The sequence below is a fragment of the Erwinia sp. INIA01 genome (assembly GCF_025947915.1).
Classification (GTDB): Bacteria; Pseudomonadota; Gammaproteobacteria; order Enterobacterales; family Enterobacteriaceae; genus Erwinia; species Erwinia coffeiphila.
On the sequence record NZ_JAPDNC010000011.1, the window covers coordinates 115344 to 220259 of the forward strand.

87 protein-coding genes, 1 pseudogene and 1 other annotated feature are annotated in these 104916 nt (G+C 56.7%); of the genes and pseudogenes, 47 read left to right on the forward strand and 41 right to left on the reverse strand.

What is annotated here, in order from left to right:
- Positions 1-153: 153 nt before the first annotated feature.
- Positions 154-450: a YciI family protein gene (locus OMR58_RS19295; protein ID WP_105595214.1), complete on the reverse strand. Its 297-nt coding sequence runs from the start codon at positions 448-450 to the stop codon at positions 154-156.
- 205 nt (positions 451-655) lie between these two features.
- Between OMR58_RS19295 and tonB the strand changes: the two genes are divergently transcribed.
- On the forward strand, positions 656-1378 hold the full coding sequence (tonB, locus tag OMR58_RS19300) for a TonB system transport protein TonB (protein WP_105595213.1): 723 nt from the start codon (positions 656-658) through the stop codon (positions 1376-1378).
- Positions 1379-1472: 94 nt separating this feature from the next.
- On the opposite strand, the gene yciA is transcribed toward tonB, so the two are convergent.
- The 4 genes from yciA to OMR58_RS19320 form a co-directional block, all read right to left on the reverse strand.
- On the reverse strand, positions 1473-1895 hold the full coding sequence (yciA, locus tag OMR58_RS19305; protein ID WP_105595212.1) for an acyl-CoA thioester hydrolase YciA: 423 nt from the start codon (positions 1893-1895) through the stop codon (positions 1473-1475).
- A gap of 13 nt (positions 1896-1908) precedes the next feature.
- A complete protein-coding gene (locus OMR58_RS19310) occupies positions 1909-2448 on the reverse strand; it encodes a septation protein A (protein WP_200559607.1) in 540 nt (179 codons plus the stop codon).
- Between the two features lie 74 nt (positions 2449-2522).
- Positions 2523-3260: a YciC family protein gene (locus OMR58_RS19315; protein ID WP_105595210.1), complete on the reverse strand. Its 738-nt coding sequence runs from the start codon at positions 3258-3260 to the stop codon at positions 2523-2525.
- 23 nt (positions 3261-3283) lie between these two features.
- Positions 3284-3703: a YkgJ family cysteine cluster protein gene (locus tag OMR58_RS19320; protein ID WP_264546708.1), complete on the reverse strand. Its 420-nt coding sequence runs from the start codon at positions 3701-3703 to the stop codon at positions 3284-3286.
- Positions 3704-3978: 275 nt separating this feature from the next.
- Between OMR58_RS19320 and ompW the strand changes: the two genes are divergently transcribed.
- Positions 3979-4611: an outer membrane protein OmpW gene (gene ompW / locus OMR58_RS19325; protein WP_264546709.1), complete on the forward strand. Its 633-nt coding sequence runs from the start codon at positions 3979-3981 to the stop codon at positions 4609-4611.
- A gap of 52 nt (positions 4612-4663) precedes the next feature.
- Here ompW and OMR58_RS19330 read toward each other — a convergent pair whose 3' ends face one another.
- The 6 genes and pseudogenes from OMR58_RS19330 to OMR58_RS19355 form a co-directional block, all read right to left on the reverse strand.
- Positions 4664-4978: a BON domain-containing protein gene (locus OMR58_RS19330; RefSeq protein WP_200559604.1), complete on the reverse strand. Its 315-nt coding sequence runs from the start codon at positions 4976-4978 to the stop codon at positions 4664-4666.
- A gap of 151 nt (positions 4979-5129) precedes the next feature.
- Entirely contained in the window at positions 5130-5936 is an 807-nt protein-coding gene (trpA, locus tag OMR58_RS19335) for a tryptophan synthase subunit alpha (RefSeq protein WP_200559603.1), read from the reverse strand.
- On the reverse strand, positions 5936-7126 hold the full coding sequence (gene trpB, locus OMR58_RS19340) for a tryptophan synthase subunit beta (protein ID WP_200543762.1): 1191 nt from the start codon (positions 7124-7126) through the stop codon (positions 5936-5938). Before trpB ends, trpA begins: the two co-directional genes overlap by 1 nt.
- Before the next feature lie 83 nt (positions 7127-7209).
- Positions 7210-8574, reverse strand: a complete 1365-nt coding sequence (gene trpCF / locus OMR58_RS19345; RefSeq protein ID WP_264546710.1) for a bifunctional indole-3-glycerol-phosphate synthase TrpC/phosphoribosylanthranilate isomerase TrpF — start codon at positions 8572-8574, stop codon at positions 7210-7212.
- Between the two features lie 2 nt (positions 8575-8576).
- A pseudogene (gene trpD, locus OMR58_RS19350) lies at positions 8577-10169 on the reverse strand (bifunctional anthranilate synthase glutamate amidotransferase component TrpG/anthranilate phosphoribosyltransferase TrpD).
- Positions 10169-11731 carry an anthranilate synthase component 1 gene (locus tag OMR58_RS19355; protein ID WP_105595201.1) on the reverse strand — a complete coding sequence of 521 codons (1563 nt, stop codon included), beginning with the start codon at positions 11729-11731 and terminating at the stop codon, positions 10169-10171. The pseudogene trpD and the gene OMR58_RS19355 overlap by 1 nt, the downstream one beginning before the upstream one ends.
- A 23-nt stretch (positions 11732-11754) precedes the next feature.
- Positions 11755-11853 (reverse strand) — a sequence feature (Trp leader region).
- A gap of 156 nt (positions 11854-12009) precedes the next feature.
- On the opposite strand from OMR58_RS19355, the gene rnm reads away from it, so the two are divergent.
- Positions 12010-12888, forward strand: a complete 879-nt coding sequence (gene rnm, locus OMR58_RS19360) for an RNase RNM (RefSeq protein WP_264546711.1) — start codon at positions 12010-12012, stop codon at positions 12886-12888.
- Positions 12889-12940: 52 nt separating this feature from the next.
- Entirely contained in the window at positions 12941-13561 is a 621-nt protein-coding gene (locus tag OMR58_RS19365) for an L-threonylcarbamoyladenylate synthase (RefSeq protein WP_200543754.1), read from the forward strand.
- A 49-nt stretch (positions 13562-13610) separates the two neighbouring features.
- On the opposite strand, the gene OMR58_RS19370 is transcribed toward OMR58_RS19365, so the two are convergent.
- Positions 13611-14237 carry a serine protease gene (locus tag OMR58_RS19370; RefSeq protein WP_105595198.1) on the reverse strand — a complete coding sequence of 209 codons (627 nt, stop codon included), beginning with the start codon at positions 14235-14237 and terminating at the stop codon, positions 13611-13613.
- 706 nt (positions 14238-14943) lie between these two features.
- Between OMR58_RS19370 and rluB the strand changes: the two genes are divergently transcribed.
- Positions 14944-15843: a 23S rRNA pseudouridine(2605) synthase RluB gene (gene rluB, locus OMR58_RS19375; protein WP_105595197.1), complete on the forward strand. Its 900-nt coding sequence runs from the start codon at positions 14944-14946 to the stop codon at positions 15841-15843.
- 51 nt (positions 15844-15894) lie between these two features.
- On the opposite strand, the gene cobO is transcribed toward rluB, so the two are convergent.
- Both cobO and OMR58_RS19385 read right to left on the reverse strand, forming a co-directional pair.
- The gene (cobO, locus tag OMR58_RS19380; RefSeq protein ID WP_200559592.1) at positions 15895-16485 is read right to left on the reverse strand and encodes a cob(I)yrinic acid a,c-diamide adenosyltransferase; all 591 of its coding nucleotides are present in this window, start codon (positions 16483-16485) and stop codon (positions 15895-15897) included.
- Entirely contained in the window at positions 16485-17246 is a 762-nt protein-coding gene (locus OMR58_RS19385; protein ID WP_264546712.1) for a YciK family oxidoreductase, read from the reverse strand. The genes cobO and OMR58_RS19385 overlap by 1 nt, the downstream gene beginning before the upstream one ends.
- A gap of 222 nt (positions 17247-17468) precedes the next feature.
- On the opposite strand from OMR58_RS19385, the gene sohB reads away from it, so the two are divergent.
- Positions 17469-18518: a protease SohB gene (gene sohB / locus OMR58_RS19390; RefSeq protein ID WP_264546713.1), complete on the forward strand. Its 1050-nt coding sequence runs from the start codon at positions 17469-17471 to the stop codon at positions 18516-18518.
- 30 nt (positions 18519-18548) lie between these two features.
- On the opposite strand, the gene OMR58_RS19395 is transcribed toward sohB, so the two are convergent.
- Positions 18549-18800 (reverse strand): DUF2498 family protein, encoded by a 252-nt coding sequence (locus tag OMR58_RS19395; RefSeq protein ID WP_200559576.1) that lies wholly within the window; start codon positions 18798-18800, stop codon positions 18549-18551.
- Positions 18801-19198: 398 nt separating this feature from the next.
- Between OMR58_RS19395 and topA the strand changes: the two genes are divergently transcribed.
- The 5 genes from topA (at position 19199) to acnA (ending at position 27031) form a co-directional block, all read left to right on the forward strand.
- Positions 19199-21796, forward strand: coding sequence for a type I DNA topoisomerase (topA, locus tag OMR58_RS19400; RefSeq protein WP_264546714.1), 2598 nt, complete (start codon positions 19199-19201; stop codon positions 21794-21796).
- A 262-nt stretch (positions 21797-22058) separates the two neighbouring features.
- On the forward strand, positions 22059-23033 hold the full coding sequence (gene cysB / locus OMR58_RS19405; RefSeq protein WP_105595191.1) for an HTH-type transcriptional regulator CysB: 975 nt from the start codon (positions 22059-22061) through the stop codon (positions 23031-23033).
- A gap of 491 nt (positions 23034-23524) precedes the next feature.
- A complete protein-coding gene (locus OMR58_RS19410) occupies positions 23525-23689 on the forward strand; it encodes a YmiA family putative membrane protein (RefSeq protein WP_105595190.1) in 165 nt (54 codons plus the stop codon).
- A gap of 2 nt (positions 23690-23691) precedes the next feature.
- Entirely contained in the window at positions 23692-23859 is a 168-nt protein-coding gene (locus OMR58_RS19415) for a hypothetical protein (protein ID WP_264546715.1), read from the forward strand.
- Between the two features lie 487 nt (positions 23860-24346).
- The gene (gene acnA, locus OMR58_RS19420; protein ID WP_264546716.1) at positions 24347-27031 is read left to right on the forward strand and encodes an aconitate hydratase AcnA; all 2685 of its coding nucleotides are present in this window, start codon (positions 24347-24349) and stop codon (positions 27029-27031) included.
- Between the two features lie 107 nt (positions 27032-27138).
- On the opposite strand, the gene ribA is transcribed toward acnA, so the two are convergent.
- On the reverse strand, positions 27139-27729 hold the full coding sequence (gene ribA / locus OMR58_RS19425) for a GTP cyclohydrolase II (RefSeq protein ID WP_105594734.1): 591 nt from the start codon (positions 27727-27729) through the stop codon (positions 27139-27141).
- 229 nt (positions 27730-27958) lie between these two features.
- Between ribA and pgpB the strand changes: the two genes are divergently transcribed.
- The 5 genes from pgpB (at position 27959) to yciH (ending at position 31721) form a co-directional block, all read left to right on the forward strand.
- Positions 27959-28720, forward strand: a complete 762-nt coding sequence (gene pgpB, locus OMR58_RS19430; protein WP_200559568.1) for a phosphatidylglycerophosphatase B — start codon at positions 27959-27961, stop codon at positions 28718-28720.
- Between the two features lie 171 nt (positions 28721-28891).
- Positions 28892-29200: a LapA family protein gene (locus OMR58_RS19435; RefSeq protein ID WP_105594732.1), complete on the forward strand. Its 309-nt coding sequence runs from the start codon at positions 28892-28894 to the stop codon at positions 29198-29200.
- Between the two features lie 6 nt (positions 29201-29206).
- Entirely contained in the window at positions 29207-30376 is a 1170-nt protein-coding gene (lapB, locus tag OMR58_RS19440) for a lipopolysaccharide assembly protein LapB (RefSeq protein WP_105594731.1), read from the forward strand.
- A 302-nt stretch (positions 30377-30678) separates the two neighbouring features.
- Positions 30679-31395: an orotidine-5'-phosphate decarboxylase gene (pyrF, locus tag OMR58_RS19445; RefSeq protein WP_105594730.1), complete on the forward strand. Its 717-nt coding sequence runs from the start codon at positions 30679-30681 to the stop codon at positions 31393-31395.
- The gene (gene yciH, locus OMR58_RS19450) at positions 31395-31721 is read left to right on the forward strand and encodes a stress response translation initiation inhibitor YciH (protein WP_200559564.1); all 327 of its coding nucleotides are present in this window, start codon (positions 31395-31397) and stop codon (positions 31719-31721) included. The genes pyrF and yciH overlap by 1 nt, the downstream gene beginning before the upstream one ends.
- A 167-nt stretch (positions 31722-31888) precedes the next feature.
- Here the strand turns inward: yciH and osmB are convergent, their stop codons facing one another.
- Positions 31889-32104, reverse strand: a complete 216-nt coding sequence (gene osmB / locus OMR58_RS19455) for an osmotically-inducible lipoprotein OsmB (protein WP_200559561.1) — start codon at positions 32102-32104, stop codon at positions 31889-31891.
- A 316-nt stretch (positions 32105-32420) separates the two neighbouring features.
- On the opposite strand from osmB, the gene araD reads away from it, so the two are divergent.
- Positions 32421-33119, forward strand: a complete 699-nt coding sequence (araD, locus tag OMR58_RS19460; RefSeq protein ID WP_200543725.1) for an L-ribulose-5-phosphate 4-epimerase — start codon at positions 32421-32423, stop codon at positions 33117-33119.
- 176 nt (positions 33120-33295) lie between these two features.
- Positions 33296-34165, forward strand: coding sequence for a crotonase/enoyl-CoA hydratase family protein (locus tag OMR58_RS19465; RefSeq protein WP_105594726.1), 870 nt, complete (start codon positions 33296-33298; stop codon positions 34163-34165).
- A gap of 19 nt (positions 34166-34184) precedes the next feature.
- On the opposite strand, the gene pdeR is transcribed toward OMR58_RS19465, so the two are convergent.
- The 4 genes from pdeR to OMR58_RS19485 form a co-directional block, all read right to left on the reverse strand.
- On the reverse strand, positions 34185-36170 hold the full coding sequence (pdeR, locus tag OMR58_RS19470; RefSeq protein WP_264546717.1) for a cyclic di-GMP phosphodiesterase: 1986 nt from the start codon (positions 36168-36170) through the stop codon (positions 34185-34187).
- Positions 36171-36424: 254 nt separating this feature from the next.
- Entirely contained in the window at positions 36425-38506 is a 2082-nt protein-coding gene (locus OMR58_RS19475; protein ID WP_264546718.1) for a carbon starvation CstA family protein, read from the reverse strand.
- Positions 38507-38683: 177 nt separating this feature from the next.
- Positions 38684-40633 (reverse strand): exoribonuclease II, encoded by a 1950-nt coding sequence (locus tag OMR58_RS19480; protein ID WP_200559544.1) that lies wholly within the window; start codon positions 40631-40633, stop codon positions 38684-38686.
- Positions 40634-40742: 109 nt separating this feature from the next.
- Positions 40743-43049: an FdhF/YdeP family oxidoreductase gene (locus OMR58_RS19485; RefSeq protein WP_200559541.1), complete on the reverse strand. Its 2307-nt coding sequence runs from the start codon at positions 43047-43049 to the stop codon at positions 40743-40745.
- A 241-nt stretch (positions 43050-43290) separates the two neighbouring features.
- On the opposite strand from OMR58_RS19485, the gene OMR58_RS19490 reads away from it, so the two are divergent.
- Both OMR58_RS19490 and OMR58_RS19495 read left to right on the forward strand, forming a co-directional pair.
- A complete protein-coding gene (locus OMR58_RS19490; RefSeq protein ID WP_264546719.1) occupies positions 43291-44880 on the forward strand; it encodes a PTS transporter subunit EIIC in 1590 nt (529 codons plus the stop codon).
- A gap of 103 nt (positions 44881-44983) precedes the next feature.
- A complete protein-coding gene (locus OMR58_RS19495; RefSeq protein WP_200559801.1) occupies positions 44984-45880 on the forward strand; it encodes a LysR family transcriptional regulator in 897 nt (298 codons plus the stop codon).
- 148 nt (positions 45881-46028) lie between these two features.
- On the opposite strand, the gene OMR58_RS19500 is transcribed toward OMR58_RS19495, so the two are convergent.
- The 7 genes from OMR58_RS19500 to pspF form a co-directional block, all read right to left on the reverse strand.
- Positions 46029-47174, reverse strand: a complete 1146-nt coding sequence (locus tag OMR58_RS19500) for a CMD domain-containing protein (RefSeq protein WP_264546720.1) — start codon at positions 47172-47174, stop codon at positions 46029-46031.
- 229 nt (positions 47175-47403) lie between these two features.
- Positions 47404-48210 (reverse strand): putrescine export ABC transporter ATP-binding protein SapF, encoded by an 807-nt coding sequence (gene sapF, locus OMR58_RS19505; RefSeq protein ID WP_200559534.1) that lies wholly within the window; start codon positions 48208-48210, stop codon positions 47404-47406.
- A complete protein-coding gene (gene sapD / locus OMR58_RS19510) occupies positions 48210-49202 on the reverse strand; it encodes a putrescine export ABC transporter ATP-binding protein SapD (RefSeq protein WP_200559532.1) in 993 nt (330 codons plus the stop codon). Before sapD ends, sapF begins: the two co-directional genes overlap by 1 nt.
- A complete protein-coding gene (gene sapC, locus OMR58_RS19515; protein ID WP_264546721.1) occupies positions 49202-50092 on the reverse strand; it encodes a putrescine export ABC transporter permease SapC in 891 nt (296 codons plus the stop codon). Before sapC ends, sapD begins: the two co-directional genes overlap by 1 nt.
- Complete coding sequence (sapB, locus tag OMR58_RS19520) at positions 50079-51044, reverse strand: putrescine export ABC transporter permease SapB (RefSeq protein WP_200559525.1); 966 nt, start codon at positions 51042-51044, stop codon at positions 50079-50081. The genes sapC and sapB overlap by 14 nt, the downstream gene beginning before the upstream one ends.
- On the reverse strand, positions 51041-52669 hold the full coding sequence (sapA, locus tag OMR58_RS19525) for an ABC transporter substrate-binding protein SapA (protein WP_200559523.1): 1629 nt from the start codon (positions 52667-52669) through the stop codon (positions 51041-51043). Before sapA ends, sapB begins: the two co-directional genes overlap by 4 nt.
- A 305-nt stretch (positions 52670-52974) precedes the next feature.
- The gene (gene pspF, locus OMR58_RS19530; protein ID WP_234471708.1) at positions 52975-53964 is read right to left on the reverse strand and encodes a phage shock protein operon transcriptional activator; all 990 of its coding nucleotides are present in this window, start codon (positions 53962-53964) and stop codon (positions 52975-52977) included.
- 187 nt (positions 53965-54151) lie between these two features.
- Here pspF and pspA point away from each other — a divergent pair, with 187 nt between their 5' ends.
- The 7 genes from pspA (at position 54152) to tyrR (ending at position 59866) form a co-directional block, all read left to right on the forward strand.
- On the forward strand, positions 54152-54817 hold the full coding sequence (gene pspA / locus OMR58_RS19535; RefSeq protein ID WP_200559521.1) for a phage shock protein PspA: 666 nt from the start codon (positions 54152-54154) through the stop codon (positions 54815-54817).
- Between the two features lie 35 nt (positions 54818-54852).
- A complete protein-coding gene (gene pspB, locus OMR58_RS19540; protein ID WP_105594712.1) occupies positions 54853-55080 on the forward strand; it encodes an envelope stress response membrane protein PspB in 228 nt (75 codons plus the stop codon).
- A complete protein-coding gene (gene pspC, locus OMR58_RS19545) occupies positions 55077-55427 on the forward strand; it encodes an envelope stress response membrane protein PspC (protein WP_105594711.1) in 351 nt (116 codons plus the stop codon). Before pspB ends, pspC begins: the two co-directional genes overlap by 4 nt.
- A 26-nt stretch (positions 55428-55453) precedes the next feature.
- Entirely contained in the window at positions 55454-55684 is a 231-nt protein-coding gene (pspD, locus tag OMR58_RS19550; RefSeq protein ID WP_200559501.1) for a phage shock protein PspD, read from the forward strand.
- A 53-nt stretch (positions 55685-55737) separates the two neighbouring features.
- Positions 55738-57135, forward strand: coding sequence for a YcjX family protein (locus OMR58_RS19555; protein WP_200559499.1), 1398 nt, complete (start codon positions 55738-55740; stop codon positions 57133-57135).
- Entirely contained in the window at positions 57132-58187 is a 1056-nt protein-coding gene (locus OMR58_RS19560) for a YcjF family protein (RefSeq protein WP_264546722.1), read from the forward strand. Before OMR58_RS19555 ends, OMR58_RS19560 begins: the two co-directional genes overlap by 4 nt.
- Positions 58188-58300: 113 nt before the next feature.
- The gene (gene tyrR, locus OMR58_RS19565) at positions 58301-59866 is read left to right on the forward strand and encodes a transcriptional regulator TyrR (RefSeq protein ID WP_105594707.1); all 1566 of its coding nucleotides are present in this window, start codon (positions 58301-58303) and stop codon (positions 59864-59866) included.
- A gap of 47 nt (positions 59867-59913) precedes the next feature.
- Here tyrR and tpx read toward each other — a convergent pair whose 3' ends face one another.
- Positions 59914-60417, reverse strand: a complete 504-nt coding sequence (gene tpx, locus OMR58_RS19570; protein ID WP_200543691.1) for a thiol peroxidase — start codon at positions 60415-60417, stop codon at positions 59914-59916.
- A 118-nt stretch (positions 60418-60535) separates the two neighbouring features.
- Here tpx and ycjG point away from each other — a divergent pair, with 118 nt between their 5' ends.
- The gene (ycjG, locus tag OMR58_RS19575) at positions 60536-61519 is read left to right on the forward strand and encodes an L-Ala-D/L-Glu epimerase (protein WP_200559495.1); all 984 of its coding nucleotides are present in this window, start codon (positions 60536-60538) and stop codon (positions 61517-61519) included.
- Here the strand turns inward: ycjG and mpaA are convergent.
- A complete protein-coding gene (mpaA, locus tag OMR58_RS19580) occupies positions 61499-62206 on the reverse strand; it encodes a murein tripeptide amidase MpaA (RefSeq protein ID WP_264546723.1) in 708 nt (235 codons plus the stop codon). The two genes, ycjG and mpaA, sit on opposite strands and share 21 nt — an antisense overlap.
- 207 nt (positions 62207-62413) lie before the next feature.
- Between mpaA and OMR58_RS19585 the strand changes: the two genes are divergently transcribed.
- Together OMR58_RS19585 and licT are read left to right on the forward strand one after the other, a co-directional pair.
- Positions 62414-64033 carry a peptide ABC transporter substrate-binding protein gene (locus OMR58_RS19585; protein ID WP_264546724.1) on the forward strand — a complete coding sequence of 540 codons (1620 nt, stop codon included), beginning with the start codon at positions 62414-62416 and terminating at the stop codon, positions 64031-64033.
- A 161-nt stretch (positions 64034-64194) separates the two neighbouring features.
- The gene (gene licT, locus OMR58_RS19590; protein WP_200543680.1) at positions 64195-65061 is read left to right on the forward strand and encodes a BglG family transcription antiterminator LicT; all 867 of its coding nucleotides are present in this window, start codon (positions 64195-64197) and stop codon (positions 65059-65061) included.
- Positions 65062-65139: 78 nt separating this feature from the next.
- Here the strand turns inward: licT and OMR58_RS19595 are convergent, their stop codons facing one another.
- From OMR58_RS19595 to bglF, 3 genes are all read right to left on the reverse strand, one after another.
- Positions 65140-66447 carry a carbohydrate porin gene (locus OMR58_RS19595; RefSeq protein ID WP_264546743.1) on the reverse strand — a complete coding sequence of 436 codons (1308 nt, stop codon included), beginning with the start codon at positions 66445-66447 and terminating at the stop codon, positions 65140-65142.
- A gap of 179 nt (positions 66448-66626) precedes the next feature.
- Complete coding sequence (locus OMR58_RS19600; protein WP_264546725.1) at positions 66627-68021, reverse strand: glycoside hydrolase family 1 protein; 1395 nt, start codon at positions 68019-68021, stop codon at positions 66627-66629.
- A 21-nt stretch (positions 68022-68042) separates the two neighbouring features.
- On the reverse strand, positions 68043-69920 hold the full coding sequence (gene bglF / locus OMR58_RS19605) for a PTS beta-glucoside transporter subunit IIABC (RefSeq protein ID WP_264546726.1): 1878 nt from the start codon (positions 69918-69920) through the stop codon (positions 68043-68045).
- 725 nt (positions 69921-70645) lie between these two features.
- Between bglF and OMR58_RS19610 the strand changes: the two genes are divergently transcribed.
- From OMR58_RS19610 to OMR58_RS19635, 6 genes are all read left to right on the forward strand, one after another.
- Positions 70646-71887: an urea ABC transporter substrate-binding protein gene (locus OMR58_RS19610; protein WP_264546727.1), complete on the forward strand. Its 1242-nt coding sequence runs from the start codon at positions 70646-70648 to the stop codon at positions 71885-71887.
- Between the two features lie 11 nt (positions 71888-71898).
- Positions 71899-72768, forward strand: a complete 870-nt coding sequence (locus tag OMR58_RS19615; RefSeq protein ID WP_200543670.1) for a branched-chain amino acid ABC transporter permease — start codon at positions 71899-71901, stop codon at positions 72766-72768.
- The gene (locus OMR58_RS19620) at positions 72768-73799 is read left to right on the forward strand and encodes a branched-chain amino acid ABC transporter permease (RefSeq protein ID WP_264546728.1); all 1032 of its coding nucleotides are present in this window, start codon (positions 72768-72770) and stop codon (positions 73797-73799) included. Before OMR58_RS19615 ends, OMR58_RS19620 begins: the two co-directional genes overlap by 1 nt.
- Complete coding sequence (locus OMR58_RS19625) at positions 73796-74521, forward strand: ATP-binding cassette domain-containing protein (protein WP_105594686.1); 726 nt, start codon at positions 73796-73798, stop codon at positions 74519-74521. Before OMR58_RS19620 ends, OMR58_RS19625 begins: the two co-directional genes overlap by 4 nt.
- The gene (locus OMR58_RS19630; protein ID WP_105594685.1) at positions 74514-75218 is read left to right on the forward strand and encodes an ABC transporter ATP-binding protein; all 705 of its coding nucleotides are present in this window, start codon (positions 74514-74516) and stop codon (positions 75216-75218) included. Before OMR58_RS19625 ends, OMR58_RS19630 begins: the two co-directional genes overlap by 8 nt.
- Positions 75219-75366: 148 nt before the next feature.
- Positions 75367-75954 carry an ANTAR domain-containing response regulator gene (locus OMR58_RS19635; protein ID WP_200559463.1) on the forward strand — a complete coding sequence of 196 codons (588 nt, stop codon included), beginning with the start codon at positions 75367-75369 and terminating at the stop codon, positions 75952-75954.
- Here the strand turns inward: OMR58_RS19635 and OMR58_RS19640 are convergent, their stop codons facing one another.
- Positions 75955-76902 carry a helix-turn-helix domain-containing protein gene (locus OMR58_RS19640; RefSeq protein ID WP_264546729.1) on the reverse strand — a complete coding sequence of 316 codons (948 nt, stop codon included), beginning with the start codon at positions 76900-76902 and terminating at the stop codon, positions 75955-75957.
- A gap of 112 nt (positions 76903-77014) precedes the next feature.
- Complete coding sequence (locus OMR58_RS19645; protein WP_264546730.1) at positions 77015-78409, reverse strand: amidase; 1395 nt, start codon at positions 78407-78409, stop codon at positions 77015-77017.
- A gap of 264 nt (positions 78410-78673) precedes the next feature.
- On the opposite strand from OMR58_RS19645, the gene zntB reads away from it, so the two are divergent.
- Positions 78674-79657 (forward strand): zinc transporter ZntB, encoded by a 984-nt coding sequence (gene zntB, locus OMR58_RS19650; RefSeq protein ID WP_200559457.1) that lies wholly within the window; start codon positions 78674-78676, stop codon positions 79655-79657.
- Positions 79658-79932: 275 nt separating this feature from the next.
- The gene (locus tag OMR58_RS19655) at positions 79933-80079 is read left to right on the forward strand and encodes a hypothetical protein (protein WP_200543658.1); all 147 of its coding nucleotides are present in this window, start codon (positions 79933-79935) and stop codon (positions 80077-80079) included.
- A gap of 7 nt (positions 80080-80086) precedes the next feature.
- Here OMR58_RS19655 and OMR58_RS19660 read toward each other — a convergent pair whose 3' ends face one another.
- Entirely contained in the window at positions 80087-80782 is a 696-nt protein-coding gene (locus tag OMR58_RS19660) for a helix-turn-helix transcriptional regulator (RefSeq protein WP_264546731.1), read from the reverse strand.
- Between the two features lie 23 nt (positions 80783-80805).
- A complete protein-coding gene (gene ttcA / locus OMR58_RS19665) occupies positions 80806-81735 on the reverse strand; it encodes a tRNA 2-thiocytidine(32) synthetase TtcA (protein WP_264546732.1) in 930 nt (309 codons plus the stop codon).
- 52 nt (positions 81736-81787) lie between these two features.
- Here ttcA and OMR58_RS19670 point away from each other — a divergent pair, with 52 nt between their 5' ends.
- On the forward strand, positions 81788-82045 hold the full coding sequence (locus OMR58_RS19670; protein WP_264546733.1) for a hypothetical protein: 258 nt from the start codon (positions 81788-81790) through the stop codon (positions 82043-82045).
- Positions 81999-83378 carry an ATP-dependent RNA helicase DbpA gene (gene dbpA / locus OMR58_RS19675; protein WP_200543650.1) on the forward strand — a complete coding sequence of 460 codons (1380 nt, stop codon included), beginning with the start codon at positions 81999-82001 and terminating at the stop codon, positions 83376-83378. The genes OMR58_RS19670 and dbpA overlap by 47 nt, the downstream gene beginning before the upstream one ends.
- A gap of 76 nt (positions 83379-83454) precedes the next feature.
- Here the strand turns inward: dbpA and OMR58_RS19680 are convergent, their stop codons facing one another.
- Complete coding sequence (locus OMR58_RS19680; protein ID WP_105594678.1) at positions 83455-83742, reverse strand: putative quinol monooxygenase; 288 nt, start codon at positions 83740-83742, stop codon at positions 83455-83457.
- A gap of 102 nt (positions 83743-83844) precedes the next feature.
- Positions 83845-84501 carry an MgtC/SapB family protein gene (locus OMR58_RS19685; protein WP_264546734.1) on the reverse strand — a complete coding sequence of 219 codons (657 nt, stop codon included), beginning with the start codon at positions 84499-84501 and terminating at the stop codon, positions 83845-83847.
- A gap of 186 nt (positions 84502-84687) precedes the next feature.
- Between OMR58_RS19685 and OMR58_RS19690 the strand changes: the two genes are divergently transcribed.
- On the forward strand, positions 84688-84954 hold the full coding sequence (locus OMR58_RS19690; RefSeq protein WP_264546735.1) for a putative hemolysin: 267 nt from the start codon (positions 84688-84690) through the stop codon (positions 84952-84954).
- A 34-nt stretch (positions 84955-84988) separates the two neighbouring features.
- On the opposite strand, the gene OMR58_RS19695 is transcribed toward OMR58_RS19690, so the two are convergent.
- Complete coding sequence (locus tag OMR58_RS19695; protein ID WP_200559434.1) at positions 84989-85975, reverse strand: 2-hydroxyacid dehydrogenase; 987 nt, start codon at positions 85973-85975, stop codon at positions 84989-84991.
- A 193-nt stretch (positions 85976-86168) separates the two neighbouring features.
- On the opposite strand from OMR58_RS19695, the gene OMR58_RS19700 reads away from it, so the two are divergent.
- Genes OMR58_RS19700 through OMR58_RS19710 form a run of 3 tightly spaced genes read left to right on the forward strand, consistent with a single transcriptional unit; the run spans position 86169 to position 89314 of the window.
- Positions 86169-88799 carry a YdbH family protein gene (locus OMR58_RS19700; protein WP_264546736.1) on the forward strand — a complete coding sequence of 877 codons (2631 nt, stop codon included), beginning with the start codon at positions 86169-86171 and terminating at the stop codon, positions 88797-88799.
- On the forward strand, positions 88783-88974 hold the full coding sequence (locus OMR58_RS19705) for a YnbE family lipoprotein (protein ID WP_105594674.1): 192 nt from the start codon (positions 88783-88785) through the stop codon (positions 88972-88974). Before OMR58_RS19700 ends, OMR58_RS19705 begins: the two co-directional genes overlap by 17 nt.
- Before the next feature lie 10 nt (positions 88975-88984).
- On the forward strand, positions 88985-89314 hold the full coding sequence (locus OMR58_RS19710; protein ID WP_105594673.1) for a YdbL family protein: 330 nt from the start codon (positions 88985-88987) through the stop codon (positions 89312-89314).
- Between the two features lie 111 nt (positions 89315-89425).
- Here OMR58_RS19710 and OMR58_RS19715 read toward each other — a convergent pair whose 3' ends face one another.
- The gene (locus OMR58_RS19715; RefSeq protein ID WP_264546737.1) at positions 89426-90031 is read right to left on the reverse strand and encodes an FMN-dependent NADH-azoreductase; all 606 of its coding nucleotides are present in this window, start codon (positions 90029-90031) and stop codon (positions 89426-89428) included.
- A gap of 231 nt (positions 90032-90262) precedes the next feature.
- On the opposite strand from OMR58_RS19715, the gene hrpA reads away from it, so the two are divergent.
- The 3 genes from hrpA to OMR58_RS19730 form a co-directional block, all read left to right on the forward strand.
- Positions 90263-94162, forward strand: coding sequence for an ATP-dependent RNA helicase HrpA (gene hrpA / locus OMR58_RS19720; protein ID WP_264546738.1), 3900 nt, complete (start codon positions 90263-90265; stop codon positions 94160-94162).
- Between the two features lie 271 nt (positions 94163-94433).
- Positions 94434-96113, forward strand: coding sequence for a ShlB/FhaC/HecB family hemolysin secretion/activation protein (locus OMR58_RS19725; RefSeq protein WP_444861329.1), 1680 nt, complete (start codon positions 94434-94436; stop codon positions 96111-96113).
- A 14-nt stretch (positions 96114-96127) separates the two neighbouring features.
- A partial coding sequence (locus tag OMR58_RS19730; RefSeq protein WP_264546740.1) for a two-partner secretion domain-containing protein occupies positions 96128-104916 on the forward strand: 8789 nt, incomplete at its 3' end.

Genomic DNA, 104916 nt, shown 5'->3' on the forward strand with positions numbered 1-104916 from the left:
GCCTCGTCGTAGGGAATTTTGTTGGGGAGAGAATGGCTGCCAGAATGGAAGAGGAATGAGCAGAAAACTTTGTGTACTTTTTTGTGTACCGTTTAAGTTGAACTGCCCACTGGTGTAAATGTAATAAACTGAATTTAAAAACGTATTGTTGTTTTAGAACACTTTTTTGAATGGCTTAACGGCGACCTGCTTATACACGCCGGCGGCGATGTAAGGGTCATCCTGAGCCCAGGACTGAGCCGCTTCCAGCGAAGGAAACTCGGCAATCACCGTTGAGCCGGTAAAGCCAGCCACGCCGGGTTCATTACTGTCTACAGCCGGCATCGGACCGGCAACGATCAAACGTCCTTCATCACGTAAAAGCTGCAAACGAGCGAGGTGGGCAGGGCGAACCGCCGTGCGTTTTTCCAGAGAATCCGCGTGATCTTCAGCGTAAATTACATAAAGCACCTTTAAGCACTCCTGTCGGGAATTGAGATTCGGGCATCACGTTAAGTGATCGTTAACTTTTGTGCAATTAAAAGATAATTCGCCCTTGATAAAGGTCAGTTTGTTAAACTATAAGCGGGAAATCGCGGATAAGCCGTGAGAGGTTGTTGAAACTGATTGCTATTTGCATTTAAACTCGGTGCTTCACATTTTGACCAGAAAGATTATGACGACGCTGACTACATCACTACCACGCCGCGCTCCTTTGCCTCTGCTGATTTCAGTTGTACTGCACGGCTCGGTTATCGCAGCTCTGCTTTACGCTTCATTTCACCAGGTGGTTGATATGCCAAAAGCGTCTCAGCCTATCAGTGTCTCGCTGGTCGCACCGGAAGTGCAGCCCGAACCTGAACCGGTGCCGCCGCAGGTTGAACCGGAACCAGAGCCCGAACCAGAGCCTGAACCCGTTCCGGAGCCGCCGATTCCTGAACCGGTGCCGATTCCTAAACCTGAACCAAAGCCGAAACCTAAACCGAAGCCGGTGAAGAAAGAGGTGGTGAAGCCGAAGAAAGAGGTTAAGCCGCAGGAGACGCGCCAGGCTCAGCCGGTAACCAATCCGCAGCCGCCTAAACCGTCTACCGCGCCGAAGCTGTCGCAGGCACCGTCTACCGCGGTTTCCAGCGGTCCACGCGCGCTAAACCAGAGCAAGCCGGCCTATCCGCAGCGTGCGTTTGCCCTGCGTGTAGAAGGGCGCGTTCGCGTACAGTTTGACGTTGACAGTTCAGGTCAGGTCGACAATGTGCGTATTCTTTCCGCCGAGCCGCGCAACATGTTTGAGCGTGAAGTCAAACAGGCGATGCGCAGATGGCGCTATGAGCCGAACAAGCCGGGTAAAGATGTCACCATGAACATCGTGTTCAAAATCGACGGCGGCAGTAGTATCGAATAAAAAAAAGGGCGAAAGCCCTTTTTTTTATCAAGTTAAATCCACTACCCGAGAAGTGAGCCAGTTCAGACCCGCTCCGGGACGGCAGGAGATAAAATCAGCCTTCTGCGGTGAAGTTGATTTTATCTGCAGGAAGTGGCCGAGGCTTACCTTCCGGATCAACCGCAACGTAGATAAATACCGCTTCAGTGGTGCAGTAGCGCTGGCCAATCGGTTCTGAAGAGACCTTTTTAATCCACACTTCGATGTTTATGGTGATGGAACTGGTGCCGGTACGGATGCAGCGGGCGTGGCAGCTCACCACGTCACCCACGGCTACCGGTTTTAAAAAGGTCATTCCGTCCGCGCGTACCGTTACCACGCGACCTTCGGCGATCTCCTTCGCCAGAATAGCACCACCCATGTCCATCTGAGACATCAGCCAGCCGCCGAAAATATCGCCGTTGGCGTTAGTATCCGCAGGCATAGCGAGGGTGCGCAGCACCATCTCGCCCTGCGGCACGCGTTGTTGTTCGCTCATTGTTTTGCTTCCGTTATTTTTCTTCCTGCTGCGGCATCAGACGGTAGATATAGATGCCGCTCAGCAGGGTAAACAGCAGGGTCAACGCACTCAGGCCAAACACTTTAAAATTCATCCAGGTGTCCTGAGAAAGCCAGAAGGCAACGTAGATATTTGCCAGACCGCAGACGAAGAAAAACAGCGCCCAGGCAATATTCAGACGACGCCACGCGAATGCAGGCAGCTGGATCTCTTTGCCCAGCATTCTCTGGATTAACGGTTTTTCCATAAACCACTGGCTGAACAGCAGGGCGAGGGTGAACAGACCGTAGATAATCGTCACTTTCCACTTAATGAAGTCAGGATTGTGCAGAGCAATCGTTAATGTTCCGAACACCGCCACAAGCGCAAAGGTCACCAGGCTCATTTTCTCTACTTTGCGGTAGATAACCCAACCTGCGGCCAGGGCGATGGCGGAGGCGACGATCAGCGCGCCCGAGGCGACAAAAATATCGTACAGTTTATAAAAAACGAAAAAGACCACGAGGGGAAGAAAGTCGAGTAACTGCTTCATAGCGGCTTCCAGTATCAGACCAGTACGTAATGAAATCATCCAGTGAATGCCTCTGTCGAGGCATTCATGGTTAATTAGCGTAACAACATATATAAGCGGGACAGGTAAATAATCAACAGCGCTGAAACCAGGTTGCTCAACCCGTTTAGCAGCACCGAGGCGACGTTTGCCGGCAGCACGGTCATGGATGATGCCATCAGCAGCACGATCAGTTTGGCAACGATCCACAAAAGCACCGCCGGAGCGACCAGCTTCATATGCCCCCAGGCCAGGCGCATACTGCCGCGCATGGCGCCAAACACGCCAACCTTCTCATTTACCAGCAGCATCGGCGACAGCGAAAGCGTCACTGCCAGCAATACACCCGGCACCACCAGCACCATAAAGCCCAGCTGGATAACCAACGTCATTAAGAACGTCAGCAGCAGCAGCGACAGCAGCTTCGGCGCGGACGCACCAATAGCGCGCAGGGCGCTGACGTGCTGGCCGGCAGATGCCATCGGGATCAGACTCAGCATTCCACCCAGTAGCAGGGTATTGCCAATCAGCGCTGCAAACGTTCCTGCCGCAGAAGCCCGCAGCAGAACCTGCTGCTGCTCCGGCGACATATTCTGCACCATCTCCATCAGGCTGGTGGCTGAACCGGCTGCACCATCATTCAGGATCGACATCTGATCGGCATCCGGCGTCAGCCCGTGACCTATCAGCACGGAAATAAACGAGGTCAGCAGTGCCATCAGCACAATGGTCAGGATCTGATGGCGGAAAAAATTCCCCGTGTCACGGTATAGCGAAGCCGCCGTGATAGACATGTAAACTCCTTGAAAAGCCGATTTTATAGACCGGGAGATTGTACATGTTCCTGTAGGGTGCTGGCACTCAGATTGACATAACTTTCGATTAAAGAAGGTTTTACCGGGGTAAACAGGGGCGGCAGGCCATATCTTGCCCGCGCACGGTCACAGGCTTCATTATAAATGCCATTTTCACCGGACATATCAAACTCCCGGCAGGGTGTCGGCCGCTGCTCATAAATACCGCAGGAGACGCAGCTGCCAATCTCGCCCTGTAAAGCCACACAGCGTGGAGCACGATCGTTAGTACCGCGCATATTGCGCATAAAAAGGTTGAGGGGTTCGGTCAGATCAACCGGCACCACGCCGCCGCCGTCTTCAGCTTCTGACCAGTAAAAGGAAACGCGAAACGTACCGCAGCACGCACCGCAACTGACGCAAGGATTAAGAGTATCGCTCATCTGATTGCCCGCCCCTCCTGAGGCTTCGAACCAAAATCACATTGAAGGAGAATAGAAAATTAAGGCTTCCAAAAAAAATGGTCAATCGGATTTTTCGGATGCCGAAACTGCAGGAAATTGATCTAAATCAAGCCATTGTTTTATAAGAAGAATGAAAAAAATGATTCGCATGATCTTTCCAGTAAATCAGCGTAAATATGTGTCCTGATATCGCACAAGTCCTCGCAGTAGGACACAGATGTTTACATACGATTTTAAATTTAAAAGGAGTGGTCATGAAACTGAGAGCATTAGCGCTGGCTGTCGTCACCTTGTTACCGGTCGCCGCATCGGCACATGAAGCAGGGGATTTCTTTATGCGCGCGGGTTCCGCCACCGTGCGGCCTACAGGCGGTTCCGATAACGTCCTGGGCCTTGGCGAATTCGACATTAACAACAACACGCAGCTGGGGCTGACCTTTACCTATATGGCAACTGACCATATTGGTATTGAGCTTCTCGGTGCAACGCCGTTCCGTCACAAAGTCGGGCTGCGTGCCACCGGCACGCTGGCGACCGTGCACCAGCTGCCGCCAACGCTGATGGCACAGTGGTACTTCATGGGTAACACCAGCAAATGGCAGCCTTATGCCGGCGTGGGTGTGAACTACACGATGTTTTACAACACCGATTTCAACCAGACCGGTCGCGATGCGGGTCTGAGCAATCTTAGCGTGAAAAATACCTGGGGCGTTGCTGGTCAGGTTGGCCTCGACTACCAGCTGACTCCGGACTGGATGCTTAACGCCTCACTGTGGTACATCGACATCAATACCAAAGTACGCTTTAACGCCGGTGAAGATCGTCAGAGCATTGACACCCACGTGAACCCGTTTGTGTTCTTCTTTGGCGCAGGCTACCGCTTCTAAGCCCGCTCAACGAAAAAAGGCGCGAATCTCGCGCCTTTTTTTGTCTTAACTCTTACTTAATTTGCAGGTTATTCACTACCGATTTCACCCCGGCTACGCCGCGCGTGATTTCAACCGCCCGGTTTGCCATCTGCGGCGAGCTGATAAAGCCACTCAGCTGTACTCGCCCTTTGAAGGTTTCCACGCCGATAGCGGTGGATTTCAGCGACTGATCGTGCAGCAGTTCTGCTTTTACTTTGGTGGTAATCACCGTATCGTCAATATAGCCACCGGTTCCTTCCTGCGTTGCGGTCGGTGCACATGCGGTGATGCTGAGTGCAACCACGGCAGCGGCGATCATTCCTGATAACATTTTAAACAGCTTCATTGCATTTCTCCCTGTCCAGGTTTTTAAACCGCTGAAAAGGCGGCGATAACTAATTCTTAGGTAAGGATGATGTTTCTGCAAGTTCAGAATGTTAAAAATAGAAAGGAAATAATGCCTTATCCATCAGATAAGGCACCGTTTCAGGAAAGGATTACTGGCGCGTTCCGGCTTTCAGTTTACTGACAAAAGCGGTCAGCTCGGTCAGCATCACCGACGGGTTTTTGTGGTGCTGTTCGATAATTTTGACGATAGCTGAACCAGAAATCGCCCCGGCAGCCCCGGCGCTAATCGCTTCCTCAACCTGCGACGCTTCTGAAATACCAAACCCCTGCAGCGGCGGGGCAGCATGATACTCTTTCAGCTTGTCGATCAAATGCTTTAGCGGCAGATTCGCACGGGTTTCAGAACCGGTGACTCCGGCGCGGGATAGCAGGTAGGTATAGCCCCGGCCGTGTGAAGCGATTTCACGCAGCAGATCGTCTTCAGCGTTTGGCGGGCAGATAAAGATCGGCGCGACGTTGTGACGCATGGCGGACTGGCGGAACGGCGCAGATTCTTCAATCGGTACATCCGCGACCAGTACTGAATCAACGCCCACTTCCTGGCAGCGGGCATAGAAGTTATCGATGCCGTTGGAAAATACCAGGTTGGCATACATCAGCAGGCCGATCGGCAGCTCCGGGTATTTCTGACGGATGGCCGCCAGCATCTCAAAACACTGCGCTGGCGTTACCCCTGCGGCAAAGGCACGCAGGGTGGCGTTCTGAATCGTCGGGCCGTCGGCCAGCGGATCGGAGAACGGGATACCCAGCTCAAGCGCATCCGCACCGCCTGCAACCAGGGCGTCAATAATTTGCAGCGACAGCTCCGGGTTAGGATCGCCCAGCGTGACGAAGGGAACAAACGCACCTTCTTTACGTTCTGCCAGGCGCTTAAAACAACGATCGTAACGTTCCATCAGATTTCTCCCCTGGCGCTGAAAATGTCATGTACGGTGAATATGTCTTTATCGCCACGGCCGGAGAGGTTGACCACCAGCAGCTGCTCTTTTTCCGGATTCTCGCGGATCATTTTTAACGCATGGGCGAGGGCGTGTGAGGATTCCAGAGCCGGGATAATCCCCTCATTGCGGCAGAGGGCCTGGAAAGCCTCCAGCGCTTCGTCATCGGTAATCGAAACATAATCCGCGCGACCAATGCTGTTCAGATAGGCATGCTGAGGCCCGACGGATGGGAAATCCAGCCCGGCAGAAATGGAGTATGACTCCTCAATCTGGCCGTCTTCGGTTTGCATCATCGGAGCTTTCATGCCGAAATAGATGCCGACGCGACCATGCTTCAGCGGCGCACCGTGCTCGCCGGATTCAATGCCGTGCCCGGCCGGTTCCACGCCGATCAGACCCACGCTGGTTTCATCAATAAAGTCGGCAAACATCCCAATCGCATTCGAACCGCCGCCGACGCAGGCAATCACTGCATCCGGCAGGCGACCTTCCTGCTCCAGGATCTGCGCTTTGGTTTCTTCACCAATCATGCGCTGGAACTCGCGAACGATAGTCGGGAACGGATGCGGACCGGCCGCGGTGCCCAACATATAGTGAGCGGTTTCATAGCTGCCGGACCAGTCGCGCAGCGCCTCGTTACAGGCATCTTTCAGCGTCGACGAACCGCTGTGCACCGGGATCACTTCTGCACCCATCAGACGCATACGGAACACGTTCGGCGACTGGCGCTCAATGTCTTTTGCGCCCATGTAGATGCGGCACTTCAGGCCGAGCAGTGCACTGGCCAGCGCCGAGGCTACGCCGTGCTGCCCGGCACCGGTTTCAGCGATAATCTCTTTTTTACCCATGCGCTTAGCCAGCAGAGCCTGGCCCAGCACCTGGTTGGTTTTGTGCGCGCCGCCGTGCAGCAGGTCTTCGCGCTTCAGGTACAGGCGGGTTTTCGTACCTTTGGTCAGGTTGTTACACAGCGTCAGCGCGGTAGGGCGACCGGCATAGTTTTTCAGCAGGCCGGTAAATTCAGCCTGGAATTCCGGGTCGCTCTGGGCGCTGATAAAAGCGTCTTCCAGCTGTCGCAGTGCGGGCATCAGGATCTGCGGCACATACATGCCGCCAAACTCGCCAAAATAGGGATTTAATTTGGTCATATCGCGTCTCTTTATTCTCTCTCAGCGCGGGCGTGGATCACGCCCGACGAAAATGATTGTGCCAGCCTGAGTATTTCGCTATTTCAGTAGGCTTTCAGCGTCTGAAACACCGAGGCGATTTTATCGGCATCTTTAATACCGGGGGCGCTTTCTACCCCGGAGTTGAAGTCCAGACCGGCGCAGCCGAGGCGGGAAGCTTCAACGCTGTTATCAGCACTCAGTCCACCGGCCAGCAGCACGTTTTTCAGCGTCTGGCCCTGCAGCAGTGACCAGTCGAATGACTGACCGCTGCCGCCGTTACCGTGATCGAACACGTAGCGATCAACGTGCGGCCAGTCGCGCTGCGGCAGGCTGTCGCGAATGCTGAATGCCTTCCAGATCTGCACTTCGGCAGGCAGCGCGTCGCGCAGCTGGCTGACGTACTGACGATCTTCGTCACCGTGCAGCTGCACCGCTGCCAGCCCCAGCTCACTGGCGGTAGTGACAACGTCACTCACTGCCTGATTACGGAACACGCCAACATACTTCAGTGCGGCAGCGGCAATCACCGATCGCGCAACGGTGAGGTCTACTTTGCGCGGTGAGCCTTCAGCAAAAATGAGTCCACCGTAAATCGCCCCCGCTGCCAGCGCGCTCTGCGCGTCCTGCGGCCGGGTCAGACCGCACACTTTATTATCACCGATAATCACCCGACGCACCGCTGCGGCCAGATCGGCCTCTTCCATCAGCGCAGAGCCAATCAGGAAGCCGTTAGCGAAATGGCTCAGCTCGCGCACCTGGGCATAGCTGTTAATTCCGGACTCGCTGATAACCGTCACGCCGTGCGCCACTTTCGGCGCCAGGCGGCGGGTGCGGTCGAGGTCAATGGAGAGATCGCGCAGGTCGCGGTTGTTAATTCCCACCACTTTCGCCCCCAGGGCGGTGGCGCGCTCCAGCTCTTCATCGCTGATCACTTCGGTCAGCACGCCCATATTCAGACTGTGCGCCACGGCGGAAAGCTGGCGGTACTGCTCATCGCTGACCACCGAAAGCATCAGTAAAATGGCATCTGCCTGATGGTAACGGGCCAGGTAAATCTGGTATGGGTCGATAATAAAATCTTTGCACAGTACCGGCTGGGTCACGACCGAACTGACGATCGGCAGGAAATCAAAGCTGCCCTGGAAATACTTCTCGTCGGTCAGCACCGAAATGGCGGAGGCATAGTCTTTATAAATCCCGGCGATGGTGGCCGGGTCGAAATCATCGCGGATCAGACCTTTAGATGGCGATGCTTTCTTACATTCGAGAATGAACACCGTGCGCGTGCCGCTCAGCGCATCATAAAAGCTGCGGGTAGACGGAACGATATCATTCTGGAATGAGGCCAGCGGCTGCTGCTGCTGACGGGCGGCAAGCCAGATGGCTTTGTCCGCGACAATCTTATTCAGTACGGTTTCCTGCTGCATGATTATCCTCTTGCTGCCAGTGCGACCACATGTTTATAAGCCTGGCCGCTGCGGATGGTTTCCAGCGCCTGCTGAGCGTTCTGTCGCAAATCTTCATGGCCAAAAATCTTCAGTAACAGGGCGACATTGGCCGCCACGGCTTCTTCATGAGCCAGCTCGCCTTTACCCTGGAGTAAACGCGCCAGAATGTCACGGTTTTCTTCCGGGGAACCCCCGGCCAGCGCCTCCTGCGGATGATAGCTCAGGCCAAAGTCATCCGGGGTCAGCTGGTAGCTGGTGATTTCACCCTCACGCAGTTCGGCTACGTGGGTGACGCTGTGCAGCGCCACTTCATCCATGCCGCCGCCGTGCACCACCGCCGCACGGCGATAGCCTAATACTTTCAGCGCCTGAGCAATCGGCAGCACCAGCTCCGGGCTGTATACGCCGATCACCGCCAGCGGAGGCCGCGCCGGGTTAATCAGCGGACCAAGCACGTTGAAGATGGTGCGGGTTTTCAGCTGCTGGCGTACCGGCATCGCGTGGCGGAATCCGCTGTGATACTGCGGTGCAAACAGGAAGCAGACGTTAAGTTCATCCAGCGCCTGGCGCGCCTGTTGCGCAGGCAAATCCAGACTGATGCCGAACGCGGCCAGCAGATCGGAGGAACCCGACTTACTTGATACGCTGCGGTTGCCGTGTTTGGCCACCTTCAATCCACAGGCTGCGGCCACGAAGGCGCTGGCGGTCGAGATATTGATACTGTTGCTGCCGTCGCCGCCGGTGCCGACGATATCGGCAAAGTCATAGTCCGGGCGCGGGAACGGTTTGGCATCTTCCAGCAGGGCGGTCGCCGCCCCGGCGATTTCCTGCGGATGCTCGCCGCGAACCTTCATCGCAATCAGCGCGCCTGCCAGCTGGGTCGGTTCCAGCTGTCCGGTGATAATCGCGGAAAACAGCTGGTGGCTCTCCGCCTGAGTCAGGATCTCGGCCTGAAATAATTTTTCCAGAATAGTGTTCATTAGGCTTCTCCTCGGTTACGCCAGCGCCCATGCAAGGGTTTGTTCCAGCAGGCGAGCCCCCTGGGTGGTGAGAATGGATTCAGGGTGGAACTGGAAGCCGCAGACGCGCTGGGCGTCGTCGCGAACGGCCATCACCATGCCATTAAAGGTGGCGTTAACCGTCAGTCCGTCAGGAATATTGCTGCCCACCAGCGAGTGGTAGCGGGCCACCGGCAGCGGGTTGCTCAGACCGGCGAACATACCTTCGTTATCGTGGGTAATCGCCGAGGCTTTGCCATGCAGGATCTCACCGGCCTGGCCGACGTGGCCGCCGTAAGCTTCCACAATCGCCTGGTGGCCCAGACAGATGCCGATGATCGGCAGGCGTCCGCGCAGCTGTTGCAGCAGTTCCGGCATGCAGCCCGCTTCAGACGGTGCGCCAGGGCCGGGTGACAGCATCAATACCGGGTTTTCCATCTCCTGCAGGCGCGCAATCAGCGTGGCGGCAGGAACGTTGTTACGATAAACCACCACGTGATGGCCAAAGGTGCGTAACTGATCGACGAGGTTATAAGTAAAGGAGTCGAAGTTATCGAGCAGCAGAATATCGGCCATCAGAAAATCTCCTGGCAGTGGTGAGCGGTGGCAATCGCACGCAGAACGGCGCGGGCTTTATTACGGCTTTCGTCAGCTTCCGCCTGCGGGTTCGAGTCCAGAACCACACCGGCACCGGCCTGCACGGTAGCAACGCCGTCTTCCACCCACGCGGAGCGGATAACAATGCAAGTATCCAGGTCGCCGCTGGCGGTGAAGTAGCCGACCGCGCCGCCGTAGCTGCCGCGACGGGTGCCCTCGGCTTTAGCAATCAGCTGCATGGCACGTACTTTCGGCGCGCCGCTAAGGGTGCCCATATTCATGCAGGCGCGGTAGGCGTGCAGCACATCAATATCGCCACGCAGTTTGCCGACGACGCGAGAAACCAGATGCATCACGAAGGTGTAACGGTCCACTTTGGTCAAATCCGCCACGTAGCGGCTGCCGGGTTCGCAGATGCGTGCCAGATCGTTACGAGCCAGGTCTACCAGCATCAGATGTTCGGCCAGCTCTTTGTGGTCGGTACGCATTTCCAGCTCAATGCGGCTGTCGAGATCGCGATCCAGTGAACCGTCTGCGTGGCGGCCGCGCGGGCGCGTACCGGCAATCGGATAGATTTCAATCTGGCGGCTTTCCGCGTCGTACTTCAGTGAGCTTTCCGGCGATGCGCCGAACAGGCTGAAATCGCGATCCTGCATAAAGAACATATACGGGCTGGGGTTGCTGTTTTTCAGCGTATCGTAGGCGGCCAGTGGTGAAGGGCACGGCAGCGAGAAGCGGCGTGACGGCACGACCTGGAAAATCTCGCCGATACGAATGGCTTCCTGCATCTGGCGAACCACCTGGCAGTAGTCTTCATCGCTCTGGCTGACGCTCAGCGCCATGCCGTCAACGGTCTGCACAGGAAGTGCCGGTGCTGGCTGAAGCATCTGGCTGTGCAACTGTTCGATGCGGCTCTGCAGGCGAATGAATTCGGCTGGAGAAGAGGTAAACAGGCTGGCCTGCAGGCGAGCGGTTTGTTGCTGATGGTCAATCACCAGCAGCGTCTCGGCCAGGTAGAAGCAATAGTCCGGGCAGCGCTGCTCGTTCTTCAATGCCGGCAGCGATTCGAAGCCGGCGACCAGATCGTAGGCGAACAGCCCGCCGAGCAGCATGGCTTCACGATTTTCTGCCGGGACGTTGATCAGCTGCGGGATCAGGCGCAGGGCATCGAACACCGACAGGGCGCGCAGGTTGGAGTCTTCATCCTGAATTTCGGTATTATGCGGGAAGACCAGTTCACGGCCATCGGGGCGAACGTGATTCTGCACTGATGAAGGCAGAGCCGCATCCAACAGCGTCAGCAGGGCGCGGCCGTTTTCAGACAGAGCCTGAATCTGCACGGTCTTATCCAGCGCGCTGATGCGCAGGGCGCTGTCGACAATCAGCAGGCTTTTCAGGTTACGCTTGCTGTCAACATCCGCTGATTCCAGCAGCAGCGTTTCGGAGCGTGCGCCGCAGAGCTGGTGGAAGACGGCGGCCGGATCTTCGCGGTAGGGCGCATTGCCGGTAATCAACTTCACTGTAGGTTTGGCATTCGACATGGTTTGATCTCTGTTTTTTGCTCAAAAAAAAGCCCGCATTTAGCGGGCCTGAGTATCTGCACAACGTAGTAACCGTGCACGACGACATCGCCCGTTCAGGGAGAAGTGCGCCACCAACCAGTCATCAGAGAGAGTGAATATGACATGATACAGATACCTTATGCTCGTGAACTTGCGTACTAGTTAACTGGAACACGGAAAAAAAGTCAATACTCTTTTTCCCTTAGCAAGGAATGACGTTATCATGCTGCGATATTCCCGCCAATGTCGGAGCCGTTTTGACAGTAGCAGCCACACCAATCAGTTCTTTTCCTATCTTCGATCTTCACAGTCACACCACCGCATCTGACGGGTTACTTACCCCGGAGCAGCTGGTGCTGCGCGCGGTAGAACATCGCGTCGGCGTGCTGGCCGTCACCGACCATGACACCACCGACGGCGTTCAGCCCGCGCGTGAGGCTATTGAGCGTCATCAGCTGCCGCTGCAGCTGATTGCGGGCGTTGAGGTGTCGTCGCTGTGGGAGAACCATGAGATCCATATTGTTGGCCTGGGGGTGGATATCACCCATCCGGGACTGGTGGCCTTCCTGGCAGAACAGGGTGAACGACGGATGGCGCGTGCGCGGATGATCGCTGAGCGTCTGGAAAAAGCCGGGATACCCGGTGCACTTGAAGCCGCCCTTGACCTGGCGCAGGGCGGCGCGGTGACACGCGGACATTTTGCCCGTTTTCTCATCGCCGCCGGTAAAGCCGACACGATGCAGAAGGTGTTTAAAAACTATCTGGCTCGCGGTAAAACCGGCTACGTTCCGCCGCAGTGGTGTACAATTAAACAAGCCGTTGATGCGATTCATGATTCTGGTGGTCGTGCGGTACTGGCCCATCCGGGCCGCTACGGGCTGTCTGCCAAGTGGCTGAAACGCCTGATTGCCCACTTCAGCGAACAGGGCGGTGAAGCGATGGAGGTCGCGCAGTGTCAGCAGGCTCCGCAGGAACGAACGCTGCTGGCGCGATACGCGCAGGAGTATCAACTGGCGGGATCGCAGGGGTCTGATTTTCATCAGCCCTGCGCGTGGATTGAGTTGGGAAAAAAATTATGGCTACCCGGCGGTGTTGATGCCGTGTGGCAGCGTTTTCCAGAAATCGTTAAGCAATAGCCTGAAGCAGGCGACGTCAATGTCATTGCTGATGTACGGATAAGAGGTTTCTATGAGTCAGTTTTTCTATATTCACCCGGATAATCCGCAGCCGCGACTGATCAAGCAGGCGGTAGAGATGTTGAATAAAGGCAGCGTGATCGTCTATCCAACGGATTCCGGCTATGCACTGGGCTGTAAGCTGGAAGATAAGAATGCGATGGAGCGTATCTGCCGCATTCGCCAGCTCGATGGCAACCATAACTTCACCCTGATGTGCCGCGATCTGTCCGAACTGTCGACCTATGCGCACGTCGACAACACCGCGTTTCGGCTAATCAAAAACAACACGCCGGGCAACTACACCTTTATCCTCAAGGCGACGAAAGAAGTTCCGCGCCGCCTGATGAGTGAAAAACGTAAAACCATCGGCCTGCGCGTACCGTCGAATCCGATTGCGCTGGCCCTGCTGGAAGCGCTGAACGAGCCGATGATGTCGACCTCGCTCATGCTCCCGGGCAATGATTTTACCGAGTCGGACCCGGAAGCCATTCAGGATGAAATTGGCAAACTGGTCGATTTAATTATTCACGGTGGCTACCTGGGACAACAGCCGACAACCGTGATTGATCTGACCGATGATTCACCGGTGGTTGTTCGTGAAGGTGTGGGTGATATTCAGCCATTCCTCTAGCAGCGTTGAGGCAGGATGTTAATCCTGTCCTGCCTCTCTCCGGGAGGCGTTAAGATGTTGATTCCTCCAGCCACTTCTGGAATACCTGATAGGGGATATAGAGAGACACGTCTTTCAATTTTGTCTCCTGCGTTGCGGTGTTTTTAACTTCGCTGCTGTAACCGACCAGCACGCCGCCAATGCTGTCATCACTGTGATAAACCGCACCCCCTGACATGCCCTGTACGGCCCCGGCGTTCGATGCCATGGCTACGCAGGGCTTTTTATTCCAGCCGTTGCGGATTGCTGTGATCGCCAGATTGTTGCCGGATGATTCAACCGGCATGGCTGAGAAGAAGCTGTAACCATACATCCGTACCGGTTCGCCTACTTTGGTGGTGCGAAACTCGGGTAGCTTCTTCATGTTATTTTTATGATGGATGATCGCCAGATCGCAGTAAGGGTGATAAGCCTTCACCCTATGCATTGTCCAGCGCGCCACGTGGGCCGCCGTAAGGCTGTATTCCGGCGTAATCGGGATGCTGGTACCAAGCGCACCGACGCCAAGAATGGTGGGGATGCCGACAAAATTCATATCGACCCGCTTCATCGCTTCGCGACTGTAGCTGTAGCTACCCACGGAGCAACCGGTTAACGCCAGCAGCGACAGCGCCAGCAGACACTTTTTAATATCCATTTTATTCACATGTCAGCCACGTCGTTTACTCGCTTTTACACGTTAAAGACGTGGGTGGTCCTGTGCCGGGTGATGACCCGACGGATTAATAACAAACGAAATAACGACGTCAGCGCGCTATCATTTCTGCGAGGGAGGGAAAACAAGGATGAGATAAACGAAAATCACGGTCCTGCCTGCTTGTTTCCTGGAAAAATCTTATTCGGTGAAGTGTTTTGAAGGGTAATTATTATTTCTTAAAACAATGGCCTCTAATAACAAACATTGTATTAAGGCTGTTTTTAATTATTTATTGAATGCATTTTTATTTATATGTTAATGTTTTTAAAGTGATAAATATTAAGTTTTTTGTGCGATTGAGCGTTATTGTTCCGGCGGTTAAAAATGACTTAATTTAAGGGTGGTGCCGCAGGAAAATAAGATCTCAGAGGAGGGAAAATCCCTGAATACTGTTTTTTATTTATCTTTATATGAAGGGATTTAGCTTTATCGCGTGCCGGTAAATAAATTTTTTAATATGGCGAGCGATCGTTTCTGCAATTCCCGCTCAGCCAGGCTAAAATTAGGGCATCATCCTGCTAACAAACAGGTTACAGCGGGGGTAAAAGTCTGTATAATATCCTCCGAATTTAAATATAAGTTATTGAAAATAAAAGAAATTTTGTTTTCACCATGACGCCTGGGAAGGCGACAAAGAGGCAGCTCCATGAGCGAGAAGTTACAGAAAGTTTTAGCACGCGCCGGGCACGGTTCCCGTCGTGAAATCGAAACCATGATCTCCGCCGGACGCGTCAGCGTTGACGGCAAGCTGGCCACGCTGGGTGACCGCGTTGAGCCAAGCAGTTCCCTGAAAATTCGTATTGACGGGCACGTTGTGCCGGTCAGTGAATCCATTACTGAAGTTTGCCGCGTTCTGGCCTACTACAAGCCTGAAGGCGAGCTGTGTACCCGCAGCGATCCGGAAGGGCGCCCAACGGTGTTCGATCGTCTGCCTAAGCTGCGTGGCGCGCGCTGGATTGCTGTCGGCCGTCTGGATGTAAACACCTGCGGCCTGCTGCTGTTCACCACTGACGGTGAGCTGGCAAACCGCCTGATGCACCCGAGCCGCGAAGTTGAGCGTGAATATGCGGTACGTGTTTTCGGCCAGGTGGATGACGAGAAAATCAAACAGCTGAGCCGTGGTGTGCAGCTGGAAGACGGTCCGGCAGCGTTTAAGACCCTGAAATTTACCGGCGGTGAAGGTATTAACCAGTGGTACAACGTTACCCTGACGGAAGGACGCAACCGTGAGGTTCGTCGCCTGTGGGAAGCGGTGGGTGTGCAGGTTAGCCGTCTGATCCGCGTCCGCTACGGCGATATCGATCTGCCGAAAGGTCTGCCGCGCGGCGGTTATACCGAGCTGGATCTGCAGCCAACCAACTATCTGCGTGAGCTGGTTGGTCTGGAAGCGGAAACCGTCAGTAAAGTGCCGGTTGAGAAAGATCGCCGCCGCACTAAGGCGAATCAAATTCGTCGTGCGGTGAAACGCCATACAACCACCACTAAAGCGGCGAAGCCGGGCGGCAGCCGTCGGCCGGGTTCAAAACGTCAGCAGGGCAAGCCGTAAGCTGTCTTGCAAATAAAAAGGGCCTGAGGGCCCTTTTTTTATGCACTTTATTTACCAGTCAATGCCCTGCTGAGCCTGAATTCCGGCATCAAATGCATGTTTAACCGGGCGCATTTCACTAACCGTATCCGCCAGCTCCAGCAGTTCGCGGTGGCAGCCTCGCCCGGTAATAATGACGCTCTGATGAGCAGGGCGTTGCTGCAGTGCATCAATCACCTCCTGGAGAGGCAGGTAATCAAAGCTGACCATATAGGTCAACTCATCCAGAACCACCAGATCCAACGTTGCATCCTGCAACATTCGCTTGCCATGCTGCCAGACCTTCAGACAGGCCTCCGTGTCGGTGGCGCGGTTTTGCGTGTCCCAGGTGAATCCGGTCGCCATGACCTGAAATTCAACGCCGTGTGGTTCAAGAAGATTACGCTCGCCGTTAGGCCATTCACCTTTAATAAACTGGATCACGCCGACGCGCTTCTGATGCCCGACAGCGCGAGTGGCGGTACCGAAAGCGGCAGTGGTTTTCCCTTTGCCGTTGCCGGTGAAGACCATCAGTATGCCACGGGTTTCCGTGGCGGCGGCAATCCGCGCATCGACCTGTTCTTTCAGCCTCTGCTGGCGTTGCTGGTGGCGCTCTTCCGACATTATTCTGCCGCCCCTGGTTTCCGCCCCGGCTGGGCGTCAAAGCTGATGCCGGTTTTACGCTTGCTGTCGTCGCCCATCAGCCACAAATACAACGGCATAATATCGGCAGGCGTTTTCAGCTTCATCGCATCCTCCTGCGGGAAGGCGCTGGCGCGCATGCGGGTGCGGGTTCCACCCGGGTTGATACAGTTTACGCGCAGCTGGCGGCTGTCGTACTCCTCCGCCAGAACCTGCATCATACCTTCGGTGGCGAATTTAGAGACGGAATAAGCCCCCCATCCGGCACGGCCCTGGCGGCCGACGCTGGATGAAGTGAACACCAGTGAAGCCGACGCGGATTTCAGCAGCAGCGGGATCAACGCCTGAGTCAGGAAAAAGGTGCCGTCAATATTGACTCGCATCACCTGCTGCCAGACGGCCGGGTTTTGTTCGATCATCGGCACCACTTCGCCAAGTAGCCCGGCGTTATGCAGCACGCCGTCCAGTCGCGGCACCACGCGCGCAATATCCTCAGCCAAATGTTGGCAGCTTTCCGGCGTGGCCGTTTCCAAATCTAACGGGAACCAGTAAGCAGTCTGTCGGCTATGCTGATTAATCTCATCGCAAACCTGCTGGAGCTGTTCTGTATTACGGCCCAACAGGAGGACCTGCGCGCCATAGCGGGCGTAGGTGAGAGCGGCTTCGCGACCGATGCCGGTATTGGCACCGGTTACCACAATAATTCGGTTGTTGAGCAGATCGCTTTTCGGTTGATAATGCACGGTAGAATCCTCTGGCGATGAAGTGTCCGCAGCGTCGCCGGCAGTAGGGCCAGCGTAAGTTCTTGCAGAACATAGAATTAAATGCTTTATGCCTGAAAAATGAGGCGAGTGCAATCCTGGGACCTGCCCGTTAATGCCATGTTACCGGGTTGCAGGCGACCAATCGTCGAGAGTCGGTTACACTGGAACAACACTAATACAATGTTAATTAAGGCGGATTGAGTGGAACTACTCTCTTATTATGGACTCTTTTTAGCGAAAACCGTCACCGTAGTGGTGGCTATTGCCGCCATTGCATTGGTTATTGCCAATCTTGCAGCCCGCAAGCGAAGCCAGACCGGCCAGCTCCGGTTGACGCATCTGAGCGACCGTTACCGCGAAATGCGTGACGATATGCAACTGGCTAAGGTAGAGCCAGAGCAGCAGAAGCAGTGGATCAAGGAACGAAAAAAGGCAGAAAAACTGAAGCACAAGCTGGCTAAGCAGCAGATAAAACAGGGCGGTCTGAAGACGGAAAGCAAACCGACGCTGTTTGTGATCGACTTCAAAGGCAGTATGGACGCCGGAGAAGTCACCTCTTTGCGCGAAGAGATCTCTGCGGTGGTTGCCGTGGCCCGCAGCGGCGATGAAGTGCTTCTGCGCCTGGAGAGCCCCGGCGGCGTGGTACACGGTTATGGCCTGGCGGCATCGCAGCTGCAGCGCCTGCGCGACAAGGGAATCCCCCTGACCGTTGCTGTCGATAAAGTGGCGGCCAGCGGCGGTTACATGATGGCCTGCGTGGCGGAACGTATCGTCGCCGCGCCGTTTTCGATTATCGGTTCGATTGGCGTAGTGGCGCAGATCCCTAACTTTAACCGACTGCTGAAGCGCAATGATATTGACCTTGAACTGCATACCGCCGGGGAATATAAGCGGACGCTGACCATGCTGGGGGAAAATACTGACGCCGGTCGCGAAAAATTCCGCCAGGATCTCAACGAAACCCATCAGCTGTTCAAGGATTTTGTTCATCAGATGCGCCCGTCGCTGGATATTGACAGCGTGGCCACGGGTGAACACTGGTACGGCAGCCAGGCACTGGAGAAAGGGCTGGTTGATGCCATTGGTACCAGTGACGATCTGCTGCTGGAACACATCGAGAAGCGCCAGGTCATCGGCGTACGTTTTGCTCAGCGTAAACGCATGATGGATCGTTTTACACAAAGTGTGATGGCCAGCGCTGAACGTCTGCTGCTCCGCCTCTGGCAGCGCGGCGAAAAACCCCTGCTGTAATTCGTCAGACAGCGCCCGTTCAGGCGGGCGCTATTCGTCGAGTCGGTATTTCGGCGAAAGCTCGACCGCTAAAAATTTGAACACATTAAATACTGCAGTACTGCGGGGACCGGGCAGGCCCTGTTCATCCAGGAAGTAGTCACCGCTAAAAATCAGCACCTCACCCTTTTGTTCAACGCCCGTTGTGGCCATACCGTCAAAAAAGTCTTTGTGCTCGGCAATCATCTGATTAGCGATTGCCAGCAGGCTGCTGCGATCGATAGTTTGCTGATCCAGATCCATATTCCCTCCTTTATAGTGATTCCGCTGCCGGGTATTGTACGCCTGGCTGATAAATCCGCAATCATGGTGGTGGTATAGAAAACTGTCTCTTTTTACAGCCTTTTCTGGCGGAAATCTGTGCTTGATGCTAATTAAGTTGCGTAACAGATTTTATCAGGTAGAGTGTGGGCGTTTCGGGTTCCGGGCGTAAAAGTGAGTTTACGCTTTGTTAGAGATTCGCTTAACAGGTAGTAAATAGTACCGTTTATCAATGTGTTAAAAGACTTGTAATGGCACCAAAATTGATAAAAAGTTATCCGGGATCGGTATCATTCTCCCGATAGCTCTATCTTCAATGTGCAGCGCAGGCCTGGACGGCACTACTTACTCTCGGATGTTTTAATCAGGTAAAGGTAACTATGGGAAAAGCTCTCGTAATAGTTGAGTCCCCGGCAAAAGCCAAAACTATCAATAAATATCTCGGCAATGACTACGTGGTTAAATCCAGCGTCGGTCATATCCGCGATTTGCCGACGAGTGGATCAACGGTTAAAAAGAGCGCTGACTCTACAACCAGTAAAACAGCGAAGAAGGTCAAAAAAGACGAAAAGGCGGCGTTGGTAAACCGCATGGGCGTCGATCCTTATCACGGTTGGGATGCGAATTATCAAATCCTGCCGGGCAAGGAAAAAGTGGTTGCTGAACTGAAATCACTGGCGCAGAACGCTGACCATATCTATCTCGCAACGGACCTTGACCGCGAAGGGGAGGCCATTGCATGGCACCTGCGGGAAGTGATCGGTGGCGATGAATCACGCTACAGCCGCGTGGTGTTTAACGAAATTACCAAGAATGCGATTCGTCAGGCGTTTGAGAAGCCTGGCGAGCTGAATATCGATCGGGTAAATGCCCAGCAGGCGCGGCGCTTTATGGACCGCGTGGTGGGTTATATGGTTTCGCCGCTGCTGTGGAAGAAAGTCGCTCGTGGCCTGTCTGCCGGCCGCGTTCAGTCCGTTGCCGTGCGTCTGGTGGTGGAGCGTGAGCGTGAAATTAAAGCCTTCGTTCCGGAAGAGTACTGGGAACTGAATGCCGCGCTGACCACGCCGAAAGGTGCAGATCTGCCGATGCAGGTCACGCATCAGGGTGACAAACCCTTCCGTCCGGTAAACGGTGAGCAAACTCAGGCGGCTGTCAGCCTTCTGGAAAAAGCGCGGTATGTTGTTGCCGATCGTGAAGACAAACCAACCAGCAGTAAGCCCGGCGCACCGTTTATCACCTCAACGCTACAGCAGGCGGCAAGTACTCGTCTTGGTTTCGGCGTTAAAAAAACCATGATGATGGCTCAGCGCCTGTATGAAGCGGGCCATATCACCTATATGCGTACCGACTCGACGAATCTGAGTCAGGATGCGGTAAGCATGGTTTGCGGCTATATCGAAAAAGAATTTGGCGCGAAGTATCTGCCAAAAGCTCCTGTCGTTTATACCAGCAAAGACAACTCGCAGGAGGCGCACGAAGCGATTCGTCCTTCCGACGTGAACATTCAGTCTGAGCAGCTGAAAGACATGGAAGCAGATGCGCAGAAACTGTACCAGCTGATCTGGCGTCAGTTCGTGGCCTGTCAGATGATGCCTGCACAGTATGACTCTACCACCCTGACCGTAGCGGCCGGCGATTTCAAACTGAAAGCTAAGGGCCGTACGCTTCGTTTCGACGGCTGGACCCGGGTGATGCCGGCGCTGCGTAAGGGCGATGAAGATCGCACCCTGCCTCCGGTTGACGTGGGTAGCGAGCTGAACCTGCAGCAGCTGACGCCAAGCCAGCACTTCACCAAACCACCGGCACGTTTCAGCGAAGCCTCGCTGGTGCGCGAGTTGGAAAAGCGCGGTATTGGTCGTCCTTCTACCTATGCCTCGATCATCTCAACCATTCAGGATCGCGGCTACGTTAAAGTGGAAAGCCGTCGTTTCTATGCCGAGAAGATGGGAGAAATCGTTACCGATCGTCTGGAAGAGAACTTCCGCGAACTGATGAACTATGATTTCACCGCCAACATGGAAGATAACCTCGACAAGGTGGCGAATAACGAAGCGCAGTGGAAGGCCGTTCTGGATAAATTCTTCAGCGATTTCAGCCAGCAGCTCGAGCAGGCGGAAAAGGACCCGGAAGAGGGCGGCATGCAGCCCAACCAGATGGTGCTGACTTCGATCGAGTGCCCGACCTGTTCGCGCCAGATGGGTATCCGTACTGCCAGTACAGGCGTGTTTCTCGGTTGTTCCGGCTATGCTCTGCCGCCGAAAGAGCGCTGCAAGCAGACCATTAATTTGATCCCTGAGAATGAAGTGTTGAATATTCTTGAGGGTGACGATGCGGAAACTAACGCGCTGCGTGCGCGTCGCCGCTGCCAGAAATGCGGCACGGCGATGGACAGCTATCTGATTGATAATCAGCGTAAGCTGCACGTTTGCGGTAGCAACCCGGAGTGTGACGGTTACGAAATTGAACTGGGCGAATTCCGCATCAAAGGCTATGATGGCCCGATCGTGGAGTGCGAGAAATGTGGTTCCGAAATGCACCTGAAAATGGGGCGCTTCGGTAAGTACATGGCCTGTACCAATGACGACTGTAAGAACACGCGCAAAATTCTGCGTAATGGTGAAGTTGCGCCGCCGAAGGAAGATCCGGTTCCACTGCCGGAGCTGCCGTGCGAAAAATCAGATGCGTACTTCGTTCTGCGCGATGGTGCGGCGGGCGTATTCCTTGCAGCCAACACCTTCCCTAAATCGCGCGAAACCCGTGCGCCTCAGGTTGAAGAGCTGCAGCGTTTCCGCGACCGTCTGCCTGAAAAGCTGCGCTATCTGGCTGATGCGCCAGCGACGGACGAGGAAGGCAACAAGGCCGTCGTTCGCTTCAGCCGTAAAACCAAACAGCAGTACGTCAGCACAGAAAAAGACGGCAAAGCTACTGGCTGGTCGGCCTTCTTCGTTGATGGAAAATGGGAAGTTAGCAAGAAGTAATCCACGCTGATTTCTCCCATTCAGGGGCAGGCCGTTGCGGTTTGTCCCTGAATGGTCACTTTGCTGATAATCTAACCGATTGTTGATGAATGTTTCCCTGCTGACGCTATACATATCCCACATTTTTGATATAGTTGTTATAGATATCCCTCTTCTTATTATTAAATCGCATTAGACCGCTAACCTGACGCTGACCAGATTTCTGGTGTCTTCTTCTGTAGGGTTTTCGGCACGTTGCTTCAGACCCTGGACGGAATGAAAAATGAAATTGCAGCAGCTGCGGTACATCGTTGAGGTGGTTAACCACAACCTCAATGTCTCTTCAACGGCCGAAGGGCTGTACACCTCTCAACCCGGCATCAGTAAGCAGGTTCGTATGCTGGAGGATGAACTGGGCATTCAAATCTTTGCCCGAAGCGGTAAGCACCTGACTCAGGTGACACCCGCTGGGCAGGAAATCATCCGTATTGCCCGCGAAGTCCTGTCAAAAGTCGATGCAATTAAATCGGTTGCCGGCGAGCATACCTGGCCGGATAAAGGTTCACTGTACGTTGCCACCACCCACACACAGGCACGTTACGCATTGCCCAACGTGATCAAAGGTTTTATTGAACGTTATCCCCGCGTTTCGTTACATATGCACCAGGGGTCGCCGACTCAGATTGCTGAAGCCGTATCTAAGGGCAATGCGGATTTTGCCATTGCCACCGAGGCGCTACACCTTTACGACGATCTGATCATGCTGCCGTGCTATCACTGGAATCGTGCAATCGTGGTCACGCCGGATCATCCATTGGCCGGTAAATCGAAAGTGTCGATTGAAGAGTTGGCTGAGTATCCGCTGGTCACCTACACCTTTGGCTTCACCGGGCGCTCCGAACTGGATACGGCATTTAACCGAGCAGGTCTGACGCCGCGTATCGTTTTCACCGCGACCGATGCCGACGTGATCAAAACTTATGTGCGTCTGGGGCTGGGGGTAGGCGTTATTGCCAGCATGGCCGTAGACCCGGTATCCGACCCCGATCTGGTGCGAATTGAAGCGACGGACGTGTTCACCTACAGCACGACGAAGATCGGCTTCCGTCGCAGTACCTTCCTGCGCAGCTATATGTATGACTTTATACAACGTTTTGCCCCGCATCTGACGCGTGATGTGGTCGATACCGCCGTTGGACTGCGTTCCAATGAAGATATTGAAGCGATGTTTAAAGATATTAAATTACCCGCTAAATAATTACATTTGTTTCTAATTATCTTAAGTTCAGATTGTAACGGGTCTGAACTTAATGAAAGCTCCCGCCTTTCACTGCCATCGTTAGTTTCTTTCCTTTCTTTGCAATAAATGAAATCTCTATCACATGTTCTCCGATTGTTATTGATGAAGTGAGAAATAGTACACATTTTTCGTCGTGAATCTTTGCGAAAAATTAAGACTATTCCCATAATATATCCAACGCCAACGAGCAGAGGATTGCGTTGGTTAGCCAGGTAAAGGGGACTCTGATATCTGACATCGCCGAGCTGAACGCCGGGGACATATCAGAGTGATAAAGTTTTTATGCTGAATGATTAACTTAAAACACCTTATTAATGTTCTTCAGTGACATTACTAATGTTTTTAAGCGTTTAGTTTAATAAAAATGACTGGATCTTGGGCAACCGGCTGATTAGGATTCGTGCCAATTACTGGTTGAAACATTGTGTTAATGAGAGTGAGTATCAATTATGGCTACTAGATTATCTGTACGGTCCAATTTCGGTCACGAGTCACAGGATGCTGAGCATAGCGGCAGCGATAACCTTAAGCGTAACGCCTGGCTGGCGCTCTTCGCGGGCTCTTTCCTGTTTTGGGTACTGGTCGTTACAATGGTCTGGAACCTTTGGAACTAACTATGCAGCTCCTGAATGGCAAGCTGGACAGCAATAGCATTGCCGAACTCGATGACGATTTCGGCAATGATGATAAGATTTCTCAGGTGATTATCCCCGCAGCCTGGTGTCTGAATGAGATGCAGCTAAAATTTATCCAATCTATAATTGAAGATGGAAAAGCCAAATAAATCAAGCCGGGTAATGAAAATTTTCATATCCGGCTTCTGCTTTTCTGCCTGATTCTAATTATCAATAGTTACTTCTGGTAAACAATTAACGTGAAATGTAATGACTATGGGAATTATTTTTCCTCATGGTAAATAGATGCTTTTTCGGTAAACGATAACGCGAGATACCGTTATCAACAAAGATGAATACAGCTCAATAATTTCACCGAGATTATCCGCAATTAGTATTTAATTCGAATTATGAATTCTTATCATAATACCGTGCCTGTTAGCATGCTGATGCAGAATAATCGCATGAATATAAATAACCTGAGTGATTAATTTGAAGCCCTGCTGACAGTGTTGGCGGGGCGTTTTACGTTTTTCAGTTTGGCATTTTGTGTTGTTATCAGAATGTTACCTCCTTTTTGTACTATCTTTAAAGTAAACCCTGCATTGAGTCCGGTTATGCGACAGGTAGAGCAAACACAATAATAAAGGAGGAGCAATGTCGAACACCCTACGTGAAATCAGCCAGGATACGCTGAACGTTGACGGCCAGACGTATCACATCTTCAGCCTGGTAAAAGCCGCCGTTAAACTGGGCGATATCGATCGTCTGCCTAAATCCATGAAGGTCCTGCTGGAGAATCTTCTGCGCTGGCAGGATGGCGACTCTGTCACCGAGGAAGATATCCAGGCCATTGCTGACTGGCTGAAGGACGCCCATGCCGATCGAGAAATTGCCTATCGGCCAGCTCGTGTTCTGATGCAGGACTTTACCGGCGTACCGGCGGTGGTGGACCTGGCCGCGATGCGTGAAGCGGTGAAGCGTCTGGGGGGCGATGTGGCGAAGGTTAACCCGCTTTCGCCCGTCGATCTGGTGATCGACCATTCTGTTACCGTCGACCGTTTTGGCGATGACGACGCTTTCGAAGAGAACGTGCAGCTGGAAATGGAGCGCAACCACGAACGCTACGTTTTCCTGCGCTGGGGGCAGAAAGCGTTCAATCGCTTTAGCGTGGTGCCACCGGGGACCGGGATATGTCACCAGGTGAATCTTGAGTATCTTGGCAAGTCCGTCTGGCATGAAGAGCAAAATGGCAGGGAGGTCGCGTTTCCCGATACGCTGGTCGGCACGGATTCCCACACCACCATGATTAACGCTCTTGGCGTGCTGGGCTGGGGTGTTGGCGGTATAGAAGCCGAAGCCGCGATGCTGGGGCAGCCCGTTTCCATGCTGATCCCGGATGTGGTCGGATTCAAGCTCACCGGCAAGTTGAAACCCGGGATCACCGCGACCGATCTGGTTCTCACCGTCACTCAGATGCTGCGTAAGCACGGCGTGGTGGGCAAGTTCGTTGAGTTCTACGGCGACGGCCTGAAGGATCTGCCGCTGGCAGACCGTGCGACGATTGCCAATATGGCACCGGAATACGGTGCAACCTGCGGCTTTTTCCCGGTTGATAGCGTAACGCTGGAGTACATGCGGTTGACCGGGCGCAGCGACCAGCAGGTGGCGCTGGTGGAAGCCTATGCTCGTGCGCAGGGGATGTGGCGGCACGCCGGTGACGAACCAGTGTTTACCAGCAGCCTGTCGCTCGACATGGGTGAAGTGGAATCAAGTCTGGCAGGTCCTAAACGCCCTCAGGACCGTGTGGCGCTGGGCGATGTGCCCGCTGCCTTCCGCGCCAGCAACGAGCTGGAAGTTAATCATGCGCAGAAAGATCATCAGGCTGTTAGCTATCGCGATGCCCGCAGTGGACAGCAGTATCAGCTGGAGGATGGGGCGGTGGTGATAGCCGCCATCACCTCCTGCACCAATACCTCGAACCCCAGCGTGCTGATGGCCGCAGGACTGCTGGCGAAAAAGGCTGCCGTGCTCGGACTGCAGCGCAAACCCTGGGTCAAAGCCTCGCTGGCGCCGGGATCGAAAGTGGTATCTGACTACCTCGCTACTGCAGGTCTGACGCCTTACCTCGATCGCCTTGGATTCAACCTGGTGGGTTACGGCTGTACGACCTGTATCGGTAACTCAGGACCGTTACCGGAAGAGATTGAAAGTGCGATCCGTCAGGGCGATCTGACCGTCGGTGCCGTGCTGTCGGGTAACCGTAACTTTGAAGGACGTATCCATCCGTATGTAAAAACCAACTGGCTGGCGTCACCGCCGCTGGTGGTGGCCTACGCGCTGTCCGGCAATATGAAATTGAACCTGCAAACCGATCCGCTCGGTGAAGATACCAGCGGCAGGCCGATTTATCTGAAGGATATCTGGCCGTCGCCGGAAGAAATAGCCGCTGCGGTGCAGATGGTGTCGACCGAAATGTTCCATAAAGAGTATGCCGAAGTGTTTGCCGGGACGCCTGAGTGGCAGCAAATTCAGGTCAGCGAGGCGGCAACCTATTCGTGGGATAACGACTCGACCTATATCCGTCTTTCACCGTTCTTTGACACGATGGCAAAAGAACCGGAGCCGGTAGAGGATATCAAAGGCGCTCGTATTCTGGCGATGCTCGGTGATTCGGTCACCACCGACCATATCTCTCCCGCGGGCAGCATCAAGGCCGAAAGTCCGGCGGGGCGTTATCTGTTGGATCGCGGTGTTGAACGCACCGACTTCAACTCCTACGGCTCGCGGCGCGGTAATCATGAAGTGATGATGCGAGGAACCTTCGCGAACATTCGCATCCGCAACGAAATGGTGCCGGGAGTGGAAGGGGGGATTACACGGCACATCCCCAGCAATGAACAACTGGCGATTTACGACGCGGCAATGCGTTACCGGGAAGAAGGCATCCCGCTGGCCATCATTGCCGGGAAAGAGTACGGTTCCGGCTCCAGCCGCGACTGGGCGGCGAAGGGGCCGCGTTTGCAGGGCGTTCGGGTAGTGATTGCCGAGTCATTTGAACGCATCCATCGTTCCAATCTGATCGGAATGGGGATTCTGCCGCTTGAGTTCCCGCAGGGCGTCACCCGGAAAACATTGAAACTCACCGGCGATGAGCTGATCGATGTTGCGGATCTCCAGCAGTTGAAACCGGGAACGACGGTAAAAGTGACGCTAACGCGATCTGACGGCAGTAAAGACGTTCTGGATACACGCTGCCGTATTGATACCGGCAACGAGCTGACCTACTACCAGAATGACGGCATTCTGCATTACGTGATCCGTAATATGCTTCGCGACTGACTGTCCGCAGTCCGCCAGACCATATCTACTGTCGGGAAAAGAAAAAAGCCGCTATCAAAAGTAGCGGCTTTTTACGTCTTCAGCAGCAATGTGCTCCGTACCCGGAATTACTTCGACAGCAGATGGCCCATCTTTTCGGCTTTGGTATCGAGGTAGTGCGCATTATTTGGATTACGGCCCACAATCAGCGGAACGCGTTCAACGATATTGATCCCCGCTTCAGTGAGAATCTCTACCTTGCGCGGGTTGTTGGTCAGCAAACGCACCTCGTCAACGCCCAGCAGTTTGAACATATCTGCACACAGGGTAAAGTCGCGCTCATCGGCGGCAAATCCCAACTGATGGTTGGCTTCTACCGTGTCATAGCCTTTGTCCTGCAACGCGTAGGCGCGAATTTTATTCAGCAGCCCAATTCCGCGTCCTTCCTGCCGGTGATAAAGCAGGATCCCGCGGCCCTGCTCGGCGATGTGCGTCAGCGCCGCTTCCAACTGGAAACCGCAATCGCAGCGCAGGCTGAACAACGCATCACCGGTAAGGCATTCGGAATGAACGCGCGCCAGTACCGGTTCGCTGTTAGAAACATCACCATAAACCAGCGCAACATGATCGTGCCCGGTTGCCAGTTCTTCAAAACCGACCATGAGGAAATCGCCCCAGGGCGTGGGCAGATTGGCTTCTGCCACCCGTTTAAGCTGCATGTGACTCTCCAGAAACTTCAGGTGTACGCTATCATCAGATGGCGCAGTGTCAGTTGCCTGACGGCTAACAATACGTGCTATTTTGCCATAACCCGCGGTGCGAAGGTTAACATGTTTGAGCTATCCAGTGATAACGCACAATTATCACCGTCGCAATCTATATGTTATTATTTTTATTACTATTGTTATATCAATCCAGAGAAATAACCGAACTTTTTAAGGAAGAAAGATGCCTGAAATTCTCAGACGAACCACGATCGGGATGCTTCTGTTGTTGACAATGCCCGTGCTGGTCGCGCTTTCCGGCTGGCAGTGGCAGCCTGGTGAAATGGGCTGGGGATATCTGATCCTGTTCTGGTTTACCGAGACGGTCACCCGTCCGTGGGGCGTTATTACCAGCGTGGTGTTGTGCGGCTGGTTCCTCTGGTGTTTACGTTTCCGCTTCAAACCGGCGATATTTTTGCTGGCCATTCTGGTCGGTACTATCCTCGTCGGCCAGTACACCAAAAGCCTGATTAAAGATCGGGTGCAGGAGCCTCGCCCATACGTCTTGTGGCTGGAAAAAGCCGAGGGTGTCAGTAATGAGTACTTTTATGAATTAAAACGCAAACAGCGCAGTCACCTGGTCGAAGAGGCGGTAGAAGATAATACGCAGCTGCCCGGCTGGCTGAAACGGCACTGGGCGTTTGAAACCGGATTTTCATTCCCTTCAGGACACACCATGTTTGCTGCCAGCTGGGCGCTGCTTGGTGTAGGATTGCTGTGGCCGCGTCGGCGCTATGCCACAATTATACTGCTGCTATGCTGGGCCTCGCTGGTGATGGGCAGCCGACTGATGCTGGGAATGCACTGGCCGCAGGATCTTATCGTATCTACGTTGTTAAGCTGGCTGTTTATTACTCTGGCAACGTGGCTCGCCCAGCGCTTCTGCGGTCCGCTGAGCGTGCTGCCGCAGGAACAGCAGGAAATCAACCAGCGAGAAAATGAGTGATGTCGATTGTAAGTCAATTTTTTGCCCCCATAACTATCAACGACTTTGCATAATGGCGTGATGGGGGCAGGGAATTAGTGCGGCGCCTGAAATCTGCGAGTATCAACACAAGCATCAGGGCGTTTTTTTTGGCATAATTCATCTGATTAACATCAGATTACGGGATGAACTGTGAAATATTTGCTGATTTTTTTAGTGGTTCTGGCGATCTTCGTCATTTCAGTCACTTTGGGTGCGCACAACGATCAGGTCGTCACCTTCAACTATCTGCTGGCGCAGGGTGAATTCCGTATCTCTACACTGCTGGCTTCGCTGTTTGCCGTGGGCTTCCTGCTGGGGTGGGCAATATGTGGTCTGTTTTGGCTACGTGTTCGCGTTGCACTGGCTAACAGCCAGCGTAAGCTTAAGCGACTGCAGCATCAGATCGGGCAGACGGATGCTGCCGGGACGGCGTCAAGAACGCCAGCCGTCAAGGAATAATCATTTATGTTGGAACTGCTGTTTCTGTTACTCCCCGTAGCCGCCGCCTACGGCTGGTATATGGGGCGCAGAAGTGCGCAACAGGATAAGCAACAGGAAGCGAGCCGCCTGTCACGCGATTACGTGGCCGGGGTGAACTTCCTGCTTTCGAATCAACAGGACAAAGCCGTCGACCTGTTTCTTGACATGCTTAAAGAAGACAGCGGTACGGTTGAGGCTCACCTGACGCTGGGCAACCTGTTCCGTTCCCGTGGTGAAGTAGACCGCGCCATCCGCATCCACCAGGCCCTGATGGAAAGTGCTTCTCTGACTTACGATCAGCGGCTGCTTGCAATCCAGCAGCTGGGGCGTGATTACATGGTGGCCGGGCTGTACGATCGTGCTGAGCAGATGTTCGGGCAACTGGTTGAAGAAACCGATTTTCGCATTGGCGCGCTCCAGCAGCTGCTGATTATTCATCAGTCCACCAGCGACTGGCCGAATGCGATCGAAGTCGCGGAGCGGCTGGTTAAGCTGGGTAAAGAGCAGAAGAAAATGGAAATCGCCCATTTCTACTGCGAACTGGCTTTGCAGGCCATGGGCAGTGACGATCTTGATCGTGCAATGAACCTGCTGAAGAAGGGCGAAGCCGCCGATCGTAACAGTGCCCGCATCTCTATTATGATGGGGCGGATTTTTATGGCGAAAGGCGATTATGCCAAAGCCGTAATGCACCTGCAGCGGGTTATTGAACAGGATCGGGAACTGGTCAGCGAGACGCTGGAAATGTTGGAAACCTGCTTCGAACACCTCAACCAGCCAAAGGCATGGAGCGATTATCTTAAGCGCTGCGTGGAGGAGAATACGGGTGCGGCCGCCGAACTCTACCTTGCCGGTATTCTGGACCGCGATGAAGGGGCTGACGTGGCGCAAACCTATATCACCCGCCAGCTACAGCGGCATCCTACCATGCGCGTATTCCACCGGCTGATGGACTTCAACCTGCAGGAAGCCGAAGACGGCAGGGCGAAAGAGAGCCTGATGGTGCTGCGCGATATGGTGGGCGAGCAAATTCGCACCAAGCCGCGCTATCGCTGCCACAAATGCGGTTTTACCGCCCATGCGCTTTACTGGCACTGCCCGTCGTGCCGCGCCTGGTCTTCGGTAAAGCCGATTCGTGGTCTGGACGGACAATAATCCCGGCATCCGCGCCGATTTATTGTCCATTTCCGTTTCGACTTAGTTACAACATACTAATTGTTTTTTTAACTGTACGATGCCAGCAGCATCCCAGTCGTAAGGCCTCGCAGGGAAGAATGGACATCCACCGCTCATCGCTAATAATTCTCAACGGGTTAACTGTGAATTTGCGCCATCCGCAGGTAAAATGCCTGCCGTTTCGGCTTTCCGTTTTCAGCCAACGGCCTGTGGTGCCCGGCTGAATTCCTGTGACTATTCTGTTTGCGCCATGCGGTGCTCCACCTAAAGAGGGTTTATTGATGCATTCACCTCAGCTTACCGGCTCACCGATTGTGGTAGCGTTAGATTATGCCGATCGCGACCTTGCACTGGCTTTTGTCGACCAGATTGAACCCGGCAGCTGCCGCCTGAAAGTAGGGAAAGAGATGTTTACCCTGTTCGGCCCGCAGCTGGTGCGTGATTTGCAGCAGCGCGGTTTCGACGTTTTCCTTGACCTCAAGTTCCATGATATTCCGAACACCACGGCACATGCGGTGGCCGCAGCGGCTGATTTGGGCGTGTGGATGGTGAATGTCCACGCCAGCGGCGGAGCGCGGATGATGAACGCAGCCCGCGAGGCGCTGGTGCCGTTCGGTAAAGACGCCCCTCTGCTGATCGCTGTCACCGTGCTGACCAGCATGGATGCGGACGACCTTCGCGGTCTGGGGATCGAGTTATCTCCTGCCGATCAGGCCGAACGCCTGGCGCGCCTGACCCATCAGTGCGGACTGGATGGTGTGGTGTGTTCAGCACAGGAAGCCAGCCGCTTTAAGCAGGTTATTGGCCAGGAATTCAAGCTAGTTACCCCGGGAATACGACCGGCTGGCAGCGATGTAGGTGATCAGCGCCGTATTATGACTCCGCAGCAGGCGGTGAAGGCGGGCGTTGATTATATGGTGATCGGGCGTCCTATTACCCAGTCGGCTAATCCGGCGGCGACGCTGCAAGACATCCTCACCTCAATCCGGGAGGCATAATGGCAGACGATAACAGCAGGCTGGTCTATTCAACCGCCAGTGGTCGCATCGACGAAGTTAAAGAGAAACCGCAGCGCCCTAAAGGTGACGGAATTGTTCGAATCCAGCGCCAGACCAGCGGCCGTAAGGGGAAGGGCGTGTGCCTGATCTCGGGGATTGATATGGACGATGCGGAGCTGGAAAAGCTGGCTGCCGAGCTGAAGAAAAAATGCGGCTGCGGCGGTGCGGTAAAAGACGGCGTGATTGAAATTCAGGGCGACAAGCGCGATTTGCTGAAAACGCTGCTGGAGGCCAAAGGCCATAAGGTTAAACTCGCCGGAGGCTGATGCCCGGCCTTTTATGCCGGACTTGCACTGACCCAGTTTCTGTCAGTGCTTAGAAGCAAAAAGCCTTGTTTAAGTAAGATGCTGTTTCCAAACCAGAGGCCGCAAAAGCGGCCTCATCTGTTTCTTGTCATCGCTGCGGCAACCAGAGATATCGCGAGCAATCTAATTTAGTCAATCTGATGCCCGATAATACCGCCGACAGCCGCGCCACCTACGGTGCCCAGTCCGCTACCGTTAGTCAGTATCGATCCGCCAATCGCACCAGCACCGGCACCGATTGCCGTGTTGCGATCGCGTTTAGACCAGTTTGAACAGGCACTGAGGGAAAGAACCAGTGTTGCCGCCAGCATCGCAGCGGTAATGCGTTTTGCAGTGTTTGTCATAGTGAGTACTCCTCAATTGCAGCGACTGATTACCCGATCAAGTATAGTGGATACCCGGATTTTCGGCCTGGAACTGTCGATTATTCCGGCGTTCCTGCTAATAGTTAGTGAGCTGACTCTCACTACAGCTTGCTATCTGTCTTAATTTTAGAAGCTACTGCTGTACTGCCCAGGTAAAAATTCCGAATATTTCCGCGGACCGGCTGCACAGAACGCCGTGGACAGCCGGAAACTGCCTTTATCCAGCTATTGTCTCCATACCCGCATTTATCGCCTGCGCCGACAATGACTCACGGATCTAATCGGAGAGTCAACGATGCTTGAACAACTGAAACAGCAGGTACTGGAAGCCAATCTCGCGCTACCGCACTACGGCCTGGTTACGTTCACCTGGGGCAACGTCAGTGCCATCGACCGCCAGCAGGGACTGGTGGTGATTAAACCTTCCGGGGTGAGCTACGAGCAGATGCAGCGTGACGATATGGTGGTGGTGGAGCTGGAAAGCGGCAGGGTGGTGGAAGGTGCTAAACGGCCATCTTCAGACACCGATACTCACCGCGCTTTGTATCTGGCCTGGCCAGATATCGGTGGAATTGTCCATACACATTCTCGCCACGCTACAATCTGGGCACAGGCCGGCCGGGACATTCCTGCCTGGGGTACGACGCATGCCGATGATTTCTACGGTGCCGTCCCCTGCACACGCAAGATGACCGATGCTGAAATCAAAGAACGATACGAGTGGGAAACCGGGCAGGTCATTATTGAAACTCTGCGCGACCGGGAAATCGACCCGCTGGCTATTCCCGCCGTACTGGTTAACTCGCATGGCCCTTTCTGCTGGGGTAAAAGCGCAGACGATGCCGTACACAGTGCCGTCGTGCTGGAAGAAGTGGCCTATATGGGCATCTTTAGTCAACAACTTGCCCCCGAGCTGCCGGTGATGCAGCAAACCCTGCTGGATAAACACTATTTGCGTAAGCACGGTGCCGGAGCCTACTACGGCCAGAAGTGATTTTTAACGTTGGGAGTTTCTTACCGTCGGCGGCCATTTTATCCGGGTGTTTATTGTCACTTTTTGTCTGAAAATTTACTAATTTGCTTTAATAATCAAACAGCCATTTAGTGTAAACATCCTGTCGATTAGGCTGGAGCTGCGTACTGAACGCATGACTAATCGAGGATAATAATATGACCGTTGTAAACCAGACTACCTGCAGACTGTTCAGTGAAGCCGGACAGATGACCCAGCTCTCCGCATACTATGAGGAGGAGCGCCGGACCATGTGGATGCTGCTGCGTGCGCAGCCGCGCCCGAGCTTCAACCACCAGCTGATAGAGGAGATCATGAATCTCAGCTATGCGGCACAGCGGTCGGGGCTGGCTATCGATTTTTGGGTTACCGGCTCACTGGTCCCCGGCATGTTTAATGCCGGAGGCGATCTCAGCTTCTTTGTGGAGTCGATCAAAAACGGCCGCCGTGAGGCCCTGCGGGCTTATGCCCGTGCCTGTGTGGACTGCATTCACGCGGCGGCAAGAGGATTTGATACCGGTGCGGTAACCATTGCGATGGTTGAGGGCAGTGCGCTGGGGGGCGGATTTGAAGCAGCGCTGGCGCATCACTTTATTCTGGCGCAGAACACCGCGCGGATGGGCTTCCCTGAAATTGCTTTTAACCTGTTCCCCGGGATGGGCGGCTACTCGCTGGTTGCCCGCCGGGCAGGTATGAAGCTGGCAGAAGAACTGATTTGCGAAGGTGAATCACACACCGCAGAGTGGTTTGAAACGCGCGGGCTGGTTGACCGTCTGTTCCAGCCGGACGAGGCTTACCACAGTACGCGTACCTTTATTGATACGCTGCGGCCGAAGCTGAACGGCGTGCGGGCAATGCTGAAAGCACGCCAGCGCGTGCTTCAGCTGACCCGCGCCGAACTGATGGACATCACGGAAGACTGGGTTGATTTCGCCTTCAGCCTGGAACCTAAGGATATTGCCTATATGGAACGTCTGGTTAACTTACAAAATCGTCACAGTGCTCAAACCTTGCTGAAAGCGGGTTAAGTGCGTTTATCAACCATAATCAGGCTTTAACAAGGTAGTGCGCAAGCCAGTGCTCAAGTTCATCAACGGGCATTGGCTTCGCGTACAGATAGCCCTGGCGCACGTCAACGCCGCAGGCCAGTGCGAACGCCTCTTCTTCCTCGGTTTCAATTCCTTCGGCAATCACCTGCAAATCCAGCGCCCGGGCAACGGCAACAATGGCCCGTACCAGCGATTGCGAAACGGCTTTTTCGTCGACGTTACGAATAAAGCTCTGATCGAGTTTAATGGCATCAATCGGCACGCGCGCCAGCTGCGACAGCGAAGAATAGCCGGTGCCGAAGTCATCAAGATGCACCGATGCACCTAACTGCTGGAATTCGCCCATCAGCACCAGTGCCTGGCTTTCATTTTCCATCAGGCAACTTTCGGTCAGTTCGATATCAATCGGACAGCTTTCCAGCCCGGCTTCATCCAGCGCCAGCTTGAGGTCGGTATAAATACTCTGATCGATGAGCTGCCGTGCGGAAACGTTGACCGCCACACGCAGGAAAATGCCGCGTTTGCGCCATTCCAGGATCTGTTCCAGCACGGTCAGCATCACCCAGCGGCCCAGCGGAACAATTAACCCCGATTCCTCGGCGTAGGAGATAAAACGATCGGGGCGAAGCAGGCCGCGTTCCGGAGATAGCCAACGGACCAGCGCCTCAACGCTGCTGACGGTGCCGTCAACGTCCAGTTTTGGCTGATAGTGAATGACTAACTGGCTCAGCTCCAGCGCCTTGCGCAGGTTCGTGTCCAGCCAGAGGTATTCAAACACCCGCTGGTTCATTTCGGTAGAGAATACGCTGAACTGGCCGCGACCGTTTTCTTTCGCTGTATACATCGCCGTGTCGGCGTTGCGGATCAGGCTGTCGCGATCCTCGCCGTGCTGTGGGGCAATGGCGATACCGATTGAACAGCCGGAATACACCTCAATCAGACCGATGCGGAAGGTCTGCTTAAGCCGGTCGATAATGCGGGAGGCCATCGCTTCCAGAGCGGCCTGAGACGTATCTTCTGCCAGCACGATAAACTCATCACCGCCGAGGCGTGCCAGCGTTTGATTTTTCTCCAGGCAGCTCAGGATCGCCAGCGACACGGCCTGCAACAGCTGATCGCCAAACATATGTCCGTAAGCATCGTTAACTTTTTTGAAGTTATCCAGATCCAGATAAACAACGCCGACCTGCTCGGTGTCGCGGGTTTCCAGTACCTCGGCGATGCGATCATTAATTGCGGCGCGGTTGGGCAGACCGGTAATCGTATCGGTATTAGCCAGCACTCTCAGCCGTTCCTGAGCGCGGCGCTCTTCAGTAATATCCGTGCCCGAACAGATCAGATAAATTTCATTTTTACCGCTGCCGCTGTGAACAAATTTATTGCGGAACAGGAACAGACGCTGTCCCATCTTCGTTTTGATCCAGCGTTCAACTTCATACGAACTGCCTTCACGGAAGAAGGTGCTGATATTGCGACGGGAGGAGGCCGCTTCCTGTCGAGTCATAAACAGCTGGTACACATTGCGACCAATCACTTCCTGCTCTTTCAGGCCGGTATACTCTTCGCTCAGGCGGTTAAAGCGCTGAATATTACCGTGCTGATCGAGGATAACGATCACCGAGTTGGCTTCCGAAACCACCTGCTCGGCAAAAGAAAGTCCTAAGGCTAAGTCACGCGCAACTGCGGAGGTATCTCCCCAGGCTGAAGCGGTACCTGCCCAGTCAGTCAGGCTGGTTTTACGGCCAACCAGATGCATTGAGATCGGGGTGCCGTACAGCGACAGCGTGAGGTTAATACTGGACGTGACCACCGTCATCTCGCGGACCATTCTGGCCTGTGCGGTATTCAGCGGTACGGCGATATTGGTTTCGCCATTCTCTTCCTGAGCGAAGTGCAGCGCATCGCTGTCGGAGCGTAAATGCCAATAAGGGCTACTGGTGCCAAACCAGGCGTATAGCAGCGTTTGCCCCTGTTCATCGGTCATTTATTCTTTCTCCTTCGTGATGCAGTGCAGATGGTATCTTCTTATTTTAGCAACAGTATTAGCCGGTTGCAGAATCCCGAGACACAATAGCAATTAATCCAGACTGATTAAATCAGGATAAATAAAAAATCTCCCCGACCGTCCGATCGGGGAGACTCATTAGTAACAATAACGCAATTGTTGGATTGTGTAACATGCCCTCAGAAAAATAATGCATCAAGTGCCGGGCATGGACAGCGTGTTAGTAGCTAAAGTCAGAGGCGATTCACCGTACTTTGTGCCGTTTCACCACGCAGAACAATCTCGCTTTCGTGCGTGGTTGGCTGGCTGCTTTGCAGAGCGCGGCGGATCACGAAGAAAGACGAAATCAACATAGTGACAGCAACCAGCATAAAGAAGCCGCATAGCGCTGCGTTAATCTGGTTACTCATTACGATGGTCTGCATATCCGCGATGCTTTTTGCCGGGGCAATCACCACGCCCTGATCGATACCGGCGGAGAATTTCTTCGCCTGGGCGAGGAAACCAATCGACGGTTTTTCGTGGAAGATTTTCTGCCATCCGGCCGTCATTGAGGTAACGAATAGCCAGGCAGTCGGCAAAATAGTCACCCAGGCGTAGCGCTGTTTTTTCATCTTAAACAGCACTACTGTACCCAGAATCAGCGCCATTGAAGCCAGCATCTGGTTGCCGATGCCGAACAGCGGCCACAGGGTATTAATCCCGCCCAATGGATCGATAACGCCCTGGTAGACGAAGAAGCCCCAGCCGGAAACGGCCACCGCTGTCCCGATAATATTGCCGAACCAGGAACGGTTATTCGCCAGCGCCGGGATAGCGGTACCCGCCAGATCCTGCACCATAAACCGGCAGGCACGAGTACCGGCATCAACCGCCGTCAGGATAAACAGCGCCTCAAAGAGAATGGCAAAGTGATACCAGAAGGCCATCATCGCCCGACTGTTAAATACCTCGGTGATGATATGCGCCATGCCAACGGCAAAGGTCGGAGCGCCACCTGCGCGGGAAAGAATCGAGGTTTCCCCTACGTCGCGGGCAATCGCGGTCAGCACCTCCGGCGTGATGACAAAGCCCCAGCCGTTAATCGCCTGCGCGGCGCTTTCTACCGTGGTGCCAATCAGCGCCGCCGGGGCATTCATCGCAAAATAGATACCCGGGTCCAGCACCGAGGCGCAGATCAGCGCCATAATGGCGACGAAAGACTCCATCAGCATCGCGCCGTAGCCGAGCATACGGATATGGCTTTCGCGCTCCACCAGTTTCGGCGTTGTGCCACTCGAAACCAGCGCGTGGAAGCCTGAAATTGCGCCACAGGCAATGGTAATAAACAGGAACGGGAACAGTCCGCCGGAGAACACCGGCCCGCTGCCGTCAATAAAACGCGTCACCGCAGGCATTTTCATTTCCGGCATGGCAAAGACAATGCCCACCGCCAGACCGACGATCACCCCGATTTTCAGGAAAGTAGACAGATAATCGCGCGGTGCCAACAGCAACCACACCGGCAAAACTGAAGCCACGAAGCCGTAGATCACCAGCACCAGCGTCAGGGTGGTGCCTTTCAGGGTAAAGAACGGCCCCCAGAAAGGATGCAGGGCGATATCACCGCCGTAAATAATCGCGGCCATCATCAGCACGAAGCCGATCAGCGACACCTCGGCGATATGGCCGGGGCGGATAAAGCGCATGTACACACCCATGAACAGGGCAATCGGCAGGGTGGCGGCGATGGAGAACATGCCCCACGGACTGTTGGTTAGCGCTTTCACTACCACCAGCGCCAGCGCGGAAAGAATAATAATCATCACGCCAAGCGCACCGAGCATGGTGATCACCCCGGCAAATGCGCCCAGTTCCTGGCGGGCCATTTCCCCCAGTGAGCGTCCGTCGCGGCGTGTGGAGATAAACAGAATCAGGAAGTCCTGTACTGCACCGGCCAGCATTACGCCAATCAGGATCCACAGTGTTCCGGGCAAGAAGCCCATCTGGGCGGCAAGGATCGGACCGACCAGCGGCCCTGCACCGGCGATAGCGGCAAAGTGATGCCCGAAGAGCACCCATTTGTTGGTGGGAACGTAGTCCAGACCGTCATTTTTACGCTCGGCGGGCGTCATACGCCGATCGTCCAGCTCAAAAATATTGCGGGTAATAAACAGACTGTAGAATCGATAAGCAATGCTGTAGCAGGCAACGGCGGCCACCACCAGCCACAGTGCGTTAACCGGTTCGCCTCGGTTCAATGCCAGCATCGCAAACGCGCAGGCACCAACGATGGCCACGGCAATCCAGATCAAACTTGCCTTGACGTTTTTCATCACATTACTCCTTGTAAGAACCGCAAAGGGGAGAAGGAATCAGCAAGTTAAAAATAGTGTAATGAAATGTAATAGGAAGGTAATCAGTCAGGAAGTGTGAACTGTCGGGGATTTTTTACGCAGGGAAGTAGAGAGAAATAATGCGGGATAACCTGAGTCGTTATCCCGCATTGAGTTTTATGCTGCCGGGCGAGCCACCACGCTGCGGGTTTCCATGCGCACTTCGGCGATGGTGACCTCAATAACGTCGGTAACGCGATAAGCTACTTCGCCTTTGATCATCACGGAGCCGTTTTCATTGCTGCACACCAGCTCGTCACGCACCGCGTGAATAAACGGAGCCGGGATAAAAGCGACCGCGCCGTTGTCCAGCAGTCGAACGCGCATGCCGCCACGCGAGACGTCGATAATCTCGGCGCTGAAGCGCTGGTCGGTTCCCACCGCTTTTTGCAGGAAACGCGAGTAGAGCCAGTCGCCAACATCGCGTTCTGCCATGCGGTTCTGGCGGCGGCGTTCGGCCATTTTCACCGTCAGCTCATCAGCAGGGCGTTCAGCCGCTTCACCTTTAATAATCGCTTTCAGCAGGCGATGGTTGATCATATCGCCGAACTTACGGATTGGCGAAGTCCAGGTTGCGTATGCCTCAAGGCCCAGGCCGAAGTGCGGGCCGGGTTCAATGCTGACTTCGGCAAACGACTGGAAGCGGCGAATACGGCTGTCGAGGAACTGGGTAGGCTGAGCATCCAGCTCACGACGCAGCTCGCGGAAGCCTTCCAGTGTGGCAATCGCCGCAGGGTCGGCGGTAATGCCGTGGTTGGCCAGCACCGCAGCGGCCTGCTCGGCGTTAACCAGGTCGAAGCCTAAATGCACGTTGTAGACGCCGAAGCCCAAATTATCGCGCAGCACGGTCGCAGCACAGATATTGGCCAGAATCATGGATTCTTCAACGATGCGGTTAGCGATGCGGCGATGTTCAGCGATGATATCCAGCACTTCGCCTTTTTCACCCAGCAGGAAGCGGAAGTCAGGGCGATCTTTGAACACCAGCGCATGGCTCTGACGCCATTCGCTGCGTGCCAGGCACAGACGATGCAGCAGACGGATCTGCTGAGCAATCGCTTCGCTATCCGGCTGCCATTCACCGGCACCGTCGTTTTCCAGCCAGTCGGAAACGTTATCGTAAGCCAGCTTGGCTTTGGATTCGATCCAGGCGGCGAAGAACTGAATGTCGCTGGCAGGCGTACCGTCTGCGGCAATTTTCACGCGGCAGGCCAGCACCGGGCGGCGTTCGTTCGGGCGCAGCGAGCAGATATCGTCCGACAGCTGGCGCGGCAGCATCGGGATATTGAAGCCCGGCAGATAGTTAGTGAACGAACGTTCGGCGGCGATTTTATCCAGCTTGCTGCCCGGCAGCACATAGGCCGTCGGATCGGCAATGGCAATGGTCAGCAGCAGTTCGCCATCGCTGGTTTCTTCCACGTACAGCGCATCGTCCATATCTTCGGTGCTGGCACTGTCGATGGTGACGAAATTCAGGGCGGTGAGATCTTCACGCTCCAGCTTTTCATCCAGCATCTCTTCCGGCGTGGCGACATCCGGCGCTTCACGCTCCAGATTGTGGCGTGACAGTGTCACCCACCACGGGGCGAGATGGTCATCACCGGTAGTGATAAATTCGGTAAGCTCGGCGTAGAAAGTGCGGTCGCCTTTCAGTGGGTGGCGGCGCATCTCGGCAACCGCCCAGTCGCCGTTCTGGAAATCATGTTTCACGCTACGATCGGCGCGACACTGGATAGCATCCTTGAGCAGAGGATGATCGGGAATAATGGACAGACGATCGTCTTTGTCCTTCCGCTGCACCCGGCCAACAAAACGGGTGAGGAACGGCTCGATCAGGGTTTCCGGATCGGCTACTTCGCGATCTTTATCGGTTTGCAATACCGCTGAAACGCGGTCACCGTGCATCACTTTTTTCATGAACGGCGGCGGAATAAAGTAGCTTTTCTGAGCATCGACTTCCAGGAAGCCAAAGCCTTTTTCCGTACCTTTTACCACACCCTCAACGCGAGGTGTCTGGGAGTGGAGTTTCTCTTTAAGCTGCGCGAGCAGCGGGTTATCCTGGAACATAATTTCAACAGTTTTCGTGGCCTAAGAGCGGCAGACAGTTTTACGCGATTAACCGCCTCGCGGCAAGTCCGGTATGAAAAGGGCGGCCATTTTCCGGCCGCCCCCGCACTTACGCAATCCGCAATTCGTGCTTGATCGGTGACAGAGAAATTTTCACCGGCACCGACTTCGAGGTTGGCGTTCCGCTGATATCACCGAAGCTGGATAATGGCACCAGCGGGTTAGTTTCCGGATAGTAGGCGGCCAGATTCCCGGCAGGAATGTTGTACGGCACCAGTTTGAAGCCATGAACTTTACGGGTAATGCCGTCGTTCCACACGGTTTCAATGTCGACATTATCACCAGCGGCAAAGCCCAGTTTTTCCATATCCTGCGCATTGATAAACAGCACCTCGCGCTGGCCGTAAACGCCACGGTAACGATCGTCCAGACCGTAAATAGTGGTGTTGTACTGATCGTGCGAACGCAGAGTTTGCAGCGTGAACGGCACCTCGTCATCCAGCTCAGGGAACAGGGAGACGGGCAGCGCCGCGTTGCTGAACTGCGCCTTCTCATGCAGGGTATTAAACCGCAGTTCCGCCGCGGCGTTACCGAGATAGAAGCCGCCCTTGATATCGCATTTCGCATTGAAATCCGCGAAGCCCGGTATGGTGGCAGCGATATGGTCGCGGATCAGATTGTAATCCGCCGCCAGACCCAGCCAGTCGACCTTCTCGTTGCCCAGCACCGCGTTGGCGATACCGGCGACAATCCAGGTTTCAGAACGCTGGGTATCGGCAATCGGCTTGCCCACGCCTTCTGAGGCATGCACCATGCTGAACGAGTCTTCCACGGTAATAAACTGTGGACCGGTAGCCTGAATATCCTGTTCGGTACGGCCCAGCGTAGGCAGGATCAGTGCGTCTACTGCACCCGGGCAGAGGTGGCTGCGGTTGAGCTTAGTACTGATCTGCACGGTCAGGCCACAGCGGCGCAGCGCTTCTTCGGTACGCGGGCTATCCGGCGCAGCGGCCGCCAGGTTACCGCCCAGGGCGATCAGTACCTTGATTTCATCGCGCAACATCGCTTCCAGCGCTTCAACGGTGTTGTGGCCGATTTCACGCGGTGGCTCGAAGCCGAAATGCTGGCCCAGACTGTCGAGGAATGCCTTAGGCGGCTTCTCGTCAATGCCCATTGTGCGGTTGCCCTGCACGTTACTGTGTCCGCGCACCGGGCAAAGGCCCGCACCCTTTTTACCCAGCTGACCAAACAGCAGCTGCAGGTTAACGATTTCACGCACCGTATCCACGGAGTGTTTGTGCTGAGTGATACCCATCGCCCAGGTACAAATCACCCGGTCGGCGCTCTGATAAATCGCCGCCGCTTCGCGGATTTGCTGCTCGCTAAGGCCGGACTGCTGGACGATCTGCGACCATTCGGTGGCATCCACTTCGGCCAGATAGGCCTCAACGCCTTCGGTTTTTGCATTGATAAACGCTTCGTCAAACAGGCCTTTTTCACCGGCGGCAACCAGCGTGCGGTGATTTTCCGCCAGTACTTTCACCATACCGCGAACGGCGGCCATATCCCCGCCCAGATTCGGCTGATAGTAAGTAGAACTGATCTGTCCGGCCATGCTGGTCACCACTTCCAGCGGTTTTTGCGGGTCGGCAAAACGCTCCAGCCCACGCTCGCGCAGGGTATTGAAGGTGACAATTTTAGCGCCGTGATCGGCGGCGTGGCGCAGGCTGTGCAGCATACGCGGATGGTTGGTACCCGGGTTCTGGCCAAAGACGAAAATCGCATCGGCATGATCGAAGTCATCAAGGCGAATCGTACCTTTACCGACACCGATACTGCGCTTCAGGCCGCTGCCGCTGGCCTCGTGGCACATATTGGAACAGTCGGGGAAGTTGTTGCTGCCATTCAGGCGGCCAAACAGCTGGTAAAGCCAGGACGCTTCATTGCTGGCGCGGCCAGAGGTGTAAAGCTCCATCTGGTGCGGATTGTCCATCGCCTTGATGTGGCGGGCGATCAGGGCAAACGCATCGTCCCAGCTAATTGGCTCGTAGCGGTCGGTCTGGCGGTTATAGCGCAGGGGCTCGGTCAGGCGACCCTGATACTCCAGGAAGTAGTCGCTTTGCTGATAGAGGGCGCTCACGCTGTACTGCGCAAAGAAGTCGGCACCAATATTGCGGCGGGTGGCTTCCCAGGTGACCGCTTTGGCCCCGTTTTCGCAGAAGCTGAAGGTACTTTTATTATCATCGCCCCAGGCACAGCCGGGGCAGTCGAAGCCTTTTGCCTTGTTCATACGCATCAGGTTGCGCATGTTTTTTAATACTTGTTTGCTGTCGAAGACAAAACGGGTGGTCGCTTCCAGGGAACCCCAACCACCGGCCGCGGCCTGGTAGGGTTTAATCGCTTCTTTAAATTTCATGATATGCAGGCTTATGTTGGAATGATGTTAAGAAGTTATGACTCCTTTTGCATAAGTGTGATAGCCAGTGTGGGAATTGTCTAATTGATTGCAGCGATGGAGCGATAGTTAGTATTTATCGCGGAATTGTTAAAACTGTGACGCTGTTCAAAAAATAGCCTGTCATTTTCCCCTGTGGTACGGCGATCCCTCCGCTGTCGTCTAATACTTAGCGTTCACCAAGCCGGGCGGGAGAGGCCAGATGAAAAAGTTTGCCAGCAGCGTTCATGCCTTTGGTAAAGCGCTGATGATGCCGATTTCGGTCATTGCCGCCGCCGGGATTTTCCTTGGCGTGGCGGCGGCAATGCAGAATCCGGCGATTACCGGTGAAGCGTTTGCCGCGATGCAGGTACCGCAGCTGATTATCGGTTTTATCCGTAAGGTTGCGGGTGCGCTGTTCGCCAACCTTCCACTGCTATTTGCCGTTGCCAGCGCGATTGGGTTGGCTAAAGCGGAAAAACCCACAGCGGCGTTTGCCGCGACGATTGGCTTTATTACGATGCACGTTGGCGTCAGCGCCACGCTGGCGGCGAAGGGGTTGACCGCTGCCACCACGACCGCCCAGGCGCTTCAGGCGCAGGGCATGGACCAGACTCAGGCGATGATGACGGCGGCGGAATATATCCAGATGCTGGGCATTTTCACCTACAATATGAGCGTGCTGGGCGGGGTGATTGCCGGGCTGCTCACTGCGGTGATCCATAACCGCTGCTACACCGTTCAGCTGCCCACGGCGATCAGCTTCTTCGGCGGGCGGCGCTTTGTGCCGATTGTCACTGTGCTGGTGCTGCCGCTGGTGGGCGTGCTGCTGGCGGCGATCTGGCCAACCATTGGACTTGGCATTGCATGGGTCGGCGAACTGATTGGTAAAAGCGGCCAGTACGGCGCATTTCTTTACGGCACCAGCGAGCGCTTGCTGATCCCGACCGGGCTGCACCACATCCTGAATGAAACCGTGCGTTTTACGCCGATTGGCGGCATTGCCACCGTTGACGGCCAGACGCTGGTGGGAGCGTTGAATATCTTTAACGCCTCGCTGACCCATCCCGGCAGCGTGCCCGATGAAACGGTGCGGGAAGCTACGCGTTTTCTTGCCCAGGGCAAAATTCCGGTAATGATGTTTGGCCTGCCCGCTGCCGCGCTGGCGATTTACCATGCGGCCCGGCCTGAACATAAGCAGCGCGTCAAGGCGCTAATGCTGGCCGCCGCGCTGACATCCTTCACCACCGGCATCACCGAGCCGCTGGAGTTCTGCTTTATTTTCGTTTCACCGGTGCTCTACATCCTGCATGCGCTGCTCAGCGGGCTGTCGTTTATGTTGATGTCGCTGTTTCATCTGATGATTGGCAATGTGCAGGGCGGGGCGATCGATCTGGTGGTGTTCGGTATCCTCGGCGGTGAAAAAACCGCCTGGTGGTGGAGCATCGCGCTGGGGCTGATTTACGTACCGGTCTATTACTACAGCTTCCGCTTTATTATTCAGCGCATGCGCGTAGAAACCCCGGGGCGTGAAACGGAAGAAGAGGACGCGACGCCGCAGGTGGAAGCCGCAGAGCGGATCAAAGTGATTATCAGCGGTCTGGGCGGTGCAGAAAATATTGAGGATGTAGACTGCTGCTTTACCCGCCTGCGCGTCCGGGTGAAAACGATGAAAGAGGTGGTGGATGCCACGCTGATGAGCACCGGGGCCAACGGCGTGAACCGCGTCAGCGATACGGATGTGCAGGTGATCTATGGCCCGCAGGTGGAGAAAATCGCCGGAGAGGTGAAGAGCGCGCTGGGCATTGCCTGAAACTCAGGCATCATTAACCGGAAAGGTTGTGTTTGTACCTGGAATATGAGCTCGTTATAATTTCGAATAATATTTAGTCTTAACTCTTTGTGGAATAGAAAAAATAGACATTAAGCAGTTAATTTACCTCTGTAATCTGGAGCGCGAACGCCACTTTGGCCGCGCTGCCGAGGCCAGTTTTGTCAGCCAGCCGACCCTTTCAATGCGCCTGAAAAATCTGGAGCGCGAGCTGGGTCTTTCGCTGATCAACCGCAGCAATAACTTTGACGGTTTTACGCCAGAGGGCGAGCGTGTGCTCTCGTGGGCGCGTGAAATCGTTTCGGTTTATCAGGGGCTGAAGCTGGAAGTGGAATCGCTGAAGCACGGTGTCAGCGGTACGTTGCGCATCGGCGTGGTGCCGCAGTGCAGTATTTCCCTGCCGCAGCTGCTGAAGGCGGTATCCGATCGTTATCCCCAGTTGGATTATCGCATCGCGGTGCTTAGCGCCGACCAGCTGCTGGAAGCGCTGAACAGCCACACGGTGGATGTCGGCATTGGTTTCTTTGAGCTGGCTACACTGCGTGAACTGCACTTCCAGGCAGAGATGCTCGACGATCGCGGCGTTGAGGTTATCTGGCATCCGCAGCATTTCCCTCAGTTGGCGGGGGATACGCCGCTGGTTCTGGACGATGTGGTTTCGCTGCCGCTGTGTCTGGCCGACCGTACGCGCTATTTCCGCCGCTATCTGGACAGCCATTTCCTTGCTGCGGGGCTGAATCTGCGTGTGGTAATGGAAACAACCTCTATCTTCCAGTTAATTCAGGGTGTGCAGGTGGGGCTGGGCTGCCTGATTTCCCCGGTCGGGCATCTGATCCCGGAAAGTACTGGTGAACTGTGCCGACGTCCGCTGCTGATGCCGCCGATGTCGCGCCACGGTGCGGTGGTCATCGCTGAGCCGGGGCGTGCCACGCCGCTGGCGCAGCACTTCTTTGATGAAGTCCGGCACCTGCTGGTCAGCTGAACGCAGACCGGTAACATCGCTTACTGGATTTCAGCGTGCTATCAGCCCGGAAATGTCTCCTGCTGAACTTCGGTACGGATATCAGGTCTGCGGCATCTGGGGTTGAACACAACGATCGCCATCAGACCTGCATCAATCCTCTGAGATATTAATGATTCTCAACACTGACCGTGCCCAGGCTCTGCATCAGGCGGTTTGACCAGGCGGCGGCGGCCACGCTCAGGATCACATCGAAAATCCCGGCGGTCGATAAACCGGCCTCGCGCAGCGGCTGCAAATGCGCCGCGCTAAAACGTTCGGGAACGCGCGTCAGCTGGGCGGCCAGCAGAATGATCGCTTTCTGCCGCTCAGTGGCGATGCTTAATGCCTGGTCTACATTTTCCCACAGCGCATCGCGCAGTTCTCCTGCCGGATAGTGAGCAAAGCAAATGCTGCTGCCGTTGATACGTGCGGTGACCGCGGCGGCAAGGGCGGTATCGTCCGACGCGTGCTGTTTTTCCAGTGCAGAGAGCAGATGTCCCCAGCCGTTCAGCACATCGCCATCCTGCGCCAGCAGCCAGACAAAGCTTTCAGGCTTAATCAACGGTAGACAGAAGGTCAGCGCTTCCAGCTGATCGGCGGCAGCGTAGCGCGGTTCCAGCGGCGTTAGCGCGGGCTGCCATGCTCCGGACGGAAGCAAAGCCGCATCGGGCGGCACGCTAACACCCGGCATCCAGCGTACCGGCAGCGCCATCAGCGCGTGAATACCCGCCACGACCCGCGCCTGGTAGCTGACGAAGCCGATAATCTGGCTGAAGGTAATGATATCGGGCGCGGTTAATCCCACCTCATCAAGACGCTGAAGCGCCGCAGAGTCAATCAGCGTCGGCTGCCCGGCAAGCTGGCGGGCGTATTCGGTGATCTGCGTTAAGCGACGATTGCTTTCGCGTGATGAATCCGGCCCAGGCAGCGGATTCAGGCGCGCCGCATAGTGGTTGCACAGGCGCTGAATGCCCGTCACCTGCGCGACGGTCAGCGCGGTGCTGATGCGATCGTACAGCGTAAGGGTATGCGTCAGGCTGGTGGACAGCTGGCTGGGAAACAGCAGCTGATACAGATCGCGCGACGCCAGATGCAGCGGTTGCGCGCGCTGCACGATAGTCTTTAATTCTCCTTCCGCCTGCTGGGTCAGACCAAGTAAAAAACGGTCTGTAATATCGGCGGCCTCAGGCACCAGCGCGCTACGCTGAGCGGGCAGACTGGTCTGGGTTTCATGATACCAGTGGCTGTTGCCGGGAAAACGGCGTTGTTCCATGGTCATTCCTTTTCAAGTTAACTGACCGTCGGTGCCGTTAAGGTCAAACACACCGCCGATCTGAATGGCATGAATATCCTGACGTAAGCGCTGTGGCGAGCAAAATAATGATCGGTGCTATTAAATAGCTGGAAGATATAAGGGCTTAGAAACAGCAGGGACACCGGAGCGGCGCGGCAGGCGCACCGCACACGTCCGAAACGTCTTTTATGAAAGGGAAGATGGAGGCTTAACGATCTTTGCGCCAGGCGTCAGCGGTCAGCGGTTCACCAAAATGGCTGGTAATAAGACGCTTAGTCAGTTCATGTAGCGGGCAGGCCAGCACATCTGCGGTGCTGCCGCGCTCAACCACTTCACCCTGATGCATCACCAATACCTGATCGCTGATGTGTTTCATCATGCCGAGGTGCTGAGTTACATAGATGTAGGCGATGCGATGCCGGTCCTGCAGTTCCAGCATCAGATTAATCAGCTGCGAACGCATTGACATATCCAGCGAGGCCAGCGCCTCATCGGCAATAATCACCCGGGGCTGTAGGATCAACGCGCGGGCCAGGCCGATACGCTGCTTCTGTCCCGGGGCCAGCATATGCGGGTAGTAGGCGGCGTGATCGCGCAGCAGTCCGACCTGGCGCAGCGTGGCAATAATTCGCTTTTCCCGCTCTTCGGCATTCAGTTCGGTATTGAGCCGCAGGGGCAAATCCAGAATCTGGCTGATGCGCTGACGAGGATTCAGCGAGTTGGACGGATCCTGGAATATCATGCGAATACGCTGACTGCGATAGCCGTAATCGCCGTACTCCAGGGCATGATCGTCAATCATCATTTCGCCGGAGGAGGGTTCAATCATCCCGCTCAGCATTTTAGCCAGCGTTGATTTACCCGATCCGTTTTCACCGATAACCGCCAGCGTCTGTCCCTCGCGCACGGTAAAGCTGACGTCTTTCACTGCCTCAACGTGCTGTCGGCGAAACAGCCCGGTGCGATAGCGGTAGGTTTTACTGAGGTTGCGCACTTCCAGTAGCGTTTCGTCCATTACTGTTGCTCCGTATTCAGCGGGAAGTGGCAGGCGTACAGATGATTCTTTGAGCCGCTCAGCCGTGGCGTTTCAATACAGGTGCGCTGTGCGTAGGGGCAGCGCGGGCCAAGACGACAGCCAATCGGCAGATGCTCCAGCGACGGAATGGCACCCGGCAGCGTATTCAACCGGCTTTTGTGCGGTAGCGAGCGGCCAAAGTCCGGCATCGCGCGGATCAGCGCCTGCGTATAAGGATGGTGGGGAGCGCTAATCAGCTCTTCGCTGACCGCCGTCTCCACCGTCTGACCGCAGTACATCACGTTAATCTTATCGGCCCAGTGGCTCAGCATCTGCAGGTCGTGGCTGATGAGCAGAATGGTGGTGTTGTTATTCTGATTCAACCTGGAGAGCAGGCGGAAAATCTGCGCCTGGGTGGTTGGCTCCATGGCGTTAGTGGGTTCGTCGGCAATCAGCAGGCGCGGCTGGTTGGCAAGCGCGATGGCGATCATCACCTTCTGACACTCGCCGTCGGTCAGCTCGTAGGGGAAGCTGCGCATAATATCTTTATGATCTTTAATACCGACCCGGTGCAGCAGCTCAATCGCCCTGTAGTGACGCCAGCGAAAACGCTGGTACCAGCGTCCTTTCCATGTTGAACCGGGTATTGCCTGCTTGAGCTGTCTGCCGATGCTTTCAGACGGATCGAGGCAGGACTGCGGCTCCTGAAAAATCATCGACACATTCTGGCCAACGATTTTACGTCGCTCGCGGGGGGAAAGATGCAGCAGATCGATATCATCAAAGCGCATACGGTCCGCGGTAATGCGCCAGTTATCCTTGGTCACGCCGCAGATAGCCTTGGCGATCAGGCTTTTACCCGAACCTGATTCGCCGACCAGCCCGCGAATTTCGCCTTCGGTCAGCGTAATGCTGACGCGGTCGACCGCCTTGACCGGGCCGTCGGCGGTCATAAACTCAATGGTCAGATTTCGAATATCGAGCAGCGGCATTATTCGACTCCCGCAACGATGGCCCGGCGCACGCCGTCACCCAACAGGTTGACGATCAGTACACAAAGCATAATCGCTGCGCCGGGTAACATCACGGTCCAGGGTGCAACATAAATCAATTCGAGGGAATCCCCCAGCATTGCTCCCCATTCCGGCGAAGGCAGCTGTGCGCCGAGGTCGAGAAAGCCCAGTGCAGCAATATCAAGGATGGCCATCGACAGCGCGCGGGTAAACTCGCTCACCAGCAGCGCAAGAATATTCGGTAAAATCGCGTGCCACAGAATATCCAGGTTGCTGGCTCCGTCGAGCCGGGATGCCACCACGTACTCTTTTTCCAGCTCATCGTGAACCGCGCTGTAAATAGCGCGTACCAGCCTCGGCAGGATCGCCAGAAACACCGCCAGCATGGCATGTTCCAGCCTTGGTCCCATAAACGCGACGACGATGATCGCCAACAGCAGTGAAGGTATGGAGAGCAGGGTATCCAGCACGTGGTTCATCACCGCCGAACGCAGTCCGTGCGTTAACCCCGCCAGTACCCCAAGCAGCATGGCGCACACTGCGGCGGCCAGGGTAATGACAATCGCCGATCCCACGGTGGGTGCCGCGCCGCTCAGCATGCGGCTGAGCAAATCACGGCCCAAATCGTCGGTGCCGAGGAAGAAGGAGACGTCGCCGTAGCGCGACCAGGACGGCGGCAGCAGCTGATAGCCGAGGAACTGTTGGTCGATGCCGTAAGGCGCAATCAGATTGCCAAAGATGCACAGCAGCAGTACGGCACCAAAACTGTACAGGCCAATCATCGCCGTGGTGTCGTGATAGAACAGCCGCCACGTGTGGCGCAGCGGGCTGGGTGGGCGCTTCTCTGCGTAGATATTATCTGAGGGCATACCATTCCTTATGCTTCAGCGGGTTGGTCATCGCCCCGAGGATATCGGCCAGCACGTTCACCGCGATCACCAGCGCGCCGACCACCATCACCCCGGCGGAGATCGCCGCGTAATCCTGCTGCCGAATGGCGTTAATCAGCCAGCGGCCCAGGCCAGGCCAGCTGAAGACCATCTCGGTGATCATCGCCAGCGTAAGCATCGTAGAGAACTGCAGCCCGAGACGCGGGATCACCGGCGGTACGGCGTTATGCAATACGTGGCGGCGAATAATGGTGAACAGCGACAGCCCGCGCGTGGCGGCTGCCTTAACGTAGTTCTGCTCCATCACTTCGCGGGTACTGATGCGCAGCAGGCGGATCACCTCGGTGGTGGGAGCAACTGACAGTGCGGCAACCGGCAGGATCATATGGGTGAGGGCGCTGATAATCATCTCATGTCGCCATGGTGAATCCGAAAGAAACGCATCAATCAGCGCGAAGCCGGTAATATTTTTCACCGGGTAAAGCAGATCGAAACGCCCGGACACCGGCAGCCAGCCGAGATTGAGCGAGAAAAACAGCGTCAGCAACAGCGCCAGCCAGAATACCGGCAGGGAGAAACCCAGCAGCGCAAGGGCGCTCAACAGCTTGTCCTGCCATTTGTTACGCATCACACCGGCAACAATACCCAACGGGATACCTATCAGCATGGCTAGTGCAAAAGCCATAAAACACAGTTCCAGCGTGGCGGGAAACACCTCGCGCAGCTGCTGGTTAATCGACTGGCCGTTAATGCTCGAAACGCCAAAATCCAGATGCAGAATACCTTTAAACCAGAAGGTCCAAGCATCGATCAGCGACGCGCCCTGTAGCGGCGCATGGGGGGTAAAATAGCTCAGGCTGAAGCCGATCAGCGTCAGCATAAACAGAGTTACAATAAACAGCACCAGCCGGCGCAGCGTATAAATTATCACGGTGAAGTCTCCTCACCGTTGTCGCGATGGACGCCGGCGAATGACGCATTGCCAAACGGACTGAGTACCAGTCCTTTAATATCATAACGATAGGCTTGCAGGCGGAGTGAATAGGCCAGCGGCAGCACCGGCAGCTCTTTTGCCAGCAGCGCCTGGGCGCGATCGTAGTAGTCGATACGGGTGGCGAGCTGCTGGGAAAGCAGCGCCCGGTGCACCAAATCGTCGAACTCAGGATTACACCAGTGAGCGTAGTTGGTTTGCGATGCGATAGCCGCACAGCTCAGCAGCGGCCGGAAGAAGCTGTCGGGATCGTTACTGTCGGTAGACCAGCCTGTGAGGGTCAGATCGTGGTTCATCTCCATCAGGCGGGCTTCCTGGAAGCGGCCATCAACCTGAACAATGGTGACCCGCACGCCGATCTGCGCCAGATCGGCCTGTAGCAGTTCCGCGGTTTTCATCGGGCTGGGGTTCCACGCCTGCGATGCGGAAGGCACCCACAGATTGAGATGCAGATTTTCGATCCCCAACGCTTTCAGCTCTTCGCGAGCCTTTTGCGGGTTGTAGGGGGTAATGCGTGCATCGGTGTCGTAGGCCCAGGAGGCGCGCGGCAAAATCGAGGCTGCGGTTTCCGCCGTACCGTAAAAAATCGACTCCATCAGGCGTTCATTATTAATCCCCAGCGCCAGCGCCTGGCGCACTTCAGGGCGATCGAGCGGCGGCTTGCGGGTATTAAAGGCCAGATAGGCGGTATTCATCCCCGGGCGCAGCGTCAGGCGCAGACGCGGATCGTCACGCAGAATGGACAGCTGGCTGGCGGCGGGATAGGCCAGTACATCACACTCGCCGGTCAGCAGCTTGGACAGACGCCCGGTGCCGCCAGCGCCGAGATCGATCACCACCTGCGACATGCGCGGGGTGCCCTTCCAGTAATTTTCGTTACGCTGCAGGCGAATGTACTGCCCGGCGCGATACTCGCTGAGCATAAACGGCCCGGTGCCGACCGGCTCGCGGTCCATCTGCTCCTGGCGATCGCTTTTGGTCAGCTTATCGGCGTATTCCGCCGACAGGACGGGCGCATAGTGGGTGGCGAGATGCCACAGAAACGAAGCATCAGGGCTGTTCAGGCGGATCTCAACGGTATTTTTATCCAGTTTTTTTACGCTTTGTACCGCGTCGGAAAACTGCAGACTGTCGAAATAGGGATAGCTGCCGCCGTTAACGTTGTGCCAGGGGTGCTGGCGATTGAACACACGATCGAAACTGAAGACCACATCATCGGCGTTCATCGGCCTTGTCGGCGTAAACCACGCGGTTTTCTGGAAGTCGACCTTCTGGCGCAGGTGGAAGCGATAGGTCGCGCCGTTATCCAGCACTTCCCAGCTTTCGGCCAGCTCGGGGATGAGCCGATAGGTATAAGGGTCAACATCCAGCAGGCGGTCGTAAAACTGCGCGGCCAGCGTATCCACCACCAGCCCGCCGCTGGCCATCTGCGGATTAAAGGTGTTCATAACGCCGTTAACGCAGTAGACAAACCCGCTCTGGCGGATATCGCCGGGCGTTGCCGACCACGCCTGGGCACTGAAAACGCCGAGGCTGAGTAAGAGGGTGGAAAATAGTTTGCGCATAATTCGTCTGATATTTAAGGCATAAGCAGAGTGTACCGCACTCTCGCCGTAAGGCTACAGGCCGACAGGATAACTGACGGCTAATTCGCCAGCAAAAGAGCATACTGTTATCAGGGGTGTTCAAAATACACCCAATATCACTGCGGTAATGAGAAAAATTCTCAACAAAGTGCTTTACAGAAAGAAGTGAGAATGATTATTATTGCCCTGCGCTTCACCGGTGGCTCTACCGGAGAAGAGCACGACATTGCTCACATTGCTTCCAGTATTTTTCAGCCCACCTTGAGTGGGCTTTTTTTTGTCCGTTATTCATCCCCGCTGATGGCGTGCTTCTTCAGCATTGCACGCAGCTGATGGTAGCTGACCCCCAGCAGCTCTGCCGCCCGGCGCTGGTTAAACCGCGCCTGAGCCAGACTTTTTTCAACCAGCGCGCGCTCCTGGCGCAGCTGCCAGTGACGCAGGTCAAAAGGCAGGTCGGGCAGGGTATCGCCTTCGCTCGCTGCAACCTGATCCACCGGCGTTGTTTTACTGAACGGGTTGATAATGATGCTATCCAGCAGCCGTTCGCTGTCCGCATGGCGATACACCGAACGCTCCACTACGTTTTTCAGCTCGCGTACGTTGCCGGGCCAGCCGTAAGCCAGCAGCTCCTGCTGCGCGCCGGAGGAAAAACCGGGGAACAGCGGCAGGCCGAGTTCGCGGCACATCTGCATAGCGAAGTGCTGCGCCATCACCAGAATATCGCTGCGGCGCTCGCGCAGCGGCGGTAGCTGCACGACGTCAAACGCCAGCCGGTCAAGCAGGTCGGCGCGGAACTTGCCTTCCTGCGCCAGCTGCGGCAGATCGTCGTTGGTTGCGCACACCAGCCTCACGCTGACCTGAAGCGGCTGACTGCCGCCAACGCGCTCAAGATGGCCGTATTCAATTACCCGCAGCAGTTTTTCCTGCACCAGCATTGGTGCCGTCGCCAGTTCATCCAGAAACAGCGTGCCGCCGTCGGCGCGCTCAAAGCGTCCCAGATGGCGCTTCTGCGCGCCGGTAAACGCACCGGCCTCGTGGCCAAACAGTTCGGAGTCCAGCAGATTTTCATTCAGCGCCGCACAGTTCAGTGAAATAAATGGCCCCTGCCAGCGGGCTGACAGATAGTGCAGGCGGCTGGCTATCAGCTCTTTCCCCGTACCGCGTTCACCCACCACCAGCACCGGTTTATTCAGCGGTGCGAGTCTGGACACCTGCTCCAGCACTTCCAGAAAGTTGTTTGACTCACCCAGCAGGGTATCGGAACGATCGCTCATAATGAAATTCACCAGAATTTAGCGAGATTAACCAATCTAAAGTTTAGCCTGTCGACTGTAAATACGCCTGGGCATTAAAAATCAATAACATAAAAACTGGCACGCCTTTTGAATAGTATATCCCCGTACCGCACGATCAACGTGTTTAAACGGCAGACGCCGGGATCTTATTGAAGAGGATTTTATTATGGGAATTTTTTCTCGTTTCGCCGACATCGTGAACGCCAACATTAACGCGCTGCTGGAAAAGGCCGAAGATCCACAGAAGCTGGTTCGCCTGATGATTCAGGAAATGGAAGATACGCTGGTGGAAGTGCGTACCACCTCTGCGCGGGCGCTGGCCGAAAAGAAACAGCTGCTGCGCCGCATTGACCAGGCGGAAACCCAGCAGGCGGAATGGCAGGATAAAGCCGAGCTGGCACTGAGCAAAGATAAAGAAGATCTGGCGCGCGCCGCGCTGATTGAGAAGCAAAAACTCACCGACCTGATCGCCGTGCTGAATCAGGAATCCAGCCAGGTGGAAGAGAGCCTGACCCGCATGAAAGGCGAGATTGGTGAACTGGAAAACAAACTGAATGAAACCCGCGCGCGCCAGCAGGCGTTGACCCTGCGTCATCAGGCGGCCTCTTCTTCTCGCGACGTTCGTCGCCAGCTGGACAGCGGTAAAATTGATGAAGCGATGGCGCGCTTTGAGTCGTTCGAACGCCGCATCGACCATATGGAAGCGGAAGCCGAAAGCCACAGCTTTGGTAAAAAGAAAACCCTCGACCAGCAGTTCGCTGAACTACAGGCGGACGATGAAATCAGCCAGCAGCTTGCGGCCCTGAAAGTTAAAATGAACCGCAGCGAGTAAGCCAACCGTCAACGGGCCTGTATTAAGGAGAATCAATGAGCGCGTTATTTCTTGCCATACCGTTAACTATTTTTGTGCTGTTCGTCGCGCCGATCTGGCTGTGGCTGCACTACAGCAACCGGCAAAACCGCGGCGGCGATTTGTCGCAGGGCGATCTGCAACGACTGCAACAGCTGACCGGCGATGCGAAAAAAATGCGTGAGCGCATTCAGGCGCTGGAAGCGATTCTCGACGCCGAGCATCCGAACTGGAGGCAGCCATGAACCACCGCCATAAGCTTTACCGTATTCCGCAGCAGGGCAAACTGAAGGGCGTCTGCGCCGGGATTGCCAACTATCTGGATATTCCGGTGCGGCTGGTACGGGTGATTGTGGTGTTGTCGATGTTCTTCGGGCTGTTTGTCTTTACCCTGGTGGCCTATGCCGCGCTGGCTCTGGTGCTGGATGAAATGCCGCAGAGCGAACTGGACAACCAGCCGCCGCTGAATGCCTCTCAGCTGCTGGATGAGCTTAGCCGCGAACTGCGCGGCGGCGAGCAGCAGCTGCGTGAGGTGGAGCGCTACGTCACGTCAGAAACCTTTACCGTGCGCAGCCGCTTCAGCCAGCTTTGATCGTGTCTACTCACGTGGAGAAAACTATGCGTCACGGGAAATCGACCCTGCGTCATCAGGCCGCACCCACGCTTAAAAAGGCGGGGAAATTTATTCTGATTAGCGCCATCACCTACGGCCCGGCAGGCCTGAGCGGCTGGGCGGTAAAATCCGTGGCGCGTAAACCGCTGAAAATTCTACTGGCGTGGGCGCTGGAACCGCTGCTCCGCCGCGTGATGCGGGGAGCTGTAGCAAAATGGGTGAAACCGGCCCGCTAGCGCCAGTGTGTTAAACTAAGGACAATCAAACACCTGAGGTAAGCTGGCCCCTGATGAAACGACTGCAAAATGAATTGATGTCGCTGGTGAATCGCGGCGTGGATCGCCATCTGCGCCTCGCCGTTACCGGCCTGAGCCGCAGCGGTAAAACCGCTTTTATCACCTCGCTGGTTAACCAGCTTCTGAATGTGAATACCGACGCCCGATTGCCGCTGTTTACCGCCGTGCGCGAGCAGCGGCTGCTGGGCGTGAAGCGCGTGCCGCAGCGCGATCTGGGCATTCCCCGCTTTACCTATGATGAAGGGCTGGCGCAGCTGCACGGTACGCCGCCGGACTGGCCGACGCCAACGCGCGGGGTCAGCGAAATGCGACTGGCGCTGCGCTACCGCTCGCGCGATTCGCTGCTGCGCCATTTTACCGATGCCTCCACGCTGTACCTTGAAATCGTCGACTATCCCGGCGAATGGCTGCTCGATCTGCCGATGCTGGCGCAGGATTACCTTAGCTGGTCACGGCAGATGACCGGGCTGTTACAGGGTGACCGTGCCTTGTGGTCGCAGAAATGGCAGCAGCTGTGCAGCGGTTTGGACCCGCTGGCCCCGGCGGACGAAAACCGGCTGGCGGAGATCGCCGCAGCGTGGACCGAATATCTTCAGCGCTGCAAGCAGGAAGGGCTGCACTTTATTCAGCCCGGCCGCTTTGTGCTGCCCGGCGAAATGGCCGGTGCCCCTGCGCTACAGTTTTTCCCCTGGCCGGAAGTCGCAGAGGGCGGTGAAACCCGACTGGCGCAGGCGGATGCCGCCAGCAACATTGGCATGCTGCGCGCGCGTTATCAGTACTACTGCCAGCACGTGGTAAAGGATTTCTACAAAAATCACTTTCTGCGCTTTGACCGCCAGATTGTGCTGGTTGACTGTTTACAGCCCCTGAACAGCGGCCCGCAGGCGTTTAACGACATGCGCCTGGCGCTGACTCAACTGATGCAAAGCTTCTCCTACGGCCAGCGCACGCTGTTCCGCCGGATGTTCTCCCCGGTGATTGATAAGCTGCTGTTCGCCGCCACCAAGTCCGATCACGTTACCGCCGATCAGCACGCCAACCTGGTGTCGCTGTTGCAGCAGCTGGTGCAGGACGCCTGGCAAAACGCGGCGTTTGAAGGTATCACCATGGACTGCGTGGGCCTGGCCTCGGTGCAGGCGACGCAGAGCGGCTACGTTGAGCATCAGGGCGAAAGCATCCCGGCATTACGCGGTCACCGGCTGACCGACGGTGTTCCGTTAACCGTCTATCCGGGCGAAGTACCGCCCCGTCTTCCCGGCAACGCCTTCTGGCAGCAGCAGGGTTTTCATTTTGAGCAGTTCCGTCCGCAGGCGCTGGATATCGACAGGCCGCTGCCGCATATCCGTATGGATGCCGCGCTGGAATTTTTACTGGGAGATAAGCTGCGATGAATACACCGATTAAACCGCGCATGGATTTTGCTGAACCGCTGGCCAAAGAGCAGGCGACGGTCCTGCGGCAGCAGCAGGAATTTGCTGAACAGCAGGATCGGTTTATTGCCGTTGAGCCGGAAGTTGACGTGCAGGAAGAGAGCGCTGGCGAGCTGGCGGTGGAAGCCGCGCTGCGGCCAAAACGCAGCCTGTGGCGTAAAATGGTTACCGCCGGGCTGGGCCTGTTTGGTATCAGCGTGGTGGCGCAGGGCGTGCAGTGGACCCATCAGGCGTGGATTGCGCAGGACTGGATTGCCCTCGGTGGCAGCGTGGCTGGCGGGCTGATTGTCGCCGCCGGTGCCGGTTCGCTCATCGTGGAGTGGCGTCGGCTTTACCGCCTGCGCGAGCGGGCGACCGAGCGCGATATCGGCCGCGAATTGCTGCACAGCCGCGGCATGGGTAAAGGTCGCGCTTTCTGCGAAAAGCTGGCACAGCAGGCCGGGCTGGACACTGGCAACCCGGCGTTACAGCGCTGGCAGGCCTCGCTGCACGAAACACATAACGATAGTGAAGTGGTGGCGCTCTATGCCCGGCTGGTGCAGCCGCAGCTGGATCGCCAGGCGCGGCGAGAAATCAGCCGCTGCGCCGCTGAATCGACGCTGATGATTGCCGTCAGCCCGCTGGCACTGGTGGATATGGCCTTTATTGCCTGGCGCAATCTGCGGCTGGTGAACCGCATCGCCCAGCTGTACGGCATTGAGCTGGGTTATTTCAGTCGTCTGCGCCTGTTTAAACTGGTGCTGCTGAATATTGCATTCGCCGGGGCATCGGAGCTGGTGCGGGAAGTGGGTATGGACTGGATGTCGCAGGATCTGGCGGCCCGGCTTTCGGCGCGTGCCGCACAGGGCATCGGTGCGGGGCTGCTGACCGCGCGCCTCGGCATTAAAGCCATGGAGCTTTGCCGCCCGCTGCCCTGGCTGGAAGATGATAAGCCGCGCCTGGGCGATTTCCGCCGTGAACTGATAGGCCAGCTAAAAGAAAGCCTGAAGCGGTCGCCCGATCGCGAAAAATGACACGGCTGATTACAGTCGCTGTCAACTTTTCCTGACAGAATGCTTCTGAGTGGCCGCGGGATAGCGTATTATTGTGACAGTGCCAGACACCGCAACAATAAGGGTTTACATCCATGCGTCTCGAAGTATTTTGCCAGGACCGAATTGGTCTGACCCGTGAACTGCTGGATCTGCTGGTAGAACGCAGCATCGATCTACGCGGTATCGAAATTGCCGCTATTGGCCGCATCTACCTGAATTTTTCCACCATCAGCTTTGAACAGTTCAGTCAGCTGATGGCGGAAATCCGCCGCATTCCAAGTGTAACCGACGTACGTACGGTCGCATTTCTGCCTTCCGAGCGCGAGCATCGAGCGCTGAGCGCGCTGCTTGTTGCTCTGCCCGAGCCGGTATTCTCCATTGATTTAAAAAGCAAGGTTGAACTGGCAAACCCGGCGGCGCAGTCATTATTCGATCTCAATGAAGAGAAAATGCGTAATTACAGCGCGGGTGCACTTATCCCCGGCTTTAACTTCCAGCGCTGGCTGGAAAGTGAGCGCATTGAGGCGCAGGCGCACCATGTCGTGCTACAGGGGCGAGACTTCCTGATGGAAGTGACGCCTATCTATGCCCGTGACGATGAAAATAATGCCACCACGCCTGCCGGTGCGGTGGTTCTGCTGAAATCGACAGCACGCATGGGGCAGCAGCTGCAAAATCTGGCGGTGAACGATGACAGCGAATTCCAGCATATTGTTGCCGTCAGCAGCAAAATGCGCCAGGTCATCGATCAGGCGCGCAAGCTGGCGATGCTGGACGCACCGCTGCTGATTGTTGGCGATACCGGCACCGGTAAGGATATGCTGGCCCGCGCCTGCCATCTGCGCAGCGCTCGCGGTAAAAAGCCGTTCCTGGCGCTGAACTGCGCGTCGCTGCCGGATGATGTGGCTGAAAGCGAACTGTTTGGTCACGCGGCCGGCGCCTATCCAAACGCGCTGGAAGGGAAAAAAGGCTTCTTCGAGCAGGCCAGCGGCGGTTCGGTGCTGTTGGATGAGATCGGTGAAATGTCGCCGCGTATGCAAACCAAACTGCTGCGCTTCCTGAACGACGGCACCTTCCGCCGCGTGGGCGAAGAACATGAGGTACACGTGGATGTGCGGGTGATCTGCGCCACCCAGCGTAACCTGATGGAGCTGGTTCAGCGCGGGGAATTCCGTGAAGATCTGTTTTACCGGCTGAACGTGCTGACGCTGAATCTGCCGCCGCTGCGCGACCGCCCGCAGGATATCCTGCCGCTGACTGAAATGTTCGTTGCCCGCTTTGCCGATGAACAGGGCATGGCAAGGCCGAAGCTGTCGCCGCAGCTGAACGGGTTCCTGACGCGTTATACCTGGCCGGGAAATGTGCGTCAGCTGAAAAATGCGCTGTACCGCGCACTGGCCCAGCTGGAGGGCTATGAACTGCGACCACAGGATATTGCGCTGCCGGAATATGCGATGGAAATGCCGCTGGGTGATGATGCGATTGAAGGCTCGCTGGATGAAATTACCAGCCGCTTTGAACGCTCGGTGCTGACCCGTCTTTATCTCTCCTATCCCAGCACGCGCAAGCTGGCGAAAAGGCTGGGCGTATCGCACACCGCGATTGCCAATAAACTGCGTGAATATGGCCTGAGCCAGAAGAAAACAGACAGCGAGTAGTCGGGAAACAACAAGAAGGCCAGCCGGACGGCTGGCCTGCAACACAGTTACTTCAGTGCAGCCAGCGCCGCATCGTAGTCTGGTTCGGTGGTGATTTCATTCACCAGCTCGCTGTACAGCACGTTGTCCTGCTCATCCAGCACCACTACCGCACGGGCAGTCAGACCGGCCAGCGGACCTTCAGCAATTGCCACGCCGTAGTCTTTCTTGAACTCGCCGCCGCGCAGGGTGGACAGGGTCACCACGTTGCTCAGGCCGTCAGAACCGCAGAAGCGGGACTGAGCGAACGGCAGATCGGCAGAAATGCACAGCACCACGGTGTTGTCCAGGTCGTTAGCCAGCTGGTTGAATTTACGCACTGACGCCGCGCAAACGCCGGTATCAATACTTGGGAAGATATTCAGCACCTTACGTTTACCTGCGTACTGCGAAAGAGAGACATCGGCAAGGTCTTTCGCGACCAGGGTAAAGGGTTTCGCGCTCTGGCCTGGACCAGGGATTTGGCCGTCAACGGAAACCGGGTTACCCTGAAAATGTACGGTCTGAGACATAGACTATCCTTTTAATGTTAATGGTGTTTAAACGCTTTCAGTGTATGTCATGCTGAAGCTATGAGACAGTAAAAAACGATAACAAAATTAAAAGCCCAGGGCATATAAGGACATGAGCATGAGAGCAGTGAAGGTGTACCCGGAAAGCTGGCCGTTGCATACGCCGTTTGTGATCGCCCGCGGCACCCGCAATGAAGTGGGGGTGGTGGTCGTTGAACTGGAAGAGCAGGGCGTCAGGGTACAGGGTGAGTGTTCCCCCTATACGCGCTACGGCGAGAGCGAAGCATCGGTGCTGGCGCTGATTAGCGGCATCATACCGCAGATTGAGCAGGGTATGACCCGCGAACAGCTTCAGCAGGTACTGCCCGCAGGCGCGGCGCGCAACGCCGTCGACAGCGCGCTGTGGCAGCTGGAATCACAGCTCACCCAGCGCAGTCTGTGGCAGCTGACCGCCGAGCCGGAACCGCAGGTCATCGATATGGCGCAAACCGTCAGCATCGACGTGCCGGAAATGATGGCCAGCAGCGCGCTTGCCCTGTGGCAAAACGGGGCAAGGCTGTTAAAAATCAAACTGGATAATCATCTGATTGCCGAGCGCCTGGTCGCTATCCGCGCCGCGGTGCCTCAGGCCACACTGATTATTGACGCCAATGAGTCCTGGCATGCCGAAGGCCTGGCTGCGCGCTGCCAGCTGCTGGCCGATCTCGGCGTGGCGATGCTGGAGCAGCCGCTGCCCGCAGGTGAAGACGCTGCGCTGGAAAACTTTATTCATCCGCTGCCGATTTGCGCCGATGAGAGCTGCCATACGCGGCAGGATCTTCCGGGGCTGCGCGGCCGCTATGAGATGGTCAATATCAAGCTGGACAAAACCGGCGGCCTGACCGAAGCGCTGGCGCTGGCGGCGGATGCGCGCCAGCAGGGCTTTGATATTATGCTCGGCTGCATGCTCTGTACCTCACGCGCCATTCGTGCTGCGCTGCCGCTGGCCCCCGGGGCGCGATTTGTCGATCTCGACGGCCCGACGTGGCTGGCGGTGGATGCAGAGCCCGCGCTGCCGTTCAGCTGCGGGCGCATCACGCTGTCAGCGGTGCCAGCGAAGTAGCGCCACCATCGCCGCCAGATAACGTTCGGTGGCTTCATCGGCTGAAATCGGCGGCAGTTCGGCGGTAATGCAGGGCAGGTTAAGGTCGGCGCACCAGCTGCCAAACGAACCGGGGGTGGCATAGCCGACGCTGGTCACCAGCGGCAGTTCGGTCTGTTCCGCCAGCCAGTGCCCCAGCGGGCTTTCATGCGGATCTTCAATGCAGGCGAGCGGTTCGTGGAAGGTGACGATCCACTGTGGCTTCAACTGATGGATGAGCTGGCACAGCGCCTGAGTTTCAGGTTCTGAACCGGCGCGATCTCCGGTGGATAGCAGTACGTCCCGTTCCTCCGCCGCGCTGTTCCAGCGATAAACCGTGTCGCCATTTTGCCAGTTGGCCGCCGGAAAATTGCGGTTAAGGTCAACGCCATTGGCATTGGCGCGTAGCCCCAGCTGGCAGCCGTCCGGATTCACCGCCAGCACCACGTGATGGCGGCGATGCTGGTCCTGCAAAGAACGCATGGCGCAGGAAAGGGTGACCACGGCGGCGGTTTCGTCACCGTGGGTGCCGGCAAGAATTAACCCGCTTTCATCATCCGCGGCCGGGGCAGGAAACCACAGCAGCGGCGCGCCGAGCAGCGACTGTCCGTACTGTTTTCCGTTGGTATCCAGGCGGCCACGCAGCGGGCGGGGGTGAAGTAACGACATAATTGGCTCCAGAAAAAAGGCGTCATGCTGACACTATACTCAAATCAGCGTAGCAGAGAGTGGGTGGCAGGCAGTAAAAGAAAAAAGTGAGGCTTTTGACACAGCCCGTTGAAAAATATGCCTGTTCCACGACAAACTGCGCTACAGTTTCTGCAATATTTCAGACCCGCCGCTTATCGTCTGCTGCTGACAGCTAAGGATGTCTTTATGAAGAAGGCTTTTTCCGTTCCCGCGCTCGCCGTTCTGGCGCTGTGTATCTCCTCTGCCGCGCGCGCTGCCGACGTGCCGCCCGGGACCCAGCTGGCGGCCAGCCAGGAAATTGTGCGCCATATTAAAGATGAACCGGCTTCGCTGGATCCGGTCAAGGCCGTGGGACTGCCTGAAATCCCGGTGATCCGCGATCTGTTTGAAGGGCTGACTAATCAGGATGCCAGCGGCAAAATCATCCCCGGCGTCGCCACCGGCTGGCAAAGCAACGATAACAAAACCTGGATTTTCACCCTGCGTAAGGACGCCCGCTGGTCCAACGGCGATCCGGTTACCGCCGACGATTTCGTCTACAGCTGGCAGCGGCTGGTTGACCCGAAAAATACCTCAACCTTTGCGTGGTTTGCCGAGCTGGCGGGTATTGAAAATGCCGGTGCCATCGTCAAAGGCACCATGACGCCGGACAAACTGGGGGTGACGGCAACCGACGCCACTCACCTGAAAGTGACGCTGGATAAACCGGTGCCGTACTTTGTCAGCCTGACCGCCAACTTCAGCCTGTTCCCGGTACCGAAAAAAGTCGTCGAACAGTTTGGCGACCAATGGACTCGCCCCGGCAACCTGGTCGGCAACGGCGCGTATCAGCTGGAAAGCCGCGTGGTAAATGAAAAGCTGGTTCTGGTGCGTAATCCGAACTACTGGGACAACGCCCACTCGGTGCTGAATAAGGTCACCTTTGTGCCGATCAGCGAGGAGTCGAGCGCCACGAAACGCTATCGCGCCGGTGATATCGATATCACCGAATCCTTCCCGAAAGAGCTTTACGGCCTGCTGAAAAAACAGCTACCGGGCGAGGTGTATACCCCGGATCAGCTGGGTACCTACTATTATGCCTTTAATACCCAGAAGGGGCCGACCGCCGACGTCCGCGTGCGTCAGGCGCTTTCGTGGAGTATCGATCGTAAAATCATCGCTGAAAAGGTACTGGGCACCGGGGAAAAACCGGCCTGGCACTTCACGCCGGATGTAACCGCCGGGTTTACGCCGAAGGAAAGCTTCCTGCAGCAGCACAGCCAGTCGGATCTCAATGCGCAGGCAAAATCTCTGCTGGCGGCGGCGGGTTACGGGCCGTCGAAGCCGCTGGACCTGACCCTGCTGTATAACTCATCGGAAACGCACCAAAAAATCGCTATCGCCGTAGCGTCGATGTGGAAGAAGAATCTGGGCGTCAACGTTAAGCTGCAAAACCAGGAGTGGAAAACCTACATCGACAGCCGCAACAGCGGTAACTTCGATATTATCCGCGCCTCCTGGGTCGGCGACTATAACGAGCCGTCGACCTTCCTCAGCCTGCTGACCTCGGCGCACAGCGGCAATATCGCCCGCTTTAAAAGCCCGGAATATGATGCGCTGATGGATAAAGCCAGCCGGGAAACCAGCGCGAAAGCGCGCAACGACGACTATAACCGCGCCGAGCAGATGATTGCCGAACGTGCGCCGATTGCACCGATTTATCAGTACACCAACGGACGACTGATAAAACCGTACGTGAAGGGCTATCCGATTACCAACCCGGAAGACGTCGCCTACAGCCGCACGATGTATATTCTGAAGCACTGATCCGCTAAATCGGGAGTTGTATCACAATTCGGTAGCCAGGAACTTGTGAGTCGTAATCTATCCATTATCGTAGCGGGATTGGATTGTTACTGTAATCATACAGGCAAAACCTGATTGTCGGATTTTCCGGCGGTCAGGTTTTTTTGTTTTCGGGCCGGGAAATGAAAATAGCGAAAGTGTTAAATAATAACGTGGTGATCGTTCACGACGAACACGGCAATGAACAGGTGGTGATGGGGCGCGGTCTGGCGTTTAAAAAGCGCGCGAACGACGAACTGGACCCGCAGCTGGTGGAGAAAACCTTTGCCCTGAAAAGCCGCGAGCTGACCGGGCGTTTAAGTGAACTGCTGTCCGAAATCCCCATTGAAGTGGTCATCACCAGCGAATGCGTGATCGCACTGGCGCGTCAGCAGCTGGGGACCGCGCTGCATGAAGGGCAGGTGGCGATTGCGTTGACCGATCATATTCATTTTGCCCTGGTCCGCCATCAGCAGAATCTGCCCATCCGCAACGTGTTGCAGTGGGAGATCCGCAGCCTGTATCCGAAGGAGTACGGCATCGGCCTGGCCGCGCTGGATATTATTGAAAAGCGCCTGAAGGTAAGGATGAGCGACGATGAAGCGGGTTTTATAGCGCTACATCTGGTTAACGCGCAGCTGGACAGCGAAATGCCGGCGGTGATGCATATCACCAAATTTATGCAGGAGATCCTGCACATTGTGAAATACCAGCTGCAGCTGGACTACCAGACCGACTCACTCAGCTACAACCGCTTTGTCACCCATCTGAAATTTTTCTCCCAGCGTATGCTCGGTAAACAGGGCGTTTACAGCGACGATGAATCGCTGCACGACGTGGTCCGCGATCGCTATCCGCAGGCGTATAAGTGCGTGGATAAAATCGATCGCCACATCATTAAAAACTACCAGTACAAGCTGGGCAGTGAGGAGCGCATGTTCCTGACCATTCACATTGAACGGGTGCGTAAAGAGACGCTGGCGCTGGGTGAAAGCGACGACGAAGCCTGATACAAGCGGCGAAACGAAAAAGGGTGCTGGCAATCATGCCAGCACCCTTTTTTATGCCTCAGATACGAACCGGGTCGATCAGAAGGTGACCACCGTTTTCAGCCCGGTAACCCACGCATCCTGAGTTTCTTTCAGGCCGCCGGGGCGATGCCAGTACTGCAGTGCGGGCTGCAGCTCCAGCCAGGAGGTCACGCGCAGACGGTAGTACAGTTCGGCGTTCACCGAGTGGCCAGGCAGCGGGCTGTAGAGCGGGTTGCCGTAGTCATCCACGCCCTGAATGTCGTTCAGCGCCTGCTGATTGTCGCGATAGTGATCGCTCATTTTGATATAGCTGGCGCCAAAACCAATCCAGTCATCCGGGCGCGCGTCGAACAGACCGTGATAGCGCAGGGAACCGGCCAGCGTTGCATGCATGTAGTTGCTGCGCTGGTCGCTCAGGCCGAGACTCCATGAGGTGCTCAGCCCGCGCGTGGCGTCATCGGCGTGGCGAGTCAGCTGCTGATTAAAGCCGGTGTAGAGGAACCACGTGCGGTTATAGCTGCGGTAGCCTTCCGGGTCATCGGCACCGCGCGACTGCGATTTCCCTTCGGACAGATCGTACTGCTTCGCATTGGTAAACAGCACGCCGACGTTATAGATCCCCGGCAGGTCGTTGACGTGGGTTTTCAGCTCCAGTTCAAGCGGCAGCAGCATCCCCTTGCTGCCTTTGGTTGACCAGCTCCACGCGTGACTGCGGGCGGTGGCGTCAGGGTTCTGTTCCATGATGCCCCCCTTGATTGTCAGCTCGTCGGTCAGCTTATATTGCAGGGTGGTTCCCCAGTAGTGGGCATTCCAGTTATACCAGGTCATCGAGTTAGCGGATTTACCGCCACACTGCGAAAGCAGCTGGAAGTCGCACGGGATAATCTGGTCGAAGTCCTGGTTTTTATTCATCATACCGATACGCCACTGCAGGCGGCGATCGTCAAAGGTACGCGAGAAGGTCAGCCAGCCGAGGCGGGTAATGGACTGGCCGCCGTAGCTTTCCTGTGAAATATCGTTGAAATTAACCCGGTCGTCTTTTAAGCGCTTATTGGTCAGGCTGTCGTTGTGGTTACGATTAACGATATTTCCTTCAATTTTAGCATCGGAAATACCGGTCAGCTTTTCTAAATCCTGAGCGAAAGTTAAAGAGAACTGGTCGATATAAGCGGCATGCTTATCGTGATTATATCCGCCGCCGGCGTTATAGGAGACCTGGCTTAAATAACCTAAATTAAAATGGAAGCCATTATCTTCCAGAATTGGGCGAATCCCCAGCATATCGCCCAGCAGCCCTTCCTGCGGGGCCTGGAAGCCCAGCGCGGTGCCGTTCCACTCCTGCGCGTACGCGGCTGAAGTACTCATTCCAACGGCGAGCGCGATCAGCGCCAGGCGGTTCTTATTATTTAAACACAGAGAGATATTGTTCATTTTTTATATTCATTCTGAAGGGTTAGGGCACGACAACGCCCCCTGTTCCCGTTATTGCGGAACAGTTTTTTATGGGGCGTTAATTAATCGGGCAGCGTGACTGCCCGGATAGTTTATTTCAGTGATTCGCCGTGAGTTTTAATCACGTCCTGATACCAGAAGAAACTTTTCTTACGGGTGCGGATGAGGGTGCCGTTACCCTGGTCATCGCGGTCAACGTAGATAAAACCGTAGCGCTTGGAGAACTCGGCTTTTGATGCGCTGACCAGGTCGATAGGTCCCCAGCAGGTGTAACCCAGCACTTCTACGCCGTCATCGATCGCTTCGCGCACCTGAACCAGGTGATCGTTAAGGTAGGCGATGCGGTAGTCATCATTGATAGAGCCGTCGGCTTCCACGGTATCGCGGGCGCCCAGGCCGTTTTCAACGATAAACAGCGGCTTCTGATAACGGTCGTACAGCACGTTCAGCAGATAGCGCAGGCCTTCCGGGTCGATCTGCCAGCCCCATTCGGAACTCGCCAGATGCGGGTTCGGCACCATATTGAGAATGTTTCCACGCTCTTTCTGGTTCAGCTCTTCGTCGGTGGTAACGCAGCCGGTCATGTAGTAGCTGAAGGAGATAAAGTCGACCGGCTGGCGCAGGTCGATTTTGTCCTGCTCGGTAATATCCAGCGTAATACCATTTTCCCGGAAGAAGCGGGTCATATAAGACGGATAATAGCCGCGGGTCTGCACATCGCCGAAGAACAGCCAGTCGCGGTTCTGCTGCAGCGTTTCCATCACGTCAGCCGGGTTTGGCGTCAGCGGATAGAGCATCGCGCCCAGCAGCATGTTACCGATTTTCCCTTCCGGGACGATCTGATGGCAGGCTTTAACCGCCAGCGCGCTGGCCACCAGCTGATGGTGGATGGCCTGATACACCGCCTGCTTGTTGCTCTCTTCCGGCAGACCGACGCCGGTAAACGGCGCGTGCAGCGACATATTGATTTCGTTGAAGGTCAGCCAGTACTTAACCTTGTGCTTAAAGCGCTCGAACACCGTTTCTGCATATTTCACGAAGCAGGCGATGGTGGTACGGCTGCCCCAGCCGCCGTACTTTTTGATCAGGCCGTACGGCATCTCGTAATGTGACAGTGTCACCAGAGGCTGAATGTTGTATTTCGCCATCTCGTCAAACAGACGATCATAATAGGCCAATCCGGCTTCGTTCGGCTGCGACTCGTCGCCTTCCGGGAAGATACGGGTCCAGGCGATCGACGTGCGCAGGACGGTGAAGCCCATCTCGGCGAACAGTTTGATGTCTTCCGGATAGCGGTGATAGAAGTCGATGGCCACATCTTTAATGCCTGAGTCGCCAGCCTGGCGTTCCACGCGCTCGCCGAAAATACCCTGTGGCTGAAGATCCGAGGTCGACAGGCCTTTACCATCGGTCTGCCAGGCACCTTCAACCTGGTTAGCGGCAACCGCGCCGCCCCAGAGGAAATCTTGTGGGAAACGTTGAGTCATGATGGTTCTCCTTGTGAAAAATTATTTAATCAGCGCCAGCAGGGGATCGCCTGCGGTCACTTCGCTTTGCTGGCTGGCAACCAGCACGTCGATATAGTCATCACTGTTGCTGACCAGCACCGGCGTGGTCAGGTCATATCCGGCGGCGCGGATCGCGTCGATATCAAACTCCAGCAGCAGATCGCCGACGCTTACCCGGTCGTCCTGGCTGACGTGTGCGGTAAAGTGCAGGCCGTCAAGTTTTACCGTGTCGATGCCGACGTGGATCAGCACTTCCGCACCGTTATCGGCCTCAAGGCCAATCGCATGACGGGTGCGGAACAGCGAGGCAACGGTGCCGTTAACCGGTGACAGCACGCGGCCCACCGTAGGCTGAATACCCACTCCTTTGCCCAGCAGGCCGCTGGCGAAGGTTTCATCCGGCACCTGCTCCAGTGCGACCACCGCGCCGGTCATCGGGCTGGCGATCTGGGTTTTTGCCAGCAGATCGGGATTGACGACTGCCTGCGGTGCCGGGGCCGGAGCTTCTTCTGCCTTCGCGGCAGGCAGGCCAAACAGCCAGGTCGCGACGGCGGCAAAGACCAGAGCAATGATGGCACCGGCAAATGAGGCCATCACGCTGGCGTCAAAACCGGTTTTCGGCACCACCTGGCTGAAGGTGAAAATTGACGGCATACCGAATGAATAAGAAGTGGTGTGCCAGAAGCCCAGCACCGCTGCACCCAGTGCGCCGCCGATGCAGCCGAAAATAAACGGACGGCGGTTCGGCAGGGTGATGCCGTAGACCGCTGGCTCAGTAATACCAAACAGGCTGGCGCTGAAGGCGGAGGCCGCAATTCCTTTGGTTTTGGCATCACGAGTACGCAGCATCACGCCGAGCGTGGCACCGGCCTGGCCGAGTACGGCGGGCATCAGCAGCGGCAGCAGGGTATCTGAACCAATCACGCTGAGGTTGTTGATCATGATGGGCACCAGGCTCCAGTGCAGGCCGAAGATCACGCAGACCTGCCAGAACGCACCGATAAAGGCGCCTGCAAAGGTTGGACTGAACTGATAGATCGCCAGATAGCCGTCGGCAAGCAGATGGCTCAGCCAGGTTGCCGCCGGGCCAATGACCATAAAGGTCAACGGAATGGTGATAACCAGGCACAGCAGCGGGGTGGTGAAGTTACGAATTGCACCCGGCAGGCGGCTGTGTACCGTGCGCTCCACCAGGCAGGAAAGCCAGGCGGCAAATATAATCGGGATCACCGAAGAGCTGTAGTTAATCAGAATCACCGGCACGCCGAAGACGTGTAGCGGCGCGGCACCGCTTTGCTCGGCATTCAGAGCAGCCAGCATCAGCGGATGCACCAGCGCCGCACCGATAATCATGGTGGTGAAGGCGTTGCCACCAAACTTCTTGCCTGCGCAGTAACCCAGCACCACCGGCAGGAAGTAGAACAGCGCATCGCTGGCGACAAACAGGATTTTATACAGGCCCGCGTCTTCGCTAATCAGGTTCAGCGCCAGCGCCAGGGAGAGTAGTCCCTTCAGAATACCCGATGCGGCCATCACGCCGATAAATGGCGTGAAAATCCCGGAGATAACGTCAATCAGGCGGGCAAACAGCGAGCCTTTTTGTTCATCGCTGCCGTCGCTGCTGCCGTCGCCCAGGCCCGCTACGGACAGCAGTGCCTGATGGACATCACCTACGTGATTGCCGATCACGACCTGATACTGGCCGCCGCTTTCCACCACCATAATCACGCCCGGGTTGTTCTTCAGCCCGGCGGTATCGGCTTTGCTGCTGTCCTTCAGTTTAAAACGTAGGCGGGTTGCGCAATGTATCACCGAACTGATATTTGCCTTGCCGCCAACCCCTTGCAGGATCTCTTCTGATAACGCCTGGTACTTCATCGTATGCTCCTGGTTCTGACATCTTGTCAACGGGCCGTTACTGAATTCAGGCCAAAAAAAAACCTAAACAGCTTCAGACGGACCACGGTCCATGAAAAGCTGTTTAGGTTTTGCCTGAAATTCAGTAGCAATCCTGATTTGTTGACGCAAATAGTTCCTCAGTTACGGCAGGCTGACAAGGGGGGGTAACGGCAAAAACTGGATTTCGTGAGCGGGCTCACCTTTTTCCAGTCTGAGCCGTTGTTGGTCAACCTGCGATGCTGACGAACACCAGGCGGCAGCGTCATTGAGTTATTTTATTAATATAAACGAATAAACTTCGTTGATAAAAATGGCAGGGGTTAAAACGGTTTCATTCTTTTTCTCTGTTGTGGTGATGATATTTTCTTTGTTGTCTGAGCCACGTGCTTTGTTATAAGTGCCAGTATAAAAACCCATTGATAGCGATATTCATGCACCGATTTGGTGCCGGTTGTTATTTATTGGTGCGCATTTTTAATTCCGCAGTTAAATAATTTATTTTCAGGCGAGATCCAGCCGCAGAATAGCTGAGTTTGTCATGAAACGTAAAAAGATGGCCCGCTAATTGCTTGATACCATCGGCCCCAAAGATGTGGCCCGCCTTTCAAATCTGTGCAGACAGCGCCGTCTGCGTGTCTCTGATTGCTTCTGTCCGTAACCCGGAAATCTTCTTATTAACATAACTACTTCACTTCGAGGGTGCTATGGCTATTAGTCGTCGTTCATTTATTCAGGGATCTGCATTATCTGCGTTGGGCATGGCAGCAGGCATTGCGCCAAAATTCAGCCTGGCGGCTGACGGGAAAGAGGCGATTAAAGTCGCCAGTATTCTGGACCTGTCCGGCGGTCTTGATATCTACGGTAAACCGATGTCGGATGCCATTAATCTTGCGGCCGAAGAAATTAACTCGGCAGGCGGATTACTGGGGCGTCCGGTACAGATTATTAATTACGATGCGCAGTCCAACATGCAGCTTTATGCGCAGTATGCCCAGCAGGCGGCATTAAAAGATAAAGTTGCGGTGGTCCACGGCGGCATTACCTCCGCTTCTCGTGAAGTGATCCGCCCGGTGCTGGACCGTTTCCGTTCTCTCTACTTCTATCCCGCGCAGTATGAGGGCGGCGTCTGCGACCGCAACTACTTCTCTTCCGCCTCAACGCCTGCGCAAACCGTGGAAAAACTGGTGCCCTACGCGATGAAAAAGTGGGGGAAAAAAGTCTATATTCTCGCGGCGGATTACAACTACGGGCAGATCGTCTCGGCATGGGTGAAAAAATTCGTCAAAGAAAACGACGGTGAAACCGTTGCCATGGAGTTCTTCCCGCTGGACGTCACGGATTTCGGTGCCGCCATTTCAAAAATCCAGAGCGCCAAACCGGATATGGTCTGGTCTGCGCTGGTCGGCGGGGCCCATATCTCATTCTACCGCCAGTGGCACGCCTCGGGCATGAGCGGCAAGATCCCGATTGCTTCTACCGTGTTTGGCGGCGGCAACGAACATATCATCCTGTCGCCGGAGGAAAGCAACGGCATTCTGGTCTGCGCCAACTATATGCAGGAAATTCCAACGCCGGAAAACAAAGCCTTTGTAGACAAATTCCAGGCCCGCTACGGCAGCAGCGTGCCGTACATCAGCGATCTGGCGATGGGAGCCTATCAGGGCATGCTGATCTGGGCGGAAGGGGTGAGAAAGGCCGGGGATATCGACCGCATGAAGGTGATTGAAGCGCTGGAATCCGGCATTTCATTAACCTCGCCGAGCGGCCAGCTGATCGTCGATCCGGTGACCCATCACTGCACGCTGGATGTGCATATTGCCGAAGTGGAAAATCATCAGATGAAGATTCTGGAGACCTTTACGCGCCAGGCGCCGGTCGATACCGCCATGGTGTGCGACTTGAAGAAAAATCCGCGTGATACCAGGCAGTATCAGATTGAGTTGTAAGGAGAACGGCTATGGATTTGTTGATTATCTATGGCATTGAGGTTCTCAATGCCATTGCCGTGCTGGTGGTGATGAGCCTGGGGCTGGCGGTGGTGTTCGGCATGATGAAAATCGTCAATATGGCCCACGGCGAATTTATGATGCTCGGCGGCTACAGCGCGATTCTGGCCACCAACCACCTTGGCGTTCCGATCTGGCTGTCCATGCTGGTGGTTGCGCCCCTGACGGTAGGCATCTTCGGTATCGTCATCGAGCGCATTATCATCCGCCATCTTTATGGCCGGATGATCGATACCATGCTGGCCACCTGGGGGCTGAGCCTGGCACTGATTGGCGCGGCGACGATGGCGTTCGGTAACACCACGTTGGGGATCAGTGCACCGCTGCCGGCGGTGAGCGTGGGCAGCTACACCACCAGCGGCTATTCGCTGTTTATCATTCTTTTCGCGCTGTGCCTGATTGGTGCCCTCTGGCTGCTGCTGCGGTTTACCACCCTCGGGCTCTGCGCCCGAGCCACCATGCAAAACGCGCGGATGGCCGCTGCGCTGGGCAGTAACCCCGGCAAAATCTATAGCCTGACGTTTGGGCTGGGCGCGGCACTATCGGGGCTGGGCGGCGCGCTGCTGGCACCGATCACCGGGGTGATCCCAACCATCGGCGTCAGCTTTATCGCTAAAGCGTTTATCACCGTGATTGGCGGCGGTAGCGCGATTATTGCCGGTACGCTCTCCTCTTCCACGCTGTTTGGCACCATTTCGCAGCTGGTGACCTACCTCTCCACGCCGGTGTTTGGTGCCGTGGCACTGCTGCTCAGCGCCATCGTGCTGCTGCGCCTGCTGCCGCAGGGCATCACCGGCCGTTTCTTCAGGAGATCGCTGTAATGAAAATGCTTGCTGAAAAGCTACAGATCGTGGTGACCGCGCTGCTGGTGGTGCTGGCTGCGTTCTGGCTGTCGGGAGTGATTGAGCTTTACACGCTGCTGTCCCTCACCGTGTTTCTGGTGATGGGGCTGCTGTCGCTAAGCCTGGCCTTTATCTGGGGATACGGCGGCATTCTGTGCTTCGGCCAGGCGGCGTTCTTCGGCATCGGGGCCTATACCTATGCGGTCTGCGCCATCAACTGGGGGGATTCGACCTGGGCTGTGGTGATGGCGGTGCTGTTGCCAACGCTGTTCTCCGTGCTGCTGGGCTATGTGATTTTTTACGGCGGCGTCAGCGACGTTTATCTGGGAGCGATCACCCTGGCGGTCAGTCTGGTGCTGTTCAACTGGGTCAACTCCACGTCGGGCAGTGAATACCATATCGGCGAGGCGCTGCTGGGCGGCTTTAACGGCATTCCCTCGGTGCCAACGCTCAACATTCCTTTCCAGCCGGACGCTATCTTGTCCCCGGAAGCGTTGTTTATCGTCACCGCAGCCTGCCTGGCGCTGTGCTACGCGCTGCTGAAGTTCGTGCTGCTCAGCCGCTTTGGTAAAACGGTGGTCGCGATCCGAGAAAACGAACAGCGTGCGGGCCTGCTGGGCTATAACGTTCCGGCCCACAAGCTGGTGACCTTTGCCATCGGTGCCGCCGTGGCGGGGCAGGCAGGGTGTCTGTACGTTAACTGGGGCGCGTTTGTCAGCCCCGGCGTGTTCAGCATCAGCCAGTCAGCGCAGATCATTATCTGGGTGATCGTCGGCGGCCGCGGAACGCTGCTCGGCCCGGTGATCAGCTGCATGCTGCTGCAGTGGATGGTAACCCGGCTGGGCGCGCAGCAAACGGTTGATGTCAATCTGGTCCTTGGCGTGATCCTCGCCCTCTTCGTGCTGTTAATTCCCGGCGGCATTCTGCCCGGCCTGCAGCGGATCTGGCGGCGCAAGCGTCGGCCTGCCGCGCCGGCTTCCTCCGTACAGGTGAAAGAGGTGAAACCATGACCGTATTACTTCAGACGCACCAAATGGGCGTCAGCTTTGGTGGTGTTCATGCGGTTAAAGCGGTGGACTTCACCCTGAACGAGGGCGAACTGCGCTGCCTGATCGGCCCTAACGGCGCGGGGAAAAGTACCTTTTTTAAAATGCTCAGCGGCCAGGTGACGCCCACGCGCGGGGAGTGCCGCTATCGCGATCGGGTGATATCAGGTAAACGGCCGTGGGAAATTGCCCGGCTGGGTATCGGCATCAAAACTCAGGTCCCCAGCGTGTTTGAAGGGTTGAGCGTGGCGGAAAACCTGTGGCTTGCCGCCGCGAACAAAATGGATAAAGCGGCGGTCGCGGGCGAAGTCGATCGGGTGCTGGAGGATATCGGCCTCAGCGATCGGCAAAATGACATCCTCTCCGAAATGGCCCACGGCCAGCGCCAGTGGGTGGAGCTGGGGATGATCCTGATTTCGCGCCCGCAGCTGGTGCTGCTGGATGAGCCCGCCGCCGGAATGACCCACCACGAAGTGCGTAAAACCGCCGCGCTGATACAGCGGATTAACCAGCAAAGTACGGTGGTGGTGGTTGAGCACGATATGGATTTCATCGGCATGATCGCGCAGCAGGTGACGGTGTTTAACCAGGGCGAGGTGCTGGCCGAAGGCACCTTCAGCCAGGTGACTCAGGATGCGCGCGTCAAAGAAGCCTACCTTGGCAATCTGGAGATTAAACATGCTTGAAATGAAACAAACGGTCTCCGGCTACAATAAAATTCCGGTGCTGCACCTGTCCGAGCTGTTTATCGGTGCCAAATCCTTTACCGGCGTGCTGGGCCGCAACGGTATGGGTAAAACCACGCTGCTGCGCACCATCATGGGGGAACTGCCCGCATGGCAGGGCACCATCGCGCTAAACGGTATCGATATTACCGGCTACCAGCCGCACCAGCGGGCGGCTGCGGGCATCGGCTTCGTTCCGCAGGGGCGGCAAATCTTTCCGCAGCTGACCGTAGAGGAAAACCTGCGTATGGGATGCGTTAAGCAGTTCTCGCGGGCTGAAGAGATCATCGGGCAGATGCTGGATATTTTCCCGCGCCTGAAGCGGCTGCTGGCGCAGCCGGGCGGCGCACTGTCAGGCGGTGAACAGCAGCTGCTGGCGCTGGCCCGCTGCCTGTGCGGCAGGCCGCAGCTGGTGCTGCTGGACGAACCGACGGAAGGTATACAGCCGAATATCTGCGAAGAAATTATCGACACGCTCCAGCGGCTGCGCCATGAAATGGATATCTCGATTATCCTGGTTGAGCAGGACATCGAGTTCCTCTACGCGCTTTCCGATCGTATTCACGTGATTGAAAAGGGGCAAATCGTCCGCCAGATCGACCCGGCAACCACGCCCAGCGCCCGGGTAGCGGAACAATATCTGGGGTTTAATGCCTGAGTCGGCTGCTGCCGGTGGCCATCCTTCTGGCTGACTGGCAGCCTGCCGCTGTCCCAAACGACACAGCGGCAGGCAGAGCAAACAAAGCGCTGGCCTGCCGGGTTGCTTATTGTGAAGCATCACTATCCCGGACAAGACAGGGTGATTCATGATTGAGCAATCCTTACTTGCCGCGCTTTCCGGCGTTCGGCTGCATCTTTTCCATCCTCATACCCAGGGTATGCGGGCCTTTTGTACCTCGCTGACCCAGCTTGGCTGCCACGTGCGGCACGACTGGCCGATCCCTGCGAGCCTTCCTCCTGAAGCTGACCTGGCGATTATTGCCGTCGATCGCCACCAGCAGGCGTCGATCGCGCCGCTGTTCCGGCACTACCGCAGCGTACACACCCCGGTGCTTGCCCTGGCCGATTGCCACGACGGGCAGCTGTTTCCGCTGCTGCTGGCGCTGGAGCCGGATGCGATTTCAGCGCGCGAGGCCGATCCGTTCTCACTGATTATTCAGATCGTTGCCAGGCTGCGTGCGGCGCAGGAACAGCAGACGTTGCGCGAACGGCTGCAAAAGCAACAGCAGGCCAGGACACGGCAGGATTGTCTGGCGCAGGCGAAAGGCGTGCTGATGCAAACCTTCGGGCTGGATGAGTCGGGGGCCTACGGCTTTATGCGTAAAGAGGCAATGAACACCCGCAGCAGTCTGGAATTCACTGCGGAACGGGTGCTCAATAGCCTGCAAAAATAATCAGCTGCCGGGCTGGCCGCTTGCCGAATGCAGCAGGCTGCTTGGCGTATAGCCAAAGGCCTTGCGAAAGGCGAGGCTGAAATGGGACATATCGCTGAAGCCGTGATCGAGCGCCACCTGAGTGATGTTTCGCGCTTTGCCTTCCGCCAGCGCTTTATGGCAGGCCAGCAGGCGCTCGTGCCAGACGCAGTTCATTGGCGTGGTGCCGTTGGCCGCAAATACCCGGCTAAGGGTGCGCGGAGAAACATGGTGGGCGTTGGCGATCTGCGCCACGGACAGATCGTGATCCTGTAAATGCTGGCGCATATAGCTCATCACGCGGGAATAGAGGGTGGGTTTTAATCCCTCGTCGCTTTTTTGCAGATTCAGGCCGACGGAAATCACGGTAAACAGCGTATTGGCGAACTGCTCGGTCAGGCAGCTGCCTTCTTCGGCGGCATTAAAACGGAAGGCCTCATCAATCATATGCCTGAGCGCGACCATGCCCGGTCGGGAGAGATCCAGCGAGGTTCCGGACATCGCCGCAATCGCCGGGGCTTCTTTTTCAATCAGATGGCGCGGCAGATGGATGATGTTCATCGACACGTTTTCCATGGCGAAATGGAACGGCGAGCTGGCGTCGTAGATCACCATATCCCCGGCGCTGACCTGCGTTTCATTATTATTTTGCCGCAGACGGCCGCTGCCTTCGCAAATATAACCGAGATAAAAATCGGGGTTGGGGTGGCGGCGAATGCATTCGGGCGTTCTCTGCCACATCATCGACGCCTGCGAAACGTGATTGGCGATATCGAGCTGGCCCAGCATGCCGTAACTGAAGCGGCCGGAAAACATACCCGCCTGCACCTGCTTTGCCTCTGCCTTGATCAGGCGAGAACAAACGGCATCGCGCCAGGCGTCGAAGCGGTGCCGGTTCTCTAAATGCTCCGTGGTGAAATTTTCTCTCATCGTCAGATCCCCCGGACGTGGCGTAAAAGGTGAAATCAGCGGAAAACATGCAAACTCCAGACCATTCCTGCCGGAGTACCGCCCCAGACAGCGGGGCGGTAAAGGATGGGGGTTACAGCGCGGGGTGCTGCTGATGCCAGTCGGTCACCTGCTGATACGCCCAGGCAGCCTGAATCATACTGACTTCATCAAAATGCGCGGCAACCAGCTGGAAGCCGACCGGTGCACCGGCGGCGGTTTTGCCGCCGGGCAGCGTAATAGTCGGATGGCCGCTGGAATCGAATGCACTGGTATAGCGCAACACGCCATTAAACAGTGCTTTGTCAGTCCCAAAGCGGGTCATGGTATCCCAGGTTAAACCGGCATAGGCGGTGGCCGGGGCGATAATCAGATCAACCTGGCCGAACAGGGCAGAAATCGCGCCGCGCAGTGCAGCGCGGTTCAGCAGCAGCCGCTGGAATTCCAGGGCGGTGACGCTGTGGCCGAGATCCAGCAGGCCCGCCAGCCCTGGCCCGTATTGATCTTTTTGCGAGGGGTAGGTCTGCTGATGCGCGAAGGCCGTTTCCACCGCACACAGCGGGCTCCACTCTTCGGCCGCCTGCTCGGTATCCGGCATGGTAATATCCACGAAGGTTGCGCCAAGGTCGCTCAGCGTGGTGATAGCCTCCTGCAGCACCCGGCGCGTATCCTCATCCACTTTCTCCAGCGCCCAGTTTTTATCCAGACCGATGCGCATTTTGCCTATGCCGCGCGTCATCAGAGCAAGGTAGTCGGGCACCGGCTCGATGCTGGACGTAGGGTCCTGCTCATCGCGACCGGCAATCGCCTGCAGCATGGCCGCGGCATCGGCGGCGGATCGCGCCATCGGGCCGATATGATCGAGGGAGGCCGCCAGCTCGAAAGCACCGTGACGGGTGACGCGCCCCCAGGTTGGCTTAATACCGGTCAGACCGTTGGCATTGGAGGGGAAGCGGATCGAGCCACCGGTATCGGTGCCGATAGCACCAAAACACAGTCCGGCCGCAGTGGCAACGCCGGAACCGCTGGAAGAGACGCCGGTCCACAGCGCGGAACCCCACGGGTTAACCGGGCGAACAACTTCCGGGTGATGATCGGCAAAGGCGCTTTCGGTTTGTTTCAGCTTACCGAGGATCACCGCCCCGGCGGCGCGGAAGCGCGTGACGATGGAGGAATCCTCCGTGGGATAATGCGACTGGTGGATCAGCATGCCGTGGCTGGTGGGGGCATCTTTGGTCCAGATTAGATCCTTCAGCGCGATGGGCACGCCGTGCAGCGGGCCGCGGATGATACCCTGCGCGATTTCACGATCGGCTTCTGCCGCCTGTTGCAGGGCACTGTCGCGCATCACGTAAAAGTAACTGTGCAAATCGGCATCCAGCGAGGCAATGCGATCCAGCAGAGCGGTGGTCACTTCAACGGAAGCAATCTCTTGCGACTGAATCAGTCGGCCTGTTTCCAGCAAGCTTTTATAATGCAGGTTTTTCATCGTGGCCTGGTCTCCTGAAGGGAATGATGCCTGCGAAAGCAGACAATATGCTGATCACCAACGTAAATCAGGCTGCCAAAGCTGGCTATGCTAAGGCGGACAGAGGGTGTGCCAGAAGTGCCAGCGCGGCGACGCCTGAGCCAATCGCACAAAACGTTGCTGCTGTCATGTTTTCTAACCATTGTCTCAGCGTGCAACATTTTGCAACTGCTGGTCCGCACGCTAGACTGTATCGTATTGATTATGTTGAAAGCGGGGCAAAATGTGGACGCTATAGCAGGTAAATCCTTACAGGTATCGGATGCGATTATTTCGTGTCAGCTGGATGGCCACGGCGGGATGATCCCGATTGCCGACAGTGAAGTCCTCACGTGTGACCATCCATGCTGGTTGCACCTGAATTACACCCATCCCGAAAGCGCCGAATGGTTGACTACCACGCCGCTGCTGCCGGACAACGTGCGCGATGCGCTCGGCGGCGACAGTATGCGGCCGCGCGTCAGCCGTCTGGGCGACGGTACGATGATCACCCTGCGCAGCGTCAATCTGAACAGCGAATCGCGGCCCGACCAGCTGGTGGTGATCCGGGTGTTTATCAACGACAGGCTGATTGTTTCAACCCGGCGGCGGAAGGTGTTTGCCATTGATGAAGTGCTGACCGATCTGCAAAACGGCAACGGTCCGCATAACGGCGGCAGCTGGCTGGTGGACGTTTGCGACTCCCTGACCGACCACACCAGCGAGTTTATCGAGGATCTGCACGATAAAATTATCGAGCTGGAGGATGCCGTTGTCGACCAGCAGGTGCCGCCGCGCGGTGAGCTGGCTTTAATCCGCAAACAATTGATTATTATGCGTCGCTATATGGCCCCGCAGCGTGATGTGTTCTCGCGGCTGGCCAGCGAGCGGCTGCCGTGGATGAGCGATGACGACCGCCGCCGCATGCAGGATATTGCCGACCGACTGGGGCGCGGGCTGGACGATCTGGATGCCAGCGTGGCGAGGACCGGGGTGCTGTCCGATGAAATCAGCTCGGTGATGGCCGAGGCGATGAACCGCCGCACCTATACCATGTCGCTGATGGCGGTGGTGTTCCTGCCGACCACCTTCCTGACCGGGCTGTTCGGCGTCAACCTTGGTGGTATTCCGGGCGGCAGCTGGCGTTTTGGCTTTGGCCTGTTCTGCCTGTTGTTAGCTGTCCTGGTGCTGGGCGTTGCGTGGTGGTTACGGCGACGTAAATGGCTGTGAAGAGAGCAAATTTTTGTGGCATAAAGGCGTTTAAAACTGATCGACGTCAATAACTGGCGACGTTGTTAAGGGCAAACTCTCTCTCGCAGGTGAATGCAACGTCAAGCGATGGGCGTTGCGCTCCATAATTGTCTTACTTCATTTTTAGAATTAATGCATAGCACATTTAATTCGTACGACGCCGGCTCCGAGCCGGCTTTTTTTTGCCCGTTTGCCAGCCCGCCAGGATGTCCTACGCTTAACGTTCACGCGTTGAAAACAGAGGGGACAGCAAAATGACTAAGCAGCCTGATGCTATTCGCGGTTCTGAACCACTGAGCGATCCCGTACCCGTTCCCGGGCCGATACCCACGCCGCAGCCAATGCCCGATCCGCCGCCGGTCGACCCCGATCCGATTATCGATCCCCCTGCGCATTATTAACGTCTGACTATTGAGCGGGCCTGTCCGGGAACTGCTGTTCGCGCCACTGCTTGATCAGCGCGGCACGGCGGCGGGGATAGCGGGTTGCGTTCAATTCCAGGGAGATAATGCGGTCGGTGCGGAAATGGCGGAAGTCGCCGCGCAGCTCGCACCACGCGCCGAGAATATGCAGGTTATCGAAATACCCCAGCAGGAACGGCCAGATAACGCGCCGGGAGGATTGATCCTTGCCGTCGCGATAGGTAAGGGTTGCCGTCAGTTCGTGCCTGATTGCCCGCCGGATGGCGACAAAATCCACGCTTTCAGCAAGCGGACTAGCGGAGGGCGCAGCCATCAGACCGTTACTGTCGAGGCTGTGGCGCAGGTCTTCAGGCAGCACGGCGGCTATTTTGCTCAGCGCGCTTTTTGCCGACTGGCTCAGCCCGGTATCGGTGCGGCTGGCGACCCAGCGGGAACCTAACACCAGCGCTTCAATCTCCTCTTCGCTGAACATCAGCGGGGGCAGGGTGAAGCCGGGTTTTAACACGTAGCCCATACCCGGCTCTCCGGCGATATCCGCTCCCTGCTGTTGCAGCGTGGCGATATCACGGTAGAGCGTACGCAGGCTGATGCCGAGCGTGGCAGCGAGCTGAGCGCCGGGAACGGGGAAGCGGTGATTGCGCAGTAGCTGCAGCAGATCCAGCAGGCGTTGCGATCGCGACACACTTCCTCCGTGAAACGTTGAGCTTAGCCTACCTGCAGGACATTAAGACGAACGGGCGCGTCGTCTTCATCTTCCGGCTGCCAGCCGGCGGGCTGCATCGGCAGGGTTTCGCGATCGAAGGCCAGATCGCCGCCGCCAACAACTTCACTGCCGTGGACGATGCCTTTGAAGTCGAACAGTTCTGTATCAGCAAGATGCGAAGGCACCACGTTCTGCATGGCGCTGAACAGGGTTTCGATGCGGCCAGGATAGCGTTTATCCCAGTCGCGCAGCATATCGCCAATCACCTGGCGTTGCAGGTTAGGCTGCGAACCGCACAGGTTGCACGGAATGATCGGATATTCGCGAGCGATGGCGAAACGCTCAATGTCCTTCTCGCGGCAGTAGGCCAGCGGGCGGATCACGATATGCTGACCGTCGTCGCTCATCAGCTTCGGCGGCATGCCTTTCATTTTCCCGCCGTAGAACATATTGAGGAACAGCGTTTGCACGATATCGTCACGATGATGTCCCAGAGCGATCTTGGTACAGCCCAGTTCAGTCGCCGTACGGTACAGAATGCCGCGACGCAGACGGGAGCAGAGCGAGCAGGTGGTTTTGCCTTCCGGGATCTTATCTTTAACGATGGCGTAAGTGTCTTCTTCGACGATCTTATATTCCACGCCCTGGGCTTCCAGATATTCCGGCAGAATATGCCCCGGGAAACCCGGCTGCTTCTGATCGAGGTTCACCGCCACCAGCGAGAAGGAAACCGGCGCGCTCTGCTGCAGGCTGCGCAGAATTTCCAGCATGGTGTAGCTGTCCTTGCCGCCGGAAAGGCACACCATAATCCGGTCACCCTCTTCGATCATATTAAAGTCAGCAATCGCCTGGCCGACGTTACGGCGCAGACGCTTCTGCAGCTTGTTGAGGTTGTACTGCTCTTTTTTACTGGTTTCCGGATTCGGTTGCATTTATTAGCTATCTCGTATTGCAGAAGTGGGCGAGAACATCGGCAGGCCCGGCATGAAAACTGACTGGCGTGCTATGGTACGGATTCCGACGACGAATGCCAGCTTGTTTTACATGTGTATTGTACAAACTTTACGCAACAATAACTGTGCGAAGCCTCAAACCCTGCCGCTGCGCAGCCTTGCCCCTGAAAGTAACGTTTCCAGTGGATTATCTGCTACAATCAGCGGCAAAATTCCCGCCCGATTTATCAGAGATTATACCCGTGACTGCTTTTTCTACCCTGAACCTGCTGCCCGCCAGCCAGATTGAAAACCTTAATGAACTTGGCTATCTGGCCATGACGCCGGTACAGGCCGCATCGCTGCCGGCGATCCTGGAAGGGCGTGACGTACGCGCGCAGGCAAAAACCGGCAGCGGCAAAACCGCCGCGTTTGGCCTTGGCGTGATGCACCGGCTGGACGTCAGCCAGTATGTCACTCAGTCGCTGGTGCTGTGCCCGACGCGTGAACTGGCGGATCAGGTTTCGAAAGAGCTGCGTCGGCTGGCGCGTTTTACCGCCAATATCAAAATCCTGACGCTGTGCGGTGGCCAGCCGATGAACGCGCAGCGCGATTCGCTGCTGCATGCGCCGCATGTGGTCGTCGGTACGCCTGGGCGTATCCTGGAGCACCTCAAGCGTGAAACCCTGAAGCTGGACGGCGTGGCTACGCTGGTGCTGGACGAGGCCGACCGTATGCTGGAGATGGGCTTCCGCGATGATATCGACGCGATAATCAGCTACTGCCCTCAGCAGCGACAGACGCTGCTGTTCTCCGCCACCTGGCCTGAGGACATCGCCCGCATCAGCCAGCGCGTGCAGCGCGATCCGCTGACGGTGGAAACCGGCGACGTGTCCGATCTGCCGTCGATTGAGCAGACTTTCTATGAAGCCAGCGCGCGTGAGAAAATGAGCGCGCTGATCGGTTTGCTCAGCGATCGCCAGCCCGCCTCCTGCGTGGTGTTCTGCAACACTAAACGCGAATGTGATGACATTGCCGCCTCACTGGGAGATGCGCAGATCAGCGCGCTGGCGCTGCACGGCGATCTGGAACAGGCCGAGCGCGATCGCGTTCTGGTGCGCTTTGCCAACGGCAGCTGCCGGGTGCTGGTGGCGACCGACGTTGCGGCGCGCGGGCTTGATATCAAATCGCTGGCGATGGTAGTGAACTATCAGCTGTCGTTCGATCCGGAAGTCCACGTCCACCGCATTGGTCGTACTGCCCGCGCTGGCGCAGAGGGCTGTGCGGTCAGCTTCGTTGCGCCGGATGAAATGCAGCGCGCCCACGCGCTGGAAGATTTCCTGCAGCAGCGCCTGGCGTGGCGTAACGTCAGCGAACTGAAGTCCGTGGCACCAAAACCGCTGCGCGCGGAGATGACCACCATCAGCCTCGACGGCGGGCGTAAAGCCAAGATCCGACCGGGTGATATCCTGGGTGCACTGACCGGTGACGGCGGGCTGAGCGGCGATCAGGTGGGTAAAATTGATATCGCGCCTACGCTTGCCTACGTGGCAATTCGTCAGGAGCTGGTGCGCAAGGTGATGCAGCAGCTTACGCAGGTGAAAATTAAAGGGAAAACCTGCCGCGCCCGCATCGTCAAGTAAAGCCGTCAGCCGCACAAAATAAAACGGCCCCCGGGGTGAAATCCGGGGGCCGTTTTTTATATGATCGAAAGGGCGATTAAATTTTGGTAATTACCGGCGGCGCGGCGAGCAGGGATTCAACGCCGGCAATCAGTTTCTGGAAATGCGGCTGCTTTTCATGTTCTTCGATAGCCGCATGGCTTTTCCACGTTTCGTGGAACAGGAACGAATCCGGGTTTTCTACGCTGCGGTACAGATCGTAATGTACGTTACCGGCCTCAAGGCGGCTCGGTGCCACGCAGGGGTTCAGCACGTCAAACAGCGCATCGCCTTTGCCCGGCTTAGCCGAAAATGTGGCGATAATCAGTACGGATTTCTCAGACATTATAATCTCCATTTAAAAAACGTTGCTGGCGCAGGGCCAGACACAAACAGGTCTGGCTGTAAGAGTAACCGTTTCGGCTTTTTTTGCCATGAGCATTTATGGCTAATGTATTTCCAGCGACTGCACGCCGTTTATCTCCAGCAGTACGTCATACATTTTTTCCGGTGCCACCTTTCGTAACAATGTCACATCCACCATCATTTCACACAGTCCGGTTTCGCCATCGCGGTGGGCGAGGATGACTTTGCCGGTGCGTACTTCCCGACGCTGTAGGGCAATCAGCACCAGCGGCACGCTTTTCGGCTTGAGCTGGAAGATCAGAGTAAGATTACGGCCGATAAACCGGTAGCTGATGCGGCGGAAGGTTTCCAGCACCACCAGTGCCAGCAGGGTGCCGTAAATGCCGATCTCATACATGCCGCTTCCGACAACCAGCCCGATAGCCGCCGTGACCCACAGCCCGGCGGCGGTGGTCAGCCCCTTGACCATCTGTTTTTGAATGATGATAGTACCGGCACCAAGGAAACCCATGCCGCTGACGACCTGAGCGGCGATCCTGCTGGGGTCCAGCTCGATATGCGAGGCTCCCAGGATATCGCTAAAGCCATACTTAGACACGATCATAAACATCGCGCTGCCAATCCCCACCAGCACGTGGGTGCGCAGCCCGGCTTCTTTCGAGCGCAGCTGCCGCTCCATGCCGATCAGACCGCCAAGCGCACCGGCAAGCGCGATGCGCAGTAATAAGTCGAAGACCACTATCTATCCTCCTGTATTGTAAAGATTTTCCTTGATTTCTTCTTATCGATTGTAAATTAAGACCTGAGGGTATTGATATTTTATCAATTTTGATTTTGTAAAATTGGATGACAGCTATCGACCTGTCGCAAAACCTGGCATATGCTGGCTGGCGTCTTTGACCCTTCACCGATCGGAGTTTACACAATGAAAGCAGCCACTTTTTTGCTTGTAGCGGCAACGCTTGTGCTGTCGGCCTGTAGCAGCGACAACGAACCGCCGCAGCAGGCAACCGCCGCTCACGTCCCGGCAAGAGTCGAGATGGCCGATCTGGCAGCGAGTAATTGTGAAAATGCAGGAGGAACGCTGGCGCTTTCACGTCAGCTGGATGGATCTTCGGTAGGAATGTGTCAGCTGGCGAACGGCCGTCGCTGCGGCGAAAGTGCATTACTTAACGGCACCTGCGCCCGTTAAACCCCCCGCGTTGCAGCAGGGGGCGGTGGTGGAGTCAGAGCTGGTTAGCGCAGGGTTCGCCTTTTTCCAGCTGCCGCAGATTCTGCAGCGTGGTCTGTGCGATGCTGGTCAGCGCTTCGGCGGTCAGAAACGCCTGATGGCCGGTAAACAGCACGTTGTGGCAGGCTGACAGACGGCGGAAAACGTCGTCCTGAATCACGTCGTTCGACTTATCCTCAAAGAATAAATCCCGCTCGTTCTCGTAAACATCCATCCCCAGCGCACCAATCTTCTGCTTTTTCAGCGCGTCGATCGCTGCCTGCGAATCGATCAGGCCGCCACGGCTGGTATTAATAATCATCACGCCATCTTTCATCTGAGCGAAGGCACTCTCGTTGAGCAAATGATGATTCTCCGGGGTCAGCGGGCAGTGCAGGCTGATCACGTCCGACTGGGCAAACAGCGTTTTCACATCCACATATTCCGCACCCAGCTCCAGCGCCAGTGGATTAGGATAGGGATCGGAAACCAGCAGGCGCATGCCGAAACCTTTCAGGATGCGCAGGGTGGCGATGCCGATCTTCCCGGTGCCGATGACGCCAGCGGTACGGCCATGCATGTTAAAACCAATCAGGCCTTCCAGCGAAAAGTTGGCATCGCGGGTGCGCTGATAAGCGCGGTGAATGCGGCGGTTCAGCGTCATCATCATGCCGACGGCATGCTCAGCTACCGCTTCAGGCGAATAGGCCGGCACACGAACCACCTGCATTCCCAGCTCTTTTGCCGCATCGAGATCGACGTTGTTAAACCCGGCGCAGCGCAGCGCAACAAACTTCACCCCCAGTTCCGCCAGCTCTTCCAGCACCTTACGGCTGCCGTCGTCGTTGACGAAAATACACACGCCGTCACATCCCGTGGCGTTCTTCGCGGTACGTTCGGTCAGCAGGAAGTCGAAAAATTCCAGTTCGAAACCGAAATCCTGATTCACCTGTTCCAGGTATTTCCGGTCATACTGTTTGGTGCTGTACACCGCAAGTTTCATCGTTATAGTTCCTTTTACCGCTGCAGAATGAATAACTGCAGTTTATCAACTATTCTCAGCGAGCGAGAACCTGATGGTGGCTACTGCTGCAAAAAGCATCGAATCCACCGTAAAACGGTGAAAAACTTCACGATGAAGCGATTCCGTGCCATCATTTCGTTGATAATCACGGACCGAACAGGATTTTGCTGCCATGAACAGGGGCTGGAAACGCGCGCTTGCCGCGCTGCTGGCAGCGATCCTGCTGCTGACAGGACTTTTACTCACGGTAACGCAGTGGCTACCGAGGCTGGTAGGGCTGTGGCTGCCGAATGATACCTTCATTTCCCTTGATGGCGGACCGCGCTGGCAGCACGGTGCGCTGAGCCTGCCCGGCGTCCACTACACTATCGGCGACTGCGAACTGGCGGCGGTGAAAAACGTCTCGCTCACCTACCGCCACCAGCGCTGGGTAGCCGACGCAGACAGCGTGATTATCGACAGCGAGTGCGCGGCCAAACTCCCGGCCAGTGACAGCCAGGATGCTCCCCGCACGCTGGCCGAATGGCAGCAGATGCTGCCCGGTGCCAGCGTGACCATCCGCCAGCTGACCCTCAAACCCTGGCCGCAGTGGGCGGGGCAGCTCCAGCTTGATTTCGAACCCGACAGCCAGCAGCTGCACTATAAAGGTGACAATCTCTCTCTTGAGGCTGAACTGCGGCAGCAGCAGCTGACGCTAAAAACCCTGACCGTACTGGCACCGGGTATCGCTCAGCCGGTCACGCTTGACGGTACGCTGACGCTGCCGCGCATTCCTGATGCGCTGCCGCAGAGCGGCGCGCTGCATGGCAATCTGGCGCTGGACGGCATTGCGGAGCCGCTGAATGTGCAGCTTGACTGGCAGCAGCAGAGCGGCACCTTACGCGTCAGCGCGGCAAATCAGCCGCAGCCGCTGCTGGACCTGCCGTGGCAGATAACGCCGCAGAATATTCAGATACAGCAGGGCAGCTGGAGCTGGCCGTGGGGCACCCAGCCGCTTTCTGGCGGGGTTTCGCTGCTGGCCGAGGACTGGCAGAAGGGGCTGACCGCCACTCAGCTTAGCGGCCGTCTGAACCTGCTGACCTCGGGGCGTGGCGGCAAAGGCAACGTGGTGCTGTCGGTGGGGCCGGGGCATCTTGACTGGCAGGAAAGCAGCCTGCCGCTGCGCCTTTACGGCGAAAGCAAACTCGATGCGCTGCAGTTTTACGCCAGCCTGGTGGGCGAACTTCGTGGGCCGCTGGCCGATCCGCAGCTGGCAATGCTGCCCGGCGCGCTGCTGCGGATGAAGGGCCGCCTGCTGTCGACGCTGGAAGTCGATGAAGCCCGCTGGCCGCTGGCCGGGGTTAAGATCTCTTCAGCGGGGATCGACGGTCGTCTGCAGGCGATACTCAGTGCGCACGACGTGCAGATGGGCAATTTCCGTCTGCATCTTGACGGGCGGGCCAGCGATTTCTGGCCGGATAAAGGTGAATGGCGCTGGCGCTACTGGGGCGACGGGCGGCTGAAGCCGCTGGCGGCGAAGTGGGACGTGACCGGCACCGGGCGCTGGCAGGATTCGCTGATTGAACTCTCCACGCTTTCCACCGGCTTCGACCGTATAAGCTACGGCAGCGTGAACATGGCTGCGCCGCGACTGACGCTGGTGAAACCCGTCAGCTGGCAGCGCGATGAGCAGAATCCATCCTTCGACGGCGAGCTGGCGCTAAAAGCGCGCGAAACCCGCTTCAGTGCCGGGGGCTATCTGCCGCCGTCGACCCTGACCCTGGCGGTAAAAGGCCGCGATCCGGCCGCGTTTCTGTTTAACGGCGCACTTCAGGCGCAGAAAATCGGACCGGTTCAGGTGCGTGGGCGCTGGGACGGCGAACGCCTGCGCGGCCAGGCCTGGTGGCCGGAACAGTCGCTGCGGGTCTTTCAGCCGCTGCTCAGCCCGGACCTCAAACTGTCGATCCAGAGCGGCACGCTGAAGGCGCAGGTGGCATTTTCAGCCGCGGCCGATCAGGGACTGGAAGCCGGTGGCCACTGGCTGGTGCGTAACGGCCGCGCGCTGCTGCCGGATAATGAATTCAACGGCGTGGATTTCTCGCTGCCGTTCCGTCTGCAATCCCACCGCTGGTACTTTGGTACCCACGGCCCGGTTTCGCTGCGCATCGGCGAGATCAAAAACCAGTTTACCATGCAGAATGTCACCGCCGATCTGCGCGGCTGGTATCCGTGGAGCGAAGCGGAGCCGCTCAGCCTGACTAACGTCAGCCTGGATATGCTGGGCGGTACGCTGAGCCTTGACCGTTTACAGATGCCGCAGACCGAGGCGGCAAAAATCCGCGTGCAGCATCTTGCGCTGTCGCAGCTGATTACGGCGATGAAGCTCAAGCAGATTGCGCTGTCCGGCCATATCAACGGCGAGCTGCCGCTGTTCCTCAATAACAGCCAGTGGCTGGTGAAGGACGGCTGGATCGCCAACAGCGGGTCGCTGACCGTACGGATGGATAAAGATATGGCCGATGCCATCAGCAGCAATAATATTGCTGCCGGTGCGGCCATCGACTGGCTGCGCTATATGGAAATTTCGCGCAGCTGGGCGACGCTCGACCTTGATAACCTTGGCTGGATGAGCCTGACGGCAAAAGTTGACGGCACCAGTCGATTTAGCGACCGCGATCAGCGCGTTGCGCTGAATTACACCCAGCGGGAAAACCTGTTTCAACTCTGGCGCAGCCTGCGCTTTGGCGATAACCTGCAATCCTGGGTGGAAGATAATGCCACCCTGCCGTCGCAGAAGGAAAAACGTGATGAAAGCCCTGAATAGCCTGCAGATGGCTGGCGCGATGCTGTTGCTGTGCGGATGTATTCCGCGCATTGAAGTGGCGGCGCCGAAAGAACCGATCACCATCAATATGAACGTTAAAATCGAGCACGAGATCCATATCAAGGTCGATAAAGACGTGGAAGCGCTGTTAAAAAACCAGAGCGGCCTGTTCTGAGGATAAAACAATGAAACTGCTGAACAGAGCACTCCTGCTGGGCTGTCTGATGATATCTTCCGGTGCCATGGCGCTGACGCTTGACGAAGCGAGGCAGCAGGGCCGGGTGGGCGAAACGCTTAACGGCTATATTGCCCCCAGACAGACTGATGCGGAAACTCAGGCGCTGGTAAAACAGATCAACGAAGGCCGCAGCAGGCAGTATCAGCTGCTGGCGGAGCAGAATAATATGACGGCGGCCGAGGTGGCCAGAATCGCCGGACAAAAACTGGTGACGCGGGCAAAACCGGGTGAGTACGTGCGCGGGATCAACGGTCAGTGGCTGAAAAAACAGCCGTAGCAAAAAGTATGACCGTAGCGAAAAGTATTGCTATGGCCGAAAAAAAACGCGATGCAGCGGGCATCGCGTTGTCGTTACGCTCCGGCAGCGATTTGCCACCGGTGATTAAAATCAGGCTGCAACGATTTTAGAGATAGCGTCTTTGGCATCGTTAGCGGCTTTCTGTGCCACTTCCGGACCGTAACCGATACCTTCAGCGAACACGAACTGCACGTCGGTCATCCCCAGGAAGCCCAGGAAGATGGTCAGGTACGGAGTCAGCAGATCGTTCGGGGTATCTTTATGGATGCCGCCGCGGCTGGTCAGAACAACCACTTTTTTACCTTTCACCAGGCCTTCAGGACCGTTTTCGGTGTAGCGGAAAGTGATGCCTGCACGGGCAACCAGGTCGAAGTAGTTTTTCAGCTGAGTTGGGATGTTGAAGTTGTACATTGGTGCAGCGATAACGATGGTGTCGTGCGCCTGCAGTTCTTCAATCAGCTCGTTGGACAGCGCCAGCGCGTCCTGCTGACGGGCATTCAGTTCAGCGTCGGAAGGGCGCAGTGCGCCAACCAGCTCACCGTCCAGAACCGGAATTGGGTTTGCAGCTAAATCGCGGATGGTGACTTCATCACCAGGATGAGCGGCTTTCCACTCTGAAACCAGATGATCGGCCAGTTGGCCTGACTGAGAATAACCGGCGAGGATGCTTGATTTCAAAACGAGTACTTTGCTCATGTCTTCATTTCCTGTTGAGTCGCGGAATGCTGTCCGCCTGATGTGAAACACTCTACTGCGATATGCCGATGAGTGTAAGTGCGAGTTTTTGTTATCTATGTTCGAAAATATTGAATAAGGATAGCCGCGCAGGTAAAACGCTAAGTTCTTGTCTGTGCTACTATACGCAAAATTTTTTATCACAATACATCCATGTTGTCGGTTAACCGCGCAATAAAGTGAGTTTGACCTATGTCTGATACACCACAATCTGCCCTGACCGCGTTCTGGCCGCGCCTGGACTCGCTGATGCTGCGCGACAGCCAGCGCCTGCAGCGTCGTCTGCACGGGGCAAAAAAAGTTAAAAGCCCGGCCGCACTTCAGGCGATTACCGAAGAGCTAAACCAGGATTTTACCGCCGCCGAGCTGCGAATTGCCCAGCGCCGCGCCGCCGTACCGACCATTAACTACCCTGAAAATCTGCCGGTCAGCCAGAAGAAGCAGGACATCGCCAATGCCATCCGCGATAACCAGGTGGTGATTGTCGCCGGTGAAACCGGCTCGGGGAAAACCACCCAGCTGCCGAAAATCTGCATGGAGCTGGGCCGTGGCATTCGCGGCCTGATCGGCCACACCCAGCCGCGCCGCCTGGCCGCGCGCACCGTTGCCGACCGTATTGCCGCCGAGCTGGAAACCTCGCTGGGCGGCTGCGTGGGCTACAAAGTTCGTTTTAACGATCAGGTCGGTGACACCACCCAGGTGAAGCTGATGACCGACGGTATCCTGCTGGCGGAAATCCAGCAGGACCGTCTGCTGATGCAGTACGACACCATCATTATCGATGAAGCCCACGAACGCAGCCTGAACATCGATTTCCTGCTCGGCTACCTGCGCGAGCTGCTGCCGAAGCGCCCCGATCTGAAAGTGATCATCACCTCGGCGACCATCGATCCGCAGCGTTTCTCGCGCCATTTCAACAATGCGCCGGTGATCGAAGTCTCGGGCCGCACCTATCCGGTAGAAGTGCGCTATCGCCCGGTGGTGGAAGATGCCGACGATACCGACCGCGACCAGCTACAGGCAATCTTCGACGCGGTGGATGAACTGGGTCAGGAGAGCCGTGGCGATATTCTGATCTTTATGAGCGGCGAGCGTGAAATTCGCGACACCGCCGACGCGCTGATGAAGCGCGATCTGCCGCATACCGAGGTGCTGCCGCTCTACGCGCGACTGTCGAACGCCGAGCAGAATCGCGTCTTCCAGTCACACGTCGGGCGGCGCATCGTGCTGGCAACCAACGTGGCGGAAACCTCGCTGACCGTGCCGGGCATCAAATACGTTATCGATCCGGGCACCGCGCGCATCAGCCGCTACAGCTTCCGCACCAAGGTGCAGCGCCTGCCGATTGAACCGGTATCGCAGGCGTCAGCCAACCAGCGTAAAGGGCGCTGCGGCCGCGTCTCTGAAGGGATCTGTATTCGTCTGTACTCCGAAGATGATTTCCTCAGCCGCCCACAGTTTACCGATCCGGAAATCCTGCGCACCAACCTGGCCTCGGTCATTCTGCAGATGACCTCGCTCGGGCTGGGAGACATTGCCGCCTTCCCGTTTGTGGAAGCACCGGACCAGCGCAATATTCAGGACGGCGTGCGCCTGCTGGAAGAGCTGGGTGCAATTACCCTGGATGATAACCAGCATTATAAACTGACCTCATCCGGCCGATCGCTGGCTCAGCTGCCGGTGGACCCGCGCCTGGCAAAAATGGTGCTGGAAGCGCAGAAATACGGCTGCGTGCGCGAGGCGATGATTATTACCTCCGCGCTGTCGATTCAGGACCCGCGCGAGCGTCCGGCCGAGAAAAAGCAGGCATCGGACGAGAAACACCAGCGATTTGCTGACAAAGAGTCGGATTTCAACGCCTTTGTTAATCTGTGGAACTATCTGCAGGAGCAGCAGAAAGCGCTGTCATCCAGCCAGTTCCGCCGCCAGTGCAAGCTGGACTATCTTAACTATCTGCGCGTGCGCGAGTGGCAGGATATCTATACCCAGCTGCGCCAGGTGGTACGTGAACAGGGCCTGCCGGTAAATAGCGAACCGGCCCCGTTCCGTGAAGTGCATACCGCGCTGCTGACCGGTCTGCTGTCGCATATCGGCCAGAAAGACAGCGACAAGCAGGAGTACACCGGCGCGCGCAATGCCCGCTTCGCCATCTTCCCCGGTTCCGGGCTGTTTAAAAAACCGCCGAAGTGGACGATTGTCGCCGAACTGGTGGAAACCAGCCGCCTGTGGGGGCGTATTGCCGCGCGCATAGAACCGGAATGGATTGAGCCGCTGGCGCAGCATTTGCTGAAGCGCAGCTACAGCGAACCGCACTGGGAGAAAGCGCAGGGCGCGGTTATCGCCGTCGAGAAGGTAACGCTTTACGGCCTGCCGATCGTCGCAGCGCGCAAGGTGAACTACAGCCAGATTGACCCGGTGCTGTCGCGCGAACTGTTTATCCGCCATGCACTGGTGGAGGGCGACTGGCAGACGCGCCACGGCTTCTTCAAGGCCAACCTCAAGCTGCGTGAAGAAGTGGAGGAGCTGGAACATAAATCCCGCCGCCGCGACATTCTGGTGGATGACGAGATCCTGTTCGAGTTCTACGACCAGCGTATTCCGCACGACGTGGTTTCCGCCCGCCATTTCGACAGCTGGTGGAAAAATGCCAGCCGCACGGAGCCGGAACGGCTGAACTTCGCCAAAGAGATGCTGATCCGCCAGGGTGCGGAAAACGTCAGCAAGCTGGATTACCCGAACTTCTGGCATCAGGGCAACCTGAAACTCAAGCTCAGCTACCAGTTTGAACCGGGCGCGGATGCTGACGGCGTGACCGTCCACGTGCCGCTGCCGCTGCTGAATCAGGTGGAAGAAAAAGGCTTTGAGTGGCAGATCCCCGGCATCCGCCGCGAGCTGGTTATCGCGCTGATCAAATCCCTGCCGAAGCCGTTACGCCGTAACTTTGTTCCCGCGCCAAACTACGCCGAAGCGTTCCTCGGCCGCGCTGAACCGCTGGTGCTGCCGCTGCTGGAATCGCTGGAGCGCGAATTCCGCCGTATGTCCGGCGTGACGCTGGACCGCGAAGCCTGGCAGTGGGATCAGGTGCCCGATCATCTTAAAATCACCTTCCGGGTGATCGATGAAAATAACCGTAAGCTGGCGGAAGGCAAAGACCTCGATGCGCTGAAACTACAGCTGAAGGGTAAGGTGCAGGAAACGCTATCGCAGGTGGCCGACGACGGCCTTGAGCAGAGCGGTCTGCATATCTGGAGCTTCGGCGATTTGCCGGACCACTTCGAGCAGAAGCGCGGCAGCTACAGCGTGAAAGCCTGGCCGGCGCTGGTGGATGAAAAAGACAGCGTGGCCATCCGGCTGTTTGACTCGCAGCATGAACAGCAGAAAGCGATGTGGCGCGGCCAGCGCCGCCTGCTGCTGCTGAACGTGCCGTCGCCAATCAAATACCTGCACGAAAAGCTGCCGAACAAGGCCAAGCTGGGGCTGTACTTTAACCCGTACGGCAAGGTGCTGGATCTGATTGACGACTGCATCGCCTGCGGCATTGATAAACTGATTGCCGAACACGGCGGCCCGAGCTGGCAGGAATCCGGTTACACCCGGCTGCACGATGTGGTACGCGCCGAGCTGAACGACACGGTGGTGGAGATCGCCAAAATGGTCGAGCAGATCCTCACCGCGGTGTTCAACATCAACAAGCGGCTGAAAGGGCGTGTAGATATGACCATGGCGCTGGCGCTTTCCGATATTAAAGCGCAGATGGGCGGGCTGGTGTATCGCGGCTTTGTCACCGGCAACGGCTGGAAAAAGCTGGCGGACACGCTGCGCTATTTGCAGGCGATTGAACGGCGCATGGAGAAGCTGGCGGTGGACCCCCACAGCGACCGCGCCAGGATGATCAAGGTGCAGAACGTTGAGCAGGCGTGGAACACCTGGTTCAACAAACTGCCGCCGCAGCGACGCGACGATGACGACGTGCAGGATATTCGCTGGATGATTGAAGAGCTGCGCGTCAGCTTCTTTGCGCAGCAGCTGGGCACGCCGTATCCCGTTTCGGAAAAGCGGATTACCCAGGCGATGGAACAGCTGGTCATTTAGTCATAAAAAGAGAGCGGTCGTTCCGGCGATCGCTCTCGAAACGTTTGCCGGGTTTAATCATGCTTTGTGCCGTATGACCGAGCACGAGACGGCTGATGCAAACGAGTACTATTCAGTTGCATGGCTTATAGATAAATTACGATTTTATGGATATTTTGCGCTCCGTACAGGCTTCACAAACCTAAATACATTAATATTTGTTTAAGTTTGTTTGTACTTAATGGAGCTGTAACTTTTGGCAAGGATCGCAAATGCCCCCCGGTGTCGCCATATTATTCTGGCGACACTTTCTGTCATTACCTGTTTTCACTTCACCGCTCAGGCTGCCCCGTTTATCGATCAGCAGCAGCAGCACATTAAAACCCAGCAGTCGGCGAAAGAGGCGCAGTTAACCCCGGATGCGCCGGATATTACCCTGACTGAACAGCCGCAGCCCGATGCCGAAGGTCCGTTTCCGCAGGAAACGCCCTGTTTTCCGATCAACCATGTTCAGCTGATGGGCAAAGAGGTCTTTCCACACTGGTTTCCGGCACAGCGGGTGGCTGACGGTGCAAAAGGGCACTGCCTCGGCGTGATGGGCATCAACCAGCTGATGAGCCGGCTGCAAAACCGTCTGGTCGATCGCGGCTGGGTAACATCGCGGGTGCTGATCCCCGAGCAGGATCTCAGCAGCGGAACACTAATCGTTGCCCTTGTGCCGGGCATGATTCGCCATATTCGCTATGCCGACGGCTCCGATAAACGCGCCGTGCTCTATACCTCTATTCCCGCCCGCGAAGGCGCACTGCTGGATCTGCGCGATATCGAGCAGGGGCTGGAGAATCAGCAGCGCCTGCCGACGGTGCAGGACAATATGGAGATTGTCCCCGGCGATAATCCCGGCGAAAGCGATGTGATCATCAGCCGACAACAGAGCAAAATCTGGCGGGTTAATCTGTGGGCCGATGACTCCGGCACGAAGAGCACCGGGCGCTATCAGGGCGGTGCCATGCTGGCGCTGGATAATCCGTTCGCCCTCAGCGATCTGCTGTATGTTTCCGCCAGCCACGATCTCGGCTTCAAAAGCCACGAACAGAGCAAAAATATTAACGGCCACTACTCGCTGCCGCTGGGCTACTGGCTGTTTGAGGTCAACGCCGGGCAGTACAACTACGTGCAAAACGTGGCGGGGTTCAATGGCGACATTCGCTATTCGGGTAAGAGTAAAAACCTGAACGTTGGCCTGAGCCGGGTTATTCAGCGCAACGCCAGCGGCAAAACGACGATGCGCGGCAGCGTGCTGGTTCGCGAGATCCGTAACTACATCGATCGTACCGAAATTGAGGTTCAGCGTCGGCGCACCAGCGCCTGGCTGCTCGGGCTCGATCATCGTCATTACTTTGGCGACGTGACCGTTGACGGCGGCGTCAGCTTCCAGCGCGGCACCCGCTGGTTTGGCGCGCTGCCCGCTTATGAAGAGCAATATGAAGACGGCTACGATGCTACCGAAAAAAGTAAAATTTTCACCCTGACGGCGGGCCTGAACTGGCCGTTTACGTTGGGAAATCAAAACTTTTCTTATCAGGTTAACTACCTGCAGCAGGCCAGCTCCACCCCGCTGACCTCGCCCGATCAAATCGCTATCGGTAACCGCTGGACGGTGCGCGGCTTTGACGGTGAACGCACCCTCAGCGCCAGTCGCGGTTGGTATGTACAAAATACGCTGGCATGGCGTACACCGCTGCCGCAGCAGGAGTTTTATCTCGGCGCAGACTACGGAGAAGTGAGCGGGCGCAGCGACGGTTCCACGCTGCTGGGGCACCAGCTGGCGGGCGGCGTGGCGGGCCTGCGGGGCAACCTCGACTTATTGGGCGCAAGCTATGACGCCTTCAGCGGCATACCGATCTATAAGCCACAGGGTTTTAAAACCGACTCGGTGACCTTTGGCTTCAGCGTCAGCTGGCAGTATTGATACAGGGATGAATCATGAACAAACACTGTTACTGCATCATTTTTAATCGCGCCCGTCGCATGCTGATGGTCGTTTCCGAACTGGCCCGCTGCCGCGCTGGCGATTCGGCTCGAGGCCCGGGCGGCATTGCTTCCTGCGTGGCCGTTCTGCGGCCTCTTACCGTGGCGTTATGGCTGGCCGGGGGACTGGTCAGCGCCGCGCAGGCTGGCACGATTACCGCCGATCGCGGCGCGCCCGGCGGGCAGCGACCAACCGTACTGCAAACCGGCAACGGTCTGCCGCAGATCAACATTCAAACCCCTAACGGCCAGGGGCTTTCCCACAATAAATACAGCCAGTTTGACGTTGGCGAGCGGGGGGCGATTTTAAATAACAGCCAGCACAGCACCCAGACCCAGCTGGCCGGTCAGGTAGCGGGTAACCCGTGGCTGGCGAAGGGATCGGCCAAAGTTATTCTCAACGAAGTCAACAGTATGAACCCCAGCCAGCTCCACGGTTTTGTTGAGGTAGCGGGCAAGAAAGCGGATGTGATTATCGCTAACCCGGCGGGGATCACCTGTAGCGGATGCGGTTTTATTAACGCCGGGCACAACACCCTGGCGGCCGGGCGCGTACAGGTGAAAAACGGCCAGGTGGCGGGCTATGATGTCGATCGCGGGCGGATCACCATCAGCGGCGGCGGTATGGACGGCAGCCGTCAGGATTATACCCATCTGATTGCCCGCGCGGTGGAGGTGAACGCCCGATTACAGACCGGCGATTTGCAGGTGACCACCGGCCGCAATCAGACGGATGCCAATGGCAACGTCGTGGTAGTGAAAGCGGACGATGCTGAAGGGCGGCCGCTGTTTGCGGTGGATACCTCGTCGCTGGGCGGTATGTACGGCAGGCGCATCACGCTGGTGGGAACCGAGCGCGGCGTGGGGGTGCGCAACGCCGGAGAAATCGGCGCGATGCAGGGAAAATTCACGCTAAATGCGCAGGGGAAAATCGCCAACAGCGGCACGCTTTATGCGCAGCAGGATCTGGCGCTGAAAGCATCCCAGCTCGATAACCAGGGGCATATCTCGACCGGCAGTAACCTGCAGATTGCCAGCCAGGGTGATGTGACGAATAAGGGGGCGCTGAGTGCCGACGGTCATCTGCAGCTGGACAGCGGCGGAAGGCTGCACAGCCAGGCCGGATCGGCGCTGACGGCGGGCGGTAACGCCACCGTGACTGCCCGCAGTATAGAAGCGGATGCAGGCAGTGCGATGGGGGCAGGAGTCGACAGCAGCGGAAAAGCAACGCGCACCGGGCAGCTGACGGTCAAGGCGGAACAGCGTCTTGCCAGCCACGGCACACATCTGAGCCACGACGGCTTTATTGCCTCCGGCCGCGAAGTGGATCTCTCCGGTAGTCAGAGCCGGGCAGCAACGGTTACCGTGACCGCCCGTGAAGGGAATATCAACGCTGACGATACGTTGATTGACGCGCGGCAGGCCACGCTGAGTACGGCGCATACCTTAACTACGCGGCGGAGCGCTATCGCTGCGGACCAGCTGAACATCCATGCGGCTGAAAAGATCGATAACACGCGCGGAACGCTGATTTCACGCGGCGATCGGGGCCTGGCGTTGAACAGCCAGCGGATAGATAACCGTGGCGGCACGCTGGCCAGCGCCGGGGATTTTTCCCTCAGCAGCCATTCTCTGGACAATACCGGCGGCGAGCTGGGCTCCGAAAACGGCAGTGTTGCGATCCAAAGCGATGATGTCAGCGGCGCGCAGGGCAAAATTCTTGCGGCTAAGGACCTGACGATTGGCGGCCAGCAGATCCTGCTGGACGGCGGCCTGACGCAGGGGCGGCAGGTTCGCGTACAGGGAACGTCGCTGTCGATACAGAACGGCCAGCTACTGCAAACCGGTAAGGGCGAGATGCAGATAAAGGCGACCGGCAATCTTCACGCTCGCGAGGGCGTGATTGAGAGTGCGGGAGCCATCGATCTGCGTGCGGCCAGCCTGGACAATAGCCTGGGTCGCATTGCCAGCAACAACGCGCTGCGGGTGGCGACCGGTAATCTTAATAACGCTTCAGGAACGCTGCTTGGCGAGCATCTTGACGTCCGCGCGGACGCGCTGAACAACCGCGAAGGCATGCTGGAATCGCTTCAGTCGCTCAATATTACCGCCGGTTCACTGGACAGCCAGCAGGGCTTTATCAGCGCCGATAGCGGTGATGCGAATCTGTCCATCAGCGGGGAGATCGACAACCGTGGCGGAAACCTGCAAAGCGCGAAAAATCTGCACCTCAGCGCGGCGCAGCTGGCTAACCAGGGCGGCAGAGTGCTGGCGGCCGACGGCAGGCTTCAGGGGGATTTCAGCGGCAGCGTAGATAACCGTAGCGGTAAATTTATTGCGCAGCAGCTGGCGATACAGGCTGCCGATCTTAACAACCAGCAGGGTGCGATCGGTGCCGTTTCCGGCGAGGGTAAGCTGGACCTCTCGGGCGCGCTGGACAATCGCGGGGGAACTCTGGAAGGGGGAAGCGGGCTGACGCTGGCGGCTTCCTCGCTGGATAACACCGCCGGACGCATCGCCACACCGGGAGCTATTCGCCTCGATCTGCGCGGCGGCGAGCTGATTAACGCGCAAACTAACGCCGACGGGCTGGGCATTCTCAGCGGAAAGGCGCTGGCGCTTAACACCGGCGACCTCAATAACCGGCAGGGCAAGCTACAGGCGCAGAGCCTGGATCTCTCCGCCGCTCACATCGATAACCAGTCGGGTGTACTGGCGGCCAGCGACCGGCTGAACCTGAAAGGCAGCTCGCTGAATAATACGCAGGGTATGGTGAGTGCCGATGAAGGGGCGGCATCGCTGGCGCTGTCCGGCCCGCTGATCAACCGGCTGGGTACGCTGCAAAGCCAGCAGACGCTGACTCTTCAGGCCGCCTCGCTTGATAACAACGGCGGCACCGTGCTGTCTGCCACGGCGCAGATTATCGGCCAGCTCAGCGGCGCGCTGACTAACCTGGCGGGAAACCTGCTGGCAGGCACCTCGCTGGAGCTGCATGCCGGATCGGTTGATAACCGGAACGGGGTCATTGCTGCTACCAACGGAGACAGCTCCCTGAATGCGGCGGGCCAGATTAATAACGAGGGCGGCGATATTGAAAGCAGCCAGCGCTTAACCCTGGATGCCGCGAGCGTAAAAAACAGCCAGGGCCAGCTGCTGGCCGGTGACGCGATGCAGATTTCCACCCGCGAGATGAACAACGCGGGCGGGCTGATCCAGGCCAGCGATGCACTGGATATCAACACCCACGGCGGGGCGCTGATTAACGCTGATACGCTCACCGAAACCGGCGGAATTCGCGCTGGCGGTGCGTTGACGCTGAGCGCAGGCAACGTGGATAACCATAACGGTTTAATCAGCGGCGATACGTTCGCAGGCCAGGGTCTGGCGTGGAACAACCTTGCCGGGGAGATCAACAGCCTGCATGCGCTGAGCCTGAGCGGAACCACGCTCGGTAACGGCCAGGGGCTGATTAGCGCCGGAGACGGTGACCTGACAATATCGCTGAGCCAGAGCCTTGATAATCAGCAAGGCACGATGCAGAGCAGCCAGGGCCTGAACGTTACGGCCGCTGAACTCAATAACACCAGCGGTTCTCTGCTGGCGGCGGGCGGCAGCGCCAGCGTGAAGGTGCAGAACGCGTTAACTAACCAGCAGGGGAAACTGCTGGCGAAAGACGATCTGCTGCTCAACGCTGGCAGCCTTGATAACGGTAACGGCCAGATGGTGTCGACCAGCGGATCGTTAACCGTCTCAGCCGGAGCCCTGAATAATCGGCTCGGCAGCCTGGCGGCGCAGAAGGATGTGCAGCTTGACGCTCAATCGCTGGACAACCGTGAAGGGACCATCACCAGCGTGGACGGTGCGCTGAATGCCCGGCTGGATGCGGGGGTTGATAACCAACACGGCGTGCTGCAAAGCGGAAATAGCGTCGCGCTTACCGGCGCATCGCTGGACAACCGCAGCGGTAAAGTGCTGGCCGTGGCCGGGAAAAATCAGATTACCGTAAGCAACGAGCTGAATAATGCGCAGGGGCAGATTGTCAGCGGCGGGGCGACCGAGCTGCACGCTGCATCGCTGAGCAACCAGGACGGTGCCGTCAGCAGTAAAAACGGCGCGCTCGAGGTTAAGGTTAACGGCGCGATCGATAACCAGCGGGGATCGCTGGAAGCCGCCGGGCCGGTACAGATTAGCAGTACCAGCCTCGACAACCGTGAGGCATCAATCCTCTCTGCAAACGAATCGCTGACGGTCAGCATCGCGCAGAGCCTGAACAATCAGCAGGGCCGCATTGCCGCCCGTAAAAACGTGACGCTGAGCGCCGACGGGCTCAATAATCAGCAGGGGACCGTGACCGCCGTTGACGAAACACTGACGGTTCACGGCGGGCAGAACCTGGACAATAGCGACGGAACGCTGCAAAGCAGCGGCGATCTGTCACTTGATACGCTCAGCCTGACCAACGCGCGCGGAACCATTCAGTCCACTCAGGGAGACGGGCTGCTGACGATCGCTGGCTCTGTGGACAACCAGCTGGGCAGCATCGTCGCCAGCGGGGCGCTGATCCTGAGCAGCGGCGATATCGATAACCGCAAAGGGGGGCTGCTGGCGGATTCCCTCGATCTGAGCAGCCAGCGGTTAACTAACCAGGCGGGATTAATTCAAGGCAGCGATAGCCTGCGTATTGATACCCACGGTCAGCAGCTCGACAACAGCGACACTAACGGTGATAAAACCGGGCTACGCAGCGGCGGTATGCTGAATCTGATCGCGGGCGATGTGATCAATCAGGCCGGGCTGATTGCCGGGAAGCTGCTGGATCTTAACCTCAGGAGCCTGAATAACCGCGCGGGTGCTATCGGCAGCGCTGAAGGCAGCAAGATCGCCAGCGGCGCGCTGGATAATCAGAATGGCGCAATCCAGTCCGGCGGCGACATCAGCCTGGATACGCACGGTGCCGATCTGCATAACCAGCAGGGAAAACTGCTGGCCGACGGATCGCTTGCCATCAACAGCGGCAGCCTGAGTAACCAGCAGGGCCTGATCCAGGGTGGCGCTGGCCTGTCTGTGCAGGGGAGCCGCGTTGACAATCAGCACGGCCAGATGCTTTCGGGCGCGGATCTGACGGCCAGCGTGGATTCGCTGGGCAACACCGATGGCCTGCTGTTTGCCGCCGGGGATGCGCAGCTGGCGGTCCGGCAGAACGTACAAAACCAACAGGGGCTGATCAAAGCCGGCCAGGCGCTGATTCTGAGCGCCAGCCAGATTGACAATCAGCACACGCGCGGCAGCAAACAGGGCATTGAGGCGCAGGATCTGACGCTGAGCGCTGGCAGCCTCAACAATCAGGACGGTGCCCTGTGTGCGGGCGATACGTTGCAGGCCAACGTGCGCGAGCAGCTCAATAACCAGAACGGCCTGATTTCGTCGCAGAACAGCCTGAAAGTGGGCCAGCCGGGTTCGCAGCTGGCGCTGAACAACGCGGGCGGCGACATCGTTGCCAACGGCGATGCCAGCCTGTGGTTAGGGAAGTTTGACGGTGCAGGGCGGATCGTCAGCGGCGGCAGTCTTGGCCTGGATATCACTTCCGCTGTAAACCAGAGCGGGACGCTGGCCGCGGGTGACGATCTGACTTTCAATACCCACGGCAACGCACTGACCAACAGCGGCGCGCTCAGCGCGGGCAAGCAGCTGACGCTGACCACCGGACAGCTGAACAATCAGCAGAGCGGCGACATCAATGCGGGCACGACCCACATCAATGCTTCCGGCATCCTCAATCAGGGGCTGATCGACGGTGGCGATGTGCTGTTGCGCACCGACACGCTGCACAACACCGGAACGGGGCGTCTGTACGGTGACCGGCTGGTGATTGATGCGCGCACGCTGCTGAATGATAAGTCCGGAGAAACGGCTGCGACGATTGCCGCCCGCGACGATCTGACAATCGCCACCGATCGGCTGAGCAATCAGGATCACGGCCTGATCTACAGTAACGGCGGGCTGAGCATTGGCGGCAGGCTGAACGCTGCGGGCGAACTGACAGGCCAGGCATCGCAGGTTGAGAACCTGAGCGCCACCATTGAGGCGATGGGCGATCTGCGCATTGACGCCGCGAAGACGGAAAACCGTGATATCCACTTAACGGTCAGCAGCGATCTGAAAACCGTCTACGTTACCCCGAATGTGCTGGAAGTTGAGCTGTGCACCGGGGAAAAATGGACCGAGGGCTGCGGCAGGACGGACGGCCAGCACTACAGCTTCAAAGGGTATCTGGTTGAATTCAACCAGGACGAAACCAGCCCCGTTGCCTTTGACTTCGATCAGGACGGGCGCAGCTACGCGCTGGATGAGCAGGGTAATCGCATCACCGTCGACGTTGACGGAAAGCCGCAGTACATCTACCTCTGGCAGGATAACGATAAGGATATCATCCGCTTTAATCTGCCGGGCGTATCCGGCGACGGGCGTCGATTCGATATTTTCTCCTACACCCAGAGCGTAAAAGAGCAGCAGGTCAGCGGCCAGGACAGCGCGGTGATCCGCAGCGGCGGCGATTTAACGCTGAACGGCGATCTGCACAATAAAGACAGCCAGGTGGTGGCCGGGCAGGATCTGCTGATTAACGGCAGCGTCGATAATGATGCAACCACCGTCCGGCAGGAAATCAGCAAAGACGGCGTGGTGGTCAGAGCGGGTAAACGCAAGAGTCACAAGCAGACCCACTTTGAGGGGCAAGGCGTTTATCAGGCACCGGTGCAGGAAACGGATCTGCCGCTGCATCTGACCGTTCAGCAACAGGGGCAGGGAGCGGGTGAAGGCCGGACGATCGCCCAACAGCAGTCAACCTCCGGTGCGGGCAGGCAGGCATCGGGGCTGAACGGCGCTGAAACTCTGGCCCGGCTCGGGCAACAGACGCTGGTGAGCGAAGTGCCGCTGCCGTCCGGGCCGTCCGGGGATACGCAGCTGAAACCCGTGTCGGATGCCCTTTCCGACGGCAGCGGCGCTGCCGATCTGCAAATGCGGAAAACCGCAGACGGCATGACGGATGCCGCGCTCACCGGCGCGGCGGACCTGACGGCCACCTCTGCGGGCAATACCGGCAGCACGCAGGACGGCGCTCAGATTGATGATACGCACAGCGGGCTGCCGGTGACGTCTCCTTCGAAGGATAACTGGGTGCTGCGCAGCGTGACCGGGCCGGTGAAACTGCCGGATAACAGCCTTTTCAGCCTGCATCCCGGCTCAGACAGCCATTACCTGGTTGAAACCGATCCGCGCTTTACCGACGGTAAACAGGCGCTGAGCAGCAGTGCCTTCTACAGCCAGGACCAGCTGCAACAACGGCTGGGGGACGGTTTCTACGAGCAGTCGCTGGTGCGGGATCAGGTGATGAAGGCCACCGGCCAGCGCTATCTTTCCGGCTACAGCGACGATGAAAGCCAGTACCGGGCGCTGCTCAGCAGCGGTAAATCCTTCACCGAACGCTTTACCATTTCTCCGGGCGCGGACCTCACTGCGGAACAGATGGCGCAGGTGACCGCTGATATGGTGCTGATGGTGAACCAGACGGTCACCCTGCCGGACGGAACCACGCAGGTGGTCAGCGTGCCGAAGCTGTATGCCCGCGTGCAGCCCGGCGATCTGCAGGGCAACGGCACCCTGCTGGCGGGTAACACCGTGCGCATCAACACCGCCGACAAGGTGATTAACAGCGGCAGTATTAACGGGCGCGAGCTGACCGCTGTTTCGGCGGGCAGCCTGCTGAACACCGGCGATATCAGCGGCAATATCACGCAGCTGGTGGCGACCGGGGATATCGTCAACCGGGGCGGGCAGCTGAAGGGCGGCGACCAGCTCACCCTGCAGGCCGGGAATGATATTCTCAGCCTGACCGGCAGCGAACAGCGGGGCAGCGAGAGCTGGCTGGGCCGCCAGGCGGGGATAGGGGTGACGAACGACGGCGGCCTGCTGTCGCTGAACGCCGGTCATGATATTCAGCTGACGGCCAGCGTGGTGAGCAGTCAGGGCCGCGACAGCACCACCCGGCTGACTGCGGGCAACGATATCACCCTGGACACGGCGAAGAGCTCTCACGCCACCGACTACACCCGCAACAGCGAGAACTACGACCGTACGCTGGAAAGCCGTGAGGTCGGTTCCGTTGTCAGCGCCGGGGGCAGCCTGCTGATGCAGGCAGGGCGCGATATGAATCTGCGCGCGGCGGATGTGACGGCGACCGGCGACGCCACGCTGCTGGCGGGCAATAACCTGAACCTGACGAGCGGGGAAGCCAGCTGGGATCAGTCTTCCAGTGCGAAGTGGAAAAAACACGGTCTGATGTCGAAGACCACCACGAAGATCCAGAGCGAGACGCATCAGCAGAGCGCGATCGGCAGCACCGTCTCCGGCGACACGCTGAAGGTGATGGCGGGTAACGACCTGACCGCGTCGGGCAGTAACCTGCTGGGCACAAACGATGTGACGCTGAGTGCGGGCAACAACCTGACGCTGACCACCGCAGCCGAGTCCGATCACTCTGCCTCGGTTGAGCAGAAGAAAAAATCCGGCTTCAGCGGCAGCGGCGGGATAGGCTTCTCGCTGGGGCATTCGTCGCAGAAACTGACCCGCGATGACAGCAGCAACGTGCAGAAGGGCAGCGTGGCGGGCAGCAGCGCGGGGAGCCTGACGCTGCAGGCCGGGAACGCGGCGACCGTGCACGGCAGTGACCTGGTGGCCGGTCAGGA

What these genes read in the sequence shown, in the direction of transcription:
- ribA (WP_105594734.1), bottom strand. Translation starts at nt 27,729, where the DNA reads ATGCAGCTTAAACGGGTGGCAGAAGCCAATCTGCCCACGCCCTGGGGC.
- OMR58_RS19490 (WP_264546719.1), top strand. Translation starts at nt 43,291, where the DNA reads ATGAAAAAGTTTGCCAGCAGCGTTCATGCCTTTGGTAAAGCGCTGATG.
- rluB (WP_105595197.1), top strand. Translation starts at nt 14,944, where the DNA reads ATGAGCGAGAAGTTACAGAAAGTTTTAGCACGCGCCGGGCACGGTTCC.
- mpaA (WP_264546723.1), bottom strand. Translation starts at nt 62,206, where the DNA reads ATGTCGTTACTTCACCCCCGCCCGCTGCGTGGCCGCCTGGATACCAAC.
- trpB (WP_200543762.1), bottom strand. Translation starts at nt 7,126, where the DNA reads ATGACCAAATTAAATCCCTATTTTGGCGAGTTTGGCGGCATGTATGTG.
- yciH (WP_200559564.1), top strand. Translation starts at nt 31,395, where the DNA reads ATGGCAGACGATAACAGCAGGCTGGTCTATTCAACCGCCAGTGGTCGC.
- pspC (WP_105594711.1), top strand. Translation starts at nt 55,077, where the DNA reads ATGAACCACCGCCATAAGCTTTACCGTATTCCGCAGCAGGGCAAACTG.
- OMR58_RS19715 (WP_264546737.1), bottom strand. Translation starts at nt 90,031, where the DNA reads ATGAGCAAAGTACTCGTTTTGAAATCAAGCATCCTCGCCGGTTATTCT.
- ompW (WP_264546709.1), top strand. Translation starts at nt 3,979, where the DNA reads ATGAAACTGAGAGCATTAGCGCTGGCTGTCGTCACCTTGTTACCGGTC.
- tpx (WP_200543691.1), bottom strand. Translation starts at nt 60,417, where the DNA reads ATGTCTCAGACCGTACATTTTCAGGGTAACCCGGTTTCCGTTGACGGC.
- OMR58_RS19330 (WP_200559604.1), bottom strand. Translation starts at nt 4,978, where the DNA reads ATGAAGCTGTTTAAAATGTTATCAGGAATGATCGCCGCTGCCGTGGTT.
- OMR58_RS19635 (WP_200559463.1), top strand. Translation starts at nt 75,367, where the DNA reads ATGATTGAGCAATCCTTACTTGCCGCGCTTTCCGGCGTTCGGCTGCAT.
- sapC (WP_264546721.1), bottom strand. Translation starts at nt 50,092, where the DNA reads ATGCCCTCAGATAATATCTACGCAGAGAAGCGCCCACCCAGCCCGCTG.
- OMR58_RS19480 (WP_200559544.1), bottom strand. Translation starts at nt 40,633, where the DNA reads ATGTTCCAGGATAACCCGCTGCTCGCGCAGCTTAAAGAGAAACTCCAC.
- OMR58_RS19690 (WP_264546735.1), top strand. Translation starts at nt 84,688, where the DNA reads ATGAAAGCAGCCACTTTTTTGCTTGTAGCGGCAACGCTTGTGCTGTCG.
- OMR58_RS19315 (WP_105595210.1), bottom strand. Translation starts at nt 3,260, where the DNA reads ATGTCTATCACGGCGGCTTCGCTATACCGTGACACGGGGAATTTTTTC.
- ttcA (WP_264546732.1), bottom strand. Translation starts at nt 81,735, where the DNA reads ATGCAACCGAATCCGGAAACCAGTAAAAAAGAGCAGTACAACCTCAAC.
- OMR58_RS19645 (WP_264546730.1), bottom strand. Translation starts at nt 78,409, where the DNA reads ATGAAAAACCTGCATTATAAAAGCTTGCTGGAAACAGGCCGACTGATT.
- bglF (WP_264546726.1), bottom strand. Translation starts at nt 69,920, where the DNA reads ATGAAGTACCAGGCGTTATCAGAAGAGATCCTGCAAGGGGTTGGCGGC.
- acnA (WP_264546716.1), top strand. Translation starts at nt 24,347, where the DNA reads ATGTCGAACACCCTACGTGAAATCAGCCAGGATACGCTGAACGTTGAC.
- OMR58_RS19555 (WP_200559499.1), top strand. Translation starts at nt 55,738, where the DNA reads ATGAAACGACTGCAAAATGAATTGATGTCGCTGGTGAATCGCGGCGTG.
- ycjG (WP_200559495.1), top strand. Translation starts at nt 60,536, where the DNA reads ATGAGAGCAGTGAAGGTGTACCCGGAAAGCTGGCCGTTGCATACGCCG.
- pdeR (WP_264546717.1), bottom strand. Translation starts at nt 36,170, where the DNA reads ATGACCGATGAACAGGGGCAAACGCTGCTATACGCCTGGTTTGGCACC.
- pyrF (WP_105594730.1), top strand. Translation starts at nt 30,679, where the DNA reads ATGCATTCACCTCAGCTTACCGGCTCACCGATTGTGGTAGCGTTAGAT.
- sapD (WP_200559532.1), bottom strand. Translation starts at nt 49,202, where the DNA reads ATGCCGCTGCTCGATATTCGAAATCTGACCATTGAGTTTATGACCGCC.
- OMR58_RS19485 (WP_200559541.1), bottom strand. Translation starts at nt 43,049, where the DNA reads ATGAAATTTAAAGAAGCGATTAAACCCTACCAGGCCGCGGCCGGTGGT.
- OMR58_RS19600 (WP_264546725.1), bottom strand. Translation starts at nt 68,021, where the DNA reads ATGACTCAACGTTTCCCACAAGATTTCCTCTGGGGCGGCGCGGTTGCC.
- OMR58_RS19395 (WP_200559576.1), bottom strand. Translation starts at nt 18,800, where the DNA reads ATGGATCTGGATCAGCAAACTATCGATCGCAGCAGCCTGCTGGCAATC.
- osmB (WP_200559561.1), bottom strand. Translation starts at nt 32,104, where the DNA reads ATGACAAACACTGCAAAACGCATTACCGCTGCGATGCTGGCGGCAACA.
- OMR58_RS19630 (WP_105594685.1), top strand. Translation starts at nt 74,514, where the DNA reads ATGCTTGAAATGAAACAAACGGTCTCCGGCTACAATAAAATTCCGGTG.
- yciA (WP_105595212.1), bottom strand. Translation starts at nt 1,895, where the DNA reads ATGAGCGAACAACAACGCGTGCCGCAGGGCGAGATGGTGCTGCGCACC.
- OMR58_RS19355 (WP_105595201.1), bottom strand. Translation starts at nt 11,731, where the DNA reads ATGTCGAATGCCAAACCTACAGTGAAGTTGATTACCGGCAATGCGCCC.
- pspD (WP_200559501.1), top strand. Translation starts at nt 55,454, where the DNA reads ATGCGTCACGGGAAATCGACCCTGCGTCATCAGGCCGCACCCACGCTT.
- OMR58_RS19310 (WP_200559607.1), bottom strand. Translation starts at nt 2,448, where the DNA reads ATGAAGCAGTTACTCGACTTTCTTCCCCTCGTGGTCTTTTTCGTTTTT.
- pspB (WP_105594712.1), top strand. Translation starts at nt 54,853, where the DNA reads ATGAGCGCGTTATTTCTTGCCATACCGTTAACTATTTTTGTGCTGTTC.
- sapA (WP_200559523.1), bottom strand. Translation starts at nt 52,669, where the DNA reads ATGCGCAAACTATTTTCCACCCTCTTACTCAGCCTCGGCGTTTTCAGT.
- OMR58_RS19595 (WP_264546743.1), bottom strand. Translation starts at nt 66,447, where the DNA reads ATGAGTACTTCAGCCGCGTACGCGCAGGAGTGGAACGGCACCGCGCTG.
- OMR58_RS19610 (WP_264546727.1), top strand. Translation starts at nt 70,646, where the DNA reads ATGGCTATTAGTCGTCGTTCATTTATTCAGGGATCTGCATTATCTGCG.
- tonB (WP_105595213.1), top strand. Translation starts at nt 656, where the DNA reads ATGACGACGCTGACTACATCACTACCACGCCGCGCTCCTTTGCCTCTG.
- OMR58_RS19410 (WP_105595190.1), top strand. Translation starts at nt 23,525, where the DNA reads ATGGCTACTAGATTATCTGTACGGTCCAATTTCGGTCACGAGTCACAG.
- trpCF (WP_264546710.1), bottom strand. Translation starts at nt 8,574, where the DNA reads ATGCAGCAGGAAACCGTACTGAATAAGATTGTCGCGGACAAAGCCATC.
- OMR58_RS19320 (WP_264546708.1), bottom strand. Translation starts at nt 3,703, where the DNA reads ATGAGCGATACTCTTAATCCTTGCGTCAGTTGCGGTGCGTGCTGCGGT.
- OMR58_RS19640 (WP_264546729.1), bottom strand. Translation starts at nt 76,902, where the DNA reads ATGAGAGAAAATTTCACCACGGAGCATTTAGAGAACCGGCACCGCTTC.
- cysB (WP_105595191.1), top strand. Translation starts at nt 22,059, where the DNA reads ATGAAATTGCAGCAGCTGCGGTACATCGTTGAGGTGGTTAACCACAAC.
- OMR58_RS19620 (WP_264546728.1), top strand. Translation starts at nt 72,768, where the DNA reads ATGAAAATGCTTGCTGAAAAGCTACAGATCGTGGTGACCGCGCTGCTG.
- OMR58_RS19670 (WP_264546733.1), top strand. Translation starts at nt 81,788, where the DNA reads ATGAAAACTGACTGGCGTGCTATGGTACGGATTCCGACGACGAATGCC.
- OMR58_RS19415 (WP_264546715.1), top strand. Translation starts at nt 23,692, where the DNA reads ATGCAGCTCCTGAATGGCAAGCTGGACAGCAATAGCATTGCCGAACTC.
- sapF (WP_200559534.1), bottom strand. Translation starts at nt 48,210, where the DNA reads ATGGACGAAACGCTACTGGAAGTGCGCAACCTCAGTAAAACCTACCGC.
- OMR58_RS19655 (WP_200543658.1), top strand. Translation starts at nt 79,933, where the DNA reads ATGACTAAGCAGCCTGATGCTATTCGCGGTTCTGAACCACTGAGCGAT.
- licT (WP_200543680.1), top strand. Translation starts at nt 64,195, where the DNA reads ATGAAAATAGCGAAAGTGTTAAATAATAACGTGGTGATCGTTCACGAC.
- OMR58_RS19680 (WP_105594678.1), bottom strand. Translation starts at nt 83,742, where the DNA reads ATGTCTGAGAAATCCGTACTGATTATCGCCACATTTTCGGCTAAGCCG.
- OMR58_RS19585 (WP_264546724.1), top strand. Translation starts at nt 62,414, where the DNA reads ATGAAGAAGGCTTTTTCCGTTCCCGCGCTCGCCGTTCTGGCGCTGTGT.
- pspA (WP_200559521.1), top strand. Translation starts at nt 54,152, where the DNA reads ATGGGAATTTTTTCTCGTTTCGCCGACATCGTGAACGCCAACATTAAC.
- pspF (WP_234471708.1), bottom strand. Translation starts at nt 53,964, where the DNA reads ATGAGCGATCGTTCCGATACCCTGCTGGGTGAGTCAAACAACTTTCTG.
- OMR58_RS19370 (WP_105595198.1), bottom strand. Translation starts at nt 14,237, where the DNA reads ATGGATATTAAAAAGTGTCTGCTGGCGCTGTCGCTGCTGGCGTTAACC.
- OMR58_RS19475 (WP_264546718.1), bottom strand. Translation starts at nt 38,506, where the DNA reads ATGAAAAACGTCAAGGCAAGTTTGATCTGGATTGCCGTGGCCATCGTT.
- araD (WP_200543725.1), top strand. Translation starts at nt 32,421, where the DNA reads ATGCTTGAACAACTGAAACAGCAGGTACTGGAAGCCAATCTCGCGCTA.
- OMR58_RS19710 (WP_105594673.1), top strand. Translation starts at nt 88,985, where the DNA reads ATGAAACTGCTGAACAGAGCACTCCTGCTGGGCTGTCTGATGATATCT.
- OMR58_RS19625 (WP_105594686.1), top strand. Translation starts at nt 73,796, where the DNA reads ATGACCGTATTACTTCAGACGCACCAAATGGGCGTCAGCTTTGGTGGT.
- trpA (WP_200559603.1), bottom strand. Translation starts at nt 5,936, where the DNA reads ATGGAACGTTACGATCGTTGTTTTAAGCGCCTGGCAGAACGTAAAGAA.
- OMR58_RS19695 (WP_200559434.1), bottom strand. Translation starts at nt 85,975, where the DNA reads ATGAAACTTGCGGTGTACAGCACCAAACAGTATGACCGGAAATACCTG.
- OMR58_RS19500 (WP_264546720.1), bottom strand. Translation starts at nt 47,174, where the DNA reads ATGGAACAACGCCGTTTTCCCGGCAACAGCCACTGGTATCATGAAACC.
- OMR58_RS19615 (WP_200543670.1), top strand. Translation starts at nt 71,899, where the DNA reads ATGGATTTGTTGATTATCTATGGCATTGAGGTTCTCAATGCCATTGCC.
- tyrR (WP_105594707.1), top strand. Translation starts at nt 58,301, where the DNA reads ATGCGTCTCGAAGTATTTTGCCAGGACCGAATTGGTCTGACCCGTGAA.
- lapB (WP_105594731.1), top strand. Translation starts at nt 29,207, where the DNA reads ATGTTGGAACTGCTGTTTCTGTTACTCCCCGTAGCCGCCGCCTACGGC.
- OMR58_RS19365 (WP_200543754.1), top strand. Translation starts at nt 12,941, where the DNA reads ATGAGTCAGTTTTTCTATATTCACCCGGATAATCCGCAGCCGCGACTG.
- cobO (WP_200559592.1), bottom strand. Translation starts at nt 16,485, where the DNA reads ATGTCGGAAGAGCGCCACCAGCAACGCCAGCAGAGGCTGAAAGAACAG.
- OMR58_RS19705 (WP_105594674.1), top strand. Translation starts at nt 88,783, where the DNA reads ATGAAAGCCCTGAATAGCCTGCAGATGGCTGGCGCGATGCTGTTGCTG.
- topA (WP_264546714.1), top strand. Translation starts at nt 19,199, where the DNA reads ATGGGAAAAGCTCTCGTAATAGTTGAGTCCCCGGCAAAAGCCAAAACT.
- OMR58_RS19700 (WP_264546736.1), top strand. Translation starts at nt 86,169, where the DNA reads ATGAACAGGGGCTGGAAACGCGCGCTTGCCGCGCTGCTGGCAGCGATC.
- pgpB (WP_200559568.1), top strand. Translation starts at nt 27,959, where the DNA reads ATGCCTGAAATTCTCAGACGAACCACGATCGGGATGCTTCTGTTGTTG.
- OMR58_RS19560 (WP_264546722.1), top strand. Translation starts at nt 57,132, where the DNA reads ATGAATACACCGATTAAACCGCGCATGGATTTTGCTGAACCGCTGGCC.
- hrpA (WP_264546738.1), top strand. Translation starts at nt 90,263, where the DNA reads ATGTCTGATACACCACAATCTGCCCTGACCGCGTTCTGGCCGCGCCTG.
- OMR58_RS19465 (WP_105594726.1), top strand. Translation starts at nt 33,296, where the DNA reads ATGACCGTTGTAAACCAGACTACCTGCAGACTGTTCAGTGAAGCCGGA.